Source organism: Ideonella azotifigens (assembly GCF_021043325.1).
Lineage (GTDB): Bacteria > Pseudomonadota > Gammaproteobacteria > Burkholderiales > Burkholderiaceae_C > Ideonella > Ideonella azotifigens.
Window position 1 is genome coordinate 277,032 of record NZ_JAJNKD010000005.1, and the last position, 91,887, is coordinate 368,918.

The 91,887-nt window shown below is 66.8% G+C and carries 84 protein-coding genes, 1 tRNA gene and 2 pseudogenes (1 of these 87 cut by a window edge); 46 read left to right on the forward strand and 41 right to left on the reverse strand.

Annotated features, from left to right (window positions below):
* Together hemW and LRH25_RS13940 are read left to right on the forward strand one after the other, a co-directional pair.
* Nucleotides 1-1,041: the 3' portion of a radical SAM family heme chaperone HemW gene (hemW, locus tag LRH25_RS13935; protein WP_141288368.1), read on the forward strand. The gene continues 276 nt to the left of window position 1, outside the view; only the last 1,041 of its 1,317 coding nucleotides appear in the window; its start codon lies beyond the left edge, outside the window; the stop codon is at nucleotides 1,039-1,041.
* Between the two features lie 153 nt (nucleotides 1,042-1,194).
* The gene (locus LRH25_RS13940; protein ID WP_141288367.1) at nucleotides 1,195-2,430 is read left to right on the forward strand and encodes a hypothetical protein; all 1,236 of its coding nucleotides are present in this window, start codon (nucleotides 1,195-1,197) and stop codon (nucleotides 2,428-2,430) included.
* Nucleotides 2,431-2,775: 345 nt separating this feature from the next.
* Here LRH25_RS13940 and LRH25_RS13945 read toward each other — a convergent pair whose 3' ends face one another.
* The 3 genes from LRH25_RS13945 to LRH25_RS13955 form a co-directional block, all read right to left on the reverse strand.
* Nucleotides 2,776-3,891 carry a protein-glutamate methylesterase/protein-glutamine glutaminase gene (locus tag LRH25_RS13945; RefSeq protein WP_231011383.1) on the reverse strand — a complete coding sequence of 372 codons (1,116 nt, stop codon included), beginning with the start codon at nucleotides 3,889-3,891 and terminating at the stop codon, nucleotides 2,776-2,778.
* A gap of 65 nt (nucleotides 3,892-3,956) precedes the next feature.
* Nucleotides 3,957-4,613, reverse strand: coding sequence for a chemoreceptor glutamine deamidase CheD (gene cheD / locus LRH25_RS13950; RefSeq protein WP_211361516.1), 657 nt, complete (start codon nucleotides 4,611-4,613; stop codon nucleotides 3,957-3,959).
* 107 nt (nucleotides 4,614-4,720) lie between these two features.
* Nucleotides 4,721-5,590: a CheR family methyltransferase gene (locus LRH25_RS13955; RefSeq protein ID WP_141289884.1), complete on the reverse strand. Its 870-nt coding sequence runs from the start codon at nucleotides 5,588-5,590 to the stop codon at nucleotides 4,721-4,723.
* A gap of 235 nt (nucleotides 5,591-5,825) precedes the next feature.
* On the opposite strand from LRH25_RS13955, the gene LRH25_RS13960 reads away from it, so the two are divergent.
* Genes LRH25_RS13960 through LRH25_RS13970 form a run of 3 tightly spaced genes read left to right on the forward strand, consistent with a single transcriptional unit; the run spans nucleotide 5,826 to nucleotide 7,779 of the window.
* Nucleotides 5,826-6,545, forward strand: coding sequence for a GGDEF domain-containing protein (locus LRH25_RS13960; protein ID WP_141289883.1), 720 nt, complete (start codon nucleotides 5,826-5,828; stop codon nucleotides 6,543-6,545).
* 26 nt (nucleotides 6,546-6,571) lie between these two features.
* Nucleotides 6,572-7,357, forward strand: coding sequence for a MinD/ParA family protein (locus LRH25_RS13965; protein ID WP_141289882.1), 786 nt, complete (start codon nucleotides 6,572-6,574; stop codon nucleotides 7,355-7,357).
* Nucleotides 7,358-7,377: 20 nt separating this feature from the next.
* Nucleotides 7,378-7,779, forward strand: a complete 402-nt coding sequence (locus LRH25_RS13970; protein ID WP_231011384.1) for a group II truncated hemoglobin — start codon at nucleotides 7,378-7,380, stop codon at nucleotides 7,777-7,779.
* A gap of 202 nt (nucleotides 7,780-7,981) precedes the next feature.
* On the opposite strand, the gene LRH25_RS13975 is transcribed toward LRH25_RS13970, so the two are convergent.
* Both LRH25_RS13975 and radC read right to left on the reverse strand, forming a co-directional pair.
* Nucleotides 7,982-8,653: a Smr/MutS family protein gene (locus tag LRH25_RS13975; RefSeq protein ID WP_231011385.1), complete on the reverse strand. Its 672-nt coding sequence runs from the start codon at nucleotides 8,651-8,653 to the stop codon at nucleotides 7,982-7,984.
* Nucleotides 8,654-8,774: 121 nt separating this feature from the next.
* Nucleotides 8,775-9,449: a RadC family protein gene (radC, locus tag LRH25_RS13980; protein ID WP_141290124.1), complete on the reverse strand. Its 675-nt coding sequence runs from the start codon at nucleotides 9,447-9,449 to the stop codon at nucleotides 8,775-8,777.
* A 110-nt stretch (nucleotides 9,450-9,559) separates the two neighbouring features.
* On the opposite strand from radC, the gene LRH25_RS13985 reads away from it, so the two are divergent.
* The 6 genes from LRH25_RS13985 (at nucleotide 9,560) to LRH25_RS14010 (ending at nucleotide 17,950) form a co-directional block, all read left to right on the forward strand.
* Nucleotides 9,560-10,003, forward strand: a complete 444-nt coding sequence (locus tag LRH25_RS13985; protein WP_141290125.1) for an FKBP-type peptidyl-prolyl cis-trans isomerase — start codon at nucleotides 9,560-9,562, stop codon at nucleotides 10,001-10,003.
* A 20-nt stretch (nucleotides 10,004-10,023) separates the two neighbouring features.
* The gene (ispH, locus tag LRH25_RS13990; protein WP_141290127.1) at nucleotides 10,024-11,007 is read left to right on the forward strand and encodes a 4-hydroxy-3-methylbut-2-enyl diphosphate reductase; all 984 of its coding nucleotides are present in this window, start codon (nucleotides 10,024-10,026) and stop codon (nucleotides 11,005-11,007) included.
* Between the two features lie 109 nt (nucleotides 11,008-11,116).
* Nucleotides 11,117-12,445 (forward strand): serine--tRNA ligase, encoded by a 1,329-nt coding sequence (gene serS / locus LRH25_RS13995; protein ID WP_141290126.1) that lies wholly within the window; start codon nucleotides 11,117-11,119, stop codon nucleotides 12,443-12,445.
* Between the two features lie 71 nt (nucleotides 12,446-12,516).
* Nucleotides 12,517-16,764: a DEAD/DEAH box helicase gene (locus LRH25_RS33100; RefSeq protein ID WP_231011386.1), complete on the forward strand. Its 4,248-nt coding sequence runs from the start codon at nucleotides 12,517-12,519 to the stop codon at nucleotides 16,762-16,764.
* A gap of 84 nt (nucleotides 16,765-16,848) precedes the next feature.
* A tRNA-Ser gene (locus LRH25_RS14005) sits at nucleotides 16,849-16,936 on the forward strand.
* Between the two features lie 138 nt (nucleotides 16,937-17,074).
* Nucleotides 17,075-17,950, forward strand: a complete 876-nt coding sequence (locus tag LRH25_RS14010) for an XdhC family protein (RefSeq protein WP_141284427.1) — start codon at nucleotides 17,075-17,077, stop codon at nucleotides 17,948-17,950.
* A 101-nt stretch (nucleotides 17,951-18,051) separates the two neighbouring features.
* On the opposite strand, the gene LRH25_RS14015 is transcribed toward LRH25_RS14010, so the two are convergent.
* The 14 genes from LRH25_RS14015 to LRH25_RS14080 all read right to left on the reverse strand — a co-directional run bounded on the left by LRH25_RS14015 (nucleotide 18,052) and on the right by LRH25_RS14080 (nucleotide 32,024).
* Nucleotides 18,052-18,927, reverse strand: a complete 876-nt coding sequence (locus LRH25_RS14015; RefSeq protein ID WP_141284425.1) for an aldo/keto reductase — start codon at nucleotides 18,925-18,927, stop codon at nucleotides 18,052-18,054.
* 197 nt (nucleotides 18,928-19,124) lie between these two features.
* Nucleotides 19,125-21,287: a xanthine dehydrogenase family protein molybdopterin-binding subunit gene (locus tag LRH25_RS14020; RefSeq protein WP_231011387.1), complete on the reverse strand. Its 2,163-nt coding sequence runs from the start codon at nucleotides 21,285-21,287 to the stop codon at nucleotides 19,125-19,127.
* Nucleotides 21,288-21,328: 41 nt separating this feature from the next.
* Nucleotides 21,329-22,321 carry an FAD binding domain-containing protein gene (locus LRH25_RS14025; protein WP_141284421.1) on the reverse strand — a complete coding sequence of 331 codons (993 nt, stop codon included), beginning with the start codon at nucleotides 22,319-22,321 and terminating at the stop codon, nucleotides 21,329-21,331.
* On the reverse strand, nucleotides 22,308-23,129 hold the full coding sequence (locus LRH25_RS14030) for a 2Fe-2S iron-sulfur cluster-binding protein (RefSeq protein ID WP_141284419.1): 822 nt from the start codon (nucleotides 23,127-23,129) through the stop codon (nucleotides 22,308-22,310). The genes LRH25_RS14025 and LRH25_RS14030 overlap by 14 nt, the downstream gene beginning before the upstream one ends.
* A gap of 111 nt (nucleotides 23,130-23,240) precedes the next feature.
* A complete protein-coding gene (locus tag LRH25_RS14035) occupies nucleotides 23,241-24,404 on the reverse strand; it encodes an MBL fold metallo-hydrolase (RefSeq protein ID WP_141284417.1) in 1,164 nt (387 codons plus the stop codon).
* Nucleotides 24,405-24,406: 2 nt separating this feature from the next.
* Nucleotides 24,407-25,624: a PQQ-dependent sugar dehydrogenase gene (locus tag LRH25_RS14040; protein ID WP_141284414.1), complete on the reverse strand. Its 1,218-nt coding sequence runs from the start codon at nucleotides 25,622-25,624 to the stop codon at nucleotides 24,407-24,409.
* A gap of 12 nt (nucleotides 25,625-25,636) precedes the next feature.
* Nucleotides 25,637-26,386: a Rossmann-fold NAD(P)-binding domain-containing protein gene (locus LRH25_RS14045; RefSeq protein WP_231011389.1), complete on the reverse strand. Its 750-nt coding sequence runs from the start codon at nucleotides 26,384-26,386 to the stop codon at nucleotides 25,637-25,639.
* A gap of 184 nt (nucleotides 26,387-26,570) precedes the next feature.
* Nucleotides 26,571-27,710: an SMP-30/gluconolactonase/LRE family protein gene (locus LRH25_RS14050; RefSeq protein ID WP_211361266.1), complete on the reverse strand. Its 1,140-nt coding sequence runs from the start codon at nucleotides 27,708-27,710 to the stop codon at nucleotides 26,571-26,573.
* Between the two features lie 10 nt (nucleotides 27,711-27,720).
* Nucleotides 27,721-28,464 (reverse strand): SDR family oxidoreductase, encoded by a 744-nt coding sequence (locus LRH25_RS14055; protein ID WP_141284410.1) that lies wholly within the window; start codon nucleotides 28,462-28,464, stop codon nucleotides 27,721-27,723.
* A 148-nt stretch (nucleotides 28,465-28,612) separates the two neighbouring features.
* Nucleotides 28,613-29,596, reverse strand: coding sequence for an alpha/beta hydrolase (locus tag LRH25_RS14060; protein ID WP_231011423.1), 984 nt, complete (start codon nucleotides 29,594-29,596; stop codon nucleotides 28,613-28,615).
* A 204-nt stretch (nucleotides 29,597-29,800) separates the two neighbouring features.
* The gene (locus LRH25_RS14065) at nucleotides 29,801-30,442 is read right to left on the reverse strand and encodes an NAD(P)H-binding protein (RefSeq protein WP_141284406.1); all 642 of its coding nucleotides are present in this window, start codon (nucleotides 30,440-30,442) and stop codon (nucleotides 29,801-29,803) included.
* Between the two features lie 87 nt (nucleotides 30,443-30,529).
* Complete coding sequence (locus LRH25_RS14070) at nucleotides 30,530-31,273, reverse strand: dihydrofolate reductase family protein (RefSeq protein WP_141284404.1); 744 nt, start codon at nucleotides 31,271-31,273, stop codon at nucleotides 30,530-30,532.
* Nucleotides 31,274-31,284: 11 nt separating this feature from the next.
* On the reverse strand, nucleotides 31,285-31,830 hold the full coding sequence (locus LRH25_RS14075) for a cyclophilin-like fold protein (protein WP_231011390.1): 546 nt from the start codon (nucleotides 31,828-31,830) through the stop codon (nucleotides 31,285-31,287).
* A gap of 26 nt (nucleotides 31,831-31,856) precedes the next feature.
* Complete coding sequence (locus LRH25_RS14080) at nucleotides 31,857-32,024, reverse strand: hypothetical protein (protein WP_310733297.1); 168 nt, start codon at nucleotides 32,022-32,024, stop codon at nucleotides 31,857-31,859.
* 258 nt (nucleotides 32,025-32,282) lie between these two features.
* Here LRH25_RS14080 and LRH25_RS14085 point away from each other — a divergent pair, with 258 nt between their 5' ends.
* From LRH25_RS14085 to LRH25_RS14095, 3 genes and pseudogenes are all read left to right on the forward strand, one after another.
* A complete protein-coding gene (locus LRH25_RS14085; protein ID WP_141284402.1) occupies nucleotides 32,283-33,197 on the forward strand; it encodes a LysR family transcriptional regulator in 915 nt (304 codons plus the stop codon).
* Between the two features lie 120 nt (nucleotides 33,198-33,317).
* A pseudogene (locus LRH25_RS14090) lies at nucleotides 33,318-33,533 on the forward strand (oxidoreductase); the annotation flags it as partial.
* Between the two features lie 2 nt (nucleotides 33,534-33,535).
* On the forward strand, nucleotides 33,536-34,750 hold the full coding sequence (locus LRH25_RS14095; RefSeq protein WP_231011392.1) for an arabinose transporter: 1,215 nt from the start codon (nucleotides 33,536-33,538) through the stop codon (nucleotides 34,748-34,750).
* A gap of 53 nt (nucleotides 34,751-34,803) precedes the next feature.
* On the opposite strand, the gene LRH25_RS33300 is transcribed toward LRH25_RS14095, so the two are convergent.
* The 9 genes and pseudogenes from LRH25_RS33300 to LRH25_RS14130 all read right to left on the reverse strand — a co-directional run bounded on the left by LRH25_RS33300 (nucleotide 34,804) and on the right by LRH25_RS14130 (nucleotide 41,912).
* Entirely contained in the window at nucleotides 34,804-34,959 is a 156-nt protein-coding gene (locus LRH25_RS33300; RefSeq protein WP_370538409.1) for an IS66 family insertion sequence element accessory protein TnpB, read from the reverse strand.
* A 227-nt stretch (nucleotides 34,960-35,186) separates the two neighbouring features.
* Entirely contained in the window at nucleotides 35,187-35,642 is a 456-nt protein-coding gene (locus LRH25_RS14100) for a hypothetical protein (protein ID WP_231011393.1), read from the reverse strand.
* A 91-nt stretch (nucleotides 35,643-35,733) separates the two neighbouring features.
* Nucleotides 35,734-35,988: pseudogene (locus LRH25_RS14105) on the reverse strand (transposase); the annotation flags it as partial.
* Between the two features lie 72 nt (nucleotides 35,989-36,060).
* On the reverse strand, nucleotides 36,061-36,318 hold the full coding sequence (locus tag LRH25_RS33305) for a cyclophilin-like fold protein (protein ID WP_211361267.1): 258 nt from the start codon (nucleotides 36,316-36,318) through the stop codon (nucleotides 36,061-36,063).
* Nucleotides 36,245-36,415, reverse strand: coding sequence for a hypothetical protein (locus tag LRH25_RS14110; RefSeq protein WP_211361264.1), 171 nt, complete (start codon nucleotides 36,413-36,415; stop codon nucleotides 36,245-36,247). Before LRH25_RS14110 ends, LRH25_RS33305 begins: the two co-directional genes overlap by 74 nt.
* A 175-nt stretch (nucleotides 36,416-36,590) precedes the next feature.
* On the reverse strand, nucleotides 36,591-37,970 hold the full coding sequence (locus LRH25_RS14115) for a c-type cytochrome (protein WP_141284395.1): 1,380 nt from the start codon (nucleotides 37,968-37,970) through the stop codon (nucleotides 36,591-36,593).
* 12 nt (nucleotides 37,971-37,982) lie between these two features.
* A complete protein-coding gene (locus tag LRH25_RS14120) occupies nucleotides 37,983-40,244 on the reverse strand; it encodes a xanthine dehydrogenase family protein molybdopterin-binding subunit (protein ID WP_141284393.1) in 2,262 nt (753 codons plus the stop codon).
* Nucleotides 40,241-40,777 carry a (2Fe-2S)-binding protein gene (locus LRH25_RS14125; protein WP_141284391.1) on the reverse strand — a complete coding sequence of 179 codons (537 nt, stop codon included), beginning with the start codon at nucleotides 40,775-40,777 and terminating at the stop codon, nucleotides 40,241-40,243. The genes LRH25_RS14120 and LRH25_RS14125 overlap by 4 nt, the downstream gene beginning before the upstream one ends.
* 76 nt (nucleotides 40,778-40,853) lie before the next feature.
* The gene (locus LRH25_RS14130; RefSeq protein ID WP_141284389.1) at nucleotides 40,854-41,912 is read right to left on the reverse strand and encodes an NAD(P)-dependent alcohol dehydrogenase; all 1,059 of its coding nucleotides are present in this window, start codon (nucleotides 41,910-41,912) and stop codon (nucleotides 40,854-40,856) included.
* Between the two features lie 245 nt (nucleotides 41,913-42,157).
* On the opposite strand from LRH25_RS14130, the gene LRH25_RS14135 reads away from it, so the two are divergent.
* From LRH25_RS14135 to LRH25_RS14145, 3 genes are all read left to right on the forward strand, one after another.
* Nucleotides 42,158-43,054 carry a LysR family transcriptional regulator gene (locus LRH25_RS14135; protein WP_141284387.1) on the forward strand — a complete coding sequence of 299 codons (897 nt, stop codon included), beginning with the start codon at nucleotides 42,158-42,160 and terminating at the stop codon, nucleotides 43,052-43,054.
* A gap of 96 nt (nucleotides 43,055-43,150) precedes the next feature.
* Nucleotides 43,151-43,354, forward strand: a complete 204-nt coding sequence (locus LRH25_RS14140; protein WP_141284385.1) for a hypothetical protein — start codon at nucleotides 43,151-43,153, stop codon at nucleotides 43,352-43,354.
* A gap of 226 nt (nucleotides 43,355-43,580) precedes the next feature.
* Nucleotides 43,581-44,198, forward strand: a complete 618-nt coding sequence (locus LRH25_RS14145) for a LysR substrate-binding domain-containing protein (protein ID WP_259372415.1) — start codon at nucleotides 43,581-43,583, stop codon at nucleotides 44,196-44,198.
* A 152-nt stretch (nucleotides 44,199-44,350) separates the two neighbouring features.
* On the opposite strand, the gene tcuB is transcribed toward LRH25_RS14145, so the two are convergent.
* The 6 genes from tcuB to LRH25_RS14175 all read right to left on the reverse strand — a co-directional run bounded on the left by tcuB (nucleotide 44,351) and on the right by LRH25_RS14175 (nucleotide 50,864).
* Entirely contained in the window at nucleotides 44,351-45,523 is a 1,173-nt protein-coding gene (tcuB, locus tag LRH25_RS14150; RefSeq protein WP_141284381.1) for a tricarballylate utilization 4Fe-4S protein TcuB, read from the reverse strand.
* A complete protein-coding gene (tcuA, locus tag LRH25_RS14155; protein ID WP_141284431.1) occupies nucleotides 45,510-46,913 on the reverse strand; it encodes an FAD-dependent tricarballylate dehydrogenase TcuA in 1,404 nt (467 codons plus the stop codon). Before tcuA ends, tcuB begins: the two co-directional genes overlap by 14 nt.
* 71 nt (nucleotides 46,914-46,984) lie before the next feature.
* A complete protein-coding gene (locus LRH25_RS14160; RefSeq protein ID WP_231011395.1) occupies nucleotides 46,985-47,920 on the reverse strand; it encodes a LysR substrate-binding domain-containing protein in 936 nt (311 codons plus the stop codon).
* A gap of 66 nt (nucleotides 47,921-47,986) precedes the next feature.
* Entirely contained in the window at nucleotides 47,987-48,862 is an 876-nt protein-coding gene (locus LRH25_RS14165; RefSeq protein ID WP_231011396.1) for an NAD(P)-binding domain-containing protein, read from the reverse strand.
* 10 nt (nucleotides 48,863-48,872) lie between these two features.
* A complete protein-coding gene (locus LRH25_RS14170) occupies nucleotides 48,873-49,781 on the reverse strand; it encodes an NAD(P)-dependent oxidoreductase (RefSeq protein ID WP_141291823.1) in 909 nt (302 codons plus the stop codon).
* Between the two features lie 144 nt (nucleotides 49,782-49,925).
* Nucleotides 49,926-50,864 (reverse strand): LysR family transcriptional regulator, encoded by a 939-nt coding sequence (locus LRH25_RS14175; RefSeq protein WP_231011397.1) that lies wholly within the window; start codon nucleotides 50,862-50,864, stop codon nucleotides 49,926-49,928.
* A 71-nt stretch (nucleotides 50,865-50,935) separates the two neighbouring features.
* On the opposite strand from LRH25_RS14175, the gene LRH25_RS14180 reads away from it, so the two are divergent.
* From LRH25_RS14180 to LRH25_RS14205, 6 genes are all read left to right on the forward strand, one after another.
* Complete coding sequence (locus tag LRH25_RS14180; protein WP_141291174.1) at nucleotides 50,936-52,561, forward strand: GMC family oxidoreductase; 1,626 nt, start codon at nucleotides 50,936-50,938, stop codon at nucleotides 52,559-52,561.
* 155 nt (nucleotides 52,562-52,716) lie between these two features.
* Nucleotides 52,717-53,496 (forward strand): glucose 1-dehydrogenase, encoded by a 780-nt coding sequence (locus LRH25_RS14185; RefSeq protein ID WP_231011399.1) that lies wholly within the window; start codon nucleotides 52,717-52,719, stop codon nucleotides 53,494-53,496.
* 285 nt (nucleotides 53,497-53,781) lie between these two features.
* Nucleotides 53,782-54,750 carry a sugar ABC transporter substrate-binding protein gene (locus tag LRH25_RS14190; RefSeq protein ID WP_141286335.1) on the forward strand — a complete coding sequence of 323 codons (969 nt, stop codon included), beginning with the start codon at nucleotides 53,782-53,784 and terminating at the stop codon, nucleotides 54,748-54,750.
* Nucleotides 54,751-54,789: 39 nt separating this feature from the next.
* Nucleotides 54,790-56,361, forward strand: a complete 1,572-nt coding sequence (locus tag LRH25_RS14195) for a sugar ABC transporter ATP-binding protein (protein ID WP_141286336.1) — start codon at nucleotides 54,790-54,792, stop codon at nucleotides 56,359-56,361.
* Nucleotides 56,352-57,590, forward strand: a complete 1,239-nt coding sequence (locus LRH25_RS14200) for an ABC transporter permease (RefSeq protein WP_211361319.1) — start codon at nucleotides 56,352-56,354, stop codon at nucleotides 57,588-57,590. The genes LRH25_RS14195 and LRH25_RS14200 overlap by 10 nt, the downstream gene beginning before the upstream one ends.
* Nucleotides 57,574-59,007, forward strand: coding sequence for an MmgE/PrpD family protein (locus tag LRH25_RS14205; RefSeq protein ID WP_231011401.1), 1,434 nt, complete (start codon nucleotides 57,574-57,576; stop codon nucleotides 59,005-59,007). Before LRH25_RS14200 ends, LRH25_RS14205 begins: the two co-directional genes overlap by 17 nt.
* A gap of 57 nt (nucleotides 59,008-59,064) precedes the next feature.
* Here LRH25_RS14205 and LRH25_RS14210 read toward each other — a convergent pair whose 3' ends face one another.
* Entirely contained in the window at nucleotides 59,065-59,997 is a 933-nt protein-coding gene (locus tag LRH25_RS14210; RefSeq protein ID WP_141286340.1) for a LysR substrate-binding domain-containing protein, read from the reverse strand.
* Nucleotides 59,998-60,158: 161 nt separating this feature from the next.
* Between LRH25_RS14210 and LRH25_RS14215 the strand changes: the two genes are divergently transcribed.
* The 6 genes from LRH25_RS14215 (at nucleotide 60,159) to LRH25_RS14240 (ending at nucleotide 66,423) form a co-directional block, all read left to right on the forward strand.
* Complete coding sequence (locus tag LRH25_RS14215; protein WP_141286342.1) at nucleotides 60,159-61,448, forward strand: CaiB/BaiF CoA transferase family protein; 1,290 nt, start codon at nucleotides 60,159-60,161, stop codon at nucleotides 61,446-61,448.
* 72 nt (nucleotides 61,449-61,520) lie between these two features.
* The gene (locus tag LRH25_RS14220) at nucleotides 61,521-62,369 is read left to right on the forward strand and encodes a sugar phosphate isomerase/epimerase family protein (RefSeq protein WP_141286344.1); all 849 of its coding nucleotides are present in this window, start codon (nucleotides 61,521-61,523) and stop codon (nucleotides 62,367-62,369) included.
* 66 nt (nucleotides 62,370-62,435) lie between these two features.
* Entirely contained in the window at nucleotides 62,436-63,869 is a 1,434-nt protein-coding gene (locus tag LRH25_RS14225) for an aldehyde dehydrogenase family protein (protein ID WP_141286346.1), read from the forward strand.
* 97 nt (nucleotides 63,870-63,966) lie between these two features.
* Entirely contained in the window at nucleotides 63,967-64,710 is a 744-nt protein-coding gene (locus tag LRH25_RS14230) for an SDR family oxidoreductase (RefSeq protein WP_141286348.1), read from the forward strand.
* Nucleotides 64,711-64,716: 6 nt separating this feature from the next.
* Nucleotides 64,717-65,571 (forward strand): SMP-30/gluconolactonase/LRE family protein, encoded by an 855-nt coding sequence (locus tag LRH25_RS14235; RefSeq protein WP_141286350.1) that lies wholly within the window; start codon nucleotides 64,717-64,719, stop codon nucleotides 65,569-65,571.
* A gap of 111 nt (nucleotides 65,572-65,682) precedes the next feature.
* Complete coding sequence (locus LRH25_RS14240; protein ID WP_211361320.1) at nucleotides 65,683-66,423, forward strand: IclR family transcriptional regulator; 741 nt, start codon at nucleotides 65,683-65,685, stop codon at nucleotides 66,421-66,423.
* Nucleotides 66,424-66,442: 19 nt separating this feature from the next.
* Here the strand turns inward: LRH25_RS14240 and LRH25_RS14245 are convergent, their stop codons facing one another.
* The gene (locus tag LRH25_RS14245) at nucleotides 66,443-67,216 is read right to left on the reverse strand and encodes an SDR family oxidoreductase (RefSeq protein WP_141286352.1); all 774 of its coding nucleotides are present in this window, start codon (nucleotides 67,214-67,216) and stop codon (nucleotides 66,443-66,445) included.
* Between the two features lie 68 nt (nucleotides 67,217-67,284).
* Here LRH25_RS14245 and LRH25_RS14250 point away from each other — a divergent pair, with 68 nt between their 5' ends.
* Nucleotides 67,285-68,175, forward strand: coding sequence for an SDR family NAD(P)-dependent oxidoreductase (locus LRH25_RS14250; RefSeq protein WP_231011403.1), 891 nt, complete (start codon nucleotides 67,285-67,287; stop codon nucleotides 68,173-68,175).
* A 75-nt stretch (nucleotides 68,176-68,250) separates the two neighbouring features.
* Here LRH25_RS14250 and LRH25_RS14255 read toward each other — a convergent pair whose 3' ends face one another.
* The 4 genes from LRH25_RS14255 to LRH25_RS14270 all read right to left on the reverse strand — a co-directional run bounded on the left by LRH25_RS14255 (nucleotide 68,251) and on the right by LRH25_RS14270 (nucleotide 73,371).
* Complete coding sequence (locus tag LRH25_RS14255; protein WP_231011405.1) at nucleotides 68,251-69,984, reverse strand: FAD-dependent oxidoreductase; 1,734 nt, start codon at nucleotides 69,982-69,984, stop codon at nucleotides 68,251-68,253.
* 132 nt (nucleotides 69,985-70,116) lie between these two features.
* Nucleotides 70,117-71,316, reverse strand: coding sequence for an arabinose transporter (locus LRH25_RS14260; RefSeq protein WP_231011407.1), 1,200 nt, complete (start codon nucleotides 71,314-71,316; stop codon nucleotides 70,117-70,119).
* Nucleotides 71,301-72,371, reverse strand: a complete 1,071-nt coding sequence (locus LRH25_RS14265) for a zinc-binding dehydrogenase (RefSeq protein ID WP_141286488.1) — start codon at nucleotides 72,369-72,371, stop codon at nucleotides 71,301-71,303. The genes LRH25_RS14260 and LRH25_RS14265 overlap by 16 nt, the downstream gene beginning before the upstream one ends.
* A 31-nt stretch (nucleotides 72,372-72,402) precedes the next feature.
* The gene (locus LRH25_RS14270) at nucleotides 72,403-73,371 is read right to left on the reverse strand and encodes a Bug family tripartite tricarboxylate transporter substrate binding protein (protein ID WP_141286490.1); all 969 of its coding nucleotides are present in this window, start codon (nucleotides 73,369-73,371) and stop codon (nucleotides 72,403-72,405) included.
* 216 nt (nucleotides 73,372-73,587) lie between these two features.
* Here LRH25_RS14270 and LRH25_RS14275 point away from each other — a divergent pair, with 216 nt between their 5' ends.
* Together LRH25_RS14275 and LRH25_RS14280 are read left to right on the forward strand one after the other, a co-directional pair.
* Nucleotides 73,588-74,760 (forward strand): MFS transporter, encoded by a 1,173-nt coding sequence (locus LRH25_RS14275; RefSeq protein WP_231011409.1) that lies wholly within the window; start codon nucleotides 73,588-73,590, stop codon nucleotides 74,758-74,760.
* A 212-nt stretch (nucleotides 74,761-74,972) separates the two neighbouring features.
* Nucleotides 74,973-75,116, forward strand: coding sequence for a tripartite tricarboxylate transporter substrate-binding protein (locus LRH25_RS14280; RefSeq protein WP_170200786.1), 144 nt, complete (start codon nucleotides 74,973-74,975; stop codon nucleotides 75,114-75,116).
* Between the two features lie 33 nt (nucleotides 75,117-75,149).
* Here LRH25_RS14280 and LRH25_RS14285 read toward each other — a convergent pair whose 3' ends face one another.
* The gene (locus LRH25_RS14285; protein ID WP_231011410.1) at nucleotides 75,150-75,914 is read right to left on the reverse strand and encodes a DUF2889 domain-containing protein; all 765 of its coding nucleotides are present in this window, start codon (nucleotides 75,912-75,914) and stop codon (nucleotides 75,150-75,152) included.
* Between the two features lie 50 nt (nucleotides 75,915-75,964).
* Here LRH25_RS14285 and LRH25_RS14290 point away from each other — a divergent pair, with 50 nt between their 5' ends.
* From LRH25_RS14290 to LRH25_RS14355, 14 genes are all read left to right on the forward strand, one after another.
* Complete coding sequence (locus LRH25_RS14290) at nucleotides 75,965-77,743, forward strand: thiamine pyrophosphate-binding protein (RefSeq protein ID WP_231011411.1); 1,779 nt, start codon at nucleotides 75,965-75,967, stop codon at nucleotides 77,741-77,743.
* A complete protein-coding gene (locus LRH25_RS14295; RefSeq protein WP_231011412.1) occupies nucleotides 77,740-78,249 on the forward strand; it encodes a Zn-ribbon domain-containing OB-fold protein in 510 nt (169 codons plus the stop codon). The genes LRH25_RS14290 and LRH25_RS14295 overlap by 4 nt, the downstream gene beginning before the upstream one ends.
* Nucleotides 78,246-79,412 (forward strand): thiolase C-terminal domain-containing protein, encoded by a 1,167-nt coding sequence (locus LRH25_RS14300; protein ID WP_141286496.1) that lies wholly within the window; start codon nucleotides 78,246-78,248, stop codon nucleotides 79,410-79,412. The genes LRH25_RS14295 and LRH25_RS14300 overlap by 4 nt, the downstream gene beginning before the upstream one ends.
* A gap of 10 nt (nucleotides 79,413-79,422) precedes the next feature.
* Nucleotides 79,423-79,893, forward strand: a complete 471-nt coding sequence (locus LRH25_RS14305; protein WP_141286498.1) for a MaoC/PaaZ C-terminal domain-containing protein — start codon at nucleotides 79,423-79,425, stop codon at nucleotides 79,891-79,893.
* A 38-nt stretch (nucleotides 79,894-79,931) separates the two neighbouring features.
* On the forward strand, nucleotides 79,932-81,137 hold the full coding sequence (locus LRH25_RS14310; protein WP_231011414.1) for an acyl-CoA dehydrogenase family protein: 1,206 nt from the start codon (nucleotides 79,932-79,934) through the stop codon (nucleotides 81,135-81,137).
* Nucleotides 81,138-81,147: 10 nt separating this feature from the next.
* The gene (locus LRH25_RS14315; protein ID WP_141286502.1) at nucleotides 81,148-81,954 is read left to right on the forward strand and encodes an enoyl-CoA hydratase/isomerase family protein; all 807 of its coding nucleotides are present in this window, start codon (nucleotides 81,148-81,150) and stop codon (nucleotides 81,952-81,954) included.
* 61 nt (nucleotides 81,955-82,015) lie between these two features.
* Nucleotides 82,016-83,461: an aldehyde dehydrogenase family protein gene (locus LRH25_RS14320; RefSeq protein ID WP_375142171.1), complete on the forward strand. Its 1,446-nt coding sequence runs from the start codon at nucleotides 82,016-82,018 to the stop codon at nucleotides 83,459-83,461.
* Between the two features lie 43 nt (nucleotides 83,462-83,504).
* Nucleotides 83,505-84,254: an electron transfer flavoprotein subunit beta/FixA family protein gene (locus LRH25_RS14325; RefSeq protein WP_141286506.1), complete on the forward strand. Its 750-nt coding sequence runs from the start codon at nucleotides 83,505-83,507 to the stop codon at nucleotides 84,252-84,254.
* A 1-nt stretch (nucleotide 84,255) separates the two neighbouring features.
* Complete coding sequence (locus LRH25_RS14330; protein ID WP_231011415.1) at nucleotides 84,256-85,185, forward strand: electron transfer flavoprotein subunit alpha/FixB family protein; 930 nt, start codon at nucleotides 84,256-84,258, stop codon at nucleotides 85,183-85,185.
* A gap of 58 nt (nucleotides 85,186-85,243) precedes the next feature.
* Entirely contained in the window at nucleotides 85,244-86,407 is a 1,164-nt protein-coding gene (locus LRH25_RS14335; protein WP_141288538.1) for an iron-containing alcohol dehydrogenase family protein, read from the forward strand.
* Between the two features lie 410 nt (nucleotides 86,408-86,817).
* Nucleotides 86,818-88,227, forward strand: a complete 1,410-nt coding sequence (locus tag LRH25_RS14340) for an aldehyde dehydrogenase family protein (RefSeq protein WP_231011416.1) — start codon at nucleotides 86,818-86,820, stop codon at nucleotides 88,225-88,227.
* A 67-nt stretch (nucleotides 88,228-88,294) separates the two neighbouring features.
* Nucleotides 88,295-89,239, forward strand: a complete 945-nt coding sequence (locus LRH25_RS14345) for a Bug family tripartite tricarboxylate transporter substrate binding protein (RefSeq protein ID WP_141288536.1) — start codon at nucleotides 88,295-88,297, stop codon at nucleotides 89,237-89,239.
* A gap of 7 nt (nucleotides 89,240-89,246) precedes the next feature.
* Nucleotides 89,247-91,325, forward strand: a complete 2,079-nt coding sequence (locus LRH25_RS14350; protein ID WP_141288535.1) for an acetate--CoA ligase family protein — start codon at nucleotides 89,247-89,249, stop codon at nucleotides 91,323-91,325.
* A gap of 67 nt (nucleotides 91,326-91,392) precedes the next feature.
* Entirely contained in the window at nucleotides 91,393-91,836 is a 444-nt protein-coding gene (locus LRH25_RS14355) for a helix-turn-helix domain-containing protein (protein ID WP_310742426.1), read from the forward strand.
* Nucleotides 91,837-91,887 lie beyond the last annotated feature (51 nt).

The window sequence follows — 91,887 nt, forward strand, 5'->3', positions numbered from 1 at the left end:
GCTCGCTACCTTGATGCGCTGCGCGCCGACCTCGAAGCCAGCCTGCCGCTGGTCTGGTGTCGCAGCGTGCACTCCATCTTCATCGGTGGCGGCACGCCCAGCCTGTTCTCGCCCGACGCCATTGCCCGCCTGCTGAGCGACTTGCGCCAACTGCTGCCGTTGCAGCCCGGCTGCGAGGTCACGATGGAGGCCAACCCTGGCACCTTCGAGAAGGACCGCTTCCGCGCCTTCCATCAGGCCGGTGTCACGCGCCTGTCCATCGGCGTGCAGAGCTTCAATGACGACAAGCTGAAGGCCCTGGGCCGCGTGCACGACAGTGCGCAGGCGCTGGCCGCCGTCGAAGAAGCCGCGGCCACCTTTGGCACCTTCAACCTTGACCTGATGTACGCGCTGCCCGGCCAGACCCAGGCCGAGCTGGCCGCCGACCTGCGCACCGCGCTGCAGTTCAATCCACCGCACCTGTCGCTCTACCACCTGACGCTGGAGCCCAACACCGTCTTTGCCAGCCGCCCACCGGTGCTGCCCGACGACGACACCAGCGCCGCGATGCTGGACCAGGTGACCGACACGCTGGCCGCCGCCGGCATGGACCGCTACGAAGTCTCGGCCTATGCCCGCCCCGGCCACCGCTGCACCCACAACCTGAACTACTGGCAGTTCGGTGACTACCTGGGACTGGGCGCCGGTGCCCACGGCAAGCTCAGCTTCCCGCACCGCGTGGTCCGCCAGGTCAAGTGGCGCGAGCCGGCTGCCTACATGCGCGAAGCGCTGGCCGGCCGCGCCGTGTCCAACGAGGAGGAAGTCAGCCGCAAGGCGCTGCCCTTCGAGTTCATGCTGAACCTGCTGCGGCTGCGCCACGGCTTCGAGCCGGCGCTGTTCACCGAGCGCACGGGGCTGCCGCCGTCAGCCATCGCGGCTGGCCTGCAGCTGGCAAAGGCCAAGGGTCTGTTGGAGCAGGTGCAAGCGGAGACCGGGCCGCTGCTGCGCCCGACGGCGCGTGGGTTCGACTTTCTCAGCGATTTGCAGAGCTTGTTTCTGTGAGTCGGCGCAAGGCGGGCGTCTCGTTGTGTGAACCAGCGGTATGCGCGTAAAGGAGGGCATCGACTGGCACGAAATGCCGCGGAGGGCGGCACTGTGATGACCGCGAGATGTCAGAATCGGTCAAGGACTTGGAAGTTCCAACTAAGATAACGCATGTGTGCAGCGGTCTACTACATCCATTTCTCGGCGCCCGTACGTGAGAGCCCGCTGAGCCCGCGTGCCTTTGGCTCCGACAACTGGGGCAAAGTGAACTCGTTTGAACAGGTCGCCGCAATCGAGGACATCGGGATCGGTCCGTTGTTTGAGGACGGTATGGTCTACCGTGCCTTTGAGGCGGTATTTCGGCGAGGCGAGCCGTGGCATTCGACGGAATGGTTCAAATACAATAAGAAACTAATTGAGGCAGGACGTCCGCTTTGGAACTGCACGACCACAGACGCCTTGAAGGAGCGTCTTAACGGAGAGGTTCGTGCGCTTTACAGATCTATGCAGACGCATGGTTTTCTGGACCAGCGTACGATTGCTTCAAGGTTGGGCGACCAGAACTCCGATTTGCAAATATTTGGGACGAATTACCATTCATCCGTCGGTATCAACCATGAGATCAAGATCGGCATAGGCGAGCAAGGGGATCTGCTGTTCTTGGATGGTCGACACCGTTTGGCCGCTGCTAAGCTTTTGAAAATTGACCGCATCCCTGTAAGAGTGGTTTTTGTCCATCGGCGCTTTTTGGAGCTCAGAGTTCGGCATGTTGATCCGATGGCGATGGATCCGGAACAGGTGCGCCAAGTGGTTTCCCTTTATCTGAATGAATTACTTGAAAGAACGTTGATGATCGAATACATTGATTTTGACGGATACCTCGCTGCCACCAAAGCTGCTTCAAGCGGTCATTGGCGTAATGCGGCGGCCCGTTGGGATTACCACAAGACTGCCACCGATTTCATCCGCCTTTCCAAACCAAGTGCTCCCAACAAGGTGCTCGAGATGGGAACCATGGGGGTGTCTTTGGTGAAGGGTAGTGACACCATCGACTATGCGGAGAAGTGGAACTACCCCGGTTTTCGGCCGACGTTTTTGCACGATGCGCGCACCTTTCCCTGGCCGTTCAAGGACAAACATTATGATGTGTTTGTAGCTTTACGCGTGTTCCACCACCTTTTGCCCTATCAGAAGGAATGTTTCTTGGAAGCTAAGCGAATTGCCAAGAATATCATCTTGGTGGTGCCGGAGCAGTATGATGTTGCAGAGTTGAAGGCCACCTCTGCCGGAATATCGGAAGCACAGCTCACAGATTGGAATGGTGGAATCCCTCCGACGGTCTCTGCAAAGTACCCGGATTGGATTGGTAAAATTTATTATTGGAATGAAGAGGCGCTGGCAGCGTAACTCTGTTTGGCTTGGTGAGCGTTCGCGCCCAGTGCTGCGACTGCCGCTCGAAGGTGGTAGAAATTAAACCGGTTGCGCGCGTTCCGCGCCTTGTTCGCGCCGCGGTGTCGCAACTCCCCGAGCCTTCCGTGGTGAGACGGTGCTGAATCGAATTTGGGAAAAGAAATTCGATCGACTGACGGACAGGGGTGTTGCCCGAGCAATCCCGCGCGTTGCCGCGACACGCTGTTGGGGCTGCTGGTGATGCTTCGTTGTGGCGAGTTCTGCGCCCAGCTCATTTGACTGTCGAGCACAGGTCTTGCCGAATTCCGTAGGGAACTGAAGACCGCAGCGAACGGCCAGCCGTTAGACCCGGTTCAACAAGGCCCCGTGCGTCTGCCGCAACTTGTCCATCAAGTGACTGGCAATCTGGTTCAGCGGTAGAACCTCATCGGCGGCGCCGTGGTTGATGGCTTCGCGTGGCATGCCGAAGACCACGCAGGTCGCTTCGTCCTGGCAGATGTTGAAGCTGCCGGCGTCGCGCATGGTTTTCATTGCGCGGGCACCGTCGGCGCCCATGCCGGTCAGCATGATGCCGAAGGCGTTCTGCCCGACCACGCGGGCCGCGGATTCGAACAGCACTTCGACCGAAGGCTTGTGGCGGTTGACCGGCTCGCCGTCGCGCACGCGGGCGATGTAGTTGGCGCCTGAGCGTTCGACGCTGAGGTGCAGGCCGCCTGGCGCGATGTAGGCGTGGCCGGGCAGGATGCGTTCGCCGTCCGCCGCTTCCTTGACGCGGATCTTGCACAGGCCGTCCAGCCGAGCGGCATAGCTGCGCGTGAAGCCGGGCGGCATGTGCTGGGTGATGACCACGGCCGGCGAGTCCGGCGGCAGGTTGACCAGCACTTCCTTGGTGGCCTCGGTGCCGCCGGTGGAGGCGCCGATGAAGATCAGTTTCTCGGTCGACAGCCGGCCCAGCAGCGGCGCGGGCGGGCGCGGTGCAGCGGCGAGGGCGCCGGCACCACCTGTGGCGAGCGCGCCGGCGGGCGCGGCAGGCGGCGGCGTCACCAGGCGCTTGATGTGGGCTTTGGCGGCGATGCGCACCTTGTCCGTGATTTCTTCAGCCAGTTGCTTCAGGCCATCGGCAATGCCGATCTTGGGCTTGGCGACAAAGTCGATCGCGCCGAGCTCCAGTGCCTTGAGCGTGACCTCGGCGCCGCGCTCGGTCAGCGTGGAGACCATCACCACGGGCATCGGCCGCAGGCGCATCAGCTTGGACAGGAAATCCAGCCCGTCCATGCGAGGCATTTCGACGTCCAGCGTGATGACGTCGGGGTTCAGCGCGCGGATCATCTCGCGCGCGGCAAACGGGTCTGCCGCCGAACCGACGCATTCCATGTCGGTCTGGCGGTTGATGATTTCGGTGAGCAGGCTGCGCACCAGGGCGGAGTCATCCACCACCACCACTCGGGTCTTTGTCATTCATCGTCTCCAGGAACGGCCATTCGGATTGGCCTGCTGCCTTGTCTTGTGAGTGCGTGCGTCGTTCAGAACAGGTCGACCGAGCCGCCGCCCGTGGTGGCCGGTGCCGCCTTCTGCGCTGCCATGCGGTCCTGTGCGACCAGGGCCTCGGCATTCGCCGGTGCCAGGCGCTTGACCATGGCCTTGCCGCTGTACGGCAGGAAACAGACCTTGCGCGGGTAGATGTCCATCACATCCTTGGAGACGATGGGAATGCGCTCGGTCGCGAGGAAGTCGATCACGAACTTGGTGTTGCGCTCACCGACGTTGATCGAGTTCATGCCGCTGATCACCGCGCCGCCGCCGAAGACCTTGGCCTCCATCGTCAGCCGCGAAGCACCACGCTTCATCATCTCGTTGATCAGCAGTTCCATCGCGTAGCTGCCATAGCGGCCGGAGTCGCCGGCGCCGTCGGGCAGCATGAAGTGGTTCATGCCGCCGACCTTGGCATTGCGGTCCCACAGGCAGGCGGCAATGCACGAGCCCAGCGTGGTCATCACCAGCAGGTCTTCGTTGTCGACGAAGTACTCGCCGGGCAGGATCTTCACGGCTTCGTTCTTGAAGTGCGCGTCATAGAAGAAGAACGAGGCTTCGCCCGGCTTGCGCGGCGCGGCCTTCAGCCGCTCCAGCCGGCCGGACTTGGCACCCATGCCGGCACTCAACAGGGGAGGCGGCGGCGGCATGCCGCGGGCACCAGCGAGGGAAGCAGAGGGCAGAGTGGCCATGGGCTGGGTTCCGTCAGTCGCAAAAATCAGAGGAGGCGAGGGTGCTGCTGCAAGCGCGGCAGGCGTCACACATGTTGGTAGATCGTCTTGCCGCGCAGCGTGAACAGGTCGCGCGCGTCGGTGAAGTTCTCGGAGTGGCCGACAAACAGCAGCCCGCCCGGCTTCATCACGCTGTGGATGCGCTCCAGCACCTTGCGCTGCGTGTCGTGGTCGAAATAAATCATCACGTTGCGGCAGAACACCATGTCGAACGGCTCGCCCATGGCCCAGCGCGGGGTCATCAGGTTGAAGGGCTTGAACTCGACCATCTGCGCCAGCTCAGGCTTCACACGGATGAAGCCGCTGTTGGCCCCGGTGCCGCGCATGAAGTGGCGCTTCAGCCGCTCAGGCGACAGGCCGCGCGAGTCGGCTGCGTACACGCCCTGGCGGGCGGTGGCCAGCACCTTGGTGTCGATGTCGCTGGCGGTCAGGCGTGCGCCGCTGCGCTCGCCCAGCGACTCTGCCAGCGTCATCAGGATGGAATAGGGCTCTTCGCCGGTCGAGGCCGCGCAGCACCAGATGCGCGGCGCCTTGCCGCCCATGCCGCGCAGGGCTTCGGCCAGCGCGTGGAAGTGATGTTCTTCGCGGAAGAAGGAGGTCAGGTTGGTGGTCAGGCAGTTGATGAACTGCTGCCATTCCTCGTCGCCCGACGGGCCGGTGGCGCTCTCCAGCCATTGCAGGTAGTCCTTGAAGCTGCGGTGGCCGGTCTCGCGCAGCCGGCGCGACAGCCGGCTGTAGACCATCGCCCGCTTGCCCTCGTGCAGGCTGATGCCGGCACGCTGGTAGATCAGCTTGCGCACCCGCTCGAAGTCGGCCGAGGCAAAGGTGAACTCCTGCTCCCCGAGATCGGTCTCGCCACTGGCCGGGCTTCGCTGTGCTTCAAGGGATGCGTTCATGATGTCTCTGTGTGGCGGGTGCGGCCTGCGGTTCGCCCACGAATGGCGTACCGCTGCCCGGCACGGATGTCCGCAGGTGTGGCGATGGCTGGCAGTCTTGCAAATTAGCCCCAGCCCGAGGGTCGGAGTTAGCGGGCGTTCGCATCCCTTTTTCGGCCTGTTGGTGCCGGTAGCGCACTGCTAGACTGATTCGAAATTCCCTTGTGTCAGCAGTAATTCACACTCCGTGAGCGCTTTGCCCGAATCCCTCCCCCCCGCGGACCCCGCTGCACTGCAGCTGGACCGGGCGCTGCAGTTGCTGCAGCAGTCGGGTCGCGACGCCTTGCCCGGCGCGCCGGGCAGCGCCGCGTGGCTGCAGGCGGTGATCGACGGCCTGTGCGAGATCTCCAGTCGCGACGCCCTGACCGGGCTGTCCAACCGCCGTGCCTTCGAGGCCGCGTTGAACCGTGAAATCGACCGCGTAGCCCGCTCCGGCGAGCCTGCGCTGCTGCTGATGCTGGACATCGACCATTTCAAGCGCGTCAACGACCATCACGGCCACATCGTCGGCGATCAGGTGATCCGCGCGGTCGCCGAATGCCTGGCCGAATGCGTGCGGCCGATGGACTTGCCAGCCCGCATTGGCGGCGAGGAATTCGCCGTCATCCTGCCCAATTGCCCGCCCGCCTTCGGCCAGACCGTGGCCGAGCGGATACGCCAGCGCATCGAGCAGAAGGTCATCACCGCCGGGCTCTCGCTGCGCCTTGGCATCACCGTCAGCGTTGGTGGGGCCTATGCGCCGCAGTGGGTGCGTTCCACGCCTGCGCTGTGGACCGAACGCGCCGACCTGCAGCTCTACCGCGCCAAGTCCGAAGGCCGCAACCGAACCTGTCTGGAGCCCACGCCTGTGTCCAACGTCAGTGCCGAAGAGAAGGGCCTGCTGTTCGGGACCACCATGCCTGGGGATCTCGAATGAGTGCCGTGTCTTCCAACCCGTCTCCCATGAGTGAACTCCCTGCTGCCAGCGGCACCCGCCGCGCACGCATCACCGCCGTCACCAGCGGCAAGGGCGGCGTCGGCAAGACCTTTGTCTCGGCCAACCTTGCGGCTGCGCTTGTGCGCCGTGGAGAGAAGGTGTTGGTGCTGGACGCCGACCTCGGCCTGGCCAACCTCGACGTGGTCCTGAACCTGTTCCCCAAGATCACGCTGCACGACGTCTTCACCGGCAAGCACAAGCTGGAGGAGGCCGTGATGGCCGCACCCGGCGGCTTCCACGTGCTGCTGGCAGGCTCGGGCATGGTCGAGTACTCGCGCCTCACGCCCGAGGTGCGCGACCAACTGGTCGACGTGATCCAGCAGATGCGGCCGCGCTTCGACCGCATCCTGCTGGACACCGGCGCCGGGATTTCCGACGTGGTGCTCTACACCGTTTCGCTGGCCGACGAGGTGCTGGTCGTGGCCACGCCCGAACCCACCTCGTTGACCGACGCCTACGCCACCATCAAGGTACTGGCCACCACCCAGGGCCGGCGCGACCTGAAGCTGCTGGTCAACCAGGTCACCCAGACCGGCGAAGGCCGCACCATCCGCGGACAGCTGCAGCAGGTGGTGGACCGCTACGTGACGCCCAGCTTGGAGGCGCCGCTGAAGCTGGAGTTCGTCGGCGAAATTCCGGTGGACGCCGCGGTGCGCGACGCCGTGCGGCGGCGACAGTTGATGCTGGAATGCTTTCCCGGCAGTGCCGCCGCGCAAGCCGTCCTGGCCGTGGCCACGCGCCTGACCAGCTGACCCTCCCCCATTTTCGAACCGTGACCGAAAACTCTATCGACGCCACCACGCCCTTCACGCAACTCGGCGGCGAACCCGGCGTGCGCGCCCTGGTGGATCACTTCTATGACCTGATGGACCTCGAACCCGGCTTTGCCCGGTTGCGCGAGGTGCACGGCAGCACGCTGGACGACGCCCGCGACAAGCTGTTCTGGTTCCTCTGCGGCTGGCTCGGCGGCCCCAGCCACTACATTGAACGCTTCGGCCATCCACGGCTGCGCGCCCGGCATTTGCCGTTTGCCATCGGCCAGGTCGAACGCGACCAATGGCTGGCCTGCATGTTCCAGGCAATGGAAGACCGGGCCGTGCCGGCCGAGCTGAAGGCCAGGCTGGAGCGCAGCCTGTTTGAAACCGCCGACTGGATGCGCAACCGACCCGGTTGAATGGTGCACCCGGTTCGCCGGGTACAGCGAACCACCCGCCAAGCGGGTCGCGCAGCCGCCTTCGGGGCGGCCGTGCGGCGGCTGCGGTGGCGCACCCGGTTCGCCGGGTACGGCGAACCACCCGCCAGGCGGGTTGCGCAGCCGCCTTCGGGGCGGCCGTGCGGCGGCTGCGTTGGGGCACCCGGCTCGCCGGGGTACAGCCTCAGCGCGGTTGCCTGGCGGCGTGGCCGGTCTGGCCGTCGCGGCTGCCCAGCAGCACGATCAACGCGCCCGCGCCGCCTTGCGGCCCGGCGGCCTGCGCAAACGCAATCACCTCTCGCCGCTGCGCCAGCCAGCGCTGCACCTTGGACTTCAGCACCGGCTCGCGCCCCGGCGAGCCGTGGCCTTTGCCGTGCACCACGCGCAGGCAGCGCCGGCTGTGCTGGTGGGCCAGGCGGATGAAGTCGGACAGGGTGTCGCGCGCTTCGTCGCGCCGCATGCCGTGGAGGTCCAGCTCACCCTGGATGGACCAGTGGCCTTTGCGCAGCTTGGCGAGCACCGCCTCGCTGACGTCCGGCCGGCGGTAGCTCAGGCCGTCATCGGTCAGCAGCAGCGATTCGACGTCGACCTCGTCGGAGAGCGCCTCGCGCAGCGCCGCCTGCTCGTCCAGCTCGCGCTGGCGTGGCTCGGGCGAAGGCGGCGTGCGGCTGGGCAGGGCGCGGCTGCTGGGCTTCATCGGCCGCACAGGCCCCACGCTGCTGGTGAACAGGTTGCGCTCGCGCTCGCGGCGGGCCCGCTCTGCTGCCTGGCGCGCGCGCTCGGCGGCGGCCTGCGCTTCGGCCTCGCGCAAGGCGTCGCGCAGCCGCCCCAACTCCTTCAGGCCATTGACTTTCACGGCACATCCTCGCTGGCCAATCCGTTTGGCAGCCGCTTGCTTGCGCTTGGCGGCTGCTCACTGCTGCCAAGCCTACAACAGCCTCGCTACCCGACTGCCCGGGCGGGTCAGCGGCAGCGGGTCAGATCAACCCACGTTCCGCGAAGCTCACCACCTGGCCGGCACCCACCACCAGGTGGTCCAGCACCCGCACGTCCACCATCTGCAGCGCGGCCTTCAGCGATTGCGTGAGGTATTCGTCTGCCTTGGACGGCTCCGCCAGGCCGGACGGGTGGTTGTGCGCCAGGATCAGCGCGCCGGCATTCAACGCGAGCGCCAGCTTGACGATTTCGCGCGGGTAGACGCTGGTCTGCGACAGCGTGCCCTGGAACAGCTCGCGCCATTCGATCAGCCGGTGCTGGCTGTCCAGGAACAGCACCCCGAACACCTCCTGTTCGCGGCGCGCGAGTTGCAGGGACACGAAGTCCTTCACACGGCCGGGGCTGTCGAACACCGGGCCGCGCTGCATGGGCTGCAGCAGCGCGCGGCGGGCCATTTCCATCACCGCGGCCAGCTCGGCACGCTTGGCCGGCCCCAGGCCCTTGACGCGGCGGAAGTCGTCCGCGCTGGCCTGCAGCAGGCCGCCGAAGCCATCGAAGCTGGCGAGCAGTTCGCCGGCCATCACCAGCACGCCCTTGCCCTGGATGCCGGTGCGCAGCAGCAGCGCCAGCAACTCGGCATCGGCCAGCGCTGCCGGGCCCTGCGCCAGCAGCTTTTCGCGCGGCCGAAGTGCAGCCGGCATGTCTTTCATGTCCATGGACACCCTCCCTGGGTGATGCTTGTCGTGTGGTGTTCGGGGCGCCGCATCGTTCTGTGTCGGGGTCGCCCTTAAAATCGTTTCCAGATTACCAGTACAGGCAGCGCCTTGTGAACACCATCCAGCCGGGATCCTTCCTGACTTTGCACTACCGGCTCGCGGGCCCGGACGGCGCCGACGTCGTCACCACCTTCAACGACAAGCCGGCCACACTGACGCTTGGCGCAGGGCAACTGGCGCCTGCCATCGAGGCGCGTCTGCTGGGCCTGGAAGAGGGCGTGCGCACGAGCTTCGTGCTCGAACCGGGCGAGGCCTTCGGCCCGCGCAACCCGGAGATGCTGCAGCGCGTCAAGCGTGGCCTGCTGGCCGAGCATGGCGACCCGCAGGCCGAGTACCATCTGGGCGATGTGGTCGAGTTCCCCACGCCGGACGGCACCGGCCGCTTTGCCGGCGTGATCCGCGAGCTGGGTGGCGACTGGCTGCTGTTCGACTTCAACCACCCGCTGGCCGGCGCTGCCGTGACCTTCGAGGTGCAGGTGATTGGCGTGCTATGAATTCCGCTGTGACCGCTCCCATGACGCCGGTGACCGAGGCCCAGCCCGGTGACATCCTGCTGGCCGAGCCGCGCGGCTTCTGCGCCGGCGTGGACAGGGCGATCGAGATCGTCGAGCGCGCGCTGCTCAAATTCGGCGCGCCGATCTATGTGCGCCACGAGATCGTGCACAACACCTACGTGGTCAACGACCTGAAGCAGAAGGGCGCGATCTTCATCGAGGAGCTGTCCGACGTGCCGCCCGGCGCCACGCTGATCTTCTCGGCCCACGGCGTGTCCAAGGCCGTGCAGCAGGAGGCCGCTGCGCGCGGCTTCCAGATCTACGACGCGACCTGCCCGCTGGTCACCAAGGTCCACGTCGAAGTGGCCAAGCTGGCGCGCGAGGGCTTCCAGTTCATCATGATCGGCCACAAGGGCCACCCGGAAGTCGAAGGCACCATGGGCCAGCTGCTGGAGGGCATCTTCCTGGTGGAGGACGTGGCCGATGTGGCCACCGCACCGGTCACCAAGCCGGACCAGCTCGCAGTCGTCACGCAGACCACGCTCAGCGTGGACGACGCGGCCGAGATCCTGGCCGCCGTGAAGGCGCGGTTCCCGAACGTGCGCGAGCCCAAGCAGCAGGACATCTGCTACGCCACGCAGAACCGCCAGGACGCTGTCAAGGTGCTGGCGCCCAAGGTGGACGTGGTGATCGTCGTCGGCAGCCCTACCAGCTCCAACAGCAACCGCCTGCGCGAGCTGGCCGAGCGCCTGGGCACGCCGGCCCACATGGTCGATTCGGCCGACGATCTGCAAGCCAGCTGGCTGGTTGACCGCCCGCGCGTGGGGCTGACGGCCGGCGCTTCGGCGCCCGACGTGCTGGTGCAGCAGGTCATTGCGCGCCTGAAGGCGCTGGGTTCGGTCTCGGTGCGCCGCCTGGCTGGTGTGCAGGAAACCATCGAATTCCCGCTGCCCAAGGGCCTGGGCGACAAGTCCATGGCCGAGTTCGCGGCTTCGCGATCTTGAGCTGGCGCCGGCCTTCGCAGCTGCCATTTCCTGCCGCGTGGCCGCTGGCCGCGCGCGATCCTTCTTGTTCCGGGCCCACGGGCCCCACCGCATTCGTAGAAAGCATCCCATGCTAGACATCAGCCTGCTGCGGCGCGACCTGCCCGCCGTCCTGGCCCGCCTCGCCACCCGCAAGGACCCGCAGCCCTTCCTCGACGAAACCCGCTTTGTCTCCCTCGAAGCCGAGCGCAAGCAGCTGCAGATGCGCACCGAGGAAATGCAGGCCCGGCGCAACAGCCTGTCCAAGCAGATCGGCATGTTGAAGGGCAAGGCCGCCAAGGGCGAAGACACCGGCGCCCAGGTCACCGAGCTGATGAACGAAGTCAACGCCATTGGCGACGAGCAGAAGGCTGGCGCCGAGCGCCTGGAAGCGCTGCAAGGCGAGCTGGCGCTGATGCTGATGGGCGTGCCCAACCTGCCGCACGAATCGGTGCCTGTCGGCGTGGACGAAGGCGGCAACGTCGAAGTGCGCGCCTGGAGCCCGAACGGCGAAGGCCCTCGCAGCTTCGACTTCCCGGTGCGCGACCACGTGGACCTGGGCGCCCCGCTGGGCCTGGATTTCGAGACTGGCGCCAAGCTCAGCGGCTCGCGCTTCACCTTCATGAAAGGCCCCATCGCCCGGCTGCACCGCGCGCTTGCCCAGTTCATGCTGGACCAGCACACGCTGCACCATGGCTACACCGAGTGCTACACGCCGTACATCGTCAACCGCGAGATCCTGGAGGGCACCGGGCAACTGCCGAAGTTCAAGGAAGACATGTTCTGGGTCAGCCGCGGTGGCGACGAAAGCCAGGCCGAGCAGTACCTGATCTCGACCTCGGAAATCTCGCTGACCAACACCGTGCGCGAGCAGATCCTCGCCGCCGACCAGCTGCCGGTGAAGCTCACCGCGCACAGCCCGTGCTTCCGCTCCGAAGCCGGCTCGGCGGGCCGCGACACCCGCGGCCTGATCCGCCAGCACCAGTTCGACAAGGTCGAGATGGTGCAGGTCACCGCGCCCGACCAGAGCCAGGACGCGCTGGAGGCGATGACACGCCACGCCGAGGCCATCCTGCAGAAGCTGGGCTTGCCGTACCGCGTGATGCTGCTGTGCACCGGCGACATGGGCTTTGGCGCGACCAAGACCTATGACCTGGAAGTGTGGGTGCCGGCGCAGAACACCTACCGCGAGATCAGCTCCTGCTCGAACATGGGCGATTTCCAGGCCCGCCGCATGCAGGCCCGCTTCAAGAACGCCCAGGGCAAGACCGAGTTCGTGCACACGCTGAATGGCTCTGGCCTGGCGGTCGGCCGCGCGCTGGTCGCCGTGCTGGAAAACTATCAGCAGGCGGATGGATCGGTGCTGGTGCCCGATGCATTGCAGCCCTACATGGGCGACCAGACGGTGCTGAAGCCCTGAGCGCCCTGAACGACGACCCGCTGCCCGCCGGCGACGCGAGCTGGGACGCGCTCCCGCCGCTGGCCCGCGAGGTGCTCACGGCGCTGGCGCTGGGCGCAGTGCCGCGCCCGCGCACCTGGATTTTCGAGCTGCTGGCCGAGCCCACGCTGCGAAGCGAGTCCGGCCGCAGGCCGACGCAGGACGCCATCCGGCTGACCTTGCAAGCACTGGCCAAGGCCGGCTGGGTCGAGCAGGACCTGCGGCGCACCGGCTTCTGGACGCCTGCGCCCAGGGCGCTGGCCCCCGCCTGGTCTGCCCTGCTGGACCTGTCGCTGGAGACCTTGCGCAGCACGCTGGCGATGGTCGACGGTTACCCCGCGATCAGCATTGGCCATTCGCGCTACGACGGGCGTCTCCCGTCGGTCGAAGCCGCCGTCGCCCGCCTGCGCCTGGAGGCACTGAGCGGCGGTGAGCTGGCGAAGCTGCGCCAGCTCGAATCGCGCCTGCCCTGGGGCTGCGACGCTGTGGAGCAACTGTTGCCGGCCGTGCTGGAAGGCCTGATGGCGCCGCCCATGGTCGACTGGCTGCACGTCGAAGTGCGTGCGCTGGCGATGCTGGACCTGGTCATGGGCTGGACCCACAACTGGCGCCTGCCCACCGGCATGGACCTGCCGGCCACCGTCAGCGCGCTGCTGCAGGAATCTGCCCGCCAGCCCAGCGAGCCGGTGTCCACCAACCTGTTGCGCTGGTGCCTGGCCGAGGCCTTCTGCTGCACCGGTGAACTGTCTCAGCTGGACGAATTGCTGGCGCCCGCGCTGCGCCCCGCGCCCGAAGGCCAGGCCGATGCCACCCTGCCGGGCCGACTGGCCATGCGGGAATGCCTGCGTGGCGTCGAGCTGGCGCATGCCGGCCAATGGGTCGAAGCCGAAACCTGTTTCGAGACCAGCCTGGCGGCGCTGCGCAAGCTCAGCGGCAAGCGCAGCCGCTTTGTCTCGACCGTCATCGGCCCTTGGTATCCCATGGCGCTGTTGGCCCAGGGCGGCCCGGAGCAACTGCGCAAGGCACTGAAGTTCTGCCTGGCCGAAGGCGGCAAGCGCGAGCCGGTACTGGACGGGCCGTATGGCTTCATCGCACTTGCCATCCAGATGCGGCTGGGCGACGTGCCGCGCGAGTTGGGGCCTTTCCGCCCGTACACGCTGGGCGGCAGGGTGCAGACCTCGCCGCTGGACCTGTGGCGCTGGCTGATGCGCGCATGGCTCAAGGAAGGCGCGCAGCCCGAGCCACTGTCCATCGACGAGATGGACGCCGCACAGCGCCTGCAGGCACAGCTTGATGGGGCAGGGCTGGCATTCCTGTCCGGCCAGTTGCGCGCTGCGCTGCAGGTGTTGTCCGGCGAACGCGTGCAGACGGTGTTCTTCATCCGCGGTGCTCGTGAGCGCTGGGAAGTGGCGCTGGACGCACTGCGCGCGGTGGTTGCGCCCGAGCCAGCCGCGGGCGCCACGTCCTCGGATGAAACCCAGCTGCTGTGGGTGCTGGAGCTGGGCCGCCAGGGCCAGGTGCTGGACCTGCAGGCCATGGAGCAGAAGCGCGGCGTGCGCGGCTGGGGCAAGCCCAAGGACGTGCCGTTGACACGGCTGCAGCGCACCGCGGAGTCGCTGCCGCCGCACGATGCCCGCGTGGCCCGCACGCTGAAACAGGAGGCCTACAGCCGCCAGGTGCGTTTCGACCTCGCTGCCGCTGCTGCCGCATTGGTTGGCCACCCCGGCCTGGTGTTCGACGATGCGCTGGAGACCAAGGTCGAGCTGACCGAAGCCGGCCCCGAGCTGGACGTGACCCGTGAAGGCGAGCGCCTGCGCGTGCGCCTGTGGCCCACGCTGCAGGTGGTGGGCGACGACGCCACGCCGCGCTGGTCCGGCAGCGCCGCCGAGCAGAAGGAGCTGGACCAGCTGCGCCTGATCACCGTGGTGCGAGACAGCCCGCAACGCGCGCGGCTGATCCGCCTGACGCCGGCGCAAAAACGCGTGGCCCAGTTGCTCGGCCCCGAGGGCCTGGACATTCCGCAGCAGGGTGTGGCCCAGCTGCAGGAGGTGCTGACCGGCCTGGGCACGCATTTCCGCATCCACAGCGACGAAGCGCAGAGCGCGCAGGCCGCACGTGAGCTGACCGCGGATTCACGGCTGCGCGCCGAGCTGTCTCCCGTGGGCGATGGCCTGCAACTCCGCCTGGTCGCCGCGCCCTTTGGCCCTGACCATGCCGACGATGGCCCGCGCCTGGTGCCGGGCGGTGGTCGTGCGCGCGTGGTGGCCGCGGTCAAGGGCGAAACCATTGGCGTGCAGCGCGACCTCGCCGCGGAGCGCGAGCACCTGGACACGGTGCTGGACGCCTGCCCGATGCTGCCGCCGCTGCCTGCCGGCGCACCCTGCGAATGGCTGCTGGACGATGCCGAACAGGCACTGACCTTGGTCGAAAGGTTGCGTCCGCTGAATGCCTTGCAGGCACTGGACTGGCCGCAGGGCAAGGCCTTGCGCGTGGACACCGCAGGCCTGGCCCAATTGGCGCTGCGGGTGCACACCCGCCAGGAATGGTTGGCGCTGGACGGCGACCTGGCAGTCGACGAAGCGCTGGTGCTGAGCCTGCAGCAGTTGATGGGCCTGCACAGCGGCGCCAAGAGTCGCTTCGTGCCGCTGGGCGATGGCCGCTACCTGGCGCTCACACAGGAGCTGCGCGAGCGCCTGGCCGACCTGGCCGCAGTGGCGGAAGCCAAGTCCGGCAAGGACGACCTGACGTCGCTGCGCCTGCCCAAGGTGGCGGCACCCTGGCTGCAGGAACTGGCCGAAGGCAGCCAGCTGACGGTGGACGATGCGTTCGCCCGCCGCCTGGCCGAGCTGGACGAAGCCCGGCGGGTTGTGCCCGCGCTGCCGGCCACGCTGCAGGCCAGCCTGCGGCCGTACCAGGAAGAAGGTTTCGAGTGGGCCATGCGCCTGGCCTCGGCCGGGCTTGGGGCCTGCCTGGCAGACGACATGGGCCTTGGCAAGACGCTGCAGGCGCTGGCGGTGCTGCTGTCGCGCGCATCCAAAGGGCCGGCGCTGGTTGTCGCGCCCACCTCGCTGGTTGGCAACTGGCGCGCCGAGGCGCGCCGCTTCGCGCCCTCGCTCAGCGTGCAGGTGTTTGGCGAAGCCGGGGCAGACCGCACGGCCCAGATTGCGACCGACACCCCCGGCAGCGTGCTGCTGGTCTCGTATGCGCTGCTGCAGCAGGACGCCGAGCGCTTTGCCGCCCGAGAATGGGCCACGCTGGTGATGGACGAGGCCCAGGCGATCAAGAACGCCGCGGCCAAGCGCAGCCAGGCCGTGTTTGCGCTGCAGGCCCGGTTCCGCCTGGCACTTTCAGGTACCCCAATCGAGAACAGGTTGGGCGAATTGTGGTCCGTGATGCGCGCCTGCAATCCCGGTCTGCTCGGCACGATGGCACGCTTCAACGAGCGTTTTGCCGGACCCATCGAGCGCCAGCGCGACAAGACCGCCCAACGCCAGCTGCGCCGCCTGATCGCGCCCTTCATCCTGCGCCGCACCAAGGCCCAGGTGCTGGACGATTTGCCGCCGCGCACCGAGCTGGTCCTGAAAATACCGCTGGAAGCGGCCGAGCAGGCGCACTACGAAGCCTTGCGGCGAGACGCATTGGTCGCGGCAGAGCGCAGCCTCTCGGGCGACGCCATCGGCCAGGCCCAGTTCAACATCCTGGCCGGGCTGACGAAGCTGCGCCGGGCCGCCTGCGACCCGCGCCTGGCAAGCCCGCACCTGAGCCTGGTCGGTGCGAAGGTCAAGGCCTTTGGCGAGCTGGCCGCCGAACTGGTCGCCAACGGTCACAAGGCGCTGGTCTTCAGCCAGTTCGTCGACTTCCTGACGCTGCTGAAAGCGCCACTGGACGAAGCCGGCATCGCCTACCAGTACCTGGACGGCAGCACGCCCGCGGCCGAACGCATGAAGCGCGTCGACGCTTTCCAGGGCGGGCAGGGCGAGCTGTTCCTCATCAGCCTGAAAGCCGGCGGCTTCGGCCTGAACCTGACGGTGGCCGACTACGTGGTGATCGCCGACCCCTGGTGGAACCCCGCCGCCGAAGACCAGGCCAGCGGCCGCGCCCACCGCATCGGCCAACAGCGCCCGGTGACGGTCTACCGCCTGGTGGCCGAAGGCACGCTGGAGGAAAAGATCCTCACGCTGCACCGCGACAAGCGCGAACTCGCGGACCTGCTGCTAGAAGGCCAGGAAACCACCGCACTGCCCAGCGCAAACGAACTCATCGCCTTGATGCGCGAAGACAAGGAAGAACCGGGGGCATGAAATACTTTCCGCGAGCTTCGCGGAAGGCTCAGAACCTGAGCTAGAATCTAAGGCTTCACCCGGTGACCACGGGTGCACCTATCAGGAGAGGTGGCAGAGTGGTCGATTGTACCTGACTCGAAATCAGGCGTACGGAAACGTACCGAGGGTTCGAATCCCTCCCTCTCCGCCAAAAGTCGATGAAACACGGGGCCTTGCGCCCCGTTTTCATTTCCTACCTACATATCTACCTACAAGGCTGAGTCCGCTTCAGCATTGTTTGACTTGTAGCGTGGTAGCGACGGACTAAAGAGCTGGTAACCACTTTCAAATGGAAGTGAGCGCTGCGTCGCGCAGTTCCAACAGACATCCCGTCGCCCTGTGCTTGCACTCCGCCCATTCACATTGTTGGCGCCGACCGGAAACTGAGCGGCTCAGTTTCCGGTCGGCGCCAACAGCGCTGGCTGCCGACGGCGCGGTGGTCGGATCGGTCAGCGGTGGGTGCATCGAGGACGATCTCCTGCATCGGCTGGTGACTGGCCGCACTGCCTGGCGCCAGCCGGATGAAGCCGCCCGCACCTTCATGCGCTACGGCGTCAACTCGGACGAAGCGCGGCGCTTCGGCCTGCCTTGTGGCGGCACGCTCGAACTGCTGGCGGAGTTCGACCCTGCTGTCGAGCCGCTGCAAGTGCTTGTCGACGCACTCGCCGAGGGGCGACTCGTTCGCCGCACGGTTCGCTTGATCGACGGCTCGGCGTCGCTGGCCGACAGGAGCGCGCCGGAGGCCTTGCAGCTCAATGCGGACTTCGCATCGCAGACCTTCGGCCCCGGTTACCGCATGCTGCTCATCGGCGCGGGGCAGCTGGCGGAGTACCTGGCCACGATGGCGCTCTTCAACGGTTTTGCAGTCACCGTCTGCGACCCCCGGCGCGAGGACCTTGGTTCGTGGAGCGTGCCGGGCGCGCGGATCGTGACGGACATGCCGGACGACGCCGTCGTCGCCTTCCGCCCGGACCGGCGCACCGCCGTCATTGCGCTGAGCCACGACCCGAAGCTCGACGACCTCGCGCTGATCGATGCCCTTGCGACCCAGGCGATGTACATCGGTGCCATCGGAAGCCGGCGCAACAGCCTGGCGTGCAGGCAGCGTCTTGGCGAGCACTTCAACGTCGGGTCGGAAGCGAGAGTTCGTGAAGATTTGATCTGACGGCAGATCCAGGCCCGAGGGCTCGGTCGGGTTATTCAAGGTGAAAGGCGCACGCCTGCACAGGCCGCGGCAGCCGCAGCCGGCAGGCCGTGTGCATGGGTTCAACCGCGCGGGGCAGCAGCATCAAGTTCGGCAAATTCCTCGTCGCTGAGTGTGATCGCCGCGGCGGCCACGTTTTCCTCCAGGTGAGCCATCGTGCTCGTGCCGGGAATGGGCAGGATCACGGAGCTGCGCTTCAACAGCCAGGCCAGTGCGATCTGGCCGGCCGTGGCGCCCTTCGCCTTGGCGAGCGCGTCCACCGCTCCGCCGGGTTTGACGAGAGCGCCCGCCGCCAGCGGGAACCAAGGGATGAAACCGATCCCGTTCGCCTCGCAGTAGTCGAGCACGTCCTCATCCGCCCGGTCGGCCAGGTTGTAGCGGTTCTGCACCGTTGCCACTGGGAAGTACTTGCACGCCTCTTCGATGGCCTCGACCGGCACCTGGCTCAGGCCGGCATGCCGAATCAGGCCTTCGTCGATGAATTCGCGGATGGCGCCGAACTGCTCTGCACGCGGCACCTTCGGGTCGATGCGGTGGAGCTGCCAGAGGTCGATCTGTTCGAGCTTCAGCCGTCGCAGGCTCATGTAAACGCACTGGCGCAGATAGGCGGGGTCGCCGATCACCGGCCAAGATGGGCTGGTGGCGTTGCCGGGGTAGCGCACGAGACTGCCCTTGGTTGCGATCTTGATCCTACCGTGAGGGTGCAGTGCCTCGGCGATGAGCTGTTCGCTGACGAACGGTCCGTAGCTGTCGGCCGTGTCGATCAGATCGACACCGATCTCCGGCAGGCGCTTCAGAACGCGGATCGCCTCGTCGCGGTTCTCCGGTTCGCCCCACACGTTGGGTCCGGTGATGCGCATCGCGCCGAAGCCCAGGCGGTTGACCGTCAGATCGCCGCCAATGGCGAACTGACCGGCAAGGCTGGCATCAACTTTCATCTTGATTCTCCGGTAGTTAATTTTCTGTGCACGACTGATCAGGCGTCAGGGACGCGGGCGTCGCGCAGAGGACGAAGAACGCAACTGGCGCGGACAGCGAAGCGAGCAGCCCGCGCCGGAATCGATTGCCCCTTGCCGGTGGCGACATCCAGCGACCAGAACACACCACCCACCGCAAGCTTGCGGGTTGGGTGAAGTCACAGGAGTTTCTCTGGGGTGATCGGTAGATCGCGGATGCGCTTGCCGGTGGCGTGATACACAGCATTGGCGATGGCGGCCGGAATGCCGACCATGCCCAACTCTCCCATGCCTTTGACCCCCAGTGGATTGACGATGGTGTCGTCTTCTTCCACAAAGATGGTCTCGATGGCGTGGATGTCGGCGTTCACCGGCACGTGGTAATGCTGCAAGTTGGCTGTCATGAAGCGGCCCGTGCGGTGATCGACTTCGGTGGCTTCCTCCAGCGCCATCCCGATGCCCCAGACCACGCCGCCGATCTCCTGGCTGTGCGAGGCCAGCGGGTTGAGGATCTTTCCGCAGGCGGTGATCTCGATCACCCGGGTCACCCGCATCGTGCCCAGGTCGGGATCGACCTTCACCTCGACGAACTGGGCGCCGTGGGCGAGTGAGGCGTACTTTTCTCGTTCGGGTGATGGGGTCGAGTTAAAGACTTCGGTGATCTCGTTGGTACCGGTGCGCCGCATGACCTCGGCAATGTCGACCGCGCGCGAAGGATCGCTCTTGGAGCGCAGGCGGCCATCGAGCATCTCGACGTTTTCGGCAGCGATGCCGCTCAGCGGCGAGGCGGCCTCGCGGTTCGCCAAATCCAGCAGCTTGGCGGTGATCGTCAGCGCCGCGCCGCGCACGGCAGACCCGACGCTGGACGTCGTCCACGAGCCGCCTTGCGCCGGGGCCTGAGGCTGGCGTGTATCACCCAGCTCGAATTTCACCTGATCCATCCGAAGGCCCAGGAACTCCGCCGCGATCATGGTCATCACGGTGTAGGTGCCGGGTCCGATGTCGCTGGTCGCGCTGGCAACGCTGGCGGTTCCGTCGGCGCGGTAGGTGACCTTGGCGCTCGCAGGCATCTGCATCGCGCCCCACACGCTCGACGCCATGCCCCAGCCCACCAACAGCTTGCCGTCGCGCATCGAGCGCGGCTCAGGGTTGCGGTTCTTCCAGCCGAACTTCTCCGCGCCCAGGCGGTAGCACTCGCGCAGGGCCTTGCTCGAGAACGGCTTGCCGCTGACCGGATCGACCTCGGCGTAGTTGATCAGGCGCAGTTGCAGCGGATCGATCTTTAGCGCATAGGACAGCTCATCCATCGCGCTTTCCAGCGCGAACATGCCGCTGACCGCCCCGGGCGCGCGCATCCAGGTCGGCGTGGGCAAGTCGGTGGCTGCCACCTTCAGCGGCATGTCCAGGTTCGCGCAGGCATAGACCTGTTTGAGAAAGCCGGTGGTGTTGTCCGAGAACGCCTCGAAGGACGAGGTGTTGTGAAACGCTTCCTGGACGATGGCCTGCAACTTGCCGCTGCGGTCCGCGCCCAGCGCGACCTTCTGGATCGTCTGCGGCCGGTAGCCGTGGCCGGTGAACATCTGCGTGCGGGTGAAGACCACCTTGACCGGACGCCGGAGTTCGCGCGCGGCCATGGCGGTCAGCGAGGGGTAGTAGTTGGGCTTGAGCGATGAGCCGAAGGCACCACCGACGAAAGGCGACACCACGCGGATGTTCTCGGCCGGCACGGCCAGGCCTTCGGCCAGGTGTTTCTGCACGCCGTAGACGTTCTGTGTCTTGTCGAAAATCGTGAGGTTCTCACCTTCCCAGAACGCGATCGCCGCATGCGGCTCCATCGGATTGTGGTGGTTGATCGGGATGTGATATTCGGCCTCTACTTTGACCTCTGCCGACTTCAGCGCGCCGGCCGGGTCGCCGCGTGGCAGCGTGTTCTGCGGTATCGGCATGGCGCGGCCCAGCACTGTCTGCAACTCGGTGACGTGCGGCTCGGTTTGATAGGTGGCCTTGACCAGCCGTGCGGCATGGCGCGCCTGCTCGTAAGTTTCGGCGACCACCAATGCGATCGGCTGGCCGTTGAAGAACACCCGATCCGACTGCAGCGGCCAAGACCACTGCGGCGGCGCACTGGCCGCTGGCGCCTTGCCCAGGCGGCCAGCGTTCAGATGGGTGAATACGCGCACCACGCCCGCTGCGTTCTCGGCCTCGCGGGCATCGATCGCGGTGATCCGACCTTTGGCCACGGTGCTCAGCACGATGAAGCCGTAGGCCACATGCGGGACCTGGAACTCGGCCGTGTATTTGGCCTTGCCCGTGACTTTGGCGATCCCGTCCACGCGGGTCATTTCTTTCCCAAGATAGCGTGCCATGGCAGTTCTCCTTGTGCTCAAGCCAGTTTCGCGGCGCGCATCAGCGCACGCACAACGGATCGTTGTCCCAGTTCCACCTTGTAGGCGTTGTGGGCCAGCGGGCGGGCATCGCGCAGCGCGGCTGCGGCAGCCTGGCGGAACGTGTCTTCGGTGGCTCGGCGACCGACCAGCTCGGCCTCAGCCTCGGCGCTGCGCCAGGGTTTGTGGGCGACGCTGCCCAGCACCACACGCGCCTGGCGGATGGTGCCGCCGTCGAGTTGCAGCGCGGCGGCGACAGAGACCATCGCAAAGGCGTAGGAGGTTCGATCGCGCACTTTGAGGTAGTGGGAGTTGCGTGCGAACTCTGCTGCCGAGACCGGCAGTTCGATGGCGAGGATCAATTCGCCATGTTCGAGGTTGTTGTCCCGCTGCGGGGTGTCGCCCGGCAGGCGATGGAAATCGGCAATCGGGATCAGCCGCTCGCGCCCGTCCGTCGTATGCACACGCACGTTGGCGTCAAGCGCATACAGCGCGTTGGCCATGTCGCCCGGATAGGTTGCCACACAGGCCTCGCTCCAGCCGAGGACGGCGTGGATCTTGTTCAGTCCCTCGCGCGCACCGCAGCCGGTGCCGGGCTCGCGCTTGTTGCACGGCGTTGCGGTGTCGTAGAAGTAGTTGCACCGAGTACGCTGCAGGAGGTTGCCGCCGTTGGTGGCCATGTTGCGCAACTGCCCCGAGGCACCCGCGACGATGGCCTGGGTCAGCAGCGGATAGTTCTCGCGGATCACCGGATGGTTGGCGGTCTCGGTGTTGGTCGCCAGCGCACCCAAGGACAGGCCCGCGCGGGTACGCTGGATCTGCCGCAGCGGCAACTGGCGGATGTCCACCACACGGGTGGGCCGCTCCACGTCTTCCTTCATCAGGTCGACGAGATTGGAGCCGCCCGCGAGGAACTTCGCGCCAGGCACGCTCGCGACTGCGGCTGCGGCCGATGCGGCATCGGCCGCCCGTACGTACTCAAACGGTCTCATGGCCATCCTCCTTGCGAACGGACGCCAGTTGCGTCTCGGTGGCGAATTGCCAGGTCTGGGCGGTCTGGCGTCCCGAGTGCACCTCCTGCACCGCGGCAACGATGCCGGGGTAGGCGCCGCAGCGACAGATGTTGCCGCTCATGCGCTCCTTGATTTCCTCGTCGGTGAGGCGTGTCGTGGTCTTGCTGACGTCGGCCGTGACATGGCTGACATCTCCGCGGCGTGCTTCGCCCAGCATGCCGACGGCCGAGCAGATCTGGCCCGGCGTACAGTAACCACACTGAAAGCCGTCGTGCTTGATGAAGGCGGCTTGCACCGGGTGCAATTGATTGCCCTGGGCCAGCCCCTCGATCGTGGTGACTTCTCGCCCTTCGAGCGTTGCTGCCAGCGTGAGGCAGGACAGGACGCGCTCGCCGTCCACCAGCACCGTGCAAGCGCCACACTGGCCTTGGTCGCAGCCTTTTTTCGATCCGGTCATTGCCAGGCGTTCGCGCAAAGCGTCGAGCAGCACCACGCGAGAATCAATTTCCAGGGTCTTCTGCACGCCGTTGACCTGGAAGGTCACGTTGACGACGTTCTGCGCTTTGATCAACGCCGTTGCGGCGCCTTCGGCAAGCGGCATCTGCGCCAACGCGGCCTCTTGGGCCAGCAGGTTTGCCGCGAACAGGCCGACGCCGCCCGCGGCGGAGCTCATCATGAAGGTGCGGCGCGACTGGCCGACACCGTCCAGATCGGGCATTTCGCTCAGAAGCGCCGCTTCATCGGCGCTGAGCTCAACCGGTGGGTCGGTCTCGATGGGATGTTTCATCGTGGGTTCCTTTCCTTCGGGCTAAATGGCGTTGGCGGTTTGGCCGGGACAAAACTTGCGCGGGATGGGATCGCGGGCGCGTGCGTGTCGTGTCGATTGCAGGTGCGCGCCTTACTTCTCCTTGGCGCCAGTGGCACGGTGGGACTGCGCATCGGCGGCGTTGTGCTCCCACCATGGCGCGAACGACTGTGCGCCGCCGTCCAGATGGACGGGCTGGCCGATCTCTGGCGTCCACAGCGCATAGCCGCGTCCCTTGCTGGCAGCCGCGATGCGTTTGAAGGGATCGTCCCAGTCGTGGGGCGCGATGGAAAAGCGGCCCACATGCCCCGGCATCAGCACGCGCGTGCGCAGGTCCTCGGCTGCCTGCGCGGCCTGCTCCGGGTTCATGTGGACGCTCGCCCAGCGGGGGTCGTACTGACCAGCGTCTAGCGCCACCCAATCGAAAGGGCCGAGCTGCTGGCCGATTTGAGCGAAATGCGGCCCGTAGCCCGAGTCACCGCTGAAAAAGAGGCGGCGCTCGGGAGACACCAGAGCGAATCCGACCCACAGCGACTGGTCGCGGGTCAGGGTGCGCCCGGAGAAATGCCGGGCCGGCGCGATGTGGATCTGCACCTGCGGGGTCAGCGCGATCACCTCGTTCCAGTCGGCCTCGCGCACGGTGGCCAGGTCGTAGCCCCAAGCCTCGAAATGCGCCCCCACGCCCAGCCCGACGATCACCTTCTTGACCTTGGACTTGAGGGCCAGGATGGATGGGTAGTCCAGATGGTCATAGTGGTCGTGGCTGATCAGCAGCGCATCGATCTCGGGCATGTCGTCGGCCGCGTAGATGCTGGTGCCCTCGAACGCTCGGTTTGCCGCCGGTAGGGGCGCGGCATTGGTGCTGAAGACCGGATCGATCAGGAAGCGCTGTCCATCCAGTTGCACAAAATAAGAGGAGTGGCCCAGCCAGACCACCAGGTCCTGCGCAGGATTGAGCGCCTTGAGGTTGGTCTTGATGGCGGGAATGGCGCCCGGCGGACGGGGCTGGCCCTTCTTCCCAAGGAGAGTCTCCTTCCACATCGACAGTTCGGACTGATCTGTCGTCTTCATGGGCGTGTCGATCTGGTTTCGGAACATGCCATCGGCAAGGTTGGGCGAGTGTTCGATGCGTGTCAACCGTTCGCCGCTGGGAAGTTCCCCGAACACCGGTTGCTGAAAATAGGCGAAGACACCGACGACGCCCAGGACGGCGACGCCGACACCCGCCTTGATGACGCGGGACCAGAGTTCTTTCATGCTTATGTACCTTGTGCGGGTGTCACGCGAATCAGGGCGCCGTTCGGGGCATCGGTCAGCACCATGACCGCGCCGTCCCGGGCGACATCGACATCCCGGATGCGGCCCTGGCCTTGCAGGTAGCGGGCCTCGCCCGTGACGCGCCCGCCGTTCAGGGTCAGCCGCACCAGCGCTTGGCCGGCCAGGCCGCCGATCAGCAGATCGCCGTGCCATCCGGGAAACAGCGTGCCTTGGTAGAACGCCATGCCGCTGGGCGCGATCACTGGGTCCCAGTAGTAGATCGGCTGCTCCATGTCCCTGCGTGCCGTCAGCCTGTCGCCGATGGCGCGGCCGCTGTAGTCGAGGCCGTAGGTGATGACTGGCCAGCCGTAGTTCCGCCTAGCTTGCGGCTGGTTCAATTCGTCACCGCCAAGCGCCCCATGCTCCACCGTCCAGAGCTTGCCGTCCGGCGCTAGCGCGGCCGACTGCACATTGCGATGCCCGTAAGACCAGACTTCGGGCTGGCCGCCCGGAATCGACGGATTGCCTGCGGCAGCACCGCCTTGCGGATCTATGCGCAGCACCTTACCGATGTGCGTGCCGGGATCCTGCGCCAGCGCGCGCGCCTCATAGCGATCCCCGGTCGTCACGAACAGCATGCCGGCGCGGTCGAAGACCAGCCGCGAACCGAAGTGGGCCGTGGAGTTCCTGGCCGGGTTCTGCCGGAAGATCACCCGGACGTCCGTGATCCTGTGATCGTCCCTGGACAGCACACCCGTTGCCACAGCGGTCGCGTTGGCGCCGCCGTCACGCGGCTCGGCATAGCTCCACCACAGACGGCGTGTCCGCGCGAAGTCGTCACGGACCACCACGTCGAGCAGTCCGCCCTGGCCCCGGGCGTCCACAGCGGGGAGGCCGGTGATCGGCTCGGACACCTTGCCGTCGGCGGTGATCAGCCGCAGCCGGCCCGGGCGCTCGGTCACAAGCCAACGGCCGTCGGCTAACTGGGCCATGCCCCAGGGATGCACCAGACCGTCGGCGACGACCTGCGAGTTCAGCCGGACGTCCGCATCGAGGATCGGCGCACGGGTCTGGCCTTCAAAGGCGGGGCGCTGGTCCTTCGCATTCGGCGCGCGGGCGTTGAAGTCCTGCGCCTGCGCAGCTCCTGCGGCAAAGGCCAGCAGCGAGATGGCAGCAACAAGATGCCCGGTCAGGGCGGAACGTCGAGCTTGCTTCTTCATGGGCACCTCTCATCAGGTTCTGACATTGCCTCTTGGGGAATCGCTGATCGGCCGGGGGCACGAGCCCGCCAGCCTGGTACCGGTGGCGCGCGCCAGTTCCGCCAGCAGCAGGTCCTGGAACCGGGTGTCGTTGACGGCGGGGTGCGGCTCCTGGCGCCGTTGGTGGTGCCAATAGCTGCCGCTGTTCAATACCTCGGGATCGTCGCTGGTCGCAAGCCATTCCTGGGTCAGGTGGCCCAGTCTCGGGTCGTCGGGCGTGCTCGGGCCACCCATGTTGGTCGGCACCCAGCCCGGATCGACGGCGTTGCTGTACACCTCGGGCCACAGCCGTGCGACGGCCGCTGCCAGAGTGGTCACGAACAACTTGCTGTCCGAGTAGCAGCCGGTGGATGTGCGGCCGGTCCAGTCCATGCCGGCCAGGCTAGCGCGTCCGCCCCGGTGCATGCTGCTGCTCAGGTAGATCAGGCGCTTGGGGCGCTGGATGAGGGACGTGAGCAGGTACGGTGCGACGACGTTGACAACCAGCAGTTGGGCGCCATTGGGGATGCCCACGTTGTGGACGACGGCATCCATTGCGCCGCTCGCATTGACCTGGCGGGCAAGATCAAGAATCTGCGCAAGATCGGACAAATCACCGACCGTGGCGACGGCGTCCTGGTCCACGAGTTCCTTTACGGCCGACATGCGCCTGCGAGCGCACGTGCACGACGACTGCGTGGCCCTGGCCCAGCCCAGTCCATCGGCCGAGCCGGTAACGAACACGCGGGCCTTGACGCCTGACTTGCTGCCTCGTTGTGCGTTGGGCGTGGAAGTCTCCTTTCCGGAATCCGCCGGTGTGTGTGCCCTGGATGTCGCAGGGTCAAGGGGTGAGCCAGCAATCAATGTCGAACCAAGTCCGGCGCCTGAGGTGAAAAATATTTGACGCTCCACAGGCATGATCCCCCGATCAGGCCGTTAGGCGCCGGATGGCCAGCGGCGGCATACCGTTTTCGGGATGAAGCGGGCGGCAGCCCCTTGCTGAACGCCTTGGCGTGGAACACCATCGCCCCTTGCCCCTTGCCCCTTGCCCCTTGCCCCTTGCCCCTTGCCCCTTGCCCTTTGCCCATGTCACTGGTGACGACGTAGAGGTCGTTTCTGCCAGGCTGGTGCGGGTCAGGTTGTGGCCGCCATCGTGTCCGGGCAGCAGCACCTGACCGATGGGAATGCCGTTGCGGTTGAGGGCCAGCAAGTGGCCCTGCCCGTAGATCGCCGCGCACACGTTGTCGTCGGCATCTGCACGCATCAGAGTCTGGGGCCGGGCCGACGAAGTCGTAGGCGATGGTCGAGCTGATCGGCGCGATGGTGGTCGCGTCGGCCAGTTCGATCCGGTGCAGCAGGTTGCGGCCGAACTCGGTCGCCCACAGCGTCTTGCCGTCGGGGCAGAGCGCCAGGCCATTGGCCATTGCCAAGTTGGGCAGCACGGGTTCGATGGTCGCCAGTCCTGCGCGGCGTAGTACACACCGCCCCTGGATTCGGTCGCGGTGCTCTTGAAATAGGTGAAGTAGAAGTCGCCGCGCGCGTCGAACACCAGGTCATTGGGCATGTACCCGGCCACGGGCGGCACGATGATCTGCAGGCCCGAGCCGCCCGGATTCGCCGAATAAATCGCGCCGCGTCGGTTCGGAATGCCCAGAGCCGCGATGAACGGGCGCCCGTTCGGATTGAAAGCCAGCCCGCCCGGCGACAGCGTGTCCAGCGTGACGACGGTGGACAACTGCTGATCCGGGGTCAGGCGCAGAACGCGTCGCTCGCTCACGTCGCAGAAAAGCAGATTGCAGCTGCGGTCGAAGATCGCCCCTTCGAGGAGCAACCCCTCGTTGGACACCTTGAACCAGGGTTCAGCCACGGCTGTCTGCAATGCGCGCTCAGATGCCGGGATCGGCACCACACTGCGCGTATGCATGTCGAAGGCCGGTTCAGCGAACCTGCGCTGCGCCGAGGCTGCCGACACGTGGCCCAAGCCGATGACGACAAAGGCCGCGCGTACCTTGGCATCCGGCCGGTCGCCGCTCTCGCGCATCGCTTCGCGGAAAGATGCCGTCGTCATGGCACGGGCCCTACCAAGGTTGGTTCGAGGGGCCGACCGTGAACTCATTGATCGTCGTGTCGTCGGGCTGGTCGATCGCGAAGGCCACGACGTTGGCGATCCGATCCGGGGAAATGCCGAACTTGTCGTAGATGCTTTGCATCTGGTCGAGCGACGCTTTGTCGCTGAAGGTCGACAGCAGCTCGGTATTGATTGCAGCCGGGTAGATCGTCGCGGTGCGGATGTTGGAGCCCTCCATGGCGGACTCCATGCGCAGGACTTCCATGAAGTCGCGCAGGAACCATTTGGTGCCGCCATAGACGGCACCACCCGGATAGGCCTTGAGCCCCGCCACCGACGAGGTGGCAATCACGTGCCCGGACTTCTGCGCCAGGAATTCGGGCAGTACGGCGGCCACGCCATTGAGCACGCCCTTGACGTTGACATCGACCATCTGATGCCACTCGTCGGTTTTGAGCGCGGACAGCGGCGAGTTGGGCATCAGGCCGGCATTGAGAAAAATGGCGTCCACGCGGCCGAACCTGTCCTTGGCCAACTTGACGATGGCATCGTTCTCGGACTGTCGGGTGACGTCCAGTTCCTGGTACATCGCCTGGCCGCCATGCGCCTGGATCTCGTCGGTGATTCGCTGCAGGTTGGCTGCGCGCCGCGCGCCGAGTACGACCTTGGCGCCTTTGCTCGCGAGCAGTTTGGCCGTGGCCTCGCCGATGCCGGAAGAGGCGCCGGTGATGATGACGACTTTGTCTTTGATCATGATGTTCTTCCGCTTTCCTTCTATGTGCCGGCAACGCATGCCGGCGTGACCACCAGTACACAGTGAATCCGCCGTCAACGGCCAGGGCCTGGCCGTTGACGAAGGTCGAGCCCGAACGGGCCATGTGAGCGATCCTTGATCGGTTGGATCAGCCCTTGAGGTGCTTGCCGAAGAAGTCGGTGATCTTGTCGAAGGGAATCTTGTCCACGCGGTCGTACAGATCAATGTGGCTGGCGCCCGGGATGATCACCAGCTCTTTGGGCTCTGCGGCGGCCGCATAGGCGGTCTGGGCGAAATAGAGCGAATGGGCCTTCTCGCCGTGCACGAACAGGATCGGACGCGGCGAGATCTCCTTGATGTAGGTCAGGATCGGCATGTTCATGAACGACAGCGGCGTGGTGACCGTCCAGGCGTTGCCGGAGTTGACCGCGCGCGGGTGGTAGCCGCGCGGCGTCATGTAGTAGTCGTGGTAATCGACCATGAACTGTGCGTCGCCGGGCTTGACGTCCTTGTTGTAAGGCGGCTGGTAGGCCGGTTTCCCATTCGCGGCGTCCTCCCAGCGCTGCCGGCTCAGCTGCTCCAGCGTCTGCGTGCGCTGCGCAGGGGTCACGACGTCGTTGTAGCCCTTGGACATGACGCGGGTCATGTCGTACATGGTGCTGGCGACGACAGCCCTGACGCGCTTGTCGGCGGCCACGGCGTTCAATGCCATGCCGCCCCAGCCGCAGATGCCGATAACGCCGATGCGCTCGCGATCGACGTAGGGCTGTAGGCCGATGAAGTCCACCGCCGCCATGAAATCCTCGGTGTTGATGTCCGGCGAGGCGACGTTGCGCGGCTCGCCGCCGCTTTCCCCGGTGTAGGAGCCATCGAAGGCCAGTGCCACGAAGCCGCGCTCGGCCATGATCTGCGCGTACAGACCCGAGGACTGTTCCTTGACCGCGCCAAACGGACCGCCGACGACGATCGCCGCCAAGCGCTGGGTCGCGCGGTTCTTCGGCAGATACAGGTCAGCCGCGAGGGTGATGCCGTAGCGGTTCTTGAAGGTGACCTTTTGGTGATCTACCTTATCGCTCTTTGGGAAGAGCTTGTCCCATTCACGCGTCAGCCGCAGGCCGCCCGACTCGATCATGGCCGATGAAGTTTGCGCCAGCGCCGTCTGGCCACCGAGGGCCACTGACAAGCCGGCAAGGATCGAGCCTTGGACCACGCCCTTGAGGGCTGTCCTCCGTTTGAGGTTCTCGATGTTCAGGGTAGCTTCGTTCATGACGTTCTCTATTACGTGATTGATGGATCTGGCCGGCAGGTCGGTTCCTTTTGCCCTCACGAGTGAGGGTCAGCGGTACGCTTCCGGTCTGCCGCCGTCGGTGTCGGGCTGGCTGATGCCCAGGTTGAGGTTGGCGTACTGCTGGGGGTTCTTCACAAGTTCGGCCACGAAGCGGCCGATGCTCGCGCGTGAGGTTTCCGTGCCCTTGTAGGTCTCGCCCTTCCGGGTCAACTGGAACGCTTCCGTTGGCTTGTTGGTCAGCCAGACCGGGCGCAGGACGGTGTAGGCCAGCCCTGATTGCTCGGCAATCTCTGCCGTCTTAAAGTTGATCGGGCGGTACTGGCCGACCATGCTCTTGTCCCAGGCATTGAAGGCTGGAGGCAGTTCACCGTAGATGCCACCGGCACTGATGACGACGATGTGGCGCGCGCCAACTTCTCTCATGGCCTGCACGATGTTCGCGGTCTTGGCGCCCAGGTCCATGCCACCCATGGTGCTGACGACAATCTCCTGCCCACGGATCGCGCGCATCAGGTCTGCGAGGGAAGACGAATCGCCCTCCACGACATTCACCCGACCGCTCTGCATGTGCTGCAGGCGGCTTGCGCGGCGCAAGAAGAGGGTCAGCTTCACGTCCGCCTGTTCCAGCAGACGGGGGATGATTTCCTGCGACGTGCTTCCGTTGGCGCCGATCAGAATCACGTTCTTCATGGTTGAGTTGGCCTGTTTGCATTCGTTGCGTTCGCTCGCTCGCTCACCCGGATGAGAATTGAGCTTCGCGGACTTGGGTTCTTTGGATCAGGATGGCTGGCTGTGCACCCGGTAGCGCAGCCACAGGGTGCTGTTTTTTAGCGCCTTCACGTCGATCAGCGTGAACGAGCGAGGCTTGACTTGAGAAAACGGCGCCCGGGCCGTGAACAGACCCGGAGCAGCGGGCGATGCGTCGGAGACGGGACACAGCAGGAGGCTCAGTTCATCGACCAGGCCGTCCTGCACATATGACCAGTTCAGCACGCCGCCGCCGCCGATCATCACGCGCTCCATGCCGAACAGCGTCACCAGCTTATGCAGGGCCAGGGCGTTGTCCGGCTGGTCGTTGCCGGCGATGACGTAGGAGATACCCAGCCGCCTCAGCAAGTCCTTGTAGGCGTTGCCGGCCCGCTCGGTCAGTACCGAAACCACGTGCGACCGGACACCGCCATAATCGACGTGGTTCTCCTCCCACCCCAAGCGGCCGGCAGGGTCCAGCGCCACGTAGTACATGGGCGCATTCGCCTCTGCCACGAAGTCGCCTTCGGGAACCAGGGCCGCAGATTCGTTCAGGTCGGGCTTGCGGTAGCGGGTAAAGTTGTCGTCGGTCGAAACGCGGCCATTCAGGTAGCCCCGAATGTTCAGCACCTGCTGCTCGGCATGCAGTGCCAGTTGCTCGTACAGGAGCGCTGCCGAATCGAACTCGGGCAGTGCAATGTTGTGGATTCGTCCGTCCAGCGTCGTCAGCGTATGGATCACGACGTAGGGCTTGTTCAAGGTGGTTGCCAACATCGGTTCGTCCTCTATTCCTTGGAGAACTCGATTCGTGTGCCGCCGCTGCCGAGCGCCTGGGCCAGGCCGGAGGGATCGTCCACGCGGCCGAGGCGCGTGTAGGAATAGGAGGAGCTGAAGGTCAGGTAAAAGACGACCAGCGTCCTCGATCCGTACAGCATGAGGTCGCCGCTGCGGATCGTGCCGGGTCGGCTTGCATTCGTTGGCAGCGACTTCAACAACTCCCCATGCTTCTCGTTGCCGTTGAGGTCGGCCATGTTGATCGACAGTGGCAGCATCGCGGCAAGCTCGCGAGCTGCTTCGGTGTCGGCCAGGGTGATGGTGAAGTGGCGTTCGCCGACGGTCATCTGCATGCGGGGTTCCTCCGGTTGGACAGTGGCCGTGGCAGCGGCGGTATGCGTGCCCGATGCGCCGGGCTGGGCGGCGTCGCATCCAGTCAGCATGAGCAGACCGCACAAGAGGCCCAGGGTGCGCATGGCCGACAAGCCATGCCCAGGCAGGTGTTCACTGACCGTCCGACTGCGGTCTTTGTGAAGGACATCGAGGTTCATGGTCATGGGGTCTCCTGGTTGGAGGTGGCGATTCAGGCCGCTTGCCGGGCTTGCGCGCGCGGGGTCGTGAAAGCCAGGGAGGCAGCGGGCAGCAGCACGGCCGTACTCGCCACGAAGGTGCTCCGGTAGCCGGTTGCGTCGAACAGCTGACCGCCGACGCTCGCGCCCAGCGCGATGGGCAACTGGATCACAGCCACCATCCGGCGGAACTCCTGTGAAGGTACAGACGAATCGCCATCCGAGGCATGGGCCTGGGTGAGCCGCCACCGCATGCCGCCAGCCCGAACGTGTAGTCGACGAGCACGACCGGCGCTTGGCGCCGCAACCATGGCGTGCAAATCGGCAATACCTCTTTTCATGCCAGGATGTTGGCGCAGCAAAGTCAAATTGACTAGCTAATGAATACTTAAAGAGGATATAAGATTAACTAATCAGAAAGCCGTGCGAGACTTTGCACCGTGGTCAAACGTAACCTCAACGATCTCCAGTACTTCGTGACGGTAGCGCGCGAAGGCAGTTTCACGCGCGCAGCCTCGCTGCTGGGTGTCACTCAATCGGCGCTCAGCCAGGCCATCAGCGGCCTGGAGACGCGCCTGGACATCCGTCTGCTCACGCGCACCACGCGCAGCGTGTCGCCCACCGCCGCCGGCGAGCGACTGCTCAACGCCATCGGCCACCGATTCGACGAGATCCATGCCGAACTGGACGAGCTGACGGAAATGCGGGACAAGCCGGCCGGCACGGTTCGGATCACCTGCGGCGAGCACGTCCTGCGGACCACGCTGCTTCCCAAGCTGACCCCTTTGCTGCTTGAGTTCCCTGAAATCAAGGTTGAGTTCGACATCAACTACGGCTTCAGGGACATCGTGGCGGACCGCTTCGATGCCGGTGTGCGTCTTGGCGACACCATCGACAAGGACATGATCGCGGTGGCGCTCGGCCCGCAGTTGCGCATGGCCGCTGCGGCGTCGCCGGCGTATTTCGCGAAAAATCCCAAGCCCAAGAACCCTCGCAACCTGGTGAAGCACAACTGCATCAACATGCGCATGCAGACTGCGGGAGGTATTTACGTTTGGGACTTCGAGCGCCGCAGCCAGAAGTTGAACGTGCGAGTGGATGGGCAACTCATCTTCAATACCTCGCCTAGCATGGTGGACGCGGCAGTCGCAAGCCTGGGCATCGCGTTTTTGCCCGAAGAAGAGTTTGCGCCGCACCTTGAGAACGGTCGGCTGGTGCGCGTTCTGGAGGACTGGTGTGCCCCATTCCCTGGCTACTACCTGTACTACCCGAGTCGCAAGCAGCCCTCGCATGCGTTCTCGCTGGTTCTTGATGCGCTGCGGTGGACTGCGCCGTCAATCACCAAGAAGCGATAGCCGATTCCGCCCGAGACAGGTATCGCTGTCCGGCCCAAAGAGGGATGGCACAGGGGTCTGCCACGAACGGCGCCGCACCTTAGAGAGACCAGGAAATCAAAGGAAGCCAATGACCTGTGCCCCCGGGCTCGGACCACCCAAGAGGTGCCGCAGATCGTGCAGGCATTTCGTCATGCAGCCCGGTGTGCCGTCGAGGCCGGCCCGGATGGCGTCGAGATCCACGGTGCGAACGCCTACCTGATTCATCAATTCCTTGCACCCCGCGCCAACGCGCGCAGCGACGAATACGAAGGCAGCATTGCGAATTGCACTCGCTTCGCTGTCGAGGTTGAAACGCAATGCCAAAAATCATGCCCAAGGCCTCGAATTCGTCGATCCATGGCACGCTGCCATCTTTGATGGGCTGTGTGTTCGCCGTGTTTCTCGTCACGGGCGCGGCATTGCCAGCTCTGCCGCTACACATCCATGGAGACCTGGGCTTCAGCGTATTCGCTGTCGGCCTTGTCGCGGGCGCGCAGTTCGCTGCGGCGCTGCTTTGCCGACTGCGGTCCGGGACGGTATCAGATCGGCTGGGGTCCAAGTTTGCCGTGGTGGCTGGGGCTGTGATGGCGGCGCTCGCCGGCTTGCTCTACCTCGCATCGACGATGACTACTGGCGATCCCGCGTGGTCGATCGCGATCCTGCTGGCAGGCCGCGTGCTCTTGGGGGGCGCTGAGAGCTTCATCATGATCGGTGCGCAGAGCTGGTGCCTTGCTCTCGCGGGTCCGGGTCAGGTAGGCAAGATGATCGCGTGGATCGGCACAGCGATGTTCGTCGCCTTGGCCCTGGGTGCGCCTCTTGGGAGCTTTCTGTATTCGAGACTTGGTTTCGCTTCTATTGGGTGGGCGACACTTCTTGGCGCCGTGGCGACATGGCTGCTGGTCGTCTTCGTTCCGGCGACCCGGCCTGCAACGCAAAGCCGAGGGACAGCCAGACAGGTGCTCAAGGCGGTTTGGATACCTGGGCTGGCGATGGCATTTTCGAGCGTGGGCTACGGCATCACTACGGCGTTCGCCGTGCTGCTGTTCGTCCAGAATGGATGGCAGCCGGCCTGGCTGTCTTTCACCGCATTCGCGATCGCCTTGGTGGTGGCGCGAGTCTTCTTCGGTCCATTGCCTGATCGCCTCGGCGGCTCACGCACTGCGATGATCTTTATCGTGATCCACAGCGCGGGGCTTGCTCTTATCTGGCTTTCCCCCTACGCGTGGCTTGCTTTTGCTGGATCTGCCATGGCGGGATTCGGCTACGCACTGGTGTATCCGGGCCTCGGTATGGAGGCTGTCTCCCGCGCGCCGACCGAGGCGCGAGGTCTCGCAATGGGTGTCTATACGGCCTTCATCGACTTGGCGCTTGGCTTGTTCGCGCCTCTCCTGGGGCTTCTCGCCAATGTGATCGGAGTGGCGCAGATTTTTCTCATTGCCGCGCTGCTCGCGCTTTGCGCAGTGCCGATCGCTGCGTGGCTGGGGGCCCATCCGGCCCGTGGGGGCACTGCCAGCCTGACGCGTAAAAAATGAGCTGGTGTGCAAAGGCGCGAGGCATTTGCATTTGCATCAGCCGGCATGTTCGGCTAGTACGTCCAGCGGAACGTGCAACGCGCCGCGCGGGTGGCCCGCGCATTCGCAAACAGGTAGCCTGTGGTGCGTCTGCGCATGCCAAATACCTGCACCACGATGGCTACCAGCCGATCCGCGCCAGCACGCATGTCTACCGGCCCGACCGCCATCCACAGCGGGTCAATACGAATCACCGCAGCAGCTCACGCATCCAGACCGCGTAGTCTGCGCTGGCCGCGCGGTCGGCCAACTGATCTTCAGGGCCGTGGCGCTGCGCCGCAGCTCGATGTCGGCCGGTGTTGAGGAAAGCGGGGTCTGTGCCAGCGACACGGGCACGAATTGCAGTGCACGGTAAGCGCGGCCCCAGCACCTTATTGACCGGCCGGGTCCGGCAAAGTCAGACGTCGAGCACGTGGCGCAGCAGTGCGAAGCCGACGCGCCACTTGGTGCCGTCACCCGGGTCGATGGAGGCCGTGCGGTCGTTGATGCGCACGATGGTGCCGATGACGGTTTGCAGGTACTTGTCCTCGAACGCCACCTTCTCGCCGCAACGGAAGTCGTTGCGCGTTGGCTTGGGTGCAGCCGGTGGCGGTGCGAGCTCTTGTTCCCGCATTTGCGCCTGCGCTCTTGCGGTGGCATTGGGCGCCGGCGGCTCGATGGCCGCATAGGGCAGCTTCCACTCGCGCCGCTCGGTCAGGTCCTGCAGCGTGACCTGCGTGTCCCGCATGGCCAGCACCTTGCCCTCTCGCAGGCTGCCGTCGCGCCAGTCCACAAAGCGCACCGTCTGGCCCAGGTGCATGTTCACGCGCACGGCGATGATGCGCCGCGGGTCGGCCAGCATGCGCTCGATCAACGTGTTCAGCTGGTGTGAACGCTGGTCAGGAGCCGCGTCTATTCGCTGGTGAAGCGTCGGATTTGATCTTGAGCTGATCGACCTGTGACAGCAGCGCCTCCTCGCAGGCTTCGTCTGCCAGGTTGAACCAGTGCTGCACGAAGTACATCCTCAGCATGCGCTCCAGCCCGACCGGCGGGCGGCCGTTGCCAGCCTTGGGATAGTGAGGCTCGATCACCTCGCACAACGCAATTCAGGGCACGATTTCTTCCATGGTCGCCAGGAAGGTGTCGCGCCTCGTCGGCTTGCGGTATTGCTCGAATCCTTGGCCTTGATCGGCCGCCATCGCGAGGGTCTGCTGCTTCATCTTCACCTGCCCGTCTGTGCTGACTTGGTACATGCAAACCCCGCGGCAGATTCGACCTTATTCAGCGTTGCCTTAATCGGCGACGCGCTCGACGCGCACGGTGCCGGACGGCAGGACCTGGAGGGCCTTCACGTCACCCAGCAGCCGGCCCAGGCGCACCAGCCCGCTGGCGTGGGGCGCCCCCCGGTAGAAGAACGCCAGGTTGCCCCAGGGCGCGTAATAGGCCAGGTCTCCAGGCGCAGGGGTGAAGCCGGGCTTACCGGCCGCCGCCGCCAGCTTGCCCGGCAGGTAGGCGACCTTCTCTGTGGCCTGGTAGTCCTCCAGCTGCAGCGTCCAATGGCAGCAGCGACAAGAGTTCGGTGGCCACGTCGCTGGCCTCCAGGAGGACGTCGAGGTGGATCTCGCTGCGGTGGATGCGGATCTTCATGGTGGATTCATGGGGTCCTGCGGCCCGGGCCGATGCGACCAGGGCCAGGGGGACCCACCCCAGCGCCGCGACCGCCATGCCGCGCCGGGTGAGGCCTTGGCTGCGAGCGGGATCGCGGTGCGGGACGGGGTGGAAGGGCGTGGTGGGACGAACCGGACAGGCATGGCCGGCTCGCTCAGCGCATCTGCAGCACGATCACGTCGCTGCGGGCCGGGTTGGTCTCTTCGCGCAAGGTCTTCACGTCTTCCTGTTTCACGGCCCCGCCCTGGTTGCCCCACGCGCCGCGCACGTAGGACAGCACGTCGGCAATCTCTTGGTCCGAGAGCTGGTCGCGGAAAGCCGGCATGCGGTACGCGTCCGGCACGCCGGCGGCCACGACGCGAGCCGAACCATTCAACGTCACGTTGATGGCGGACGCTCTGGCCAGCGGCACCACGGAGGAGGTGGCACCGGCCAGCGGCGGGATCCATGGTGCCTGGCCAGCGCCGCTGGCACCATGGCAGGCCGCACATTTCGCGGCGAAGGTCTTCACAGCGCTGGCATTCGCCGCGGAGTCGGAAGATGCCGGGCGCTCGCTGAGGGCCGTGGCAGTGGTGCCGGCATCGCCCGGCAGGGACTTCAGGTAGTACGCGATGGCCCGCAGGTCGTCGTCGGTCATGAACTGGGTGGAGTTATTGAAGGCATCGGCCATGGAGCCGAACACCACGGCATGCGCGTTGCGGCCGACCTTTAGGAACTGCACCACCTCGTCCTCACGCCAGCGACCGAGCCCGGTGGCACCGTCGCCGCGCAAGCTGGGCGCATACCAGCCGTCCAGCAACGCGCCCGAAAGGAACAGCGGGCTGCTCTCGCTCAGCGCCTGCTCGTTCATCGCCAGGCCGCGCGGCGTGTGGCAGCTGCCGCAATGGCCCGGACCTTGCACGATGTAGGCGCCGCGGTTCCAGAGATCGGCGTTCACACCGGCCTTGGCCGGTGCCTTGGGCTGGTAGCTGCCGGATTCGGTGAAGACTGTGTTCCATAGCGCCAACGGCCAGCGCATGTTCAGCGGCCATGGGATCTCGCTGGCCTGGTTCGGCTGCGGGACGGGGCTCACGCCGTGCATGAAGAAGGCGTAGAGGGCCCGCAAGTCATCATCGCCCAGCTTGGCATACGACGGATAGGGCATGGCCGGATACAACCGGTGCCCATCGGCCGCCACGCCCAGGCGCACCGCGCGGTCGAAGTCGGCCAGCGAATAGCGACCGATGCCGGTAGCCTGGTCCGGCGTGATGTTGGTTGCGAAGATGGCTCCCATGGGTGTGGCCATCTTCAGTCCGCCGGCAAAGGGCTTGCTCTGCGGCGTGCTGTGGCAGGCCACGCAATCGCTCAGGCGGGCCAGGTATTCGCCGCGGCGGATCAGCTCTGCCGAAGGAGCCGCAGTGCGTGGATCCCCTGCGGCCTCGGCGTCGAAAGGCGAAGGCGGCGTGCGACGGGCCAACCAAGCCATGCCGGCGGCCAGCACCAGTGCGACCAGCAGCAGCCGGACCAGCATCTTCTTGAAACGGAGCTTGCTCATCGATCGTACGGCTCAGGCCTCGAAGGTGTGGCGCGACAGCGGCATGCTGCGGACAGGTTTGCCCGTCAGCCGGGCGACGGCATTCGCCACAGCCGGCGGCACGGCGGGCAACGGCGGCTCGCCGATTCCGCCCATCTTTTCGCCGCTCTCGACAACCCGGACGTGCACCCGCGGCATGAGGTCGGGCGGCAGGATGGGATAGAGGTCGTAGTTCCTCGCCCGGGGCATACCGTGCTCGTAGACGCTCTCCTCCAACAGCACCTGCGACACCCCCAGCGCCACGGCACCCTTGACCTGGGCTTCAACGATGGCCGGGTTGACGATGCTGCCGGGGTCGATGGCTTCCCAGATGTCGTGCACCCGCACCCGTCCCTGCTTGATCGAGACTTCCGCAATGGCCGCAGCATGGCTGCCGAAGGGCGAGGCCATGGCCACGCCACGGGCCCGGCGCGTACCGTCCGCCGCGGTGAAGGGGCCGCGCTTCCAGCCGCCGGACAGCTCGGCGGCCGCCTTCAGCAGGCGGGTCAACCGTGCGTTGTCCTTCAGCAGGAGCAGCCGCAGCTCGTACGGGTCATGCCCGCCCTTGTCTGCCAGCTCATCGAGGAAGGCTTCGTAGAAGAAGTCGTTCATCGAATTGCCGACCGAGCGCCAGTAGCCTAGCATCATGGGCGTCTGCACGTAGAGCCGCGCCACGCGCCGGTTCGCGATGGCGTAGGCCTTGCCTGCCAGGCCTTCCACGGCGGTTGGGTCCGGTTTCTCGGCGCGCTTGCCACTGAGACCTTCGGTCGGACCTTCGGTGGCACTGATGGCCTCCAGTGCGACCGGCAGGCCGTCCTGATCGAGCCCGGCGCGAAAGCGCACAACGGCCATGGGCCGCACGGTGTCGCGCAGGAACTCCTCCTCGCGGCTCCAAATCAGCTTGATCGGACGCCCGGTAGCCTTCGCCAGCTGGATGGCCTGCGGATACGGGCTGGCTGCCTCGTAGAGGAAATGGCGGCCGAAGAAGCCGCCCAGCACCGGCGAATGCAGCGTGATCTTGTCGGCAGGCAGTCCGGTTTTCTTGGCCATGTCGGCGCGGAACATGTCCGGGGCCTGGTTGGGCAGCCAAACCTCCAGTGTGCCATCGGGGTTGAAACGCGCCAGCGCCGAGGGTGGTTCCAGCTGCGCGTGCTTGACGTACTGGCTGGCATAGGTGGCAGTCACCACGGTCTTCGCGCCCTTGAAGCCGGAGGCGATGTCGCCGGCCACCTCGGCCTCGTCGCCCGCACCGGTCGCGGCCGCGAGCCGCTGCTGGAAGGCCGCGGTCGAGAAATCGGCCGGCATCACGCGCTGGGTGGCCTCGGGCCCGGCTTCGCGCCAGTCCACCTGCAGGGCCTCGGCTGCCCGCTTGGCGTGCCACCAGCGTTCAGCGACGACCGCCATCGCGCCCGGCAGGCGGTGCACCGAGTGCACGCCCTTCATGGCCTCGACCTGCGCCTGGTTGCGCACACTACCCACCGTCATGCCCAGCCGGGGCGCGTGCTGAACGGCGGCATGCAGCATGCCGTCCAGTTTCATGTCGATGGTGTAGAGCACCTTGCCGGTGGACTTCTCGTGCGCGTCCAGCCGCTTGACGGGCTGGCCGATCCAGCGGAATTGCGAACGCTCCTTGAGCTTCACGCTGGCGGGGTCGGGCACCGGCAGGTCCATGGCCTGCGTGGCGAGCTGCCCGTAGGCGAGCGAGCGGCCGGAAGCCGCGTGCACCACCCGGCCCGGCTCGGTGCTGAGCTGTGCGACCGGCACGCGCAGGCGCTGCGACGCTGCTTGCAGCAGCATGGCCCGCGCGAGCGCGCCCAGGCGCCGCATGGTCGGATAGCCAAGGCGCACCGACATGCTGCCGCCGGTGATGCGCATGCCGTTGTCCAGCACAGCGAACTCCTGTCCGGGTGGTGCATTTTCCACGATGAAGCTAGCGGGATCGGCGTCCAGTTCCTCGCCGACGATCTGCGCCATGGCGGTGAAGGTGCCCTGCCCACCTTCGATGAACGGGCTTTGCAGGCGAACCGAGTTGTCCGGCCGGATCTCCAGGAACGCCGGCACTTTCGTGCCGCGCATCGCGGGTGTCGCCGCAGCCTGGGCACGTGCACTGCCCATTGGCAAACCGAAGCCCAGCACGAACGCACCACTCGCCGTACCCGCCGAGCGGAGCAGGAAACCCCGACGCGAGACATTGGTCGGCTCACCGGTCGGGAAGGCATCTTCCGCCGCGGCGTTTGGAAAAAATGGCGTGCTCATGACTGCACCTCGTCCGCAGCGCCGCCGGTCCCGGCCGTACGCGCCACCGAATGGCCTGATAGCAACTCTCCCGCCACTGCGGCGCCCGCCCGCCCTGCCAGGTCATGCACCGCATCGCGAATGGCGTTGTAGGTGCCACATCGGCAGAGGTTGACCATGGCGGTGTCGATTTCCGCGTCCGTGGGACGCGGGTTTTGCTTCAACAGAGACGTGGTGGCCATGACCTGGCCGGACTGGCAGTAGCCACACTGGGGCACCTGATGCACCACCCAGGCCTGCACCACCCGCTGGCCCACCGCATCCTGCTCGATGGCCTCGATGGTGGTGATCTGCCGGCCGACGACGGCCGAGGCCGGCATCACGCAGGAGCGCGTCACCACGCCGTCGATCAGCACCGAACATGCGCCGCATTGCGCCAGCCCACAGCCGTACTTCGTGCCGGTCAGACCGAGGTCGTCCCGGATCACCCACAGCAAAGGCGTGTCCGCCTCTGCATCGACCTCATGCGTCTTACCGTTGATCTGGAGTTGCATGCTGCTTCATCTGTTGGTTTGGGGCAGCCCCGCGCACTGGGCGGGGCGGAGTCGGCCTGACTGAACGGAGCGGCCTTCAGGCCTGCTCGGACAAGGTGGCCATGTCCACCACAAAGCGGTACTTCACATCGCTCTTGAGCATGCGTTCGTAGGCGGTGTTGATGTCCTGGATGGCGATGGTCTCGATGTCGGAGACGATGCCGTGCTGGGCGCAGAAGTCCAGCATCTCCTGGGTCTCGCGGATGCCGCCGATCAGGGAACCTGCCAAGCGACGGCGCTTGAAGATCAGGCCGAACACGTCGGGGCCGGGGTGGGGGTGCTCGGGCGCGCCGACCAGGGTCATGGTGCAGTCGCGCTTGAGCAGGGTGATGAAAGGGTTCAGGTCGTGCTGGGCGGCCACGGTGTTGACGATGAAGTCAAACGAACTGGCATGCGCCGCCATGGCCGCGGCGTCCTTGGAGATCACCACTTCGGCGGCGCCCATGCGCTTGGCATCCTCGACCTTACCAGCCGAGGTGGTGAATAGCACCACATGGGCGCCCATGGCAGCTGCAATCTTCACCGCCATGTGGCCCAGGCCCCCCAGGCCCACAACCCCCACCTTCTGGCCTTTCTCGACGCCCCAGGTGCGCAGCGGCGAATAGGTGGTGATGCCGGCGCACAGCAGCGGCGCCACGCTGGCCAGCTGCTTCTCGTCATGGGCGATGCGAAGCACGTAGCGCTCGTCCACCACGATGCGACTGGAGTAGCCGCCGAAGGTGTTCTCGCCACCGAAGACCGGGCCGTTGTAGGTGCCGGTGAAGCCGTTGTCACACAGTTGCTCCAGGCCTTCGCCACAAGGTTCGCAGTGGCGGCAGCTGTCGATGATGCAGCCCACACCGACCAAGTCACCGAGCTTGAATTTGGTGACGTCGGTGCCGGCCGCGCTGACGCGGCCGACGATCTCGTGGCCCGGCACCGAGGGGTACATCGTGTTCTTCCACTCGTTGCGCGCGGTGTGCAGGTCGGAGTGGCAGACGCCACAGTAGAGAATGTCGATTTGCACGTCGCGTGCCTCAGGCGTACGCCGCTCCAGCCGGAAAGGCGAGAGCGGTTCAGAGGCGGATGGGGCTGCGTAGGCGAGTGCGGTGGTCATCAAGTCTTCCAGGGCTGGATTCGGGCGATGTTGTCTGACTGTCAGCTACCCCTTTTGCGTCGCCTGCCATCCGGGGCACCGACACAGGCAGGGAGCGGGGACGATGGATGTCCCAACATGTCCCAATGCTAGGCATAAGGTAGCTCGCAGGCGCATGCCAAACGGCATGCGCCTATGAGTTGTGATTCATGAATGCGCATGCCACCATTCGGGCAGGCCAATGACAAGCCAGAACCTCGCCTACCATGCTGGATCACATTAATGACATCACCAACTTCCTCGCCGTGGCGAGCGAACGCAGCTTCACCCGCGCCGCCGCGAAGCGGGGGGTGTCGCAGTCCGCGCTCAGCCACTCCGTGCGGGCTCTGGAAGCCCGGCTGGGGGTGCGATTGCTGACGCGCACCACGCGCAGCGTCGGCATGACCGAGGCCGGCGAGCGGCTCATGCGCTCCATCGCGCCACGGCTGGCGGAGATCGAAGCCGCACTGGCCTCCGTGAGCGAGCTTGGCGAGAAGGTGGCGGGCACCATCCGCATCACCGCCATCGACCATGTGGTCGATTCCGTGGTGTGGCCGAGGCTCGAAGGGCTGTTGCACCGCTACCCGGACCTCAATATCGAGATCGACAGCGAGTACCGCATGATCGACATCGTGGCCGAGCGCTACGACATCGGCATCCGCTGGGGAGACCAGGTCGAGAAGGACATGATCGCCGTGCGCATGACGGCCGACCAGCCGATGGCCATCGTCGGCTCGCCCGGCTACCTGGCCGAGCGTGGCCTGCCGCGCACGCCGCAGGACCTGCTGCGCCACAACTGCATCACGCTGCGGCTGGCCAGCAGCGGGGGCCTCTATGCCTGGGAGCTGGCGCACGAAGGCCGCCCCACCGAAGCGAAGGTGACGGGGCAGACCATCTTCACCAGTGTGTTCCCGATGCTGAAGGCGGCCTTGTCGGGGCATGGGCTGGCCTTCCTGACGGCCGACATGGTGCAGCCCCACCTCCAGGCCGGCCGTTTGAAGCAGGTGATGGCCGAGTGGTGCCCGTCTTTTCCCGGCCTGCATGCGTACTACACCAGCCGCCGCCACCCGACACGCGCGCTGGCCGCGGTGATCGAGGGCCTGCGGGAGCCGGAATCTGCCTGAGGGCGCGAGGCTCAAGGGGGCAGCGGATCGGCGGCCGCGGCGGGCGGGCCGACCTGGTACTGCGCGTCCGCCTCCCGCTCCATCCAGATCACGGCCTTGCCGTCCAGCGCCTACTCGTTCCTGAACTTCCACCGGCCATGCCTGTTCTCGACCGGTAAACCCGACCCGAAAAAGCCGGGGCGCATCAAGCGGGTCTACAGGCCCCAGGACGCGATGACGCCGCTGGACAAGCTGGCCAGCTTGCCCGAGGCGACCCAGGGCCTGCGTGAGGGCATGACGCTGGCACACCTGCGCGAGTAGGCCACGGCGTTGAGCGACTTGCAGGCCGCCGAGGAACTCAACGAGGCACGCCAGGCGCTATTCCGGCGAGTGCCCGCTCTGACGGGTTGATGCGCACACGTCGCGGGCGGGGGAGCCTCCGGCGGCCTGGCGGTGGCCTTGGATTGAGAAATCAATCAAAGCCCAGAACCGCCCCAATACACTGCCCGCTCCTACAACGGATCGACGCTCCAAGGTCGGCGGCACGATCCGCATCACAGCGATTGACCATGTGCTGAATTCCGTCATGTGGCCACGCCTGGATCCACTGCTTCAAAGGTATCCCGAACTCAAGATCGAGATCAGCGCTGACTACCGCATGGTCGACATCGACGCAGATCGCTATGACATTGGCGTTCGCTGGGGTAACCAGGTCGAGAGGGACATGATCGCCGTCCGCATGACCGCTGAACAACCCATGGTCATCGTCGCTTCTCCGGGATACCTCGCAGTGCGCGGCGTGCCGTGCACGTCGCAGGATCTGCTGCGACACAACTGCATCACACTGCGCCCGACAAGCGGCGGCGGCATCTGCGGCTGGGCGCTCGAGCACAAGGGCCGCAAGACCGAGGCGAAAGTCACCGGCCAGACGGTTTTCACGAGCGTCTATCCGATGCTCCAGGCCGCCCTGTCCGGCCACGCCCTCGTCTTCGTCACGGCCGACCTGGCGCGGCGCCACGTCGAGGCCGGGCGTCTCGTCTCCGTCATGCAGGAGTGGTGCCCGTTGTTCCCTGGGCTGCATGCCTGCTATTCGAGGCGGCGAAACCCGACGCGTGCACTGACGGTGGTCATTGAGGCATTGCGCGAGCCGCTGACATCGCTCTGAGGCCGCGGCTTTTCGACTGCCGTGAGCTGCCGTGGAGTTTCACGGCCGGGGCTCGGCAGGTACTGCTCGCCGGTCACTGTACTGTCCTGCCATCCGGTGGGACGTTGGCGTCACACATTGCATTGGTCGACACCGGCTATCGGCTGCAGGGGTCAGTCGTCGCCCAACTGAAGCCTGCTCGGCTGGCGGCGCTCGATCGACCACTTGAGCAATGCGGCAGCACGGAAAATGCCGTGCGCGAACTTGCCGTAGGGCATGGTGGCAAACAGCGCCATCACCGATCCCAGATGAATACACAGCGCCAGCGGCAGGGCGCCCGTGCCTTTGGCAAGCATCAGCGCCAAGCCGCTCGCGCCGGTGACGAACAGCAGCGCGATGAAGCCACGGTCCATCGGCTTCTGCGCCGCGTCCTGTTGCAGCGGATGGCGCCGCAGGTTCAGGTAGAACAGCCCCGCGGTGCCCGCCACCAGAGCAAGCCCACCGGTGATGCCAAGCAGCTTGGGCAGGCTGGTGTAGCCGTAGGGGGCCGGCATGTTCAGCGCATAGTGGTAGAGCGTGGCCACGCTGGTGGCGGCGAAGCAGAGCATGAAGCCGTAGAAGGTCAGGTGATGGAAGCGCCGCCGTAGGAGGGTGAAGCGGTCGTCCTCGTTGTTGCAGCCGTCGCCATGGCCGCCGTCCAGGTACTTGAGCGTCAGCGCATTGCGGACCGACTCCGTGATCGCAGGCGCCGATGTCGGCCCGGGCGACTCCTCGTGCCAGAACTTCCGAACGCCCATGCCGAGGGCCAGCACCGCGAACAGGAAGATCGGTGCGAACAGGCCGACGAGCGTGTTGTGCGGGAAGATGCCGTAGAAGTTGCTGTCCACGGCGCCCCACAGGCTGCCGGTCGAGGCCACGGTGAGCATCAGGAACAAGGCCAGCCCCGCGGTCATCGCCAGCGACAGCGTCAGGCCGTTGCGCCGATAGAGCCCTCCCAGGGCGGGTGGCCAGGCGTACTGGGAGTACGTGTCCAGCCGGACCTTCGTCATGGCCTGCGGAACGTTGACGCCGAACTCGTGTGGCGGCGCGTATTGGCAGGCATGCAGGCAGGCACCGCAGTTGTGGCACAGGTTGGCCAGGAAGTTGACGTCGTTCTTGCCGAATTCCAGCCGCCGCGTCATCGCCGGGAACACGCCGCAGAAGCCCTCGCAATAGCGGCAGGCATTGCAGATCTGCAGGACGCGCGCGACCTCGGTCTCGTTGTCGGTGAGGACCTGCAGCGGAATGACGCGGTGGCCGTTGGCGAGCTCGGAGGCCTCGCGCACCAAGGTTTCAAGCTGCTGCACGGACGTTCTCCTGAAGGGCTGACTGCGCAGCGCGGGTGCCGGCGATGCGGCCGAAGGCCGTGCCGATGCTCATGCCGACGCCGGCGGTGTAGCCCTTGCCCAGGACATTGCCGGCCATCATCTCGCCGGCGACGAAGAGGTTGGGACTGGCGCGGCCGCCGAAACGCACCGCGGCGGTTTCGTCGACCTTCAAGCCGAGGTAGGTGAAGGTCACGCCGGGGCGCAAGGCATAGGCGTGGTAGGGCGGGGTGTCGATGCGCCGGGCCCAGTGGGTTTTGGGGGGCGCGAGGCCCACGGTGTGGCAGTCGTCCAGCGCGGTGTGGTCGAAGGTCCCGGGCTGGCAGGCCGCGTTGTAGGCGTCGAGCGTCTGCATGAAGGCGGCCACGTCGAGCCCGAGCGCCTGTGCAAGTTCGGGCAGGGTCTGGGCCCGGGTGCCGGGGAACACCGGCGGCATGAATCGACCCTGTGCCTTGGCATCGATGATCGAGAACGCGACCTGGCCCGGCTGCTGCGCGACCAGCCGGCCCCAGATGGCATAGCGCTTGGGCCAGAAGTCCTCGCCCTCGTCGTAGAAGCGTTCGGCGTCGCGGTTCACCACCAACCCGAGCGAGACGCAGTCGATGCGGGTGCAGATGCCGCCGTCGTAGAGCGGCGCACGGGCGTCGATGGCGACCATGTGCGCTTGCGTCGCGTCACCGATGGTGTCGGCACCGGCATCGATCATGAAGCGCAGCAGGGTGCCGGTGTTGAAGCGGGTGCCGCGGATCAGGAAGTTGTCGGCCGGGTGTTCGCCGCGCTCGTTCATGCCCCAGGCTTCGCGAAGCCATTCGCGGTTGGATTCGAAGCCGCCGGCGGCGAGCACGCAGCTGCGCGCGCTGAAGCGCCGGGTGCCCGAGTACGCTGCCGAGAATCTGCCGTCACGCAGCTCGAGGCGATCGACCGGCGTGTCGTAGCGCACTTCCACGCCCAGCCGTTCCGCGCTGCGGTAGTAGGCGTTGACAAGCGCCTTGCCGCCGCCCATGAAAAAGGCGTTGGTGCGCGCCGTGTGCAGCGCACCGGACAAGGACGGCTGGAAGCGCACGCCGTGCTGCCGCATCCAGGGCCGGCAGGTGGACGAGGCCCGAATCACCAGGCGAGCCAGTGCCTCGTCGGTGGCGCCGCCGGTCACCTTGAGCAGGTCCTGCCAGTACTCCTCCTCCGGGTAGGCGTCGGCCAGCACGTCCTGCGGTGCGTCGTGCATGCAGCGCAGGTTGCGGGTGTGCTGCGAATTGCCGCCGCGCCATTCGCGCGGAGAGGCCTCGAGCAGCAGCACCGAGGCGCCGGCCTCGCGCGCCATCAGCGCTGCGCACAGAGCCGCATTGCCGCCCCCGATCACCAACACGTCGAACATGGCTTCAGTCATGAGCGGCAGTCTAGGAAGGGCGCCGAGGCACGGCTAGAGGGAGCGGTGGCAATGGGTCTTCACGAAGCGTGAAGGGTGGCGCCGGGCCAGAGGCCCGCCGAGATTGTCGCCGCCGCCACGTCGCGCAGGACGATGCGGGTGGCCAGCGCCGCGGGCGACAGCTCGTCGTCGCCGAGGCTGGCCAGGGTGTTCAGGCGCCTGGCCTGGTCGTCGGCGATCTCGATCCGCACCAGGGCGTCCTGCGGCAACCGCGCCGTCGCGGCGCCCGGCTGCACCGTGGCGGCGATCCCTGCGCGCACGGCGTCCATCAGCACCGCCAAGCCGTCGACTTCCAGCACCACCCGGGGCTCGCAGCGCGCGCGCGCGAAGGCGCTGTCGACGGCCGCTCGCAGTCCGTGCGGCCGGCTCGGCAGCACCAGCGGCAGGCCGGCGATGTCCGCCACGGCGAGGCGCGCCCGGCCGTGCAGCGCCTGCAGGCCCGGCAGCTCCGCTGAGCCGATGAAGAACAGCCGTTCCTCGAGCAGCGGCAGCAGCGTCCAGCGCTGTGCAGAACCGGGGTCGAACAGCACGGCCATGTCGAGCTGGCGTGCGTTCAACATCGCCGTCAGGTTGCCGGACAGGCTTTCCACCAGTCGCAGGCGCACGTCGGGGTAACGCTCGCGCATCGCGGTGATCAGCGGCATGGCGAGCATCGCCGCGGTAGACGACGCCAGGCCCAGGCTCACATGGCCCGACAGCCGCGCCTGCTGGGCCGCGCGCACCGCGTCGTCGGCATGCCGCAGGGTCAGCTGGGCCTGCTTGTAGAAGGCCATGCCCGCGTCGGTGGCGCGGGTGCCGGCGGCCGAGCGGTGCAACAGCCGCGTGCTCAGTTCGCTCTCGAGCCGGCTCAGTTGCTGGCTCAGTGCGGACGTCACCACGCCCAGCTCCTTGGCCGCGAGGCCGAGGCTGCCGAGCTCGATCACGCTGACGAAGTAGCGCAGTTGACGGAGTTCCAACGGCGTCCTTGCAAGTGTCGGATGGCGGCTGGCTTCGGCGGTCCCGCGCGAGCCCGCGGCCAGCGCCTACGCTACAGCCTGGGCCCTGTCGGCGCTCTGGCGGGTGGCGTCGTGGAACCGGCTGAAGGTGTCGTCCAGCCCCGCCGCCGAGCCGAGCCGGTTCGACTCGGCCTGCAGCAGGCTGCGAACCAGGTTGCCGATCATCATCGGCGCACCGACCTTTGCGGCCAGCTGCGATGCCAACGTGAGGTCCGCGACCACGCTGCGCAAGGGCACGTCCGCCGTGGTGCGGCCGGCGGCGATGGCCGGCAGCAGCCGCACCGTGCCGCTGTTGTTGCCGGAGCATCGCGTCAGCACCGTGCCCATGTCTTCGACCGACAAGCCGTTGCAAAAGCCCATCGCCGCGGTTTCGTAAGTCACCAAGCGGTTGGCCGCGGCGACCGTGGCCACCACCAGCGCCGCAGCCCGGCCGTTGCCGGCATCGCCGAAGTCGATCACCTTTGGGCAAATGGCTTCCAGCAGCGGACGCACCGCCGCCACTGCGCCCGCCGGGCCGCCGCAGGTGATGGCCGATGCCTCCGGCAGGGCCGCGTGCGATTCGCAGTGCAGCGGGGCGTCGATGAAGCCGATGCCGCGCTGCTGAAGCTCTGCCGCCAGGGCCTGGGCGTCGGCCGGATCGCCAGAGTTCAGGTCGACCACCGTCGTGCCGCTCGGCAGCCGGGCACCGAAGCCCGCGGCGTCGTGCAGCGCGGCCGAAGCGGCGCAGACCAGCAGCACGCGGCACTGCTGCGACAAGGCGGCCAGATCCTGCACCGGCACGATCTCGCGCTGAAGGTGCTCGGTCGGCCACTCCGGCGCCAGCACGTGAACACGGAATGCCTTCGAGAGGCGGCGTGCCACCACGGCTGCCAACGGGCTGCTGCCCACAATGCCTACGTTCATGTTCTGAGCCTCAATGAGCGGAAGATGCCAGGGGGGCGCCGGTGAAGCGTGCGTTGGCCATCGATTCGACGACCCGGATCATGTCTTCGAGCTGGGCCTGCTCGCCCAGCGTGTTCAGGCCGATCTGCAGCAGGCCGCGAACGATGTCCGAGACCGGCATCGGCACGCCCTGGGCCATGCCCATCGACAGCGCCTGGTTGACGTCCTTGACCTGCAGCCCCAGACCGAACTTGGTCGATTGCCGGCCTTCGGCGATCGCCACCAGCATGCCCTGCGTGGTGAAGTTGCGCCCGGTGGTGTGGTTCAGCGCCTCGGTCATGGCCTCCAGCGGCAGGCCGAACTTGCGGCCCATGGCCACCGCCTCCAGCGTAGCCAGGCGGCAGCCGGCGTTCATCATGTTGTTGACCGCCTTCATGGTCTGGCCGTTGCCGACCCGTCCGCCGCAATAGAAGACGTTCGGGCTGATGGCTTTCAGGATCGGCAGCACCTTGGCGTACACCGGCTCGGGGCCTGAGGCGATGATGGATACCGTGCCGGCGATGGCCGTGGCCATGGCACCCGACACCGGCGCATCGATCAGGTCCACGCCCTGCTCGGCCAGGCGGCTGGCGAAGCGGCGTGTCTCGCCCGGCACGCCGCTGGTCTGGTCGACCACGATCGCACCCGGCGACAGGCCCTCTGCCAGCCCGTCCGGCCCGAACAGTACCCGCTCCACGTCAACGCTGCGTGGCAGGCACAGCAGCACCACCTCGCAGCCCTTTGCCAACGCCTTGGCCGACGGCGCTGCGCGCGCGCCCAGCTGCTCGAAGGTGGCGACCACGGCAGGGTTGAGGTCGAGGACGCTCAAGCTGTGTTTGTCCACCAGATGACGCGCGAGGGCGCCGCCCATCGCGCCCAGACCGATATACCCGACTTGCATTCGATGCTCCTGGAAAGCCGGTGTCGCCCGCGAAGACCGCCGGACGACACGACGGCCAAATTGTCGCGGCCGTGTCGACGCGGGTCGAGTCGGTTCTTTTGGCGGCGACGGTAAGTGCCGCTGACGCTGTGCGCCCCCGCCGGGTCAGTGGGCACCGCCCAGGTCGAGCGACTCGCTGCGCAGCGCCTCCACGAAGTGCCCGACCAGGCGGCTGCCGAGCGCCGGCTCCCAGATCGCGCCGATGTCCGGCGAGGGGATCGCCGGGCTCAGTGGCACGCGCTGGATCAGCCCGAGCGGCCGATAGAGCTGCAGCTCCGCAGCGCTGAGGATGGTGAGGTAGTCGCGCTCCTCCAGCAGCAGTTGCACCCGGATCGACGACCCGGCTTCGACACAAGGTACCGGCGGCCGCTGCTTCTGCATCGCGAAAGCTTCGTCGAACGCTGCCCGCATGACCGAGCCGGCAGGCGGCAGCAGCCAGGGATGGCGGTCCATCGACGCCCAGCTGGCGCCGGCCGGGCCGAGCAATGCATGGCCGCTGCGTGCCACGACCTGCAGGCTGTCGGCGCGCAGCGGCGCGGTGGCAAAGCCCGAGGCCAGGGCCTGGGCGCTGAGCGCGCCGATGATGAGGTCGATCTCTCGCCGCGCCAGCTGTTCCAGCAGTTCCGACAACGATGCTTCGACCACCGACACGAAGATGCCGGGCTGTTTCTGCTGCAGCCGTGCGATGGCGCGCGGCAACAAGACCCGCGGCAGACCGGTGCCCACTCGCAGCCGCCCCTGCAGCCCGGCGTGGAGGGCCAGGAAATCGGCGTGCGTTCGGCGCACGTCGCCCAGCATGCGCGAGGCATGCGCGCGCAGCACCTCGCCATCCGGCGTCAGCGAAAGCCGGCGTCCGCGCACGAACAAGGGCTGACCGATGGCCTCTTCCAGGTCGGCCAGCCAGTGCGACAGCGCTGGCTGAGTCATGTGGAGTTGCCCGGCGGCAGCGGTCATGCTGCCGGTTTCGTCGAGTGCGAGGAACACTTCCAGGTGCCGGATCTTCAACCGGCGGGCCCAGGGAATGGTCTCGAGAAGATCGGACATGTGCGATTGCTGATGGACGCATCGATTCTATTCATTGGCAAGTCAGGACACCGATCCAGAGAATCCGCCGCATGGAGACCTTCGACTACATCATCATCGGCGCCGGCTCGGCAGGCTGCGTGCTGGCCCGGCGACTCTCGGACAATCCCGCGATCCGGGTGTTGCTGCTAGAAGCCGGCCCGCCGGCAGACAAATTTTGGGTCCGCACACCGGCGGGCATGGCCAAGCTCTATTTCCACGACAAGCTGAACTGGAACTACTTCACCGAACCGATGCCCGAAATGCTGAACCGCCGGATGTACTGGCCGCGCGGCAAGGGGCTCGGCGGCTCGAGCGCGATCAACGGCATGGTCTACATCCGCGGCCACCGCCAGGATTTCGATACCTGGCGTGCTCTCGGCAACCCTGGCTGGGGCTTCGACGACGTGCTGCCGTACTTCAAGCGCATGGAGCACTTCGAGCGTGGTGGCGACGCCTACCGCGGCCAGGACGGGCCGCTTTGGATCAGCGATCCGGTGATCCGCCACCCTGCGTCCGCCGACTTCGTGGCCGCGGCCGAGCGCCACGGCATCCCGCGCACCGACGACATGAACGGCGCCCTGCACGATGGCGTCGGCTTCATGCAGCACAACATCAAGCACGGCCGGCGCCACTCGGCCTGGATGGCCTATGTGGAACCGGTGGCCCAGCGTCCCAATCTGGTGGTGCGGACCGGCTGCATGGTGCAACGGATCGTCTTCGACGGACGAATGGCGACCGGCGTCTCGGTGATCTCCGGCGGCGAAACCCGCGTCCTGCAGGCGACGCGGGAGGTGATCGTGTCGGCCGGAGCGGTGAACTCGCCGCAGTTGCTGATGCTCTCCGGCATCGGGCCTGGCGAGGAACTGCAGCGCTTCGGCATTTCGCCGGTCGCGCTGTCGCCAGGCGTGGGCGGCAACCTGCAGGATCACTTCTACGTGCACACCAGCTACCGGTCGACGCGGGACAGTTCCTACAACCACGAGATCACCGGCGCGCGGAAATACTGGACCGGCCTGCGCTACCTGTTGACGCGCTCCGGCTATCTCGCCCTCGGGTCTTCACAGGTGGCGGCGTTCGTCAAGAGCAGGCCCGAAGAGGACCATGCCGACCTGCAGATCAGCTTCAGGCCGATGTCCTTCACCTACCACGGCAACGGCCTGGTCGAGGTAGACCGCGAACCCTCGATCGCCGCGTCCGTCTACCGGCTGCGCCCTGCGGTGAGCGGCACCGTCCGCCTGCGCTCGCTGGACCCCTTGCAGCCGCCGCTGCTGCAGCCGGAGTTTCTGACGCACCAGGGCGACATCGACGCGGTGATCTCCGGCCTGCGGCAGATCCGGCGCATCCTGGCCACCGAGCCGCTCGCATCGCGGGTCGTGGCGGAGATCCTGCCCGGGAGCGAAGTGCAGAGCGACGCCGCGTTGCTCGACTACCTGCGACAGCACGGCAACTCCGCGATGCATCCATCCGGCACCTGCAAGATGGGCTCAGACCCGTTGGGCGTGGTCGACGAGCGGCTGCGGGTGCGGGGCGTCGAGCGGCTGCGCGTGGTTGACGCGTCGATCATGCCGCACGTGACCTCCGGCAACACCAATGCGCCCACGATGATGATTGCCGAGAAGGGCGCGGACATGATCCTTCACGACGCCGTGGCCCACTGCCCGCGCCAGGCGGCCTGACGGTGCCCGCGCCGGCACCGCGGCGCCGAGCGTCGCATTTGCTGACCGTCGGCGGCAGTAAAAGCGACCAGTCAGGCGTCGGCCCGGCAACCACAATTTCCGTTTGGCAGGGGCGAGCCGCGCCGCCGCCGTTGCCCACACTCAAGGAGCATCAGATGATCGATCTTGCACATCAGCCACGCTACGCCGGCAAGGTGGCCTTCGTGACCGGCGCCGGCAGCGGCATCGGCCGGGCGACGGCGCTGGCCTTCGCGCGCGAGGGGGCCAGCGTGGTCGTGGTGGACATCGCCGAGCCGGCGAACCGCGAGACCGCGCGGCTCGTTGAGCAACTTGGCGCTCGCGCATTGGCCGCCAGCTGCGACGTGTCGAACGGGGACGCCGTGCGCGGGGCGCTCGACGAGGCGATGCGGACTTTCGGCCGGCTCGACTTCGCCTTCAACAACGCCGGCATCGAACAGCCGGCCACCTCACTGGCCGACCTCAGCGAAGAGGTCTGGGACCGCATCATCCGGGTGAACCTGCGCAGCGTCTTCGTCTGCATGAAGTACCAGATTCCGCTGATGGTCCAGGGCGGCGGCGGCGCGATCGTCAACACGTCGTCAGGAGCCGGCGTGCTCGCCATCCAGGGGCAATCGTCGTATTGCGCGTCCAAGTTCGGCGTCACCAGCATCAGCAAGGTGGCTGCCCTGGAATATGCCAAGTCCAAGGTCCGGATCAATGCGGTGTGCCCCGGCATCATCGACACCGAGATGATCGAGCGCTACACCCAGGGCACGCCGGAGGGCCGCGCCAGGGTGATCGCGCAGGAGCCGATCGGCCGCATGGGCAAGGCCGAAGAGATTGCAGCAACGGTGCTCTGGCTGTGCTCCGACGAGGCGGCTTTCGTGACCGGTCACGCCATGGTGGTGGACGGTGGACAGACCGCCGGCATCTGAGGTCGAACCCTCGGCGTGCTTCAGGCGCGCTTACCTTCGACACCAGAAAAACCGACTCGACCTGACCAGAGGCGGCGCAAATAATCCGCCGACCCCAGTGACTCCCAGTCGATTGGGACGGCGGTCTGCCAGCGGGGCGGTTGCCGCAGAGCCGGGCACTCGAGAAGAGGGCGTGCCGGCCCGTGGATGGGCATGACTGGCATGGGCCGCTCCGGCGTGGTTGGCAGGCGGAGTGCGGCAAGAGACAGCCAACGTAAAACTTAACTATTCAAATTGGAGACAGGCATGAAAGAGATCAAGACGCTAGGGGTGGCCATTGGCGCCGCTGCATTGGCGCTCGTGGCAGGCGCGGCAGGCGCCAAGGACATCACGCTGGGCTATGTGGCCAACAGCATGCAGTTCCCGTACGACGCGGCGCTGGGCAAGGGGTTCCAGGAGGCTTGCAAGGAGCTGGGCTGCAAGACCGTCGTGATCGACGCGCGGGCCAGCGTCGAGCGCCAGGGCAATGCCATCGAGGACCTGATCGCGCAGAAGGTGGATGGCATCACCATCATCGCCACCGACTCGGTGGTGGCCCTGGGATGGGTGGACCGGGCGACGGATGCCAAGATCAATTTCGTTGCCTCTGCCGCGCAGATCGGTGACACCGACAAGGTACCGGTGAAGCAGGTGTACTCCAAGCTCACGGCGCTCGTCATCACCGACGATGTGGTCGCCGGCGAGCGTGCGGGCGAGTTGGCCGTGAAGTTCCTGCCCAAGGGCCGCACGGTAAAGATCGGCATCATCGAGGGTGCCCCCGGCTTCGCGGTGGTTCGGCAGCGCACCGAAGGCTTCAAGAAGGCACTGACTGCGGCGGGCGTGAAATTCCAGATCGTGGCTTCGCAGCCGACCGACTGGACGCCGGCCAAGGGCGAGGCGGTCTGCCAGAACATCCTGACGGCGAACCCCGACCTCGATCTGTTCTTCAGCCACGCCGACGACATGGCCCTCGGCTGCTCGCGCGCGATCCGGGCCGCAAACTCGAATGTGAAGCTGGTCTCGACCGGCGGCGGCTCGAAGCTCGGCAATGACGCCATCAAGAATGGCGAGATTGACGGCTCGGTCTGCACCAAGCCCGCCACGATCGGCCGGCTGGCGGCCAAGGCGCTCTACGACGCGGCGACCGGCAAGAACACCAAGAAGGCCCAATACATCTCGTACGACACGCCGGCGATCACCAAGGACAACCTGGCCGCGTGCCCGGCCGAGTGGTGATCCCGAGGTGCAGCACTTGACCGTCGAGGAGCGGGTTCGATGCCGGTGACACAGCATGTCCCGCTGATGCAGCTGCAGGGACTCAGCAAGGCCTTCCTGAACGGGGCCGTGGTGGCCTTGCGCGGTGTCGACCTGGTGATCGAGCCCGGCATGGTGCACGGCCTGCTGGGAGCCAACGGCGCTGGCAAATCCACGCTCATCAAGATCCTGTCGGGGGCCTTCCCGGCGTCCGGCGGCAAGATCCTGTGGAAGGGTGAGCCGGTTCAATGGTCGTCGCCGCGTGAAGCGAGCGCGATGGGCGTGGCGACCGTCCACCAGCACGTGCCCCTGGTGCCGACGCTGTCGGTGCTGGAGAACGTTTTCCTGGGCGACGAAGGCCGCTGGCGCCGTCATGCGGCCTATCGCTCGCGCTTCGACGAGCTCTGCGACCGAGTCGGTTACCGGCTCGACCCGGACCGTCTCGTGGGCGAGCTCGCCATCGGGCAGCGCCAGATGGTCTCGATCTTCCAGGCCCTGGGCACCGGGGCCGACCTGATCGTGCTGGACGAACCCACTGCCTCGCTGGCCAATGACGAGCGCGAGGTGGTCTACCAGACCGTGCGGCGCCTGAGCCGGGTCGAGAACAAGGCCATCCTGTTCGTCTCGCACTTTCTCGATGAAGTGGTGGCCCTGACCGATTGCCTCACCATCCTGCGCGATGGCCAGGCCGTCATGCGAGCGCAGACCTGCGACATGGACGAAACCCGCATCGCCGAGGCCATCGTCGGTCGGCAACTGGTGACACTGGAACGAACCTCCGCAAGGACGCGCAGGCCGGACGCACCGGTAGCGCTCGAATTGCGCTCGCTCGCTTCGCCGGGCAAGCTCCAGCCGATCTCGCTGACGCTGAAGGCCGGCGAGGTGCTCGGCATTGCGGGACTGCTGGGTTCGGGCCGCAGCGAGCTGCTGCACGCCATCTTCGGCGCGGATCCCGACGCCACCGGTACCGTCGCCGTCGCGGGCCGCGCGGTCGGCCGATCGACCATGGCGGCGGTGAAGGCGGGCATCGGTCTGGTGCCGGAGGACCGCGCGCGCCAGGGCCTGGTGCCGCAGTTCGAGATCTGGCGCAACACCACGCTGCCGGCTCTGGCCGGCGTCTCCTGGCGCCGCTGGCTGCCGGTGCGCCGCCATGAGGTGGCGCGCGGCGCCGAGGCGATCCGCAAGCTGAAGATCAAGGCGCCTTCGCCCGAAGCGTTGGTGACCGAGCTGAGCGGCGGCAATGCGCAGAAGGTGACCATCGCCAAATGGCTCTTCAGCGACATCCGGGTATTCCTTCTCGACGAACCGACAGCGGGCATCGACATTGGCGCGAAGACCGACATCCTCCGGCTTGTGCGCGAGCTGTCCGCCGCAGGCATGACAGTGCTCATCGTCTCGTCCGAATTCGAGGAGCTGCTCGCGGTGAGCGACCGGATCCTGGTGATGCGGGACGGCCGCTGCGTGGCGGAGCGGGCGCTCGAGGACACCTCCGAGCACGAGCTCATCCTTCTGGCGGGCGGGCAGAGCGCCCAGCCGAGCCTTGCGCCCACCGGTGGCGCGCAACTGACACAGACTGAGCGGCCATGGCACTGACGAATTCCCACCTCTCACACGCTTCCGATCCGACAGCGCGGCCCGTTGCGCCGCCGCGCGAGGCTGCGCCGGTCCATCAGGCCCTGCCTACGCAGTGGCGACGGGTGTTCGGTCTGCGCGAGATGGGCGTCTATTACGCCCTGCTGATCCTGGTGCTGGTGCTGGCGGTGGCGAGCGCCTACACAGGGCGGGTCAGCTACCTCAGCATGCAGAACATCACCAACGTGATGCATCAGTCATCGCTGACAGCCGTGATGGCGATCGCAATGACGGTGATCCTGATCACTGGCAATTTCGATCTTTCGGTCGCTTCCGTCGCAGCGCTTTCAGCCGCGGTGCTGATCGGCTTGGCCGACTCCATCGGCTTCTGGCCAGCGGTCGGTGCCGCAATGCTGGTGGCCGTACTGGCAGGGTTGCTCAACGGTGCCATCGTGCAGTACGTCGGCATCAATGCCTTCATCGTCACCCTCGGCACGCTGACGGCGATCCGCGGCATCGTGCTGATCTACACCGACGGCCGCTCCCTGTCGGTCGAGAGCCCCGAGGTGATCGCCTCGATGCGCGCCTTCGAGTCGGGCCGCGTGGCGATCGGCCTGCCGCTGATCTGCATCGGCGCCGTGCTGTTATTCGCCGGTGCCGCGGCGGCGCTGCGCAGGCGGCGCGAGGGCCGGGGCTTGTCGCCCGCGTCGCTCGGCATGCTGATGGGCGGGGTCTGCGCGATCGCAGTGGGTGCGGTGGGCGGATCGGAGCTGTCCGTCTCCAAGGCCGTGATCTACATGCTGATCTTCGCCTCGCTGGTGTGGTTCGTGCTCACCTTCACCACCGTCGGCCGCAAACTGTATGCCGTGGGCGGCAACCCCGAGGCGGCACGCCTGTCCGGCATCAACGTGTCGCGTTACCGGATGGCGGCGTTCATCCTGTGCAGCGCCGCGGCAGGCTTCGCCGGCGTGATGTTCGGCAGCCGCCTGCGGTCCATCAACCCGGCCGCGCTGCAGGGTGCCGAGCTGACGGTCATCGCCTCGGCGATCCTGGGCGGCACCTCGCTGTTCGGCGGCGCGGGCAGCGTGGTCAAGACGCTCGCAGGAGCGATGCTCCTGTTCACCCTGACCAACGGCTTCAACATGCTGAACCTCGGGGCCAACTACCAGGGGCTGATCGAGGGCACGGTGATCGTCATCGCCGCAGCGATCTACACGGTGGGCGGCCACGGTCGTGCCCGCGCACACTGATCTGGTCGGCCGCAGAGCCTCGCAACCTCCATCTCTCCCCATGACCCAAGACATCTGCCACGACTTTGCAAGGGCGAGTGCCGGCACCCGTTTTGAGGACCTGCCTGCTGCCGCCGTCGAGTCGGCGCGCAATAGCGTGCTCGACACGGTTGGCGTCACGCTCGCCGCGAGCGGCCTGGAGCCCGCGGTGCGGAACTTCGTCGACGTGGTCACCGAATGTGGCGGCCGCCGGGAGAGCACGGTCCTGGGCTTCGGTGATCGCCTGCCTGCACCTCTGGCTGCGTTGGCCAACGGTGCGATGGCGCATTGCCTCGACTTCGATGACCAGACGCCCTGGGGGGCTCATGCCGCGAGCTCCATCGTGCCGGCCGCCTTCGCGGTGGCCGAGCGCATCGGTGGTGTCTCCGGCCGAAAGATGTTGGCTGCGGTGGCGGTCGGCCAAGACTTGTTCGCGCGGCTGCGTTGCAACGTGGGCTGGCGAAAGGACTGGAACCTGTCGACCTCGGTGGGCATTTTCTCGGCCGCTGTGGCCGCCTCGCATGTGCTCGGCCTGGACGCGCGGCAGACCGCCCATGCACTGGGCATCGCCAGCATGCAGTCCAGCGGCACCATGGAGCTCATCTTCGGCACAGGGAGCGATCTGCGCGGCATGTACGCGGGCTTCACAGCGCAGGGCGCCGTGCTTGGCGCGCTGCTGGCGCAGCGCGGCATCACCGGCATCGATACGCTGTTCGAGGGCCGGGCCGGCATCTTCAATACCTACTATGGCGGGCACTACGACCGGGCTGCCATGCTGCACGGTCTGGGCACCGACTACCTGGGCGCCGGCACGCTCTACAAGGCCTGGCCGGCGGTCGGCAATGTGCACACCTACCTGCACGCGACGCTGGTCCTGATGAAAGAGCATCGACTGGCCAATGACGACATCGAGCAGGTCCTCGTCTCGGTGGGCGACTTCCAGAAGATCATGTCGTCGCCGCTGGAGCAACGACGCGCGCCGGCCACCCTGGTCGACGCGAAATTCAGCCTGCCGTTCTGCGTCGGCCTGGCGCTGGCGCGCGGCCGCGTCAAGGTCTCCGACTTCAGTGCCGCGACCTTGAAGGACCCACAGGTGCTGGCCGCTGCCGCCAAGGTGCTGCCGGTTGACGACAGCCGCTTTGACTGGAACACCACCCTGCCGGACGGGCGGGTGGAGATCGTGACCCGGGATGGACGGCATCTCGTGCGCGTGGGCGACAAGGTGCCGGGCAGCGCCGAAGCGCCGATGACATGGGACGACCTGGCGGAGAAGTTCCGCGACTGCGCAGGCGCGGCGACGGTGCCCGTCGCGGCCGAGCGGGTCGAGCGGGCATTGCAGCTCGCCCGCGACTTCGAGCACCTTGAGGACGTCAGCGAACTTTTCAGGACGCTGGCCTGAATCGGCCAGGTCACGGCGGCCGCGCTGCCGCCTCGCGGCGGCGGCAGCGACCAACGGTCACTTCGCCAGGAGCTTGACGATGTCCAGCAAGCGTTCGAGCGCGGGATCCATCTTGTCCTTGACCCACGCGAGCACGAAGCTGGTGGCGTGCGAGACATCCTGCAGCGGCACCACCGTGATGCCGTTGGGGTAGATGAAGTTCCGGCCCGTGACCGCCAGGCCGATGCCGATGCCGACCGAGATCAGGTTCAGCTGGGTCGAGATGGTCTTGACCTCTTGCACCACGTCCGGCTCGAAACCGGCCTCCTGGCACAGCGTGTAGAGCGGGCCGTAGCCGGGGCTGCTGACGGATTGCGGCACCACCACGAAACGCTCACCGGCCAAGTCGCTCAGCGTGACCGACTTTCGCTGGGCCAGGCGATGGTCGGTCGGCAGGGCGACACCCAGCGATCCGGTCTGGATGTGGAACCAGTCGAGCACGGTCTCGTCCTGGCTCATCAGGTTCGAGCCAGGCCCTTTGCGCACCTTGACCCGTCCGGGCCCGAAATGCATGAAGCCAGCATCCAGCTTGCCGTCGGCGAGCGCGCGGAACTGGTCGGTGGTGGATATCTCGTGCAGCGACAGCGTCACATCGGGATAGGCTTCCTTGTACTGCTTGATGGCCGCCCGGAACAGCGAGTTGAGCAGCGTCAGCGAGCCGTAACCGATGCTCAGGGTGCCGCTCTTGCCCTGGCCCACGCGTTGGGTCGCCAGCACCGCCTGGCCCAGCTGGTTCAGCAGCGCCTGGACCTGTGGCAGCAGCGTCTTGCCGGCTTCGGTCAGGCGGACCCGGTGCGCCAGACGCTCGAACAACGGCGTCCCGATCTCGTCTTCGAGGTCCGCGATGATCTGCGAGACCGCAGGCCGCGTGACATGCAAGCGGTCCGATGCGCGGCCGAAATGTTCTTCTTCGGCGGCGGCGATGAAATAGCGCAGGTGACGGAGTTCCATGAGTCCGCGGGAGTCTATCCGCACCTGGCCCGGCGCATGTTGCCGATGACGTCTCGCATACCCTGGGTTAGTTCAACTTACCGGACCCGCCAATAAATGCGACTCGACTCGACTGGGTGCGCTCTTGAGAATGGAGCTGTCGAAATTGAACGGGCGGAACCATGTCGAACAGCAACAGCAGTGCGGAGCCATTGCCGCTCGAGGGCGTCAAGGTGGTCGAGCTGGCCCACCTGATTGCCGGCCCTTACTGCTGTCAGATGCTCGCTGACGAAGGTGCCACGGTCATCAAGGTCGAGCCTCCCAGCGGCGACCTGACGCGGCACCGTCTGCCCGCGCGCCGCACCGAAACCGGCGACGTCACGGCGTACTACGCTTCGCTCAATCGGGGCAAACAGAGTCTGGTGCTCGACCTGAAGAACGAGCACGGCAAAGAGCTGATGCTGAGCCTGCTCGAAACCGCGGACGTGTTCGTCACCAACATGCGTGCGGCAGCGCTGGCGCGCCTTGGCCTGCATCCCAAGACCCTGCACGAGCGATTTCCACGATTGGTCATCGCCTGCATCTCGGGCTTCGGGCTGGACAATTCAGGCGATTACGCTGACCGTGCCGGACTGGCGATCGTGGCAGAGGCCATGTCCGGTGCCACCGGCCTCACCCGAGATCATTCCGGCAATCCGGTCTGGTGCGGTTTCGCGTTGGGAGACATCACTGCATCGGTGTCGGCTCACGCGGCCGTCATCCTCGCGCTGCGCAACCAGGAGCGTTTCGGCGTCGGCAAGTTGATCGACCTCGGCCTGGTCGAGTGCATGCTGCCGATGGTCTCGGTCGCCATGGGGCGCGCTCAGGTCGACGACGAAGTCGCGTCAAGCTTTACCGGCTCGAACAACTTCCATGGCATTCCCTATGGCGCGTTCCCGGCGTCGGATGGCGCCGTCAGCCTTGGCGTCAACCGCGATGACTTCTGGGCGCGCTTTTGCGTGGCCATGGGCCGCCCGGAGCTCGGCACCGATCCGCGTTATGCGACCTATGTGGAGCGCGCGAAGCGCCAGCGCGAGGTGCATGCCGTTGCCGAGGAATTCACCCGTGCGCACACCCGCGCCGAGATCACCGCCAAGCTGGTAGAGGCCGACGTGCCAGTGGCCTCCATCCTGGGCATGAAGGAAGTGATCCTGAACGACTATCTTCGCGAGCGAGGCTCGCTCTGGGAGGTCGACGATGGCCATGGCGGCACCTTCACCCTGCCTGCCAATACAGCCTGGCTCGAGAAGCCGCGCAAGGCACTGCGGGTGCCGCGCCTGGGTGAACATCGCGACAGTGTGCTGAAGGAACATCTGGGCCTCGGTGCGTCTGACATTGCCCGGCTGGATGGGGCCGGCGCCTTCGGCGTGGCACGGGATAGACCCAAGTCTTCCAACGCGGCCAAGAGCGACGTCGCAACCTCCCGCGACTGAGCCGCTCCGCGAGCTCCGCGCTGCGCCACCTCCACGGTTTCGGCGCGAGTCCTCTTGCTTTCACTTCATCCCATGTCATCGACACTTCGCCCGGCCGCCTTTGCGGTCAATACTTACTCCTACACGCTGGGGTCGAGCGTTCGTGACTGTCTCGAACGCCTGGCGCGGCGTGGCTTCAGGGCCTTCGAGCTGATGATGTACCCGGGCCATCTCTGGCCGGCCCACGCCGATGCTGCCGCCCGCCGCGAGCTGCGCGCCTTCGTCGAGACCAATGGCCTGCGCATCACCACGCTGAACATGCCGAACATCGATCTCAACGTCGCTGCGGCCACCGAAGAGATGCGGAGGTCGACCCTGGCCGTTCTGCAGTCAGTGGTGGTGCTCGCGGGCGACCTGGGGGCGGAAGGGGTGGTCATCGGCCCAGGCAAGGCGAACCCGCTGCTGGCCATGCCGCGTGACGCGCTGGTCGGTCATTTTCACCAGGCGCTGGCGCAGCTGGTTCCCCTGGCTGCCGACCTCGGGACCGCCGTCCACGTCGAGAACATGCCATTCGCCTTCCTGCCGCACATGGCCGGTCTGCTCGAAGCCGTCGACCAGTTCGCCGACGACCGGGTTGGCATCGTCTACGACCTCGCCAACGGCCATTTCGTCGGCGAGGATCTCTGCGAGGCGCTTCGGCTCTGCGCCCGGCGGCTGCGGGTGGTCCACCTGTCCGATACCGGCCGAAGCGTCTACCGTCACGATGCGGTCGGGCTGGGCACTGTCGACTTCCGCCCTGTGCCGGCCACGCTCGAGGCGATTGGCTTCCGCTGCCCGCCGGTACTGGAGATCATCGACCCGGAGCCCGATGCCGCCATCGAGCGCAGTGTGCTGGCGCTTCAGGGCATGGGCTGGGCCCCTGCAGTTGCCGCGGCGCGATGACGCCGCATTCATCGACCGACCGCGGTCTCGCCAAACAGATCTGAATCCACCGTTGCGGAGAATGCAGTGAAACATTACGACAAGTGCTTTATCGACGGCCAATGGGTGGAGCCGCGCTCTGCGCGGACCTTCGAACTCATCAATCCGGCCAGCGAAGAAGTCTTCGCCACCGTGGCACTGGCCAGTGCGCAGGACGTGGACCTGGCGGTCGTCGCCGCGCGGCGCGCCTTCTGGGACTTCAGCCAGACCACCCGCGACGAGCGCATCGCGCTGCTGGAGCGCATCGTGGCGCGGTTCACCGAACGCGAAGCGGACGTGGCCGCGGCCATCACCCGCGAACTGGGCGCGCCGGTGTGCCTGAAGCAGCGCACCGGTGCCGCGATAGACGCCTTCCGTCAGGCCATCAAGACCTTGCGGGCCTACGAGTTCGAGACGAGGCTGGGCGACAACATCGTGCGCCGCGAGCCTATCGGCGTGTGCGGCCTGATCACGGCGTGGAACTGGCCGGCGCAACTGCTGGCCACCAAGGTGTCGGCGGCGCTTGCAGCCGGCTGCACGGTGATCGTGAAGCCGAGCGAGTTCACGCCGGTCACGGCCATCCTGATGACGGAGATCCTGCACGAGGCGGGCGTGCCGAAGGGGGTGGTCAATCTGGTGATCGGAGACGGCCCCACCGTGGGCCAGGCCATCTGCAAGCACCCCGACATCGACTTCGTCTCGTTCACCGGTTCGACGCGCGCGGGCATCCTGGTGGCCGAAGCCGCGGCGGGCACGGTCAAGCGCGTTTCGCAGGAGCTTGGCGGCAAGTCGGCCAACATCATCCTGCCCGATGCCGATCTGACGGCCGCGGTGCGCTGGAACGTCACGCGGGCCTTTACCAACAGCGGCCAGTCCTGCCATGCGCCCACCCGCATCCTGGTCCAGGAGGCGCAGGTCGACGAGGTTGTGCGCCTGCTGGCGGACGAAGTGGTGAAGGTCCGTGTGGGCGACCCACAGGACCCCGCCACGCTCGTCGGGCCGGTGGTGAACCGGGCGCAGTTCGAGCGGGTGCAGCACTACATCCAGGTTGGCATCGATGAGGGCGCGCGGCTGGTCAGCGGCGGTCTGGGCCGGCCCGAGGGCCTCCTGCACGGCTACTACGTCCGGCCAACCGTCTTTGCCGACGTGACGTCGCAGATGACCATCGCCCAGGAGGAGATCTTCGGCCCGGTGCTCGCCGTGATGTCCTACCGGGACGAGGCCGATGCCATCGCCATCGCCAACGGCACCGAGTACGGACTCGGCGGCTACATCTTCACGCGCGACTCGGCGCGCGGCAAGGACATCGGTGCGCGCATGCGCGCCGGGCGCATTTTCCTGAACGGCGCACCCAGCAACACCGAAGCCCCGATGGGCGGCTACAAGCGCTCCGGCAACGGGCGCGAGATGGGCGTCTTCGGCCTGGAGGAGTACCTTGAGGTCAAGGCCATGATCGGCTTCGCGCCGTCGCTCGGCGCCTGACAGCGGGGCGCCTGCATGTGCGCGAGCAGGCCCCACCCGGCGCTGCCGAGCGTCCCGACATCAACACACAATTCATCAACAACCGGAGTAGACAAGCATGCCGCAACTGGACGGAAAGAAAGTTCTGATCACCGGTGCCCTCGGCACCATTGGCCGCGCGATGGTCACGCGCTATGCCCAGGAGGGCGCCAGCGTGATCGCGCTCGACCGGCCCGGCGCCCCCAATGCACAGGGTATCCTGGACGAGGCGGCGCCGAACGTGCGCTTCTTCGGCTGTGACCTGAACCAGCTTGCCGCCACCGAAAGCGCGGTGAGCCAGCTCGCCAACGAAGTGGGCGGCATCGACATCCTGGTGAACAACGCCGCGCTGGTCATCATGAAGCCCTTCGAGCAGTTCAGCATCGAGGAGTACGAAGACCAGGTGCGCATCAACTCGTCGGCCGTCTTCGTGTTGGCCCGGGCCTGCTGCAAGACGATGAAGGAGCGCAAGCAGGGCAAGATCATCAACGTGACCTCCTTGACGCTCACCGGCCGATGGGAAGGGTACGTGCCCTACATCGCCTCGAAAGGCGCGATGTTCGGCTTGGTCAAGGGCCTGGCGCGCGAGCTCGGTGCGCACGGCATCACGGTGAACGGCATCTCGCCGGGCGCCGTGCTGTCGGAAGCGGAGTTCCGTGATCGGGCCGATACGCGCGAGCAGTACCACAACTGGATCCTGGAGAACCAGAGCCTGAAGCGCCGCATCGAGGCGGTCGACATCGCCAACCTGTCCGTGTTCCTCTCGTCCTCGCAGGCGGACCTGATCACCGGCCAGAACATCCAGATCGACGGCGGCTGGTAGTCCGTCATGGCCGACCATCGCCCGGAGCTTTTCGCCGAAGACTTCATCTTTCTCGAGGCGCCGCACTGGCAGGACGGCCGGCTCTGGGTGTCGGACGTCTTCGACCATTCGGTCTATGCACTGGACATGCAGGGTGGACGCCGCAAGGTCTGCCACGTGCCGCACCGCCCGTCGGGGCTCGGCTTCCTGCCGGATGGCACGCCCATCGTCGTGTCATCGAAGAACCGCAAGCTGATGCGGATAGACGGCGAGACGCTGGTCGAACATGCCGACCTGTCGAACCTTGCCACTGGCGACGTGAACGATTTCGTCGTCGACCGTTACGGGCGGATCTATGTCGGCAACTTCGGCTATGACTACGACGCCGGCGAGCCGCGGGCGCTGACAGACCTGCACCGGATCGAGCGGGACGGCACCGTCAGCGTGGCTGCCAGCGGGCTCGAGTTCCCCAACGGCGCTGCCATCATCAACGATGGCACGACGCTGGTGGTGGCCGAGACCTGGGCGGGTCGATTGACCGCATTCGACATCGACGCCGACGGTCACCTCGGCCACCGGCGGGTGTTCGCCGATCTCGGCGAGCGGCATCCCGACGGCCTCTGCGGCGATGCCGAAGGCGCCATCTGGGTGGGCTGCTTCAATACCGGTGAGTTCCTGCGGGTGCTCGAAGGCGGTGTCGTCACCGACATCATCGCCTTCGAAGGCCGCGGCGTGTCGTGCACGCTGGGCGGGGAGGGCGGCCGGCAACTCTTCTGCACCGTCTATCGCGGCTCCATCGAGGAGCTGGTCGCCGGCCGGCGCCACGGCGCAGTCTTCGCGCTGCCGGTGGCTGTGCCGGGGACGGACCCTGTCCGAGCATGATGCTGGCCTGCGCTCCGCCAACGCCCCCGGGACTGCTGAGCGGCATCCATGCCGGCTGGTGGAACCGGCTGAATACAATGCGGGCCAACATCCCAGAGAGGATCCCGCCCCATGATGCGCTCGGTAGAACGAACCCTCGCCGTGTTCGAAAGCTTCGCCCCCGACCAGACTTCGCTGACGCTGCAGGAGATTGCGGACAGCATCGAACTTCCGAAGTCCACCGCCTTCCGTATCGTTGGCAGCCTTGAAGAGGCCGGCTACCTGGTGCGGCTGGAGGACCAGCGTTACTGCCTGTCGTTCCGCTTCACGCGGCTGGCCGGGCTGGTGCGCAACACTTTGGACATCCGCGCCATCGCGCGTCCCGCGATGCTGACCCTGGCCGAGCAGACCCAGGAGACGGTGGCGATCCACATGGCGGTGGACGGCAACCGTGTCTGCGTCGACTCGGTGGCAACTGCACCATCGCAACTGCGCAGCGTGATGCAGCCGGGCGAGCAGATCCCGCTGCTGCTCGGTTCGGCATCCAAGACGCTGCTGGCTTTCATGCCGGAAACCGCCTCGTCATCGACCCTCGCCGCAATCGCACGGGCCACCCAGCGCAAGTCCGCCGAGATCCGCGCGCAGCTCAGCGAGATCCGGGATCAGGGCTACGCGGTGTCGCACGGTGAGCGGCTGCTCGGCCTGTCGGCCATTTCGGCACCCGTGTGGGACGCCAACGGTGAGGCGCGTTACTGCATCACCGTCAACGGTCCGTCGGTGCGCATCCAGATGCACGAGAAAGCCTTCACCAAGCTGGTGAAAAAAGCCGCCGGCGACATCTCGCGCCGCTTCGGCGGGCCTGTCGCCAGCTGAGCGGGGCTTTGCGCGTCGGCTAGAACAGCGAGCCGATCATGCCGCCCTCCACCGCAATGGTGGACCCGGTGACAAAACCCGCCTGTGCGGAGGCCAGGAAGGCCACCACGCCTGCCAGTTCCTCTTGCGTGCCCATGCGGTGCAGCGGCGTCATCGAGACGCGGCGCTCCGCCTGGGCCGGCGTGTAGGCGGCCGAGCCGCTGCGGTGCGAGGTGTCGATCAGGGCGGGCGCCACGCAGTTCACCGTGATGCCCTTTGGCCCGAGCTCGTTGGCCAGGCCCTTCAGATAGGCCGTCACGCCGGCCCTGAAGACGGTGGACAGCGCATGCACGGCCATTGGCTGCTTGGCAGAGGCCGACGTGATCGCCAGGATGCGCCCCCATCCCTTGTCGAGCATCTGCGGCGCTACCGCATTGACCACCTGGACCACGCTCAGCAACTGGTTCTCGTAGGCCTCCTGCCAGCGCTCGGGCTCGGTCTCCTTGAGCGTGTCGCGCAGCGGGTTCGGTGGGCGGCCGGTGACGAGCACCATGATGTCGGCGCCCCCCAGCGATGCCAGCGTGCCTGAGAGGCGCGCCACGTCGTCGGCCACCAGCATGCTGCCCGCCACGACATGGGCTTTGACGCCGTAGTCGCCCTCGATCTCCTCGGCCACCGCCTGAAGCTTCTCGGCGGTGCGGGCGAACAGCAGCACGTTGGCGCCCTCCGCGGCCAGGGTGCGGGCGATGTTGCGACCCATGCCGCCGCTGGAGGCGGTGACCAGGGCGAGCTTTCCGTCGATGCCGAGATTCATGGTAGGTCTGTCTCCGGGGGCGATGTTGCGGTTCCGTTCAGTGGAACTGTATGTGTGCAGTGGAACCGATGATAACATTCGAAGCTCTGTTAAGGACCAGCTTTCAAGGGGCTTCGGGCATGAGCACTTCCACGAATCAGGCGGCCGGTTGGACCGCAAGCAAGCGTCTCGACGGCAAGGTCGCCGTTGTCATCGGTGCGGGTCAGAGCCCGGGCGAGGGCTTGGGCAACGGGCGCGCGGCGGCCATCCGCTTCGCCCGCGAAGGCGCGCGTGTGCTGGCGGTGAACCGATCGATCGAATCCGCCGAAGAGACCGCCGCGATGATCCGCAGCGAAGGCGGCGATGCCATCGCCTTCAAGGCTGACATCCAGAAGGAGGCCGACATCGTCGCCGCCATCTCCGAGGCGCATCGGCACTGGGGCTCGCTCGACGTTCTGCACAACAACGTCGGCGTGAGCCTCGGCGGTGGCGATGCGGACCTGATGGACATCACCGAAGAACAGTTCGACAACATCTACCGCAGCAACCTGCGCGGCACCGCGTTCACCTGCAAGCATGCGCTGGTGATCATGCGCCAGCAGCGTTCGGGCGCGATCGTCAATGTCTCCTCGGCTGCCGCGGTGGGCCTGTATCCGTATGCGGCCTACAAGGCCACCAAGGCAGGCGTCAATGCGCTCACCGAGCAGTTGGCACTGCAGAACGCCAAGTTCAACATTCGCGTCAATGCCATCCTGCCAGGCCTGATCGACACGCCCATGGCGGTCGAGACCCGCTCGCGCCGTTTCTCCAAGTCGCGTGACGAGATCAACGCCGAGCGCAACGCCAAGGTGCCGCTGCTGCGTCAGGGCACCGGATGGGACGTCGCCAACCTCGCGCTGTTCCTGGCGTCGGACGAAGCCAGCTTCATCACCGGCGAGTGCATCCTGGTCGACGGCGGCCGGATCCTCAACCGCACCTGATCGGCGGGTGGGCGCAGGCAGCCGCCTCGCGCCAGGCAATGCCCCGCCGGGCACGGCCGTCCGGATCCCGCCGCCTCACGCCTTCTCGGCCGCCGCGGGGGCCACCGCTGGCGGGCGGGATGCAGGCGCCTCGGCGCCACAGGCGTTCCGCGCCGCAAGGTAGCCGAAGACGAGCGCAGGCCCCAGGGTGATGCCCGGCCCCGGATAGGCACCGTTCATCACCGACTGCATGTCGTTGCCGCAGGCATACAGGCCCTCGATGGCGCGACCCGCCTCGTCCAGCGCACGCCCTGACGGATCAGTCCGCACGCCGGCGGACATGCCGAGGTCCGCAGGGAACACGGCAACGGCGTGATACGGCGGCCGCTCCAGCGGCGCCACGCAAGGATTGGGTTGCTGGTCGGCATCGCCCAGGTGCCGCTGATAAATGGTGCTGCCGCGCCCGAAGGCGGTGTCGACACCGCGCGCCGCGCCGACATTGAAGGCCCGCACGGTCTCTGCCAATGATGCCGGTGGCACCCCGATCCGGGTGGCCAGCGCTTCCAGCGTCGGCGCCGTGTGCAGGTAGCCGCTGCGTTGCTCGGCACGGGCCGACAAGGCGAAGGGCCGGATCCGGCCGAGGCCGTATTTCCAGAGGAACCGGCTGTCGCAGATCAGCCAGGCGGGGATGGCGCTATCGGCACTGCGCAACTGCGCGCGCACGAACTCGTGGTACGAGACCGCCTCGTTGACAAAGCGGCAGCCGGTCTGGTTCACCGCGATCAGGCCGGGCTTGGCACGGTCGGTGACCGTGTGGGGAAACAGTGCCGTGCTGCCGTCCGAGCGCCGGAATCGGGACACCGGCACCCAGAAGGCCTGGGCGCCGTCGATCGTCGAGGTGGCGGGCGTCAGCTGTGCGCCGGTGCCGGCGGCAAGCGCGGCGCCGCTGTGGGCTGCGCCGCTTCGAACCGTCGCCGACAGCGTACCGGCCGCCGCCGGCACATAGCGTGGGCGCAATGCCGAGTCGTGGGACAGTCCGCCCGTCGCGAGGATGACGCCGAGGCTGGCGCGAGACTCTCCGCGCTGGCCGTCGAATTCGGTGCGCACGCCCGCCACGCGGCCGTCGGTCTCGATCAGTCCGATCACCGAGGTGCGGGTGGCGATGTCGACGCCCAGGTCGAGCGCCGACTTGAACAGCCGCGCTGCCAGCGCGTTGCCGAGCACCAGCGAAGTGCCGCGGTGGGCTTGCAGGCGCTGCAGCATGAAGCGCGCGAGCAGCTTCAGCGCATGCCACTGCGCCTGCGGGGATCGGCCCACCCGACGCAGGACGGGCAGATCCTCGCGGCTCACCATCATGCCGCCAAACAACAGGAACTCGGGCAGCGGATCCCGCAGTCGCGCGAAGTCGGCGCCGAGCGCGCGGCCATCGAACGAAACCGGCTCCAGCACCCTGCCGCCGGCAGTGGCGCCCGGCAGGTCGGCGTAGTAGTCGGGATAGCGGCTGACCGGTTGCAGGCGCAACGAAGTGTGGGCCTCCAGGAAGCGGATGGCCTCGTCGCCTCGCGACAGGAAGGCCTGCATGCGGGGATCGTCTGATGAGCCTGGAACGGTCTGATCCAGGTACTCGCGCGTCGCAGCGGCGCTGTCCGGAAGTCCGGCCTGATGCATCTTGTGGTTGTCCGGGATCCACACCATGCCACCCGAGATGGCCGTCGTCCCGCCGATGCGGTCGCTGTGCTCGAGCAGCAGCACGCGCTTGCCCAGCGCAGCTGCCGTGCAGGCCGCCGAGAGCCCGGCGGCGCCGCTGCCTACGACGATGATGTCGTGCATGGCTTCCTTTGAATTGTGTCGTCGAGGTCTGCGCAGCGCAGGCGCCCGCAGGGTTGGTGCCGGCGGGGCCGGCAAGGCGTGGCATCGGGATGACCTGCGGCCACCTGCCGCGGGACCTGGCCGGTGCGCGGATCAGTCATGGGCCAGGCGCAGGGCAACCGCCGCAGCCAGCAGGACCACGGCGCCACTGGCGCCAAAGGCCGCTGCAAAACCCGCTTGGTCGGCCAGCAACCCCAGGGCCGGTCCCGCCAGGGCGAGGGCCAGATCCAGGCAGGCGGTGTAGCTGCCCAGCGCCAGCGCGCGGTGCCCGCTCGGTGCACCGCGCACGACCTCCAGCCCCAGGCCCGGAAACACCAGCGAATACCCCAGACCGGTAAGGGCTGAGCCCAGGAGCGCTACCGTGGCCGAAGGCGCCAGGGCCAGCAAGGCCAGCCCGGCTGTTTCCACCAGCATGCCGCACGCGGCGACCCGCGCACCGCCGAAGCGGTCGGGCAACTGCGATCCCACCAACCGCGCGGCCACGAAGGCGGCCGAGAACGCGGTGAACCCGGCCCAGCCCGGTGTCCAGCCGCGGCTGGCAAACAGCAGTGCGACAAAGGTCGTCACGGCGGCGAATCCGAGGCTGCTGAGTGCCAGGCCGAGCCCCGGCTTCCAGACTGCGCGCAGGACTGGCATGCCGCCGGACGGCCGGGCGGCGCCAGGCGGCCCAGCCCGTTGGGGCGCCTGGCGCAGCAAGGGCAGGGCCATGGCCGGCACCACCAGCGTTGCCAGGCCGATGGCCGAGAAACCAATCGTGTCATAGAGCAATACGCCGATCGGCGCTCCGATCGCGAAGGCCGTGTACATCGCGATGCCGATCCATGCGATCACCCGACCCGTTTGGCTGGCAGGGGCCGCAGCGATGCCCCACGCCAAGGCGCCGGTGATGACGAAACTCTCGGCCGCGCCGAGCAGGGCACGCCCCAGCAGCAGCACGCCCACGGCGACGTCGGGCGACGCATGGAAGGGCAAGGAGAGCAGGTACACCGCACCTGAGAGACAGCCCGCGAGCAGCCCCGCGCGCAGCGCTACCCGCGGCCCCCGCGTGTCGCAGAGGTGGCCGCACCACAGGCGCGAGGCGAGGGCCGCCGCAAACTGGCTGCCCACCACGGTCCCGACCACGAAGGAGCTCATGCCCAGCGTCTGGTGGACATGCACGGGCAGGACCGGCATGCCCAGGCCGGTCATGGCGAAGACCATGAACACCAGCGCCATCGGCGCCATGAGGATGCGCCGCAGCGGCGCGCCTGCCATGGCACCGGGCGGGGGCGAGGCGGTCAGAATTCGAAGCACGCTTTGCCTGCGGTCTGGCTGTCGAACTGCCGATAGGCCTGTTCGGCCTGGGCAAGCTGCCAGCGATTGCTGAACTGCTGGTCAAGGTCAATCCCATGGTCGGCCACGAAGCGCACGCAGCGTGCCATGCCGACGTCCGAGAAGGTCCAGTGGCCGATGATGCTGCGCTGCCTCATCATCAGGTCTGACCAGACGTTGAGCGTGACCTCTCCGCCGACGCCGACGAAGGCGATGCGGCCCCAGTTGGCAGTGCAGCGCACCGCGGCGAGCCGGGCGGCGGCGACACCCGAGCAGTCGATGGCCACCGTTGCGCCCCGGCCCGCGGTCCACTGCAGGATGGCTTCCACCGCATCCGCTTCGCGCGAGTTGACGGCCTGGGTGGCGCCGAGCTGGCGTGCCCGCTCGACTCGGTCACTGCAGACGTCGACCGCGAAGGTCCGCGCGCCCATGGCGCGGGCCAGCTGGATCGCCGACTGGCCGACCGGCCCCAAGCCGAAGACAGCGAGCGTGTCGCGCTCGCTGATCTCCATGCGCTCCAGCGCGCCGAAGGCCGTGCCGGTGCCGCACGAGATGGCTGCACCCGCCCGGTAGCCGATTTCGGCGGGCAGGTGGATCAGCGAGCGGGCCGGCACCCGCATGAACGGCGCATGGCCGCCGTGAGCCGTATGGCCGAACACGGTCGAGCCGCGCTCGCACATCTGGACCCAGCCGTTGCGGCAGGGATCGCAGTGGCGGCAACCATCGTAGTGATAGACCATCACGCGGTCGCCCGGGCGAAAGGCGCGCCGGTCGACATTGCGGCCGAGTTCGGCGATGACACCGCAGGGTTCGTGACCCGCGATGACCGGGCTCTCGGGCGACAGCCCGTGTTCGGCCAGGAAGCCCGGACTCTTGGCCGCCAGCGATGCGCCAGGAGCCCCGCGGTAGTGGTGCAGGTCGCTGCCGCAGAAACCGGAGGCCTTCATCTCGACCACCACGTCGTCGTCCCCGGGAACGGGGTCGTCGAATGACTGCAGCGCGAGCTTGCGATGACCCTTGAAAACGACGCCGAGCATCGATGATCTCCTTGATGGGCGACGCAGCCTGTCAGTCCAGGGCCAGCTTCAGGTCCTTCAGGATGTCCTTGAAGACCATGGAGTCCTTGCGGGCCATGTCCTGCAGCTCGGCAGGTGTCTGGATCAGCATCTCGAAACCCACGCTGCCCATGTAGGCCCGCAATTCGGGATCCTGCAGCACCCGACCGACGTCCGCATTGATCTTGTTCACGATGGGCTGCGGCGTGCCGCGAGGGGCGTACATCGACACCCAGGTCTGCAACTGGTAGTGCGCAGGACCTTGCGACTCAGCCACGGTCGGTACATCGGGAAAGATGGCGCTGCGCTGGGGCGCTGTGATGGCCAGGTATTTGATCTTCCGCGCCTTGAGCATCGGCTGCGTGGTCGAAGCCGTGCCCACGGCCCAGCTGATGTCGCCGTTGCTGATGGCCATGTAGATCTGCGGCGTTTCCTTGTAGGGAATGTGGGTCATCTTCACGCCGGCGGCCTGCTCCAGCATGGCGCCGCCCAGGTGGATGTTGCCGCCCACGCCGGACGAGCCATAGCTCAGGCCTCCGGGCGCAGCCTTCGCCGCCTGGATCAGGTCGCCCACGGTGTTCCACTTGGAGTCCGCGGCGACTGCGACGAAATACCAGGTGCGGTACAGGGTCGCCACCGGCTCGACGTCCTTGATCGGGTCGTACGGCAGCTTCTTCCACAGGTGGGGCGCAACGGCGATCAGTGGTGCATCGACCTGTACCAGCGTGTAGCCATCGGCTGGCGCGCGCTTGGCCGCCTCCATTGCCAGCCAGCCGTTGGCGCCGGGCCGGTTCTCGATGACCACCTGCTGACCCCACACGCGCGCCAGCCTTTCGCCGACCATCCGCATGATGGTGTCTGGCCCGGTGCCTGCAGGAAAGGGCAGCAGCACCTTGACCGGCCTGTCGGGGAAGGTCTGGCCATGCACACCGACGGCCACAGTGCACGCGAGTGCGGCCGCCACGAAAGATCGCTTGTGCATGGTTGTCTCTCTTGTGGATGTCGATCGCCCGCACCTGGCATGCCAGTGGCACCCTCAAGGCGACGTCGGTCGAGTGTGCCGCCGGGATCGCCGACGTTCCAGTTGCTTTTTCTAGCCGAAGGGGCGGGTCCAACTTTCCATGAAGCCTGGGACAATCGGGCAGGTGAAACTCGCAATGTCCTTGTTCGCCGCCCAACGGGCTCCATGGCTCACCAGGTGAGCCCGCCGTTCGCCCGCGAGTCGCTCTCGCGCGAGATCGTCCGTCTCGTCGGCGGTCAGGGCGGCGTGCATGCCTGCATGTCGGGCCTGCGCATGGCGGTGCCGCTGATGGCACTGCAGCTCGGCCACGGCGCAGCGGCCGTGGGCTTGCTGCTGGCCTTGTTCGGCGCGGCCCAGCTCGCCATCTCGATCCCGGCGGGCCGGATGGCGGATCGGCATGGGCTGAAGAGGCCGATGCATATCAGCATGGTCGCCGCCTTCGCCGGCGCCGCGGTGGCAGCAGCCTGGCCGACCTACCCGGGACTGTGCGCAACGGCTCTGTTGGAAGGCGGTGCCGTTGCGCTCGCGGTGATTGCCCTGCAGCGCCACGCGGGGCAGATCGCGCACGGCGCGGACGAGCTGAGGCGGGTGTTCTCCTGGCTCTCTTTCACGCCGGCGGCAGCGAACTTCCTCGGCCCCTTCGCGGCGGGCTTGGTGATCGACGCGCTAGGCTACCGGGCCGCGTTCCTCTTGCTGGGCGTGGGGCCCGTGGTGAGCTGGGCCTTCCTGCGCGGTGCCACGGCTTTGCCGGCATCCGCCGGGCCGTCCCGGTCCGGCGCCGGTGGCGAGGGCCTGTGGCGCGATCCGGCCGTGCGCAGCGTGCTGCTGATGAACGGCTTCGTGTCGGCCACCTGGGACATCCATGGCGTCATGGTGCCGCTGCTCGGACATGCGCGCGGGCTGAATGCTTCGGCGATCGGCAGCATTCTCGCCTCGTTCGCCATCGCGGCGGCGGCCGTGCGCCTGCTGGTGCCATGGCTCGGCCGGCACTTTCGGGAGTGGGTGCTCATGGCGAGCGCGCTCACCGCGGCCTGCGTGCTGCTGGCGGTGTATCCCTTGATGCGCACCGCGCTGGCGATGGGCGCCTGCTCCATGCTGATGGGCATGACGATCGGCGGCGTGCAACCCATGGTCATGAGCCTGCTGCACCAGATCACACCGCCGCACCGGCACGGACAGGTGATCGCACTGCGCATGATGATGATCAATGCCTCCAGCATCTCGATGCCGCTCATGGCCGGTGCGGCCGGGGGCATCGTCGGGGCGGCCGGCGTCTTCTGGATCATGGCTGCGTCGCTGCTGGTCGGCGTACGGGTCGCGTTCGACCTGCGCCGCATGCCGCCGCCTTGATGCGTCAGCGTCGCTCATCCGAGGACCCAGAATACGCGACCGGACCGGCCCGAGGGGCGTACAGATACTGCCTGGCATCTCCAGTCAGGACGGCGCCTGGAGCCGCAGTACCGATCATGCCCCCCAATTCAACGCCGTCGCCTGGTGTGTCTCGGCCTCGCGCTGTGTTCGCCCGGTTTCGCGGCGCCAGCGTCCTTCCCAGCAAGCCGAGCTTGTCCTTCCTCTTCGATGCCTACATCAGCAGCGGCGGCCAGATCGCCGCCGGCAAGATGAAGGCATTGGCCGTGACCTCGCCGGAGCGGCTGCAGGTGCTGCCGAACGTGCCCACCTTCAAGAAGCGGCTCCCGAAGGAGTAGGGCAGCGTCGAGCGCTGTCGCCGGCGCGCGCGTTCAGGGTGCGTCGGTGGCGGCCGGGCCCGCCTGCTCGGGCCAGAGGATCTTCGCCACGGCGCGCTCGCGGCCATATGCGTAGCAGCTGTCCATCTTCCACGGCGCTGCGAGCGCCCGTTCCGGATCAGCGCCGCGGATGCCCTGCAGCGCCGTCGTGCCCAGCGTCACCAGCATCTCCATCAAATGGGTGCAACCGGCGGCGCCGCGCAGCCGCTCCTTGACCTTGGCCGACCAGCCGCGGGCCACCTTCTCGCCGATCAGGACTTTGAGCGTTCCTTCGGCTTCCCGGCACAGACGCCACGGCGTGGCATCGGACGACGCCTCGATGTCGCGCACGACGAACTCGCTGTCCAGCGTGATGCGCACCCAGAGGTCGTGCAGCGGATCGCCCGCAGGCACCGGCTCCGGCGAGCTGGCGCGCAGGAAGGGAAAGGGCTTGCGGTCGACGAGCCGTGCCTCGACGTCGAACAGGCCGTCGTCGCGTGCGAAGGCGCGCATGTCGATGGCGCGGTGATGCACTTCACGGCGCGGGGCAGGCAGGGTCAGTGGCATTACAGGCTCGACTGGAGGGGACAGGCGCACGGGGCCGTTGCCGTGCATTGTTGCGCCCGCCGCGGCGCCGGTCGAGTCGACTTTCTTTTGCTTGACGGTAAGCGCTGCTGACCCGAGAGCGCCGCTGGTAAGCCAGACCGGCTCCACGAATAAGAAGAAGTGAATGGACACGCCCAATCCCGCTCGGCACAGTCCATCGTCCTCGGAAGGCATCCGCCAATCGAGCCGACGCACAACACAGAACAGCGAAAGCAGGCATGGTCATGAAAGGCAGCGAAGTCATCGCGCAGTACTTGGTGCAGCAGAAGGTGCCCTACGTGTTCGGCATCTGCGGCCACGGCAACGTGGGCATGCTCGACGCCCTCTACGACGTGCGCGACAAGGTGAACCTGGTGTCGCCGCGCCACGAGCAGTGCGCGGGCCACATGGCGGACGCCTACTTCCGTGTCAGGCACCAGCCGGTGGCCACGCTGACCTCGACCGGGCCGGGTTCGGCCAACATGGTGATGTCACTGGCGACGGCGCTTTCGGACTCGTCAGCCTTCCTGGCCATCACCTCGAACGTGCCGACATCGCAGATGAACCGGGCGCCGTTCCAGGAGCTCTACAAGCACAACCAGGCCGACTTCCCGTCTGTGCTGCGGCCGGTGGTCAAGCGCAGTTTCCAGCCCTCGCGGGTGGACATGCTGCCGCTGGCCCTGCGGCAGGCCTTCGACACCATGGTGAGCGGCCGACCCGGTCCGGTGAACCTGGACGTGCCCTACAACCTCTACCAGGAAGAGGCTGACGTCGAGGTGCCGCCGCCTTCTCAGGTGATGGGTGCGCAGCGGCCGGCCGCCTCCGCCGAGGACTTGGGGAAGGTGGTCGAACTGCTCAAGGCGGCCCGCCAGCCCGTGTTCTTCATCGGCCATGGGGTCACGCTGTCCGAGGCCGGACCGGCGCTCACAGCGCTGTCCCGTCGGCTCGGCTTGCCGGTGATCACCTCGCCGAACGGCATGGGCTGCGTGCCGGCCGACGATGTGCAGACCCTGGGCTTCATCGGCCGCAACGGGGCCTACCCGGCCAACCAGGCGGGCCGGCATGCCGACCTGATCATCACCGTCGGCACCCGCTTCGACGACCGCTCGTCGTCGAGCTGGCAGCCGGGCTATTCGTGGAACTTCCCGAAGACCCGGCTGGTGCATGTCGACATCGATCCGCAGGAGCTCGGCCGTAACTACCCGCCCACCGTGGGCATCGTGGCCGACTGCAAGGTGTTCTGCGAGCAGCTGCTGGCGGCCATCGACGAAGCCTCGCTGTTCGACGCCGGCACCTATGCCGGCTGGCGTGAGCAGGTCGCCGGCTGGCATGCGGAATGGGAGCGCTTCGTTCGGCCCAACTTCTCGGCCATCACCACGCCGATCCGGCCGGAGTACGTCGTCGACACCTTGCAGAAGGTGCTGCCTGACGACGTGATCCTTTCGCTCGACTCGGGCGTGCATCACAACTGGTTCATGCAGTTCTGGAAGCCGCGCCGGCCGCAGAGCATGCTCAACAGCTGGGGCTACTCCTCAATGGGCTTCGGCGTCTGCGGTGTGCTGGGTGCCCAGCTCGCGGCCCCCGACCGGCCCTGCGTGGCCGTGGTCGGCGATGGCGGCTTCACCATGACGCCTTACGTCGTTTGCACCGCGGTGGAATACGAACTGCCCTGCGTCTGGATCGTTTGGAACAACTTCGCCTGGGGCGCCATCCGCGACATCCAGCACGGCATGTTCGGCGGCCGCGAACACGGCACCGCCTTCTACAAGGGCAAGCAGGGCCCGGGCGGCGAACGCTACAACCCCGACTTCGCCGCCTGGGCGCGTGCCTGCGGTGCCGACGGCATGACGGTTACCCGCAGCGAGGACCTGGGCGACGCGGTTGCCGCGGCGCTGCGGAACCGCCGCCCTTGCGTCATCGACGTGCACATCGACGGTGACGTCCGTCCGCCTTCGACCGGCACCTGGCAACTGCCGCCGACGCCGTTCAAGGAACCGGCCTTCGGCAAGCCGTGGGTGGCATGAGCGCAGACGAGCATTCCAAGGTCGGATCCCTGAGTGCGCCGCAGGCCCTGACGCCGTCGAACACCATGTCCACGTCCATCCCCTTGCCCGTTCCCGAGCCTAACGCCGACTCGCGCGCCTACTGGGCCGCAGCCCGCGAAGGCCGGTTGACGGTGCGGCAATGCCTCGCCTGCGGCGAGCGCCATTTCATGCCCCGCGGCCAGTGCCCGGTATGCTGGTCGGACGCGCTTGAGTGGATCGATTGCAGCGGCTTCGGCACGGTCTACAGCCTGAGCATCGTGCACCGCGCGCCGACCCCGGATTTCGCGGCCATCACGCCCTACGTGACAGCGCTCGTCGCTCTGGAAGAGGGGCCGCGCATGTACGCCAACATCGTCGGCCCCGGAGCGCTGGAGAGCGTGATCGGCGACCGGGTGCGGGTGGTGTTCGAACGCCGGGGCGAAGCCGGGATGCAGATCCCGCAGTTCACCCGGGTGGCCGGCCAGTCCGGCGGGAGCGCGGCATGAGCTTGCGCAACAAGGTCGCCATCGTCGGCGTCGGCGAGTCCGACATCGGCAAGGTGCCGCACCTGTCGGGCCTGGGCCTGAATGCGCAGGCCTGCAAACGCGCACTGAACGACGCCGGTCTTCGTCCGTCCGACATCGACGGCCTGCTGACCGCCTACTCGTTCACCGAGCACTACACCATGCTCGGCGCCTCGTTGTGCGAATACATGGGCCTGCGCCCGCGCATGTGCGCCTCCATGGTGGCTGGTGGGGCGAGCCCCGGCATCATGCTGCGCCACGCTGCGCAGGCCATTGCCGCCGGCACCGCAGAGACGGTGCTGGTGTGCGCCGGCGAGAACCGGGCTACCGGCCTCGGGCGCGAGGCGGCGATCGCCGTGCTCGCCAACGTGGGCCATCCGCAGTTCGAGAAGCCCTATGGCGCGTCCATCCCGAGCTTCTACGGCATGGTCGCCCAGCGCCACATGCACGCGCACGGCACCACGCGCGAGCAACTCGCCAGCGTCGCGGTCAACACCCGCGCGCATGCGCTGCTGCATCCGCATGCGCAGATGAAGACGGCGCTCACGATCGACGAAGTGCTGGCCTCCAAGCCGATCGCCGACCCGCTGCGCATGCTCGACTGCTGCATCATCTCCGACGCCGCCGGCGCCTTCGTGGTGACCTCGGCCGAACGGGCGCGAGACCTGCCGCACAAGCCGGCCTACCTGCTCGGCATCGGCGAGATGCACACCCATGAGCACGTGATGTGCGCGCCCGATCTCAACCACTTCGGCGCACAGGAGTCGGGCCGCAGCGCCTACCGCATGGCCGGTCTCGGCCCCGGCGACATGGACCTGGCGCAGCTTTACGACTGCTTCACCATCGTGCCGATCATCGAGCTGGAGGAGCTCGGATTCTGCGGGCCTGGCGAGGGCGGTGCGTTCTTTGCAGAGGGCCATGCCCGCGTCGGCGGCAAGCTGCCCGTCAACACCAACGGCGGCATGCTTTCGCATGCCCATGCCGGTGCCGCAGGCGCGATCCTCGGCATCGTGGAGGTGGTCCGGCAACTGCGCGGCGGCCTCGGCGCGCGCCAGGTCGATGGCGCCACTGCGGCGCTGGTGCACAACGAGGGCGGGATCCTGTCGTCGCATTGCACGATGGTCCTCGCCAATGACAGATCTTGAGAGAACGACCATGAGCACACCCGAGCATCCCCGCGGCCGCTACTTCGAGGACTTCGCCGTGGGCGAGGAGATCGTGACACCGGCCCGCACCATCACCAGCACAGACATCGTCAACTTCGCCTGCATCTCGGGCGACTTCAACGAGATCCACACCAACTTCGAGTACTGCAAGCGCACGCCCTTCGGCGAGCCCATCGCCCATGGCCCGCTGGTCTATGCGGTGGCCGGCGGCCTGTGGCATGCCGCCGGCGTCAACGACGGAACCATCCTGGCCTTGCTCGGCGTCGACGAGTGGCGCCTGGTGAGCCCCGTCAAGCACGGCGACACCGTCCACTTGGTGGCGCGGGTCGCCGAGAAGAAGGAGACCAGCAAGCCCGACCGCGGCGTGGTGGCCTTCGACCGCCGCATCGTCAAGCAGGACGGCACGGTGGTGCAGACGATGAAGACGACGTTGATGTACCGACGCCGCCCACGGGACTGAGTTCCCGACGAACCCAAGGACAAACAATGAATTTCACGATGCCTCCCGAAATCGAAGCCGTGCGCGACATGGTCGCCCGCTTCATGGCCAACGAAGTCGTCCCGGTGATGGAGGATTTCGAGAAGCGCGGCGAGTTTCCGCGTGAGCTGGTTGCGCGGGCCGGCGCGGCCGGCCTGTACGGCGCCGTCTTCCCCGAATCGGTCGGCGGCAGCGACATGGGCTACATGGCCGCCGCGGTGATCATCGAGGAAATGTCGCGCCAGGAAGTGCGGTTCACCTCGTGCAACAACCAGCAGGGCGGTACCTGCCCGACCTGCATCTACATGGCGGGCACGCCGGAACAGGTCGAGAAGTACGTGCCCAACCTGCTGGCCGGCAAGACCATCGGCATGATGTCGCTGTCCGAGTCGGGCAGCGGCTCGGACGCCGCCGGCGCGATGAAAACCTTCGCCCGGCGCGACGGCGACGTCTACCGCATCAAGGGCGAGAAGATGTGGGCCTCGATCGCCAACGAGACCGACGTCGGCATCCTGATCGCGAAGACCGACCGCGATGCGGGTGCCAAGGGTGCCACCGCATTCATCGTCGAGCCGAAGAAGTACCCCGGCTTCACCGCCAAGCCGGTCGACCTGCTGGGCATGTCCAAGGCCTTCCGCACCAACATCGTCTTTCTCGACGACTTCGTGGTGCCTGTGGAGAACCGGCTGGGTGCCGAGGGCGACGGCTTCAAGATCGTCATGCGGGCCTTGCAGCCCGGGCGGCTCAACGTGGCGGCCAAGTGCCTCGGCCTGGCCCAGGCATGCTTCGAGGAGGCGGTGCGATACGCCAACGAGCGCACGGTGCGCCAGCAGCCCATCGGCCGCTTCCAGATGATCCAGGATTCAATCGCCGAGATGGCGACGGCGATCGAGGCCAGCCGCGGCTTGGTCTATCGCGCCGCCTTCAGCATGGACAACGACATGCCGTCCAACCGTATCGCGTCGATTGCCAAGTACCACGCCTCGCAGACCGCCAAGATGTGCGCCGACAAGGCCCAGCAGATCTTCGGCGGCTACGGCCTGGCGCGCGAGTACCGTGTGTCCTGGATGCGGGTCTACGCCGACATGCTCTACAACGGCGAAGGCTCGGCCAACATCCAGAAAATCATCATTGCCGAGGACGCGCTGGGCTACAAGCCGGCCGACCGGCACCACGGCAAGACCAACCTGCGCGATGTCCGCCAGACGGACATCGCCAAGCAGTGAGGCTCGAATCATGAGCCACACGCTGGAATCGGGCCTGGTTCTCGACGACATCGGCGTCTCGATGGACGGCCATGTCGCGATCGTCGAGCTGCAACGCCCGCCGAACAATTTCGTCGATGTCGACCTGCTTGGCAATCTGGCCACCGCGCTGGAGGCCCTGGACCGCGATCCACAGTGCCGCAGCGTGGTGCTGGCGGCGGCGGGCAAGCACTTCTGCGCCGGCGGCAACTTGAAGCAGCGGCTGGAGACCGAGGCCCGCGGCGAGAAGTTCGTGCCCGCCAAGCGCCATCCGTACAAGGAGGCGCGTCGCCTGATGGCGACGCGCAAGCCCATCGTCGCCGCGGTGCACGGTGCCGCGATTGGCGCCGGGCTCGGCCTTGCGGTCTTCCCGGACTTCCGCGTCACCTGCAAGGAAGCCCGCTTCTCCGCCAACTTCACCGCCATCGGGTTCTTTCCGGGGTTCGGGCTGACGGTCACGCTGCCCCGGCTCGTCGGTCACCAGCAGGCGCGCTGGCTGATGCTGACCGGCAAGCGCATCACCGGCGAGGAGGCACATGCCATCGGCCTGGCCGACCGCCTGGTGCCGCAGGACGAGGTCCGGCCGGTCGCCATCGAGATGGCCCGGGAACTGGCCAAGGCGGCGCCGCTCTCGGTCCAGGCGACCCGCGAGGCGCTGAACGCCGAGCTGCTCCTGGCTTTCCGCGCCGCCACCGAGCGGGAGTCATTCGAACAGAACTGGCTGCGTGAGACCCAGGACTACAAGGAAGGCGTGGAGGCTTCGGCCGCCCGCCGGGATGCGAATTTTACCGGCACCTGAGCCGTCTTTGGCTTATGAACTGCCACAGGCGTCCCGCACGCCGGGCGCACATTTACCCAGGATGATGACCATGCATGACCGATCGTCGAAGCTCTCCGACGTCCGCCTGTTGATCGACGGCCAGTGGCAGGACGGCACCGAGTTCGTCGAGGTGCTGGACAAGTACTCGCTGGCACCTTGTGCCCGCATGCACGTTGCCTCGCAGCAGCAGGTGCAGCAGGCCGCGGCCGCCGCGCAGGCCGCATTCGAGCGGTCCGAGCTCAATGCCCATGACCGCGGCGCCATTCTCGACCGCGCGGCCGACCTGATCGAGCGCGACAGCGCACGTTTCGTCGATGTCATCCAGACCGAGGCGGGATTTCCGCTGGCCGATGCGCAGGGCGAGTTGCGGCGCTGCGTCCAAACCTTCCGGCTCTCGGCCGAGGAAGCCCGACGCCTGACCGGCGAGATGGTTCCGCTCGAGGGCGCGCCACAGGCGGCCGGCCGCTTCGGCTTCACCATCCCGGTGCCGCTCGGCGTGGTCTGCGCCATCACGCCCTTCAATGCGCCGGTCAACACGGTGGCCCACAAGGTTGCCCCGGCGCTGGCGGCCGGCAATGCCGTGATCGTCAAGCCTTCGAGCAGCACGCCTCGCAGCGCCGTCATGATCGCCGCCGCCTTGATCGAAGCGGGCCTGCCCAAGGGCATGGTGTCGGTGTTGCACGGCGGCGCGCAAGTGGCGCACTGGCTGATCGACGAGCCCGTCATCCGCTTCTTCGCCTTCACCGGCAGCACCGAGGTGGGGCGCGACATCCAGCGCCGTGCAGGGCTGCGTCGCACCCAGATGGAACTCGGCAGCATCGCGTTCACCGTGCTGTGCGCGGATGCCAACCTCGATGCGGCGATCCCGAAGATCGTCGGCGCTGCCTACCGCAAGGCAGGCCAGGTTTGCACGTCGATCCAGACCTTGCTGGTCGCTCGCAGCCGCATGGCGGAGGTGGAGGAGAGACTGAAGACGGCGGTCCAGGCGCTCGCCAGCGGCGATCCGCGCGATCCTGCCACTCAGGTGGGACCGGTCATCAGCCTGGCCGCTGCCGAGCGGATAGACCGATGGATCCAGCATGCCGTGGGCCAGGGAGCGCGATTGATCGCCGGCGGCCCGCGCCAGGGCGCGGTGGTGCCGCCGACGCTGCTGGCGGATGTTGCGCGGGACTGTGAAGTCAGCTGCCAGGAGGTCTTCGGTCCGGTCATGAGCCTGGAGTCCTTCGACCACATCGACGAGGCCATCGTGCGGGTCAACTCGACGCCGTTCGGCCTGGCCACCGGCGTGTTCACCAACCGGCTGGACGACGCGATGAAGGCGGTGCGCCGGCTCCAGGTGGGCGGCGTGCACATCAACGAAACCTCGAGCTCGCGGGTCGACCTGATGCCTTATGGCGGCAGCAAGGACTCGGGCTTCGGTCGTGAGGGCCCGAAGTATGCGGTCCACGAAATGTGCGAGATGCGCATGGTGAGCTGGACGGTTTGAAGCTGCTGGTAACAGCGAACATGGCGAAACGGAGAGGCAGTCGATGAAGGTGTTGGTGGCTATCAAGCGGGTGGTGGACTACAACGTGAAGGTCCGGGTGAAGTCCGACGGCAGCGGCATGGATGTCGCGAACGTGAAGATGTCGATGAACCCCTTCGACGAGATCGCCGTCGAGGCCGCGGTACGCCTCAAGGAGGCGGGCTCGGCCAGCGAGGTGGTCGTGGTGTCGTGCGGCACGGCAGCCAGCCAGGATGTGCTGCGCACGGCCATGGCCATCGGCGCAGACCGTGGCCTGCTGGTCGAGACGGCAGAAGAACTGCAGCCACTGGCCGTGGCCAAGCTGCTCAAGGCGATCGTCGACCGCGAGCAGCCCGGCCTGGTGATCCTCGGCAAGCAGGCCATCGACGACGACTGCAACCAGACCGGCCAGATGCTCGCCGCGCTGGCCGGCATGCCGCAGGGAACCTTTGCCTCCAAGGTCGAAGTGAGCGACAACGCGCTGCTGGTCACCCGCGAGGTCGACGGCGGCTTTGAGACCTTGCGGCTGCGACTGCCCGCGGTGGTCACCACCGACCTGCGCCTGAACGAGCCGCGCTACGTCACCCTGCCCAACATCATGAAGGCCAAGAAAAAGCCGCTGCAGGTGCTCACGGCGGCCGAACTCGGCGTCGACGTGGCGCCGCGCATCCGAACGCTGAACGTGTCCGAGCCGCCGCGGCGCGGCGCGGGCGTCAAGGTGCCCGACGTGGCTGCGCTGGTGGCCAAGCTCAAGAACGAAGCGAAGGTGGTCTGAGATGAAGGTGCTGGTGATCGCCGAACACGAGCGGGGCAGCCTCAAGGGCGCCACCCTCAACACCGTCACCGCGGCCGGCCGCATCGGTGCCGAGGTCCATGTGCTCGTCGCCGGCAGCGATGTCGATGGTGTCGCGCAGGCCGCGGCGCGGCTGCAGGGCGTGAGCCGGGTGCTGCAGGCCGACGGTCCCAGCCTGGCCGCGCAACTGGCAGAGAACATCGCCGCGCAGGTGCTGCAGTTGGCGGGTGGCTACAGCCACCTGCTGTTCTCGGCGACGGCTTGCGGCAAGAACATCGCGCCGCGGGTGGCGGCGTTGCTCGATGTGGCGCAGATCAGCGACGCCATCGGCATCGTTGCGCCGGACACGTTCGAGCGGCCCATCTATGCGGGCAATGCGGTCGCCACCGTGCAGAGCCGCGACGCGGTGAAGGTGGTCACCGTGCGCGGCACCGCCTTCGACCCGGCGCCCGAGGGCGGCAGCGCGGCGATCGAGCGGATCGATGCCGTGGCCGACAGCGGCCTCAGCGCCTTCGTCGAGGCGCAGCTCGTCAAGCTGGACCGGCCCGAGCTGACGGCGGCCCGCATCATCGTCTCCGGCGGCCGTGCGCTCGGCAGCAGCGAGCAGTTCGCCGAGGTGCTGACGCCACTCGCCGACAAGCTGGGCGCCGCCCTGGGTGCGAGCCGCGCGGCGGTCGACGCGGGCTATGCGCCGAACGACTGGCAGGTAGGCCAAACCGGCAAGATCGTGGCCCCCCAGCTGTATGTCGCCTGCGGCATCAGCGGCGCGATCCAGCACTTGGCTGGCATGAAGGATGCCAAAGTCATCGTGGCGATCAACAAGGATGCGGAGGCGCCGATCTTCGGCGTCGCGGACTACGGCCTGGTCGCCGACCTGTTCGTCGCCGTTCCCGAGCTGACCGATGCGCTGTGACACGGCGGGCGCCGCGAGCGCCAGCCGTGAGCGAACGGCCTGAACCGAGGCGCATGCCATGACCCTTTCGTACCAGCACGTCTCCGCCGAACTGCGGCTGTTCCACGGCAGCGAGAGCCTGCTGGCGCTGCGGCGGGAACTCGAACGCGCCGGCTCCCGTCGTGCGGTGATCATCTGCGGCCGGACCATTGCGCGCAGCACCGAGCTGCAGATGCTTCGCGAGACACTGGGGCCGCTCGTGGCCGGCGTCTGCCCATCGGCCAGGGAGCACAGCCCCGTGGCAGGTATCGAGGAAGCGGCAAGCCTCTTCGAGCAACTCGGCGCCGATGCCATCGTCGCGGTCGGCGGTGGCTCCGCGGCGGTGACCGCGCGCGCCGCGGCCATCCTGAACGGCGAGCGGCGGCCACTGGCGGAACTCTGCACCCGCCGCATGGCCGATGGCAGGTTCGAGAGCCCGCGCCTGAATGCGCAGAAGCTGCCGCTGTTCGTGGTGCCCACCACGCCCAGCACCGCCTTCGTCAAGGCCGGCACCGCGGTGCACGATGCCCAGGGCAAGCGGCTCGCGCTGTTCGACCCCAAGACGCGAGCACGGGCGGTCTTCGTCCATCCCGGCTTCCTGCAGACGGCGCCAGACGCACTCGTGCAGAGTGCGGCGCTGAACGCCCTGGCAAATGCCGTGGAAGCGCTTGAATCGCCGCAGTGCGATCCGGTCTCCGAGGCCCTGTTGATGCAGGCGCTGCGGCTGGTGCAGCGGGGCCTGACGGCCTTCGATGGCCCGCACGCCAGCGAAGCACGGGAAACGCTGGTGGTGGCCGCGCTGCTCTGCGGCCGCGGCACCGAGCAGGGTGGCACTGGCCTGGCCTCGGTGCTTGCGCATGCCATCGGCCAGCGCTCGCATGTGGCGAACGGCGTCGTCAATGCGATCGTGCTGCCGCACACCATGCGCTTCAACGCACCGGTCACCGCGCAGCGCTCGCCGTCCATCCGGCAGGCGCTGGCCGAGCTTGATGCCGAGCCGTCGGCCGACACCTCGGCGATCGGCCGCGTCCAGGTGCTGCTCGCGCGTGTCGACCTGCCGCGTCGTCTGCGGGACATCGGCGTGCTGCACGACGACCTGGCGCCGCTTGCCGATGCCGCCATGGCCGACTGGTTCGTGAGCCGCAATGCACGGCCGGTGAAGGACGTGCAGACGCTGCTGGAAGTGCTCGAAGCGGCTTGGTGACTGGGTTTGCTGCAGCGTGCCGCGGTGAGTTAGCCGAACTTACCTCGGCTGCCATAAAAGGCGACTCGACATCGGCTGGCGACACGCGGAACATGCCGTGTCGATCCCCATCGCGGCACGCTTCGTTGTCGTGATCGACAGCAGCCTCGGCATCTGCCGTCCTGACACGGGAGTCCGGCGTGCTCAAGGTGCTCACTGGCCTGGGGCCAAAGTGAGGCCGGTGCTGGTGGCGCCTGTGCAGGTTGGCGACGGCGGGCACTGCTTCCATTGACCTTTTTGTCGACCGGCCGAGACAACCCGGATCGGCCTTTCCGCTGAACCGAAAGACCATGCAAACTTCTGCAGCCACAGTCCACGAGCGCCCAGCCTTCCTGGGCTCCACCAAGCAGCTGCTCATCGGCGGCCAATGGGTGCCCGCCGCTTCCGGTGAGGCCTTCGATACCTTCAACCCGGCCGATGGCACCGTCATCGGTCGGTTGGCGCGCGGTGGCCCGGTGGACATTGACCGCGCAGTCGCAGCAGCCCGTGCCGCTTTCGAGGGCCCCTGGAGCCGCTGGAAGCCGATCGAGCGGCAGCGCCTGCTGCTGCGCATCAACGATCTGCTGCTGGCGCACGCCGAAGAGCTTGCGGTGCTCGAGACCATGGACATGGGCGCGCCGCTCTCGCGCACTCGTTCGACTGTGCAGTGGATCTCTCAGACCATCCTGCACTTCGCTTCGTGCACCGGCGCGGCGACGACGACCACGTCCAGCCATTCGCTGCCCGGAGAGGTGATGGCTCTGACCCACAAGACCCCGCTGGGTGTCGTGGGCGGCATCATTCCGTGGAACGGGCCGCTCGGTGGCCAGTGGTGGATCCTCGGGCCGACGCTGGCCACGGGCTGCACCTGCGTACTGAAGCCGGCCGAGGACGCCTCGCTGTCGGTGCTGCGCTTCGCCGAGATCATGGCCCAGGCGGGTGTGCCAGACGGCGTCATGAACATCGTCACCGGCTACGGCAGCGAGGCGGGTTCCGCGCTGGCGGCGCATCCTGGCGTGGACAAGATCTCGTTCACCGGCTCGACGGAGACCGGGAGGAAGATTGTCGCGGCCTCGGCCGGCAACCTGAAGCGTCTTCAGCTCGAACTCGGCGGCAAGTCCCCGGACATTGTCTTCGCCGATGCAGACCTCGACATCGCGGTGCCCGGTGCCGCCATGGGCGTGTTCTCCAACAGCGGCCAGATCTGCTATTCCGGTACCCGGCTGTTCGTGCAGCGCCGGGTGCAGGAAGAGTTCGTCGAGCGGCTGCGGCATTTCAGCGCCGGACTCAAGGTGGGGAACGGGCTGCAGCCGGACGTCGACCTCGGCCCGCTCATCTCGGCGCGCCAGCTCGACCGGGTGATGGGCTACGTGAAGATCGGCAGCGAAGAGGGCGCGGTGCTTGCCGCCGGGGGCGCGCGCCTGGGTAACGAGCTGGCCAATGGGTACTTCGTCGAGCCCACGGTTTTCTCGGACGTGGCCAACACCATGGCAATCGCACGGGAAGAGATCTTCGGCCCTGTGATCTCGGTGATCCCCTTCGACACGGTGGACGAGGTGCTGAAGATGGCCAATGACTCGGAGTTTGGTCTGGCCGGCGGCGTCTGGACCCGCGATCTGAGCACTGCACATCGAGTCTCGCAAGGCATCCGCTCAGGCACGGTCTGGGTGAACTGCTACGGCATGGTCGATCCGACTGTGGGCTTCGGTGGCTGCAAGGCCAGTGGCTACGGCTGGAAGGGGAGTACCGAGCATGTCGAAAGCTTCCTGCAGCGCAAGGCCGTCTACATCAACCTGAACTGAACCACTGAGTTGCAGACAGTGCAGCGGGGGACGAGCAGTGAAATATCTCAGGCAAACGGTCGTGGCCATGGGCTTGCTGGCCACGAGTTCGGCCGCCCTGGCCCAGGCCTATCCGAACAAGCCGATCCGTCTGGTCGTTCCCTTCGCACCAGGCGGTTCAACCGATGTGGTGGCGCGGGTGATCGCCCCCTCGATGGGCCGCAAGCTCGGGCAGACCGTGATCATCGAGAACCGCCCTGGCGGCGGCGGCGTGACTGCCACCAACGAGGTTCTCCGGTCGCCACCCGATGGCTACTCTTTGGCCATGGCCACGCCATCTACGACGGCTGCCAATCCGGCCATCAGCACCAAGGCGCCCTACGGTCCTGCCGACCTCACCGCCATCATCGACGTTGCTGCGACGCCCACAGTCATTGCCGTCAATCCCAGCTTCCCGGCCAAAGACTATGCCGGCTTCTTGGCGGAGTTGAAGCGCAAGCCCGCCAGCTACGCCTATGCCTCATCGGGCATGGGCGGAATCAGCCACCTGCAGATGGAAACCTTCAAGAGCCTGACCGGCGTGTTCATCACCCACATTCCCTACCGTGGTGCGGCACCGGCCCTGAACGATGCGGTAGCGGGCCAGGTCCAGGTTGTGATGGATGCGCTGCCTTCGGCGCTGCCATTCATCAAGGCTGGCAAGTTGGTGCCGCTGGTGGTCGCATCGCCCGAGCGTTTGAGCGACTTCCCGGACGTGCCGACCTTTGCCGAGGTCGGGCTGGCCCCAATGAACCGCATGTCCGCCTTCGGCATCGTCGGTCCCAAGGGCATGCCTCCGGAACTGGTACGCAAGATCAATGAAGCGGTGCGCGCCGCGCTGGAGGAGCCGGCGGTCCGGCAGCAGATCGAGAGGAGCGGCGCGATGGTGATCACCGGCTCGCACGAGCAATACACGGCGGAGATCAACAGCGAGTTTGCGCTGCTCAAGCGGGTGGTGGCCGAGCGCAAACTCACCATGGACGGCTCAAACTGAGGCCCCGATGAGCGACATCTACTCTCTCGAACGTTTCTTCCGCCCGCGCAGCGTGGCCATCGTGGGCGCCTCGCCGCAGGCTGGCTCCCCCCGCAACGCGATTGTCAAAGTACTGCTCAAGCATGGCTTCGAAGGCCGCGTCTACCCGGTCAGCCCGACCCATGCCGAGGTTGAAGGGCTGGCAACCTTCAAGTCGGTGGCCGAATTGCCCGAGACGCCCGACGTGGCACTCCTCATCACCCCCGCCCACACGGTGCCGGACATCGTCGCGCAGTGTGGCGTGAAGGGCATTCGCCATGCGATCGTCTTCAGTGCCGGCTTCGAGGAGACTGAGGCTGGCAAGGTCCACGCCGCCCGATTGGTGGAGGCAGCCGCCCGCTGCCACGTGACCGTGATGGGGCCGAACTGCCAGGGCGTCTGGTCGGTTCGCAACAAGAGCATGCTGACCTACAGCCCGGCTCTGCAGAACCTGGATGCGGTCCAGCATGCGCCGATCGCCGTGGTCAGCCAGAGCGGCGCCCTGGCCGGTGCCATCGGCAATGCGATGCAGCGCAATGGCATCGGCTGCTCGTACATGGTCAGCGTTGGCAACGAGACCTGCCTGGACGCGCTGGAAGTGCTCGACTGGGTGGTGGACCAGGACGACGTGCGGGTCGTGGCGCTCTACATCGAGGGCTTGAACGACGCCCACCGCATGCTCGGCATCGCGCAGAAGGCGCGCCGGCGCGACGTGCAGATCGTCGTGCTGAAGGCCGGCCGATCGGCGATGGGCCAGCAGGCCACGGCCTCCCACACCGGCAAGATTGCGTCCTCTCATTCGGTCTATGCGGACGTACTGGAGCAGGCGGGGGTCATGTCGGTGGACAGCCTGGTTGACCTGTTGCTGGCGGTCGAGGTGCTGTCGTTCATGCGCGCTCCGCGGGCGAGCGGCGATCCGAAGGGCGGCATTTCGGTGCTGAGCTCGTCAGGCGGCGCTGGCGCGCTGCTGGCCGACCACAGCAGCCATTGCGGTGTCCCATTGACCGAGTTTGGCGACGCCACCACGGTGCGACTTGAAGCCCTGCTGCCCGACTTCGCGCGCAAGGCCAACCCGATTGACCTGACCGGGCAGATCAATACCGTGGCGAACCTGTTCCGCGACACCTGCCATGCGATCGCGGACGATCCCCGTACCGAAGCCATCGTCGTGCAGTACGCCAGCAGCGGCAGGAGGTATCTGCAAGAAGATGCAGCGGTGTTCAAGGCCCTGGGCAGCCAGCTTCCGGTGATCGTCAGCTTCGTCGGCGAGACCATGGCGCCGGAGACCCGGCGGGCGTTCCGCGAAGCCGGTGTGCTGCTGGCTGCCGATCCGTCGACCACCATGCAGGCGCTGTCGTGGCTCTACCGGCGCATGCGGTACCGGGCGCTGCCCGAGGTACGCGAGCGGGTGGCGCTGCTGCCGCGTGCAGCCCCTTCAGACTGGAACCGCACGATGCGGTTCTGCGAGGACGGCGGCATCACCCCGGCCCGCTGGACGGTGTTGCGCGCTGGCGACCGAGCGGCGCAGGCCTGTGCCGACATGGCCCTTCCGCTGGTGGTCAAGGTCCTGCCTTCCGAGGCCGAGCACAAGACCGAACTCGGCCTGGTGCGTTTGCGGGTGGGATCGTTCGACGAGGTGGACCTGCTGGCGGCGGAGTTCCGAGCCAGGCTGGGCAGGCCTGGCGCCCGCATTCTGGTGCAGGAGATGGTCGGCGAGGGCGTCGAGGTGGTGCTGTCCTGCCTGAGGGAAACCGACTTCGGCCCCATCATCTCCCTGGGGACCGGCGGCGTCGCGATCGAGCTCTACCGCGACGTTGCCCACCTCGCGCTGCCCGTGACTTCCGCGCAGGTGCGCGCGGCACTGCACAAGCTCAAGCTGTGGACCCTGCTGCAGGGCTTCCGGGGCAAGCCGGCGGCCGATGTGGATGCGCTGGTGAATGCCGCGGTCGCATTCGGCGACCAATTCATGGCGGCGTCGGATATCCGCGAGTTCGAGATCAATCCGCTGATCGTCGGTGCACAGGGCCAGGGACTGCGGGCCGTGGATGCGTTGGTGGTAGCCCGCTAGGAACCTATCCGTCAACGATGTTGACACCCAACGGCAACTTGCGGAATGCGAGGATGGCCGCGGTCAGGTGATTGAGGGCGACGAAGCTGCGCGTTCCAAGCTCACCAGCGTCAGGCTGGCGCAGCGCGCGCGCATCGTGCTGCTGGCGGCGCAAGGCCTGCGGAACAAGGACATTGCCGAGCAATTGGGGATCGGTCGCGTGCAGGTGGCGCGCTGGCGCGAGCGCTATCTGGAGTTGGGGCTCGAAGGCATCAAACGCGACCTGCCGCGCGGTGCTCCGCCGGTGAAGGTGGATTCCGCCAAGCTGGTGGAGCTGACCACCCAAACCACACCGCCTGCGGCCACTCACTGGAGCACCCGCAAGATGGGCGAAGTGCTGGGGGTCAGCGCCAGCACCGTCATGCGACATTGGCAAGCGCATGGCTTGAAGCCGCACGTCGTTCACGGCTTCAAGATCTCGCGCGATCCGAAGTTCGTCGAGAAGCGGGTCTGTCCTAATTTCTGTGTGTGAGGCTCGTTGAGCCTTCACTGATGTCGTGATGGCGGTTGGGGATCCTACGTT

Coding starts and splice junctions, on each gene's coding strand:
- LRH25_RS13940 (WP_141288367.1), top strand. CDS start 1,195: ATGTGTGCAGCGGTCTACTACATCCATTTCTCGGCGCCCGTACGTGAG.
- LRH25_RS13945 (WP_231011383.1), bottom strand. CDS start 3,891: ATGACAAAGACCCGAGTGGTGGTGGTGGATGACTCCGCCCTGGTGCGC.
- cheD (WP_211361516.1), bottom strand. CDS start 4,613: ATGCCGCCGCCGCCTCCCCTGTTGAGTGCCGGCATGGGTGCCAAGTCC.
- LRH25_RS13955 (WP_141289884.1), bottom strand. CDS start 5,590: ATGAACGCATCCCTTGAAGCACAGCGAAGCCCGGCCAGTGGCGAGACC.
- LRH25_RS13965 (WP_141289882.1), top strand. CDS start 6,572: ATGAGTGAACTCCCTGCTGCCAGCGGCACCCGCCGCGCACGCATCACC.
- radC (WP_141290124.1), bottom strand. CDS start 9,449: ATGGACATGAAAGACATGCCGGCTGCACTTCGGCCGCGCGAAAAGCTG.
- ispH (WP_141290127.1), top strand. CDS start 10,024: ATGACGCCGGTGACCGAGGCCCAGCCCGGTGACATCCTGCTGGCCGAG.
- serS (WP_141290126.1), top strand. CDS start 11,117: ATGCTAGACATCAGCCTGCTGCGGCGCGACCTGCCCGCCGTCCTGGCC.
- LRH25_RS14010 (WP_141284427.1), top strand. CDS start 17,075: ATGGAAGTGAGCGCTGCGTCGCGCAGTTCCAACAGACATCCCGTCGCC.
- LRH25_RS14015 (WP_141284425.1), bottom strand. CDS start 18,927: ATGAAAGTTGATGCCAGCCTTGCCGGTCAGTTCGCCATTGGCGGCGAT.
- LRH25_RS14020 (WP_231011387.1), bottom strand. CDS start 21,287: ATGACCCGCGTGGACGGGATCGCCAAAGTCACGGGCAAGGCCAAATAC.
- LRH25_RS14025 (WP_141284421.1), bottom strand. CDS start 22,321: ATGAGACCGTTTGAGTACGTACGGGCGGCCGATGCCGCATCGGCCGCA.
- LRH25_RS14030 (WP_141284419.1), bottom strand. CDS start 23,129: ATGAAACATCCCATCGAGACCGACCCACCGGTTGAGCTCAGCGCCGAT.
- LRH25_RS14035 (WP_141284417.1), bottom strand. CDS start 24,404: ATGAAAGAACTCTGGTCCCGCGTCATCAAGGCGGGTGTCGGCGTCGCC.
- LRH25_RS14040 (WP_141284414.1), bottom strand. CDS start 25,624: ATGAAGAAGCAAGCTCGACGTTCCGCCCTGACCGGGCATCTTGTTGCT.
- LRH25_RS14050 (WP_211361266.1), bottom strand. CDS start 27,710: ATGACGACGGCATCTTTCCGCGAAGCGATGCGCGAGAGCGGCGACCGG.
- LRH25_RS14055 (WP_141284410.1), bottom strand. CDS start 28,464: ATGATCAAAGACAAAGTCGTCATCATCACCGGCGCCTCTTCCGGCATC.
- LRH25_RS14060 (WP_231011423.1), bottom strand. CDS start 29,596: ATGATCGAGTCGGGCGGCCTGCGGCTGACGCGTGAATGGGACAAGCTC.
- LRH25_RS14065 (WP_141284406.1), bottom strand. CDS start 30,442: ATGAAGAACGTGATTCTGATCGGCGCCAACGGAAGCACGTCGCAGGAA.
- LRH25_RS14070 (WP_141284404.1), bottom strand. CDS start 31,273: ATGTTGGCAACCACCTTGAACAAGCCCTACGTCGTGATCCATACGCTG.
- LRH25_RS14075 (WP_231011390.1), bottom strand. CDS start 31,830: ATGACCATGAACCTCGATGTCCTTCACAAAGACCGCAGTCGGACGGTC.
- LRH25_RS14080 (WP_310733297.1), bottom strand. CDS start 32,024: ATGGTGGCTGTGATCCAGTTGCCCATCGCGCTGGGCGCGAGCGTCGGC.
- LRH25_RS14095 (WP_231011392.1), top strand. CDS start 33,536: ATGCCAAAAATCATGCCCAAGGCCTCGAATTCGTCGATCCATGGCACG.
- LRH25_RS33300 (WP_370538409.1), bottom strand. CDS start 34,959: ATGGCGGTCGGGCCGGTAGACATGCGTGCTGGCGCGGATCGGCTGGTA.
- LRH25_RS14110 (WP_211361264.1), bottom strand. CDS start 36,415: ATGAAGATCCGCATCCACCGCAGCGAGATCCACCTCGACGTCCTCCTG.
- LRH25_RS14115 (WP_141284395.1), bottom strand. CDS start 37,970: ATGAGCAAGCTCCGTTTCAAGAAGATGCTGGTCCGGCTGCTGCTGGTC.
- LRH25_RS14120 (WP_141284393.1), bottom strand. CDS start 40,244: ATGAGCACGCCATTTTTTCCAAACGCCGCGGCGGAAGATGCCTTCCCG.
- LRH25_RS14125 (WP_141284391.1), bottom strand. CDS start 40,777: ATGCAACTCCAGATCAACGGTAAGACGCATGAGGTCGATGCAGAGGCG.
- LRH25_RS14130 (WP_141284389.1), bottom strand. CDS start 41,912: ATGACCACCGCACTCGCCTACGCAGCCCCATCCGCCTCTGAACCGCTC.
- LRH25_RS14135 (WP_141284387.1), top strand. CDS start 42,158: ATGCTGGATCACATTAATGACATCACCAACTTCCTCGCCGTGGCGAGC.
- tcuA (WP_141284431.1), bottom strand. CDS start 46,913: ATGTTCGACGTGTTGGTGATCGGGGGCGGCAATGCGGCTCTGTGCGCA.
- LRH25_RS14165 (WP_231011396.1), bottom strand. CDS start 48,862: ATGAACGTAGGCATTGTGGGCAGCAGCCCGTTGGCAGCCGTGGTGGCA.
- LRH25_RS14170 (WP_141291823.1), bottom strand. CDS start 49,781: ATGCAAGTCGGGTATATCGGTCTGGGCGCGATGGGCGGCGCCCTCGCG.
- LRH25_RS14175 (WP_231011397.1), bottom strand. CDS start 50,864: ATGTCCGATCTTCTCGAGACCATTCCCTGGGCCCGCCGGTTGAAGATC.
- LRH25_RS14180 (WP_141291174.1), top strand. CDS start 50,936: ATGGAGACCTTCGACTACATCATCATCGGCGCCGGCTCGGCAGGCTGC.
- LRH25_RS14185 (WP_231011399.1), top strand. CDS start 52,717: ATGATCGATCTTGCACATCAGCCACGCTACGCCGGCAAGGTGGCCTTC.
- LRH25_RS14190 (WP_141286335.1), top strand. CDS start 53,782: ATGAAAGAGATCAAGACGCTAGGGGTGGCCATTGGCGCCGCTGCATTG.
- LRH25_RS14195 (WP_141286336.1), top strand. CDS start 54,790: ATGCCGGTGACACAGCATGTCCCGCTGATGCAGCTGCAGGGACTCAGC.
- LRH25_RS14200 (WP_211361319.1), top strand. CDS start 56,352: ATGGCACTGACGAATTCCCACCTCTCACACGCTTCCGATCCGACAGCG.
- LRH25_RS14210 (WP_141286340.1), bottom strand. CDS start 59,997: ATGGAACTCCGTCACCTGCGCTATTTCATCGCCGCCGCCGAAGAAGAA.
- LRH25_RS14215 (WP_141286342.1), top strand. CDS start 60,159: ATGTCGAACAGCAACAGCAGTGCGGAGCCATTGCCGCTCGAGGGCGTC.
- LRH25_RS14220 (WP_141286344.1), top strand. CDS start 61,521: ATGTCATCGACACTTCGCCCGGCCGCCTTTGCGGTCAATACTTACTCC.
- LRH25_RS14230 (WP_141286348.1), top strand. CDS start 63,967: ATGCCGCAACTGGACGGAAAGAAAGTTCTGATCACCGGTGCCCTCGGC.
- LRH25_RS14235 (WP_141286350.1), top strand. CDS start 64,717: ATGGCCGACCATCGCCCGGAGCTTTTCGCCGAAGACTTCATCTTTCTC.
- LRH25_RS14240 (WP_211361320.1), top strand. CDS start 65,683: ATGATGCGCTCGGTAGAACGAACCCTCGCCGTGTTCGAAAGCTTCGCC.
- LRH25_RS14245 (WP_141286352.1), bottom strand. CDS start 67,216: ATGAATCTCGGCATCGACGGAAAGCTCGCCCTGGTCACCGCCTCCAGC.
- LRH25_RS14250 (WP_231011403.1), top strand. CDS start 67,285: ATGATAACATTCGAAGCTCTGTTAAGGACCAGCTTTCAAGGGGCTTCG.
- LRH25_RS14255 (WP_231011405.1), bottom strand. CDS start 69,984: ATGCACGACATCATCGTCGTAGGCAGCGGCGCCGCCGGGCTCTCGGCG.
- LRH25_RS14265 (WP_141286488.1), bottom strand. CDS start 72,371: ATGCTCGGCGTCGTTTTCAAGGGTCATCGCAAGCTCGCGCTGCAGTCA.
- LRH25_RS14270 (WP_141286490.1), bottom strand. CDS start 73,371: ATGCACAAGCGATCTTTCGTGGCGGCCGCACTCGCGTGCACTGTGGCC.
- LRH25_RS14285 (WP_231011410.1), bottom strand. CDS start 75,914: ATGCCTTCCGAGGACGATGGACTGTGCCGAGCGGGATTGGGCGTGTCC.
- LRH25_RS14290 (WP_231011411.1), top strand. CDS start 75,965: ATGAAAGGCAGCGAAGTCATCGCGCAGTACTTGGTGCAGCAGAAGGTG.
- LRH25_RS14295 (WP_231011412.1), top strand. CDS start 77,740: ATGAGCGCAGACGAGCATTCCAAGGTCGGATCCCTGAGTGCGCCGCAG.
- LRH25_RS14300 (WP_141286496.1), top strand. CDS start 78,246: ATGAGCTTGCGCAACAAGGTCGCCATCGTCGGCGTCGGCGAGTCCGAC.
- LRH25_RS14305 (WP_141286498.1), top strand. CDS start 79,423: ATGAGCACACCCGAGCATCCCCGCGGCCGCTACTTCGAGGACTTCGCC.
- LRH25_RS14310 (WP_231011414.1), top strand. CDS start 79,932: ATGCCTCCCGAAATCGAAGCCGTGCGCGACATGGTCGCCCGCTTCATG.
- LRH25_RS14315 (WP_141286502.1), top strand. CDS start 81,148: ATGAGCCACACGCTGGAATCGGGCCTGGTTCTCGACGACATCGGCGTC.
- LRH25_RS14320 (WP_375142171.1), top strand. CDS start 82,016: ATGATGACCATGCATGACCGATCGTCGAAGCTCTCCGACGTCCGCCTG.
- LRH25_RS14325 (WP_141286506.1), top strand. CDS start 83,505: ATGAAGGTGTTGGTGGCTATCAAGCGGGTGGTGGACTACAACGTGAAG.
- LRH25_RS14330 (WP_231011415.1), top strand. CDS start 84,256: ATGAAGGTGCTGGTGATCGCCGAACACGAGCGGGGCAGCCTCAAGGGC.
- LRH25_RS14335 (WP_141288538.1), top strand. CDS start 85,244: ATGACCCTTTCGTACCAGCACGTCTCCGCCGAACTGCGGCTGTTCCAC.
- LRH25_RS14345 (WP_141288536.1), top strand. CDS start 88,295: ATGGGCTTGCTGGCCACGAGTTCGGCCGCCCTGGCCCAGGCCTATCCG.
- LRH25_RS14350 (WP_141288535.1), top strand. CDS start 89,247: ATGAGCGACATCTACTCTCTCGAACGTTTCTTCCGCCCGCGCAGCGTG.